This is a genomic window from Streptomyces sp. NPDC048192, assembly GCF_043202415.1.
Taxonomy (GTDB): domain Bacteria; phylum Actinomycetota; class Actinomycetes; order Streptomycetales; family Streptomycetaceae; genus Streptomyces.
In genome coordinates, this window is sequence record NZ_JBIDAL010000019.1 from 1 (window position 1) to 110612 (window position 110612).

Genomic DNA, 110612 nt, shown 5'->3' on the forward strand with positions numbered 1-110612 from the left:
CGGTTACATTCCGAACCCGGAAGCTAAGCCTTACAGCGCCGATGGTACTGCAGGGGGGACCCTGTGGGAGAGTAGGACGCCGCCGAACAATTCTTGGGAAAGGCCCACGCCACACGGCGTGGGCCTTTCTGCGTTTATGCTCGAAGGTATGCGCTACGACCTTGTCATCTTCGACAACGACGGGGTGCTCGTCGACAGCGAGCCCATATCCAACCGGCACCTGGCGGCCTATCTGACCGAGTTGGGGCACCCCACGTCGTACGAGGACTCCGTCCGGGACTACATGGGCTCGGCGATGCACCGGGTCCATGAGCTCGTGCTGGAGCGGACGGGGCAGCGGCTGCCGGACGACTTCGACGACGTCTTCCACGCGCGCGTGTTCGCCGCGTTCGAGCGGGAACTGCAGCCCGTGGCCGGCGTCGCCGGTGTACTGGAGAAGCTGGCCGCGGACGGGGTGCCGTACTGCGTGGCCTCGTCGGGGAGTCATGCGCGGATCCGGGTCGGGCACCGCACGACCGGGCTCGACCGGTGGTTCCCTCAGGAGCGGATTTTCAGCTCCGAGGATGTGGGGCGCGGGAAGCCGGCGCCGGATCTCTTTCTGTACGCCGCGCAGCGGATGGGGGTGGCGCCCGAGCGGTGCCTGGTCGTGGAGGACTCGCCGCTGGGCGTGCGGGCGGCCGTGGCCGCCGGCATGACCGTGTACGGGTTCACCGCCATGACACCGGCGGAGAAGCTCGCGGGCGCCGACCAACTCTTCTCCGCCATGGGCGAGTTGGCTGACCTGCTGGTTTGACGGAAGCCATCGTCCGGCGCCTGACAATTGTCATGCGGACGTCCGGACGATCGTTTCTACAGGCGGACCCCCTGCCGGGGCGAAGCTTGGGGCATGACGAAGAACACGGGGGCCCGGGGCCGGAGCGAGCAGCGGGACAAGAAGCCGAGCCTGTGGGACAACTTCAGGCCGCTGATGCTGGACGTGGCGGTCCCGCTGGGGTCGTACTACCTGTTCAAGGACGCCTTCGGGATGAGTACCTTCGCGGCGCTCGCCTGGAGCAGCGTGGCGCCGGCGGCGCGGACCGTGTGGGCCGTGGTGAAGGAGCGGCGGGTCAACGGCCTGGCGGGACTGATCCTGGTCGTCAACGTCGTGTCGCTGCTGCTGAGTTTCGTCTCCGGCGACCCGCGGCTGATGCTCGCCAAGGACAGCGCGGTCAGCAGCACCGTCGGCATCGGCATCCTGGTGTCCGCGTGGCTGGGCAAGCCGATGATGACCGCCGGTATGAAGCCGTTCCTGGTGAAGGGCGACGAGGCCAAGGAGGCGGCCTGGCAGCGGCTGGTCTCGGGGCGGTCCGTGCGGTCCGCGGCCTTCCGGCAGAAGGAGAAGGTCTTCTCCGTCGTCTGGGGTGGGGCGCTGCTGCTGGAGTGCGTCAGCAGGGCCTTGGGCGCGTACACCATCCCCGTGGACACGATGGTGTGGCTCGGCACCGTCTTCCTGATCGGGTTCATGGCGGTCGCGTTCGTCGTCAGCGGGGGCCTGGCCGTCGAGCCGATGGAGAAGATGCTGGCCGCGGAGGTCGAGGCCGCCGACGAGACAGCACGCCGGGCCGAGGTGCCCGTCGCCGCCTGACCGGACCAGAAGCCGATCCGGAGGCGAGGCAAAGCTGAAGGAAATTCATCTTCGGCTGGATCTACCCACAGGTAGCCACGGGCCCTACGCTCGCCGCCATGACTGATGTGCTGCGGCGCGGTAGGGCCTCGCTGGCGTTCAGCTTCTTCGCGCAGGGCGCCGCCTTTGCTCTCCTGGTGACGCGCATCCCGGCCATCCAGGACCGGTACGGCGTCTCCGACGCGTTGCTGCCGGCCTTCCTGGCCGCAGTGCCGGTCCTCGCCGGCGTCGGCAGCGTGACCACCGAGCAGCTGGTGAAGCGGATCCGCCCGAGCCGGCTGCTGCGCTGGTCCCAGCCGGTGGTGCTGCTGGCGCTGCTCGGCGTCGGAGCGGGCGGGCACATCGCCGGGCTGGCGGTGGCGCTGGGCGCGTTCGGGCTTGCCGTGGGCGCGCTGGACGCCTCCATGAACATGCTCGGGGTCAGTCTCCAGCGGTCGTACGGGCGCAGCATCATGCTCAGTTTCCACGCCGCGTACAGCCTGGGCGGGATCCTCGGCGCCTCGCTGGCCTGGGTGGGCGCGCACTGGCACCTCGGGCTGTGGGTGTCGTACCTGCCGGTGGTGGCCGTGCTGCTGCCGGCGGCGCTCGTGGGCAGCCGGTGGTACGTCGACGGGGACCCGGCGCACGTGGCGGAGCGGGGCGCCGAGGGGGGAGGCGTCGTCTTCAAGCTGCTGCTGCCGCTGTGCCTGGTGATGACCTTCGCCTACATCGGGGACTCGACCGTCTCCAACTGGAGCGCGAAGTACCTGAAGGACGTCCTGGGCAGCTCGGAGCAGCTGGCGACGGTGCCGTACAACGTGTACATGGTGACCACGCTGCTCGGGCGGGCCATCGGGGACTTCGGGGTGCGGCGGTTCGGGGCCGTGACGGTCGTACGGCTCGGGACGCTGGTGGCGGCCGGCGGGTTCGCGGTGGTGGCCTCGGCGCCCGGGGCGTGGGCCGGGATGCTCGGGTTCACGCTGCTGGGCCTCGGGCTGTGCGTGCTGGTGCCGCAGACGTTCGCGGCCGCGGGGCGGCTGTTCCCGGGTTCTTCGGACGCGGCCATCGCGCGGCTGAACATCTTCAATTACGTGGGTTTTCTGATCGGTTCGCCGCTGGTGGGGGCGCTGGGCGACGCCTGGAGCTACCGGGGGGCCATGCTGGTGCCGATGGTGTTGGTGCTGGTGACGTTGGTGTACGCCAGGTCGTTCGCGGGTCAACCGGACCGATACGGTGGCGGGCATGAGCGGCCGCGCACAGCTGATGTGGGACGAGGCAGTAACGGGCTATGACTTCGGCCCGGACCATCCGATGGATCCGGTCCGGCTGGCACTGACCCGGAAACTGGTGGACGCCTTCGGGCTCGACCGGGAGGTGGAGGTCGTCGCGGCCAAGCCGGCCGGGGAGTCGACGCTGCGGCTGGTCCACCGGGAGGACTACATCGACGCGGTGAAGGCCGCGTCGGCGGATCCGGCGGGGGCGGACGGGTCGTACGGGCTGGGTACGGTCGACGACCCGGCCTTCGCCGGGATGCACGAGGTGTCCGCGCTGATCGCCGGGCAGTCGGTGGGGGCGGCGGAGGCGGTGTGGCGCGGGGACGCCGATCACGCGGTGAACTTCGCGGGCGGTCTGCACCATGCGATGCCGGGCGGGGCGTCGGGGTTCTGCGTCTACAATGACGCCTCGCTGGCCATCGCGCGGCTGCTGGAGCTGGGGGCCGAGCGGGTCGCCTACGTGGACGTCGACGTGCACCACGGGGACGGGGTGCAGGCGGCGTTCTGGGAGGATCCGCGGGTTCTGACGATCTCGCTGCACGAGCATCCCCGTACGTTGTTCCCGCAGACCGGGTGGCCGGAGGAGACCGGGGCCGGGGCGGGGGAGGGGGCCGCGGTGAACGTGGCGCTGCCGGCGGGGACCGGGGACGCGGGGTGGGTGCGGGCGTTCCACGCGGTGGTGCCGGAGCTGCTCGCCGAGTTCCGGCCGCAGGTGCTGGTGTCGCAGCACGGGGCCGACACGCACTTCGAGGATCCGCTGGCGCATCTCGCCGTGTCGCTGGACGCGCAGCGGACGGTGCAGGTGGCGTGCCACGAGCTGGCGCACGAGTACGCAGGGGGCAAGTGGGTGGCGCTCGGCGGCGGCGGGTACGCGGTGGTCGACGTCGTGCCGCGGTCCTGGACGCATCTGGTGGGGATCGCGGCGGGGCGGCCGATCGCTCCGGAGACGGTGATCCCGGAAGGGTGGCGGCAGGAGGTGTTCGCCCGGACCCGGCAGCTGGGGCCGCAGCGGATGACCGACGGGCGGTGGCCGGTGAGTTGGTCTCCGTGGGAGGCGGGGTACGACCCCGCGGACCGGGTCGACCAGGCGGTGCGGGCCACGCGCACGGCGGCGTTCCCCCTGCGGGGGCTGCTGCCCTGAACCGGCGGGGGACTCCACCCGCGTTACGCCAACCGTGCGCAAATCGCGCGTTCCCGGCTCGCTGCCGGCCGCCGTGCGTCACCATCGCAGCCATGTCGACCGGCGGGGCTTTACGCGCGCATCTGCTGGCTGTCCGGCTTGCCGGGGAGGTGGGGACCTCTCGGGAGGACAGTCTGCGCAGTTATCGGCTGTTCGCTGCCCGGGACCCCCGGGTGCTGATCGGGATCGATCCCGAAGAGGCGTGGGAGCAGCGGAACTTGCTGGAGCTGATGGCGGACAAGTGCGGGGTGTCGGCCGATCCCCGGCACACGTCGGGTCCGGACGTGATCGACCCGGAGCGTACGCTCGCGGCGCTGGACGCGTTCGCGGCGCGGATCGGCGAGGTCGCGCGGAGGGGCGCGCCGGTGCTGTTCGGGACCGGGCATCCGCGGCCGCTGCTCGGGTTCTACGCCGGCCTGGCGGACGCGCTCTCGGCGGCGGGGTGTGACGTGCTCACCCCCGCGCAGGGTCGCTGTGTCGACATATTGACCCGGTTCGGTCTACGTACGTGCGCACTGGACTACGCCCGCGGAGTCGGGTTGGTGCGGGAAACCGGCGGCGGGCGCCCCGGTTGTGAGCCGGGCGTGCACTGTCATTCGCCGCTCCCGGTTCGGGTCGTGCTGGAGGCCGCCGCGGAGGGCGGGGGGCCGCTGCCCGAGCTGGTCGTCGGCGACCACGGCTGGGTCTGCGGTGCTGGTCAGCTGGGGTTCGAGGCCATCGGGCTCGCCGACACCGACGATCCGGCGCTGTTCGTGGGGGAGGCGGAGGGGCGCGTGTCCGTCGTCGTTCCGGTTGATGACGGCGTGCGATCCGAGTACTACGGGCCGCTCACCCGCTACGTACTCAAACGAGCGTGTCTGTCACAGTAGGCCTGCGATGGGTGCACCTCTTCCCCACTTGCATCACCCGCCCCTACATTGGGGAGTGAGCACGCAGCGACGAAGAGTCACCGGAAGGGGAAGCCGGTGGCCGTCGAGTGCGGAAGGTTCAGGTGTGTCATGGCTGCAGCTGGCGAGAGGCCTCTGAACGAGGTTCAGTTCCTTACCGTGGCGGAGGTCGCCTCGGTGATGCGAGTGTCCAAGATGACCGTGTACCGGCTGGTGCACAGCGGTCATCTGCCCGCGATCCGGGTGGGGCGGTCCTTCCGCGTCCCGGAACAGGCGGTACACGAGTACCTCCGTGACAGCTATGTGGGGGTGGAGACGGCCTGACGGCAACTCCAGGGTGACCCCGGGGTGACCCGGGGCACCCCCCTCGATTACGACCTTGGCGCTCGGTTGGGTAGGCTAGCCCCTCGTAGGTCGTGTGGGCCCATGGCGCCCAAACAACCGAGTGATGAGAAGTGAGCGAGGGTAGTCGTGGGCTCTGTTATCAAGAAGCGGCGCAAGCGGATGGCCAAGAAGAAGCACCGCAAGCTGCTCAAGCGCACGCGCGTTCAGCGCCGCAACAAGAAGTAAGCGGCGTCGCGAGAGCGTGTCCCTGTGGCCCCCCATCCACATCGATGGGGGGCCACAGCCGTATCCCGGGGTACTCGTCGTCCTCCGATGAGTGAATTTCCGTCACTTCATGCATCGGGCGGTCATCACAGCGCAACGTGCACCCGCTAGGTTGGCCGTACGCATCACGTACGAGGGAAGGCGCTGATCTTGGGAAAGGTCGTGCTCGTCACCGGGGTGGCCCGGCAGCTGGGCGGCCGGTTCGTACGGCGGATCCAGCGGGATCCCGAGGTCGCCCGGGTGATCGCGGTGGACGCGGTGGCGCCGGCGCACCATCTGGGCGGGGCGGACTTCATCCAGGCCGACATCCGGCAGCCGGGGATCGCCCGGGTGCTCGCCGAGACGGGTGCGGACACGGTCGTCCACATGGATGTGACGGGCACGGCGCTGGGCAGCGGCAACCGCGCCACCGTCAAGGAGACCAACGTCATCGGCACCATGCAGCTGCTCGGCGCCTGCCAGAAGTCGCCCACGGTGAAGCGGCTGGTGGTGAAGTCCAGCACCAACGTCTACGGCTCGGCGCCGCGCGATCCGGCCGTGTTCACCGAGACGACCCCGCCGAAGTCGCTGCCGAGCGGCGGCTTCGCGAAGGACACCGTCGAGGTCGAGGGCTATGTGCGCGGCTTCGCCCGGCGGCGGCCGGACGTCGCCGTGTGCGTGCTGCGGTTCGCCAACATCCTCGGGCCGACCGCCGACACCCCCCTCGCCTCCTACTTCGCGCTTCCCGTGCTGCCGACCGTGTTCGGCTACGACCCGCGGCTGCAGTTCGTGCACGAGGACGACGTCGTCGAGGTGCTCAGGATCGCCTCGCACGAGCCGCGCCGGGGCACCCTCAACAGCGGCACGTTCAACATCGCCGGCGACGGGGTGCTGCTGCTCTCGCAGTGCTCGCGGCGGCTCGGCCGGCCGACGGTGCCGCTGCTGCTGCCCGCGGTCACCTGGGCGGGTTCGCTGGTGCGTACGCTCGGTATGACGGACTTCTCGCCGGAGCAGATCCGGCTGCTCACGCACGGGCGGGTGGTGGACACGGTCCAGATGCGCGAGACGCTGGGCTTCACGCCCAAGTACACGACGGCGGAGACGTTCGCGGACTTCGTCCGCGGCCAGGGCCCCGGCCTGGTGCCGCCGCAGGCCCTCGCGGGGGCCGTCGACCGGATCGCCGCGCTCGCCGCGAAGGCAGGCGGCCACCCGCAGACGCACAGCGCCAACTGAGGAGAGCGGCAACGATGGCGGACGCCAAGGTCATTCCGTTCGACGACGACCGGTCCCGGGGAGGCGCCGTGCAGCGCCCGGCGCGGCGCCGGAGCGCGGGCAGCCGGCGCGGTGGGCTCGCCGAGACCGGCGAGATGGGCGAGGTCCAGCCCCTGCCGGGCCAGGGCGGTGTGCAGGAGGATGGGCCCGTGAGCCGCGAGGAGGGTCCGAGGGAGCCGCAGGAGCGGCCGGGCGGCGCCGGGCAGGGCGGTGGCCTGGAGCGCCGGGTGGCGGCCGGGCTGGCCTTTCTGCGGCGCCGGCTGACCGGGGACTACGACGTCGACGACTTCGGTTACGACGCGGAGCTGACCGACCAGGTCCTGATGTCGCTGCTGCGGCCGGTGTACGAGAAGTACTTCCGGGTCGACGTGAAGGGCATCGAGAACATCCCGGCCGACGGCGGGGCGCTGATCGTCGCCAACCACTCCGGGACGCTGCCGCTGGACGGGCTGATGATGCAGGTCGCCGTGCACGACCACCATCCGGCCGACCGTCATCTGCGGCTGCTGGCGGCCGACTTGGTGTTCGTGCTGCCGGTGGTCAACGAGCTGGCGCGCAAGCTGGGGCACACCCTCGCCTGTGCGGAGGACGCCGAGCGGCTGCTGTCCCAGGGCGAGCTGGTCGGGGTGATGCCCGAGGGGTTCAAGGGCATCGGGAAACCCTTCAGCGAGCGGTACAAGCTCCAGCGGTTCGGGCGGGGCGGCTTCGTGTCGACCGCGCTGCGGCAGGGCGTGCCGATCATTCCATGCTCGATCGTGGGGGCGGAGGAGATCTACCCCATGATCGGCAACGCCAAGACGCTGGCGCGGGTGCTGGGCTTCCCGTACTTCCCGCTGACGCCGACGTTCCCGTGGCTCGGGCCGCTGGGGGCGATTCCGCTGCCGACGAAGTGGACGATCCAGTTCGGGGAGCCGATCCCGACGGACGGCTATCCGCCGGAGGCGGCCGAGGACCCGATGCTGATGTTCAACCTGACCGATCAGGTCCGGGAACAGATCCAGCACACGCTGTACAAGCTGCTGGTGCAGCGGCGGTCGGTGTTCTTCTGAACCCCTCGAAGGCCCGTGTACGGCAGAGGGGGCGCCCCGCTCGGGTGGGGCGCCCCCTCTGCCGTGGCCGGGCCGGTGTCAGTGTGCGTCCTCGCCCTCGATGCCCAGGCCCGGCAGGAGGCCGGGGAGGAGCGGGGGGAGGGTGACGTCGGGGGCGGTCGCCGGCGGTTTGCTGGTGGACGGGGCGCTGCTGCCCGTGCCGGTCCTGGGCGGCTCCAGCAGACCTCCCGTGTCGCCGCCGAGCAGGCCCTCGCCGCTGCTGTGGGTGGCCGTGCCGCTCGGGTCGCCGGTGCCCGCGTGCCTGCCGGAGGACGGGGTGGAGCCGGAGGAGCTGGGCGCCGTCGACCGGTGGCCGCCGGAGGAGCCCGAGGACGTCGGACCGGAGCCCGGCTGCTTGCCGTCGTCCTGGGCGGGCGGCTGGGGCAGCAGGGACTGCAGCGGGGCGACCTCCTGGTCTATGGCGTCGAACACCGACGACACCTGCTGTTTGACGTCTCCGAGCTGCACCGGCAGCTTGTCGCTGAGCGCGCTCCACGCCTGGCGGTGGGAGCGGGAGAACGTGGACAGCGCCTGGATCGGGCCGAGGGAGTCGGGGTCGGCCTCGTACGCCTCGTGGAGCAGGCGGTGGCCCTCGGTGACGTCGTGCTGCATGCCGGAGAGCGTGCGGCGGATCTCGCCGATGGACTCGTGGTCGAGCTGGCCGCCGCGGCCGCGCTCCAGCAGCCGGCGGGCCTCGTTGAGCCGGGTGGAGGCCTGGTCGAGGTAGGTCTGGCCGCGGGCGTCGTCGCCGTCGGTCAGGTAGTTGAGCTTGAAGTCCTCGATGCCGCGTTTGAGGCCGTAGAGGGAGTCACCGGGCAGGGCGTTCGAACTGGCGGCGGCGACTCCGCCGAAGGCTCCCGCGGCCACGCCCACGCTGAGCCCGCCGGCGGCGAGGCCCTTGGTCAGCCGTGAGCGCGGGCGGAGCTTGCCCAGCGACGTCGCCCGGTGTGCGCCCCGGCCGCGCGACCGCTGTTCCGGTACCGACGCGTCCGCCCCCGTGCCTTCCTGGAGCATGGCCTCCATCGCGGCCACCAGCTGCGCCCGCTGCACGACCTTGACCTCGGGGTCGAGCTGCGGCTTGGGCAGCGCGCCGAGGTCCGCGGCGAGGGCCAGCAGCTCGCCCTGCTCCGACTGTTCCTCGGCGGTCGGCGGAGAACCCGCCGGGCTCACGGACTGCTCGGCCGCCGTGTCCCGGTCGGACTGCTCCTCCAGGGCCTGGGCGAAGGCGTTCGCCCGCCGGTGCGCCGATACGTTCGCGATCACTGGCGGCACCTCCTCTCGTCATGACGGTCGACTCCCCAGGGGGTCCTGAGGGTTGCACGCCCGCGACCACTTGCACACGATCGAGCGATCAGGTCGGGCAGAACGTGACCACAGGGAGCCTGTATCCCGCACAACGACTGGCGCGGCACTTCGGTTACGCATGCCGGGCGCCCGGATCGAAATGGCAACGAGCTTTCACCGATCGTGAGTTGGGCATCGCTCAGAGTGGCGGACGGTCAGCGGGCGTCGTCCGGGAGGAGCCGGGCGAGGGTGCGCACGGCGCGGTACTGGAGGGTCTTGATGGCGCCCTCGTTCTTGCCCATGACGCGGGCGGTCTCGGCGACCGAGAGGCCCTGGAGGAAGCGGAGGGTCACGCACTCCTGCTGCTGCGGATTGAGCCGGCGTACGGCGTCCAGCAGCGCGGCGTTCGACAGGGACTCCAGGACGGAGTCCTCCGGGGAGCGCTCGACCTCGTTGGCGTCGAGCATCTCGCCGGTGGTGACCTCCAGGCGGAAGCGGCTGGACTTGAAGTGGTCGGCGACCAGGTTCCGGGCGATGGTCACCAGCCAGGCCCCGAAATCGCGGCCCTGCCAGGTGAAGGTGCCGATCCGGCGCAGGGCGCGCAGAAAGGTCTCGCTCGTCAGGTCCTCGGCGGTGGCCCGGCCGCCGACGCGGTAGTAGATGTACCGGTACACCGTGTCGCTGTACTGGTCGTACAGCCGGCCGAAGGCCTCGGCCTCGCCGGCCTGGGCCCGCTCGACCAGGTCCATCATCCGGGCGCTGTCGCTGTCCGCGGCCGGGCGGCGGGCGGTGGCGGCGCCGGCCGAGCGCCCTCGTCTGCCCACGGCGGCGCTGCCTTCGGCCAGTGCGTAGCACGGGCCGACGGGCGCGGCGGCGAAGGCGGGGACGGCGTACGCGGTGGGGACGAGGCCGCGCAGCGTCTCTTTGACCGTTGCGACTGTTGCGCGCAGCGTAGCCAGGCCCGAGGCGTCAACCCCGACGTGTGGGTACACGGGACTCCCAGAGGCAGAGCTTCCATCACGTGCAGTGCGGAACCCTTCACTCGTCGTAGCGACGGCGAGGTACCGGTTTGCGTCTGAGGAGAATAACGCTTCGTACAGGCCCTGCTACACCGAGTTGCTCAAATCATCGATTGCGTCGCTTCTGTTACCGATTGACGCCTCATCAAGTGCCGCAACGTGATCGGTTCCTGACCGATATTCGGCCGGTTTCGGTGAGGTCCGGGGCGTGTTGAAATGGCCGCGGCATAATCCGAGCGCGCGGCGCCGACGGGGCAGCGCCGGCACGCCGGCCCTGCGGCGACGCTCCGTGGACAGCCGGCCCGTGGTTATCGGCGCCGTCGGCTCAACGCGATCGCCGCCGCGGTGCCGCCGGCGACCGCGCCGACCCCGGCCGCCGCCGGGATTCCCACCTTCGCGGCCTTGCGCCCCGTGCGGTAGTCGCGCAGCCGCCAGTCCTTCTCGCGGGCGTGCCTGCGCAGCTTGGCGTCGGGGTTGATGGCGTAGGGGTGCCCGACGAGGGAGAGCATCGGGATGTCGTTGTGGCTGTCGCTGTAGGCGGCGCAGCGGGACAGGTCGAGCCCCTCGGCCGCGGCCAGGGCGCGCACCGCCTCCGCCTTCGCCGGCCCGTGCAGCGGCTCGCCCACCAGCCGGCCCGTGTAGACGCCGTCGACGGACTCCGCCACCGTGCCCAGCGCGCCGGTCAGGCCCAGGCGGCGGGCGATCACCTGGGCGATCTCCACCGGGGCCGCCGTGACCAGCCACACCTTCTGCCCGGCGTCCAGGTGGGCCTGGGCCAGGGCGCGGGTGCCGGGCCAGATGCGGTCGGCCATGTACTCGTCGTAGATCTCCTCGCCGATCGACTCCAGTTCGGCGACCCGGTGGCCCTTGACGATGGACAGCGCGGAGTCGCGGGCGTCCTGCATGTGCTCGGGGTCCTCGACGCCGGCCAGCCGGAACCAGGCCTGCTGCCAGGCGAACTTGGCGAGGTCGCGCGTCTCGAAGAACTTCCGCTTGTACAGGCCCCGGCCGAAGTGGAACAGCGCGGCGCCCTGCATGACGGTGTTGTCGAGGTCGAAGAAGGCGGCCGCCTTGTCGTCGCCGATCACCGGGAACTCCGGCTCCGTCTGCTGCGCCGGCGGGGCTTCCTGAGAGGACTTGCGGGCAGCCTCCGCCGAGGCCTCGCCTGCCAACACGCTGCGCGCCGTGGCGGAGCGCCTACGGGGAGTGAGCCATCCGAGAGCGGCCATGGCGTGAGCATAGCCAGTTCGTACGGCCGTTCCGCCGGTGGACAGGTTGGGTGTGTGTGAACTCTCCGCGACCGAGCCGTTAAAGAGCCGGTCGGAAGCGGGCGCGGTGCGAGCGAGAATGGCCGGTATGAGTCCTCTTTTCCGGCGCAAGGCCGACCCCGCCGACCCGCGTGACCGGCTCGTCACCCTGATCCGCAAGCCCGGCTGCCATCTGTGCGACGACGCGCAGGCGGTGATCGAGAAGGTGTGCGGGGAGCTCGGGGTGCCCTGGGAGGGCAAGGACATCACCGAGGACCGGGCGCTGCACGACCGGTACTGGGAGCAGATCCCGGTCGTCCTGATCGATGGCGAGCAGCACACGTTCTGGCGCGTGAACGAGGAGCGGCTGCGCCGCGCGCTGACCGACTAGCCCCAAGCTGCCGAGGCGCTGACCGAGTGGTCGGGACCGCACTGACCGACCAGTCCAAAGAAGCGGGAAAGTCGCTTAGGATCGACGGCGGTCTGATCTCGGGGGCGGGATTCGTGAGGAGAGTGTGCGGTTTTGCCCCCAGTAACGAAGGGACGCCGGTGTGTATGCGCCGGTTCCGGCCACGGGCGTAAAGGGTGCGTGACCCCGGTCACTTCTGCCGGGCAAATCGGACACCATCTTTGTGCACGCGTTCACAAAGACATAGCCTGCTGTCGACGGGGCGGTCTGGGGACGTACGACCGCCTGCAGCCCCGCTCTACCCGCAGGAGCACCGTGGCAACTGGCCGAACACACCGACCGGCGACCCGCAGCCGAGGGATTCCCGAGGCCACCGTCGCCCGGCTTCCGCTGTACCTCCGAGCCCTCACCGCGCTGTCCGAGCGCTCGGTACCCACGGTCTCCTCCGAGGAGCTGGCCGCGGCGGCGGGAGTCAACTCCGCCAAGCTGCGCAAGGACTTCTCGTACCTCGGGTCGTACGGAACGCGCGGTGTCGGCTACGACGTGGAGTATCTCGTCTACCAGATCTCCCGCGAACTGGGCCTCACCCAGGACTGGCCCGTCGTCATCGTCGGCATCGGCAACCTGGGCGCCGCCCTCGCCGGCTACGGCGGTTTCGCCTCCCGCGGCTTCCGGGTCGCCGCGCTCATCGACGCCGACCCCGCCCTGACGGGCAAGCCGGTCGCGGGCATCCCCGTGCAGCACTCCGACGACCTCGAGAAGATCATCAAGGACAACGGGGTCTCCATCGGCGTCATCGCCACCCCCGCCGGCGTCGCCCAGCAGGTCTGCGACCGGCTCGTGGCCGCCGGGGTCACCTCCATCCTGAACTTCGCGCCGACCGTGCTGTCCGTCCCGGACGGCGTCGACGTGCGCAAGGTCGACCTCTCGATCGAACTCCAGATCCTCGCCTTCCACGAGCAGCGCAAGGCCGGCGAGGAGACCGCGGCCGGCGACGTCGGCTCGCTGCCCGCCACCGCCCGCGACGCCGCCGGCGACCAGGGACCCGACGGGGACGTGCCCGCCGTGATGCCGGCATGAGTCTCCTCGTCGTCGGACTGAGCCACCGCAGCGCGCCGGTCAGCGTGCTGGAGCGGGCCGCGCTGAGCTCGGATGCCCAGATCAAGCTGCTCCAGGACACGGTCGCCGCCGAGCCGGCCACCGAGGCCGCGGTGCTCGCCACCTGCAACCGCATCGAGCTGTACGCCGACGTGGACAAGTTCCACGCCGGTGTCGCCGAGCTGTCCACGCTGCTCGCCCGGCACAGCGGGGTCGGCCTGGACGAGCTGAGCCCCTATCTCTACGTGCACTACGAGGACCGGGCCGTCCACCACCTGTTCTCGGTGGCCTGCGGCCTGGACTCGATGGTCGTCGGCGAGGGGCAGATCCTCGGCCAGATCAAGGACTCCCTGGCCACCGCCCAGGAGCTGCACACCGCCGGCAAGCTGCTGAACGACCTGTTCCAGCAGGCCCTCAGGGTCGGCAAGCGCGCCCACTCCGAGACCGGCATCGACCGCGCCGGCCAGTCCCTGGTCACCTTCGGCCTGGAGCAGCTGGCCGCCGGCGGCGACGTGCCGGCCTGGGCGTCCGGCCGCAGGGCGCTGGTCATCGGCGCCGGATCGATGTCCTCGCTGGCCGCCGCCACGCTGGCGCGGGCCGGGGTCGCCGAGATCGTCGTCGCCAACCGCACCTTCGAGCGCGCAGAACGGCTCGCGCAGCTGCTCGAAGAGCAGTACGGACAGGGCCTGACCGAGGCCGACGGCAACGCGGTGACCGCCCGCGCGGTACGGATGGACGCCGTGCCGGACGAGCTGACACGTGCCGACGTCGTCGTCTCCTGCACCGGGGCGACCGGCCTGGTGCTCACCGCGGAGGCGGTCGCCCACGCCGTCGAGGGCCGCACCGGGCAGCCCGCCGTCGCGGACACCACGGTGACCGAGGTGAGCGCGAAGACCCCGCTGCCGCCCGCCGACGAGAACTGCCCGCTGGACCTGGCCGCCGTACAGCCCGGCTTCTCCGTCATGGGCGAGGCCGCCGTCGCCGGCATGGACGCGGCCACCCTCGAGCAGCACGCGGCCTGGGTCGCCGGAGGAACGATCGACCGCACGGCCCGCCGCAGCCCCGAGGCCGACGCCGAGCTGATCGCCGCGCTCGCCGCGACCGCCGCCACGGTGGGCCGGATCCCCGAGCGGCGCAGGCCGGAGCCGCCGGCCGAGCGCCCGGCGCCCTTCTTCTTCCTCCTCGACCTGGCCATGCCCCGCGACATCGACGCGGCCGTGCACCGGCTGGCCGGGGTGCGGCTGGTGGACATCGAGTCGCTGGCGGAAGCCTCCGCCGACGCTCCGATGGCTGCCGACGTCGACCAGGTCCGGCGTATCGTCTCCGACGAGGTCGCGGCCTTCGGCGCGGCACAGCGGGCGGCGCACATCACGCCCACCGTGGTCGCGCTGCGCACCATGGCCGCCGACGTCGTCGCCGGCGAGATCGCTCGGCTCGACAGCCGCCTGCCCGACCTGGACGAACGCCAGCGCGGTGAGATCCGGCAGGCCGTGCACCGGGTCGTCGACAAGCTGCTGCACGCGCCGACCGTACGGGTCAAGCAGCTCGCGGCCGAGCCCGGCGGCGCCGGGTACGCGGACGCGCTGCGCACCCTGTTCGACCTCGACCCCGAGACGGTCGCCGCCGTCTCCCGGGCCGGGGACAGCACAGACAAGAAGGACCGACCGGCATGACTGAGAAGGCACTGAGGCTGGGGACCAGGCGCAGCAAGCTCGCCATGGCCCAGTCCGGCCAGGTGGCGCAGGCCGTCCGCGGGGTGACCGGTCGGCCCGTGGAGCTGGTCGAGATCACCACGTACGGCGACGTCTCCCGCGAGGCGCTCGCGCAGATCGGCGGCACCGGCGTGTTCGTCACCGCGCTGCGGGACGCGCTGCTGAGGGGCGAGGTCGACTTCGCGGTTCACTCGCTCAAGGACCTCCCTACGGCACAGCCCGAGGAGCTGGTCCTGGCCGCCGTACCAGAGCGCGAGGACCCCCGCGACGTGATCGTCGCGCGGGACGCGCTGAAGTTCACGGACCTGCCGCGCGGAGCGCGCATCGGCACCGGTGCGCCGCGCCGCATGGCGCAGCTGAACGCGTACGCCCGCGCGCACGGCCTGGACATAGAGACGGTCCCGATACGCGGCAACGTCGACACCCGCATCCGGTACGTCCGCGACGGCGAACTCGACGCCGTCGTCCTGGCCGCCGCCGGCCTCAACCGGATCGGCCGGATCGACGAGGTGACCGACTTCCTGTCGGTCGACACGGTTCTGCCCGCCCCCGGCCAGGGGGCCCTGGCGATCGAGTGCGCCGCGGACGACGCGGACCTGATCGCCGCGCTCGGCGCACTCGACGACCCCGTCACGCGGGCCGCCGTCACCGCCGAACGGTCACTGCTCGCCGCCCTGGAGGCCGGTTGCAGCGCCCCTGTAGGCGCCTTGGCCGACCTTCCCCCACTCTCGGCTCCGCTCGAGCGGGGGGACCCCCAGGCCGACAGGCAGTCTGTCAAGGAAATGCGCCTGCGCGGCGTCGTCGGCACCACCGACGGTTCGCGCATGGTGCAGCTGTCCACCACCGGTCCCGTGCCCCAGACGCACGACCAGGCGTGGGCACTCGGTCGCGACCTCGCCACCGAGATGCTCGCCCAGGGCGCGGCCGGTCTGATGGGGGAGCGAGCACATTGAGCCCCACCGCCCTTCCTGCCGCCGGTCCGGAACACGGGCACGTCACCTTCCTCGGTGCCGGACCCGGAGATCCGGGACTGCTGACTCTGCGCGCCGTGGAGGCGCTGTCGCACGCGGACGTCCTGATCGCCGAGCACGAGGTGCTCGACGTGATCCGGACGCACGCCCGACAGGGCGTCTCCGTGGTCGAGACGGACGCGGACCCCTCTTCGGTCTCCCCGCCGGGCACGGGCACGCCCCAGCTGACGGTCGTTGACGGCACGTCAACACCCGCCGCTGTCCCGGCTGCTGCCCGGGATGCCGCTCATCTTGTCATGGAGGCCGCGCGGGGCGGCAGGCGGGTCGTCCGTGCGGTGTCCGGGGACCCGGGACTCGATACGTACGCGGCCGAGGAAATGCTCGCCTGCGCCGCCGCCGGGGTGCCCTTCGAGGTGGTCCCGGGCGTGGCGGCGGCGGTCGGCGTGCCCGCGTACGCCGGTGTGCCGCTGCGGGACGCCGAGGGCGCGGACGTCCGGTTCGTGGACGCCCGTACGGCCTCGGACCGCTGCTGGACCGAGGTGGGCGCCTCCGACGGCACGGTGGTCGTCTCCACGACCCTGGACTCGGTGGCCGCGGCGGCGGGCGAACTGGTCTCGGCGGGCCGCAAGCCCGACACCCCGCTGACCGTCACCGTCGCCGGCACGACCACCCGCCAGCGCACCTGGGCGGCGACCCTCGGCACGATCGCGCAGACCCTGAAGCAGGCGAAGGTCCTGCCGTCCCCGGACGGCGGCCGGCCGGTCATAGCCGTGGTCGGCGAGCGCAGCGCAGCCGCCCGGCGCGACCAGCTGTCGTGGTTCGAGTCCAAGCCGCTGTTCGGCTGGAAGGTGCTCGTGCCGCGCACGAAGGAGCAGGCGGCCTCGCTCTCCGACCAGCTGCGGTCCTACGGCGCGGTGCCGCACGAGGTCCCGACCATCGCGGTGGAGCCCCCGCGCACCCCGCAGCAGATGGAGCGCGCGGTCAAGGGCCTGGTCACCGGCCGCTACGAGTGGATCGCCTTCACGTCGGTCAACGCGGTGAAGGCGGTACGGGAGAAGTTCGAGGAGTACGGCCTTGACGCTCGGGCTTTTGCGGGTATCAAGGTGGCTGCGGTGGGCGAGCAGACGGCGAAGGCCCTCGTCGCCTTCGGCGTGAAGCCGGACCTGGTGCCGAGCGGCGAGCAGTCCGCGGCGGGCCTCCTGGAGGACTGGCCCCCCTACGACCCGGTCTTCGACCCGATCGACCGCGTCTTCCTCCCTCGCGCCGACATCGCCACGGAGACCCTGGTCGCCGGCCTGATCGAGCTGGGCTGGGAGGTCGACGACGTCACGGCCTACCGCACCGTGCGCGCGTCGCCGCCGCCGGCGGAGACCCGCGAGGCGATCAAGGGCGGCGGCTTCGACGCGGTCCTCTTCACCTCGTCCTCCACGGTCCGCAACCTGGTCGGCATCGCGGGCAAGCCGCACAACGTGACGGTGATCGCCTGCATCGGCCCGGCCACGGCGAAGACGGCGGAGGAGCACGGCCTCCGGGTCGACGTGATGGCACCCGAGCCGTCGGTCCACAAGCTGGCGGAGGCGCTGGCGGACTTCGGCATGAAGCGCCGGGCTGCCGCCCTGGAGGCGGGGGACCCGGTGACCCGGCCGAGCGAGCGGAGGCCGGGGGCGCGGAGGCGTCGGTCGACGACGTGACGACGTGAGGTGAGGCGGGGTGTCCTGTGCGGGGGCGCCCCGCCTTTCGTGTCTCTCCCAGCACCTTCTCGCGTGCGCGGAACGGCCCGTCGGCGCATGTCACACCGGAGCCGGGAAGCGGGTGACCCGGCGGTCCGGGGGCCGGGGCTGCGGGCCGTAAAAGACCAAAGAACCCGGGGAAATAACCAACCAACCAAACCAAACCCGGCATCCATCACTCGGGCGGGTGAAAGTGGGCGGTCTGGCTGGCGCGGCGGTGGTTCGGGCGTGCAGGCTCGCCCCGAGGCAATTGCCTCTGTCACAACTTCCCAAGCCCACACATGCATCGGCCCCCGCCGGGACGGCAATCCCAGTGCGAGGGCCTGACCAACGAGGAAGAAGAGCCCTTCCCCATGGCTGAGAAGAAGCCTAACGCCGCCCTGCGCCCGATTCAGGGTGTTCGACGATCCACCACCCCCTCCGGTGTCATCCACGTACGCACGTACCAGTCCGGGCAGTACGTCGTCGTCGGCAACCACCTCGCCCAGCACCGCGAGCTGTCGCTGACCGCGATCGGGCTCGCGACCCACATCCTGTCGGTGCCCGAGGGCACCCCGGTCGACATCCGCAGCCTCGCCGAACGCTTTCCCGAGGGCCGGGACCGGATCGCCGCCGCGCTGCGCGAGCTGGAGGCGCACGGCTATCTGCAGCGGGTCCGGGAGCACACCGAGTCCGGTCGGCTGGTCACGCGTACGTACGCCCACCACACCCCGGTTGCCGCCGCCCCGGCGCCGCTCCGCGTGGCTCGTACCGGCGAGCGTCGGCTCAGCGCGGGCGCGAATCCTCCGGCAGCGCCCGAGGAGGACGACCAACCCCCTCAGCCGGACGCGCCCGAACCTGTCCCCGCGCCCGTGGCGGCGCCGAAACCGGCCACGACGCCGGAAGCGCACGGCCGCTCTCGCGACCCCCGCCATGACAAGGCCGTCACCCTGCTCGCGGGCCTCCGCAGGGCCGACGACCGGCTCATCCTCTCCCGCCGTGACGTGGACCGGCTCGCGCCCGCCGTCACCGCCTGGTTCGACAGCGGGGCGACGGCCGCGGTCATCCACCACGCCCTGACCGCCGACCTTCCCGCCGACCTGAAGAGCCCGGCCAGGCTGCTCGGTTACCGGCTGGACGCGCTGCTCCCTGTACCGCTCCCGGCCCGCCCCGCGCCCCCGCCGGACACCGGCGCGGAGGCCGCAGCCGGCCGCAGGCGCGATCCCCTCCAGAACTGCGACGGCTGCGACCGCGCCTTCCGCGCCCCACACCCGGGCCACTGCCGCGACTGCCGCGCGGAACAGAGGGTCCTTTCGGACGAGAGCGCGTGTGCTGCGTAGGCCTGCGGCGTCCGCCACCGGTCTGGCTCACGGATGTCCGACGGCCCGTGGGACCCCCCGTGCCGATCCCACGGGCCGCCGAGTCAGGGTGTTGGTGTTACGGGCTCGTGCAGGTCAGGGAGCCCGATGGGAGGTTGTTTCCGGAGGACGTCGCGACGAAGCCGAACGTCGTACTGCCGTCCGCCGGTACGGTGCGGTTGTAGTCGGCGTTGGTGACCGTCACCGACCCGTTCGTGCCCTTGGACAGGACGCCGTTCCACACGCTGCCGATCGTCGTGCCGCTGCCGGGTGTCCAGCCGACGTGCCAGCCGCTCAACGGCGAGGTGCCGTGGTTCATGACCGTGACCGTCGCCTGGAAGCCGCCGCTCCAGGAGCTGTCCACGCTGTAGGCGGCCATGCAGGAACCGCTGCCGTTGTCCGGGGGCGGGGTGGTACCGCCGCCGTCCGGGGGCGGGGTCGTGTCGCCGCTGCCTCGGATGCCCGTCACCTCGCCGTGGCCGCCGTCGAAGACGATGTCGGAGCAGGAGAAGAAGTTCTCGTTGCTGTCCGACCGCACCCACTGGATGAACAGCAGCGCGTTGCCCGACCGGCCCGAGGGCAGGGCCTGGTTCCAGTAGTAGTGGCCGCCGTCCGTGCCGGGCGAGCCGGACGCGGGCGGGTTGGTGACCGTCGAGATCAGCTGCAGGTCCGACCAGGCGAGCGGAGTGGTGGGGGACCAGCCCTGCTTGGTGATGTAGACCCGGAAGTCACCGGGGTGCGCGGCCCAGTTGCTGTACTGCAGCTGGATCGTGGAGCCCGAGGTCAGGTGCGTCTTCGGCCAGTCGTCGCGGGCGAGGTTGTAGCCGCTGAAGTCGTACGGCGACTTGTTGCCGGCGCTGCAGATGGTGCCGTCCGGGACGTAACCCGCGCCGCGCCCGGCGGCGTTGGAGTCCAGCACCGCGAACCAGTTGTAGAGGGAGGTCGCACCGCTCTGCGCGATGGCCGCCGCGCAGGCCGGGTTGGTCGGGTCGACCGCGCCGGTGCTCGTGACGGCGTCCTTGTAGCAGAGGTAGGTGCGCGAGCCCGGGAACATGGCGACGCCGTGGGCCGACGCGGCTCCCGTGCCGTAGATGACCAGCCCTAACGCGGAGAGCATGGTGGCGACTGCCGCGAGCAGCGCCGACGTTCTGCTGCGTCTGATCATGGGGGGAGTGACCCTTCGCAGAGGGACGTGATGGACAGAGGGATGTGCAGACGTGCGGGAGACGTGGGAGCGCTCCCATTGGTCGGGAGAGTAGGGTGACGCACGCCATATGTAAACCGCCTGGACGAAACGCTTTTGGTGCGGCGGAAAACGATCGGCCCGGGTGGGGCGGTCGAAGCCGCGCCACCCGGGCCGAGCGGTGGATCCTGTGCGAGGGGGCTACGCCGCCGTGCCGCCCGCGTAGTCGCTGTCGAACGTCGTCTCGACGGTCTGCGCCACCGGCTGGGCCACGCCCGTGCCGGTGAGGATGATGCCCAGTTCCCGGTTGTTGCTCAGGGAGTTGCTGCTGATGTTCATGGAGCCGGCCTCGACCTCCTGGGTGCTCAGGCCGTAGTCGGCGACCATGGCCTTGGCGTGGATGTAGAAGCCGTTGGGGTCGGAGTAGCCGACGACCGTGCCGCCCGCGGCCTTGATGGCCGAGACCTCGCCGGAGTAGCTGGACGGATCCTCCAGCACCACGCGGACCTTCACGCCCGCCTTGGCGCGGGCCACGATCGCGTTGACCACCGTGCTGTCGCTGAACTCCAGCTCCTCCACGTCCAGGCTCTTGGTGGCGGAGTTGATGAAGGACACCAGGCGGTTGCGGGAGTCGGTGGGGGACCACAGCAGGTGGTCGCCGTCCGTCGGGGTGATGGAGGTCGCCGTGTAGTCGGCGTTGAAGACCTTCTCGATGGCGGCCACGTCACGGGTGTCGTCGGTGAAGACGCCGTAGTCGCGGCTGGTCGTGTAGTACTGCGAGGTGAGGTTCCCGGTCATGACGAGGGACTTCACGCCGTCGACCGTGATCGTCTTCTGGTGGGTGTAGACATAGGCGGAGGAGGACCAGACCACGCCTATGCCCGCGTTCTTCAGGGACGTGTAGGCGGAGTTGTTCGCGGACTGGTGCTGGCGGTCGAGGATGACGCGGACCGTGACGCCCTTGTTCTTCAGGGCTATGAGGTCGTTGACGGCCGTGGTGTCCTCCAGCTCGTACATCGTCATGTCGAGCGTGCTGGTGGCCGAGTTGATGAAGTCGTAGATCGTGGGCTGGCTGCCGCTCTGGGAGAAGGCGAACGCCGAGTAGCTCGCGGCGTTCGCGGGGACGGCGGTGGCGACGACGGCGGCGCCGGCGGTGACGGCGACGGCCGCGCGGGTGAGGACCTTCCGCAGCATGCGTGACTCCTGGGTGAGCGCACGAGGAGGGGGTGGCGCGTGCATGACACCACGCGCGTAGAACGCTGGGGAGGCCGTGGGTTCCAGGGATGCCCAGGGGAGCGCAAAGACTTCGTATGACGGCGCCGGTTTGCCCGTGAATGGGCAGGCTGTGGACCGGCTGTCAGCCGCCGTCCGGACCGACATCGCGTCGGCAAAGGCGCGGGCCGGGCGGGCGTAGCGTAGAAGGCATGACGAAGTACGGATCCTTCCCCGGTACGCGTCCCCGGCGGCTGCGCACGTCGCCCGTCATGCGCCGCATGGTCGCCGAGACGCGGCTGCACCCGGCCGACTTCATCCTTCCGGCGTTCGTCCGGGAGGGCGTGAGCGAGCCCGTGCCGATCGCCGCCATGCCCGGTGTCGTCCAGCACACCCGCGACAGCCTGAAGAAGGCCGCGCTGGAGGCCGTGCAGGCCGGGATCTCCGGGATCATGCTGTTCGGCGTGCCGGAGGAGGCCAAGAAGGACGCGCAGGGCACGGCCGGCACGGACCCGGACGGGATCCTGCAGGTCGCGCTGCGCGACGTGCGCGCCGAGGTCGGCGACGACCTGCTCGTCATGTCCGACCTGTGCCTGGACGAGTTCACCGACCACGGGCACTGCGGGGTGCTGGACGCCGAGGGCCGGGTCGACAACGACGCGACCCTGGAGCGGTACGCCGAGATGGCCCAGGTGCAGGCCGACGCCGGCGCCCATGTCGTCGGGCCCAGCGGGATGATGGACGGCCAGATCGGCGTCATCCGCGACGCGCTCGACCAGATCGGCCGCGAGGACGTGGCGATCCTCGCCTACACCGCCAAGTACTCCTCCGCCTTCTACGGCCCCTTCCGCGAGGCCGTCGCCTCCTCGCTCCAGGGCGACCGCAAGACCTACCAGCAGGACCCGGCCAACTGGCGCGAGTCCCTGCGGGAGCTGGAGCTGGATCTGGCCGAGGGCGCGGACATGGTCATGGTCAAGCCGGCCGGGCCGTACCTCGACATCCTCGCGCGGGTCGCGGACGCCGTGGACGTGCCCGTCGCCGCCTACCAGATCTCCGGCGAGTACGCGATGATCGAGGCCGCCGCCGAGAAGGGCTGGCTCGACCGCGACCGCGCCATCCTCGAGACGCTGACCGGCATCAAGCGGGCCGGCGCGCGGAGCATCCTCACGTACTGGGCCGTCGAGGCGGCGCAGAAGCTGCGCTGAGGGACACAGGAGGAGGTCGTTCCGGTACCGAAGCGGTGGCGGAACGGCCTCGGTTGCTCCTCGGTTGGGTAACGGAACGGGCTCGGCACCCCCAACGGCCCGCCGCCGCAAGGGAAACGGCCCGTACGCACGGGGGGATCTGTCCGGAAACCGATGTTTGAGACGCGGCATTTCCGGCTCAGCGGCCGGACGGGGAGGCTGACCTGGGCTCCCCGATGCGCATGACGAGGTCCCGACAAGGCTCTAACCTCTGCGCTGGCCGGATCCGGATCACGGGCGGCCTGAACATCGATCCCAGGGGGGTTGTCATGAGCTGGTTCCTCGCCGCGCTCAAGAAGTACGCGGTATTCAGCGGGCGCGCGCGCCGCAAGGAGTACTGGCTGTTCATCCTGTTCGTGTACATCATCTACATCGTGCTCGGAGGCATCGCGGCCGCGACCCACGCGTCGGCCCTCTTCGCCCTCCTCGGCATCGCCTACCTCGCCTTCCTGCTGCCGGCCTGGGGCGTCGCCGTGCGCCGCCTGCACGACACCGGACGCTCCGGCTGGTGGCTGCTGTTCGGGATCGTCCCGCTCGCCGGCCCCATCACCCTGCTGGTCTTCTTCTGCTCGGACAGCCAGGCGGGCGCCAACCAGTACGGCCCGAACCCCAAGGAGACCGCGGCGTTCGCCTAAACGCCCGGCGGCCGTGCGGTCCGGATCGCGGAACGGACCCGTGTACACGGCACCCTGATCCGTAGGCTCCGGGGTGGCGGAGACACCGCCCCGGAGCCGAAGGAGCCGCGCCATGACCGTCACCGAGCCCGCCGCCCCCAGTCCCGGCGTCACCGGCGCCGGGTCGGGGGATCCGAGCGGTGCCCTCAGCCCTGGCGTCACCGGCGCCGAGTTCGTCCCCGCTCCGGCGGAGCCGGGACGCGCGCCCGTGCCGGCGCTGGCCGCGCGTGCCCGTACCGTGGGGGGTTCGCCGGTGCGGGACATCCTCGCGGTCACCGCACGCCCCGAGGTGATCAACTTCGCGGGCGGGCTTCCGGCGCCGGAGCTGTTCGACAAGAACGGCATAGCCGCGGCGTTCGAGGAGGCCCTCGCGCGGACCCCGGCGCAGGCACTGCAGTACTCCACCACCGAGGGCGAGCCCACGCTCCGGGCCGCCCTGGCCGCGCGGGCCACCGACCGGGGCCTGCCCACCACCGCCGACGACCTGCTCGTCACCACCGGCTCCCAGCAGGCCCTGTCCCTCCTGGCGACCGCCCTGCTCGAACCCGGCGACACCGTCCTCGTCGAAAGCCCCTGCTACCTGGCCGCGCTTCAGGTCTTCGCCCTCGCGGGCGCGCGCCTCGTGCCCGTGCCCGGCGACGCGGACGGCGTGGACCCGGCCGCCCTGGAACAGGCGGTCCGCCGCGAACGCCCCAAACTGCTCTACCTCGTCCCCACCTTCCAGAACCCCACCGGCCGCACGATGCCCGCACCGCGCCGCGCCGAGATCGCCGCCGTGGCCGCCCGCGAAGGCCTGTGGATCGTCGAGGACGACCCCTACGGCGAACTCCGCTACGACGGCGAGCCCGTCCCCTGGATCGCCTCCCTCCCCGGCGCCGGGGACCGGACGGTGCTCCTCGGCTCGCTCTCCAAGGTCATGGCCCCCGGCCTGCGCCTGGGCTGGCTGCGCGCGCCCGCCGAACTGCGCCGGGCCTGCGCGGTGGCCAAGCAGGCCGCCGACCTGCACACCCCGACGCTCAACCAGCTGGCCGCCGCCCGCTATCTGGACGTCCTCGACACCCACGTGCAGCGGGTGCGCGCCGTGTACGGCGAACGCCGGGACGCCATGCTCGCCGGCCTGCCGGCCGCCCTCCCGCCCGGCTCGCAGTGGGGCAGGCCCGAGGGCGGCATGTTCCTCTGGGCGCGCCTGCCCGAGTCGTACGACACCCTCGCCCTGCTGCCCCGCGCGGTCGAGCAGAACGTGGCCTACGTCCCCGGCGCGCCCTTCTACGCGGGCGCCCCCGACCCCTCCACCCTGCGCCTGTGCTTCGTCACTCAGACGCCGCAGGAGATCGCGGAGGGGCTGCGCAGGCTGGGGCGGGCCCTGCAGAGCTGACGGACGGGCGGCCTCAGTCCCACCAGAAGTTCCAGGCGGGCCGTCCGACCAGCCCCTTCGCATACCTGCGCACGGTGGTCTCCTCGCCCTGGAGCACATTGTCCGGGCAGAACGCGAAGTGCTCCGCCGCCACCGCCTCGGCGTCCTCGGGGGTGGCGGGCGGAGCCGCCACGGAGACGACGAGGGTGTCCAGGCCGAGGGCCACCACCCGTATGCCGAAGCGGTCCTCCCAGGAACGCAGCACCGCGCACATCCGGGCCACGTCGCTCTCGTAGTTCACCGGGCCCGCCCAGCCGATCGCCGCCGGGATGTCGGCGGACCGGCGCGCCGGCACCAGGGCGAGGTGCGGCTCCTCGATCATCGCGCCCCGGTGCTTTTCCCGCGGCTCGCCTCCGGGGCGCTCCCCTTCGGCTCCCTCGCGGCCGCCCACCAGTCCGTCGGCGACCTGCGCGGCGCGGGTGTCCGGGTCCGCGGCGAGCGAGCCGGCCGGCGCGAGACCGGGCCACACCTGCCCGAACGGCTCGATCTCCTCGGCGAGTTCGTCGTCCTCCGTCTCCTCCTGCCAGTACTCCGCCAGGACGTCCTCGGCGTCGTGATCCCCCGGATACGACGTCTCGCCGGGCAGCAGCCCCCAGTCCTCCAGCCGCCCCCGGGCCGCGGCCAGGTCTATGAGCACCGGCAGCAGACCGGCCCGCGCCGCGGGCGCGCCCAGCGCCTTCCACGTGCCCGGCGCGGCGGGCTTCTCCGCATGCCACAGCAGCGGTTCGTGCCAGGAACCGTGGTACGTCAGGTCGACCAGCCGGCCGGGAGGGAGCCGCAGCCCCAGGGAACGACCGCTGGGGTCGGTGGCCAGCCTGGGCAGCGGGTTCGGAAGAGTCGCCATACCGGTGACTGTAAAGGCCGCCACTGACAACGCCGTTGGCCGTCCGCACCGAGGAACCCACGACGCCCGAACCCGCTCTTACCGGGTGGTGTTGTGATGGAGCGGGACACGGTGACCGGTGTGACGGGAGGGACGGAGGATCGTGCGGATCGGGCGTTACCCGGTGCGGTGGCACATCGTGCTGCTCACCCTGTGGACGGCCGTCTGGTTCGCGGTCGCCGAACGGCACGCGGCCGTGTCCTGGCACTATCTGCGCCAGGGCGAGCAGCTGCTCTTCGGCCAGGCGAACGGCGGCGGACTCGCCCTCTACGCCAACCACCCCGAGCTGCAGATCGGCCCCGTCAGCTTTCTCGTCGCCGGGCTCTTCGCGCCGTTCCCCGCGGGCCTGGGTGAGAAACTGGCCGACGCTTTCATGTCCGGCCTCGGCCTGTACATGCTCGTCCTGGTCGGCCGCGCCGCCGCCGACCACTACCTCGGCACGGGCGTCAACCACAGACGCCTCCAGCAACGCGTCCTCATCGCCGGCGCCGCCTTCATCCCCATGTGGGTCGAGGTCGCGGTCCGCTTCGCCCACCTCGACGACGTCCTCGCCCTGTTCTTCACCACGCTCGCCGTCCGCGCCCTGGTCCGGGGCAACGCCACGGCGGTGGGCGTCCTGCTGGCCCTCGCGGTCGACTCCAAACCCTGGGCCGTGGGCTTCCTGCCGCTGCTGCTCGCCCTGCCCCGCCCGGCCCGCCTGCGCGCCGCGGCCTGGACGTCCGGCCTGGTGGCGGTGGCCTGGCTGCCCTTCTACCTGACCCACCTGGAAACCCTGCACGCGGCCCGCTTCACGATCCCCAACCAGCCCGCGTCCTCCCTGCGCTGGTTCGGCGTCGACGACCCGCAGACCCCCTGGTGGGACCGCCCCGCCCAGATGGCCCTCGGTATGGGCCTGGGCGCGCTGGCGGTACGGCGCGGCCGCTGGCCGGCGGTGGTGTTCCTGGCGGCCGACGCCCGCATCCTCCTCGACCCCAGCGTGTACACGTACTACAACGCCTCGGTCCTGCTGGGCACCCTGATCTGGGACTCGATCGGCCAGCGCCGCCTGGTCCCGTGGGTCAGCTGGATCGCCCTCATCTCCCTGTACGGCAGCGCCCTGCTGATCCCCTCGGACGCCACCCGGGGCCTGATCCGCCTGACGTTCTGCCTGGGCTCGGCGGCGTACGTCCTCCTGTGGCCCCACCGCCCCCCACGCGGCCACCGCCGACGCCCCCGCCCCGGCCGCGAGCCGGTGCAGGGGGCGCTCATCGGCAACTGAAACGGACGCTCATCGCACACCGGCGTCTCAGACGAGCGTGGTGATGCAGAACGGGTGCCCGGCCGGGTCCAGCAGCACCCGCCACCGCTCCCCGCCCGGCTGGAACTCCGGCTTCTCCGCGCCCAGTTCGAGCAGCCGCTTCTCCGCGGCGTCCAGGTCGTCCACGCCCAGCTCGATGTGGGCCTGCTTCTCCTGGGCCGGGTCCGGCCACGTGGGCCGGCGGTAGTCGGCGAGGCGGTTGAAGCCCAGGCCGGTAGAGCCCTCCTTGGCGAGGAAGACGAAGTCGTCGCTGGAGAAGGCGACGGACATGCCGAGCAACTCGCTGTAGAAGCGCGCCATTTCGGCCGGGTCGGCGCAGTCGAAGGTGACGGCGGCGAAGCGGAACGCGGGTGCGGACGAGGTCTCTGCGGTCATGGTCTCTGTGGTCATGGGGAGGACGGTAGGACATGACCAGGACAGTTCCGGTCCTGGTTGTCCCGGTGTCTGACAGACTTCCCGCCGTGCTCAGCTCTTCCGCCCGTCTTCTGCGCCTGCTGTCGCTGCTGTCGTCCCGCCCCTCCTGGACCTGCACGGAGCTGGCCGAGCGCATGGAGGTCACCGACCGCACGGTCCGCCGGGACATAGCGCGGCTCCGGGACCTCGGCTACTCGGTCGACTCGGAGGCGGGCCCCTGGGGCGGTTACCGCCTGCGCGCCGGATCCCGCGTGCCGCCGCTGATCCTGGACGACGAGGAAGCCCTCGCCGTGGCCGTCGGCCTGCGCGGTGCCGCGCTGAGCGGCGCGCTCGGCGGGGACCAGGCGGCCCTGTCGGCGCTGCTGAAGCTGCGGCAGGTCCTGCCCCGGCACATCGCGGACCGCCTCGGCGACCTGGACGACGCCTTCGTACGCCTCCCGGGGGCGGACGGCCCCCGGATGCGCCCCGGCCTGCTGCTGGAGCTGGCCGTCGCCTGCCGCGAAGGGCGCCGCGCCCGGCTGTCGTACACCGACGGGGAGGGCAGGAGCACGACCCGGGAGGTCGACCCGTACCGGCTCGTCCACACGGGCCGCCGCTGGTACTTCGTCGCACGGGACGTGGCCCGCGCCCAATGGCGCACCTTCCGCGCCGACCGGGTGGACCGCCTCCAGCCCACCGCCCACCCGGCGGACCTCACCGACGCACCGGATCCGGCCCGCCTGGTCTCCCGCAACATCGCGAACGGCCCCTACCTCCTGTCCGCGACCATCCGCCTCCCCCTCCCCATGAGCGAGGCGCTGCGGCTGGTCCCGCCCACGGTCGGCACCCACCGCCCCGACGGTCCCGACGCGACCGTCGTCGAGGTGGGCGGCCCCGACCCGGACGGCCTCGCCCGCTACCTCCTCACCCTGGGCACGCCCCTGCGCGTCCTCACCCCGGACGCCGTACGCCGGGCGCTCGCCCGACGCGCGCGGGAGCTGGCCGAGGAGAACATGAGGGATCTGGAGGCGCCCACCGGCTGACCGACCGCGGTCAGATGGCGTACGCCCCGCTGCTCGGCTTCCCGTGCTCCCGCGCGTACGGGGTGAGGGCCACGAGCCCGGCTCCCCGTACGGTGGTGTCCGGGCCCAGGTCGAAGGGACTGACGCCCAGCCGGCGTGCCAGCTCCGGCGCGAGGTAGGGGGCGAAGTCCGCCCGCTCCTCGTTCTCGTCGCCGTCAGCGGGCTCGTCGCCCACCGGCGTGACGCCTTCCTCGACGCAGGCGGCGCGCTCTTCCGGCAGGGGCGGGCCCAGCGTGTACCGCGCGTCGTCCTCGTCCCAGGAGCCGCGGCAGCGACGTACGACGCCGCCGTCCGCCGCGACGAGCCAGCCGGAACCGCCGCCCTGTTCGCCGAAGTAGTACGCCTGGGCCCGGCCGTAGCGGCGGCTCAGTTCGGTGACGACGCGCAGCACGTCCTCGGCGCGCTCCGGGTCGACGGGGTTGCACCAGGGGCCGAGGACCAGCGTCCAGCCGTCGACTTCCGGGGTGACGTAGACCCTGCCGTATTCGGCGCCGTCGTGGCTGTCGTGGGCGCCGACGCTGAGGCCCAGCGCGAACGTGGCCGGGCGCGCGTCGAAGAGTTCGAGCACGTCCACGATTCCCTGCTGATCGCCGCCGGGGACGGCGATCCAGGACGTGAAGCACGCGTCCAGAGGACGGGCCTGGTCGTGTGGCAGCTTGACGCGGATGAGCCGCGCGACGGCGGCGCGGTCGGCCGCCGACAGCGCCTCCTCGCCCCCGACGGCAGCGAGCACGGAGAGCGCGCGTGCGCGGAGCTGTCCTGGTCCGTGGGCGCGTATACGGCTCAGAGGTTCGACGACACCCGGGCCCAGCATGGTCAGGACCCACATCACCCGCTGGGCCACCTCTGGGTCCGGATCGGCGAGCAGCGGGATCAGTGCGTCGATCACGCGGTCGTAGTCCACGTCGGGGTTCGGCTCCCTGCCATAGGCCACCGAGCAGGCGGACTGGATGCCGAAGGCGGCGGACTGGCGTACGGACGCGGAAGGGTGACTCAGCGCTTCGAGATAGCGGTCGACCGTACCGAACCTCGAGAAGGCTCCGCTCAGGCGGCGCCGCGATTCCTCGTCCGGTGCGGCGGCGAGGGCGGCCAGCACCTCGTCGTAGGCGGCGGGCCCGATCCGTTTCGACAGCACCGTCTGTATCTCCCACGGCGGTACGGGTGATGCCGTGTCCGACAGCTCCGCGATCAGAAGGCGCACCACCAGCGGCCGAGCGCGGCCAGTCTCTCCCGAGCCGCTTGCTGCTGGCCGGGGTCGGCGAGCGACTTGACCACTTCCACCGCGGTCTGTTCCCAGACGCGGGGCTTCCAGGGGCTCACGACGGTGTCGGGGAGTGACAGCCCGATGAGCGAGCGTGGATTCTTCGCCACAGCGGTCCTACCAGATCCCGTGCTCTATTTCCTCGAGCGACAGGTTCCACTGCGACTCCTCTTCGGCGAACGGCGTGGGATCGAAGTCCCCGACCACTTGCCTGAAACGTTCGCTGAGTTCCGCAGGATCGACGTTGTTCTCGTGGTCGACTTCCAGCTTCCGGAACTCGATGAGGCTGAAGAGAAGCGATTCCACGTCGCGGTGCAGGAGAATGTAGGGCTCTTCGCTCTCCGGGAAGGCGTACACCTTCCCCGACCGTGGATCGAGAGCGATGAGTGAGGTGAAGAGGTATCCCAGAACCCACCATGTCCGGCTCTCCTCCGGGCAGGACAAGCCGTAGTGATCGAAGCGACTGCCGACGACGAGCGGGTCGAAGCCCGGCTCGTACGGGTCCTCCGGATCCTCTTTCGATGTGAAGACTTCCGAATGCGGCAGTCCTACGGAACTGAGGAGAGACAAGGTGCGCGAGTCGACGGATTCGCCGACCGTGAATTGTGGGTAATAGACCACGTTGGTCAGCCCGTAGGCGTCGATCAGGTCAGCGGGATCGGTGGTGATCACGTTCCGCGCTCCTCACCACATACCTTCCAGGACCTCGTCGAGAAGACGGTTCCACTCGGTCTCCTCCTCGGCGAGAGGAGTGGGGTCCATGGCGGTGACAGTCTGCCGGAACCGGTACGCGGACTCCTCCACCTGGTCCTCGTCCTCGGTGTAGGCGTCGATGAGCTTACGGAAGGCGCACAGTGTGAAGACGAACGACTCGACGTCGCGGTGGAGTAGCTGGCTCTCCACTTCACCCTCGGGGTAGACATGGACCGTTCCGGCCCTGGGGTCGAGGACGACCAAAGCCGTGACGAGGTAACCGAGTACCGGCCAATGGCGCCGCTCCGGCGGGCACGCCTGGCCCCGGCGATCGAACAGCGGGCCCAGTTCGTTGGGCGTGGGGAAGCCGCTCTCCGGTTCGGCGCGCGAGGCAAAGGTGCGGTCGGTGGGCAGGCCTACACTGGCGAGGAACTCGGCCGTTCCGGCGTCGAGTTCACTGTCGGCGTACTGCGGGTAGTAGTTGACGCCGTCCAGACCGAACAGGCGGATGACGTCTTCGCTGCGCACTGCGTGCTTCATGTCTGCCACGCTATCGTGCCTCACTTCTTGCCGTGGAGCCGCGCCAGGCCCTCCCTGTACGCCTTATGCTCCTTGCCCTGCGTTGAAGGATCGCTTTGGTCGTAGTTCGCCGCGTGCGTGACTTTCGCGTGCGGGAAGAACGCACTGAGCCACCGCTCACATCGAGGACTCTTCTGACATGGTGCTCTCTCTGTGAACACCTCCCGAAGCCCATTTGCGTTTCCCGTATGGAGGAGTGGGTGTCCGAGAGAGCGCTCGGAGTGAAATCCTCCACCGCTTCGGGTTATGAGGATCATTTCTCGGCCGCTTTGGGGATCTATGTACCGACCGGCCGCGTAGTTCTTACCCTGGTAGTAGTCGTGCGCCTTACGAGCCAGCTGTGTAGCCTGTGCCAGGTCACTTGAACGAGGGTCGACCTTCTGTGAGACGACTTTGCCGTCGTGGCCCGAGGGCGTCTGCCACCTCTCTCGTTCCGACGGTGTCTTCGGACGCCAGACCTGTCCGTTCGGAGCGATGTTTGCCAGATTCAGTCGGTCCTCGTGGTCGTGCCCGTGAGCCCCCTTGGCGGGTATCGTGCCGTCCGGCATCAGGCGGTCCACTGTGCCGTCTGCATTCAGGATGTACATCCTGGGGTTGCCGTGCTCGTCTCGCCCCTTGTGCGTCTCGATGCCTTTGAGCCGGTTGCCTATCTCGATGTCGTTGCCCCTGTGCAGCCGCGACACCGCCCGTGCGCGGTCCGGGACCGTTTCGGTGAGGTGCTTTCCGACTTTTACCAGTGCCTTTTCGCAGCCTTCCAAGGCCCCGTGGATCATCGAGTCGAAGGTCTGGGTGAAGGGGTCCTTGCCCCTGGTCCGGCCGAACAGGCCCTTGGCTCTGCCCAGCGGGGCGGCGCTGTTGGCGTGGAGTTCGCTGCCGTGGAAGGAGAGCTTGCCGGCTCCGCTCTCGAACTCCTCGTGGTCTATGTGGAGGTCGCCGTCCCCACCTGAACCGCCGGAAGCGGAGGCCAGTTCCATGCCACCGGTTCCGGGTCCCGCCGAGGCCAGCTTCATACCGCCGTGGCCGTGCCCGCCGTGCGCGCCACCGCCACCCGCTCCGCCACCGCCCCCGCCGGTCGGATCCGGGGGCAGGGAGAAAGCGTCCTCCGCCAGGTTCAGCACCGCGTCCTCGACCATCGCCTCCAGCTTGGCGTTGACCGGCTCGCTGACCTTGGCGATCAGCTCGTTGACGATCTGGTCGACGGCCTCGTCGATGATGCGTTTCACCAGCTGGCGCATGGCGGTGACCTCCGCCGCGCCGAGCACGGCCGACAGGCCCCCGGTGAAGAAGGCGGCGCCGATCGACAGGCCCACCGAGCCGGCCATGACGGCGAGTTCGGCCTCTGCCTTCGTCTTCATGCCGAAGATGACGTCCGCGACCACGTCGAGGGCGTCGGCGAACAAACGGGCCAGTTCCGGGATCTTGTCCAGGTGGCCGGCCTTGACCTGGTTCCAGTGGGTCTGCATCGAGTGGACGGCCCAGCCCCTGGACGAGGCGAGGATCTGCTCCACCGTCCTGTGCGCGTCCGCGCCGTGACCCTCGAACTTGTCGGCGAACTCCCACATGGCGGTGGCCATGTGGCGGTAGTCGTCCTCGTCGACGTTCGGGAAGTGGATGCCTATGTAGTCGAGGACCTGGTCCAGCCAGCCCGGAATCGTGTAGCCCATCCCCCGTGACGCCCCCTCGTCCTCCGATCATCGTATGAGCCCAAAAACCGTAGCGGATGAGGGGAGTTGGAGAGCAAGGGTGGCGCCGCCCTCTATGGCATGACTGTGACAACGCAGCCATGGGGCGGTTCTCACGCCGGCGGCAGGTGCACCAGCACCAGGTGATGTTGTGCGTCCGCGACCGCTCGCCCTCACGCAGCGCGCAGGCAGGTCAGTGTCTCGTCCGTGCCGATCAGCAGATGTCCGGCCCTGGTCAGCGCCAGCGAGTGCACCGGGGCGCCGGACCAGAAGGTGCGGACCTGGCCGCTCTCCTCCAGGAGCTCGTGTTCCACCAGGCCGTCCGCCCAGGCGACCGCCAGCACCGGGCCGGCGTCCGTGGACGTCGCGGCGAGCGCCGTCACCGGGCACGGCCGGGACCGGACAGGGGTGGCGAGCGGCTCGGTGCCGGGGCTCCACGCCCGTACCGTGCCGTCGTGACCGCCGCTGTAGATCAGGGGGACGCCCGGCGCGCCGTCGGACGCCTCCAGGCGCAGGGCTGCCACGGCCGCCACCTCGCCCCTGTGCAGCTCCGCCGTCACCGGGCCTGGCTCACCCTCGGTGTCCGGGAAAGCGTGCACCCGGCCCGTCGCGTCGCCCACCGTCAGCAGGCCCTCCGTGTACGCCAACGCCACCGCCGGGCCGTCCAGTCGGGTCCGTGCCGCCTCCGTCAGCCGTTCCAGCGGTGTCGGACCGTCCTCCAGCAGTGCCGCCAGGCCCGTCGCCCTGGGCGCCGCCGGAGTGCGCCTGGTGCGCAGCCGGCCCTCCGCGTCCAGGACCAGGACGTCACCCTCGGGTACGGCGGCCACCGCGCGGACCCCCGTCACGGGCTCCGGCAGCCGGCCGGCCGGTGTCGCGTCCGCCTCGTCCAGCAGGCGGACCGTGCCCTGGTGGTCGGCCGCGACCAGCTTGCCGGCGAGATGCCCGCGGCCCGACGACAGTGCGCGTGCCGGTCCCGGCCACGGCGGACGGATGTCGCCGCGCACCCTGCGCCAGACCACCTGCCACGCGGCGCCCCCGGTCAGCGCGGCGAGCGCTTCCGGCAGCCTCGGGTCGGCGTCGTCGCCCAGCGCCGACAGCAGGACGACGGCACGGTCCGCCGGGGTCTGGTCGCGGGTCAGGGAGGCCCCCGCCCGCAGCCATGCCGTGCGCAGGCCTCCGTGCGGGTCGGCGGAGCGCTCGTAGGCGACGGCCACCTCCCAGGGGTCCGCGGCGCAGACCGCCGCCGGGTCGTCCAGGTGGACGGCAGCGGTGCGGGGTTCGGGTGCCGGGTCATGGTGGGCGGCGGGCCGGGCGGCCGCCCACGCCGCGTACCGCTCCGGATCCGTCCACTGCGGCTGGTCGAGGTCCATCACCGCCGAGGGAATCGCCGTGAGGGTTCCGGCGCGGTCGCTGCGCACCTCCACCAGCAGCCGTAGCTGCGGCAACTCCAGCAGCGCGAGGGCGAGTTCCGTCACCGCCCCGGCGTCCGCCGCCGCGTGCAGTTCCGGCAGCGCGATGACCGTACGGCGCTCGTCGGCGGCCAGTGCCTCGACCAGCTCACCCGGGGTGCGGGCCACCACGTGCAGCTGCTCGGCCAGGGTCCAGGCGGCGGTGCGGGCGGTCTGGCCGGCCAGGGGGACGAAGCCGTGGATCCGGCGTTCCGGCCGCGTCCCCTCCCGCGTGCCGTGCCCGATCAGCCAGGCCAGCAGGGTCGACTTGCCGCATCCCGCGCTTCCGGTGACGACACACAGGCGGGGGGCCTGCGGATCGGCCAGCCAGGACAGCAGCGCGGCAGCGGCCGGTTCGCGGCCCGCCGCCGGGCGGGACCACTTCGGTGCCTCGGTCACCGGCGGCCCGCCTGCTTCGCCGCGTACGTGATCAACTCCTTGAGTCCCTCTTCACGGGAGTCCGCCGTGTCGCCGTAGTCGAAGCTGTGCGTGAACTCCGCGTGCGGGAAGGTGGCTTGCAGCCAGACCGCGCAGTAGTGGCCCGGCATCATGCACGGCTCCAGCTCGCAGTAGACACGCCGGACCTGCTCCGGGGCCACCCCTTGCGCGTGCAGGCGCCGCCAGACCAGTTCCTCGGGGTGCGGGCGGCCCGGCCCGGTCGCGTCGGTGACGATCTGCTTGGCGCCGGACGCGTCGACGTACTCGAAGGCCGAGGAGAACGGGAAGTTGAGGGTGTGCCGCACGTCGTCCAGCACCCTCGGCCACCAGCTCTCGCGGTCCTCGAACGCGGCGGCGTCGATCCGCCGCAGCTCGGCGTTGAGTTCGCGGAACGCGGCCGCCGCCACCGGCAGACCGGTCGACGCGGCGATCACCGGCATACGGCGGTCCAGGGCGGCCAGCGAGGCGTTGAACGCCCGCACGTCCGAGCTGACGAACAGGTCGTCCTCGCCGAGCCCCAGGAACACCGCCTGCACCGCGCCGTCCGGACGCACGCACAGATGGGCCAGCGGATCGCTGCCGATCCGCAGCCAGTTCTCCCGCCCGTCGCGGGGCGCGGGCAGCCCCTGGTGCCGGGCGGTGAGCCCCAGGGTCGGGTCGTCGGTGTCACCCGCCGCCGTGAAGTACGGCTGCACGTGCAGCGGAACCCCGGTCTCGGCCAGCTCCGCGCGGCTCGCCTCGGGCAGCTGGACGCCGTGGGAGGCCGGCACCGTGAACCGGCGCATGCCGTCCGCACCGAAATGGGCTGTGGACGGGTCGGGGACTCGCTCGGACATCGGGCTCCCTCAGAGTCTGCGCGGACGGGCCTGCACAGACTCTAAGGGCTGCACGTCACAGGGGTCACAGCTTCTCGGGCGTCCTGATGCCCAGCAGCGCCATCCCCTGGTGCAGGGTGCGGGCCGTGACGTCGCACAGGAAGAGACGGTTCTCGACCTGGGCCGGCGTCTCGGCCTTCAGCACCGGGCACTTGTCGTAGAACGACGTGTACAGCGACGCCAGCTGGTACAGGTACGCGGCCAGCTTGTGCGGGGCGTACTCCGCCGCCGCCTCCGTGACCGTCTCCGCGAAGGCGTCCACGTGCAGGCCGAGGGCGCGCTCGGCGTCCGCCAGCGCCAGCTCCGGGTGCGCGGCCGGGCGGGTCTCGCCGGCCTTGCGCAGGATGGACCGGATACGGGCGTACGCGTACTGGAGGTACACGCTCGTGTCGCCGTTCAGCGAGACCATCTGGTCCAGGTCGAACTTGTAGTCCCGGTTCGCCGACGTCGACAGGTCCGCGTACTTCACCGCGCCGATGCCCACCTGGGCGCCCCGCTCGGCGATCTCCTCCTCGGACAGGTCCTGGGCCTTCTCGCGGACCACGGCCGAGGCGCGCTCGATCGCCTCGTCGAGGAGGTCCACCAGCCGGACCGTCTCGCCCTCACGCGTCTTGAACGGCTTGCCGTCCTTGCCGAGGACCGTGCCGAACGCCAGCTGGTGCGCCTTGACGTCCTCGTTCAGCCAGCCGGCCCGGCGGGCGGTCTCGAAGACCATCTTGAAGTGCAGCGCCTGGCGGGCGTCCACCACGTACAGCAGCGTGTTCGCCTTCAGGTTGAAGACGCGGTCGCGGATCGCCGACAGGTCGGTGGCCGCGTAGCCGTAGCCGCCGTCCGACTTCTGGACGATCAGCGGGACCGGGTTGCCGTCCGGGCCCTTGATGTCGTCGAAGAACACGCACAGGGCGCCCTCGCTGCGGACCGCGACGCCGGACTCCTCCAGCAGCCGGCAGGTCTCCGCCAGCATGTCGTTGTACCCCGACTCGCCGACGATGTCAGGGTCCCGGATCTCCATGTCCAGCTTCTCGAAGACGGAGAAGAAGTAGATCTTCGACTCGTCCACGAACTTCTGCCACATGGCCAGCGTGTGCGGGTCACCGGCCTGCAGGTCCACCACCCGGCGCCGGGCGCGCGTCTTGAACTCCTCGTCCGCGTCGAACTTCTTCCGCGCCGCCTTGTAGAGGCGGTCCAGGTTCGACATCGCCTCCTCGCCGGTGACCCGGGCGTCCTTGTGGTCCAGCTCGTGCGGGTGCTCGTCCAGGTACTGGATGAGCATGCCGAACTGGGTGCCCCAGTCGCCGATGTGGTGCCGGCGGATCACGTTCTCACCGGTGAACTCCAGCAGCTGGACCACCGAGTCGCCGATCACCGCCGACCGCAGATGGCCGACGTGCATCTCCTTCGCCACGTTCGGCTGCGCGTAGTCGATCACCGTCGTGCCCGGCTCGGGGGCGGCCGGCACGCCGAGGCGGCCCGACTCGTCCGCGTACCGCGCGGCCAGGTTCCCGGTGATCGCCCGGTCCGCGATCGTGATGTTCAGGAAGCCGGGGCCGGAGACCTCGACGTCCTTGATCAGCTCCTCGCCCGTCACCACATGGGAGACGACCTGCGCCGCCAGCTCCCGCGGGTTCGCCTTCGCCTTCTTGGCCAGCGCCAGGATGCCGTTGGCCTGGAAGTCGGCCCGGTCGCTTCGTCGCAGCAGCGGGTCCGCGCCGGCGGCCTCGGGCAGGGTGGCCGAGAGGGCGGACGCGAGGTGCTGCTGGACGCTGTCGCTGAGGGACGTGACCGAGGCCATAGGAAGGGGTGCCGTTCTCCTCGTGGGATGGATAGACCCACTCAGTATCCCATGGCAGGTAAAGCCGTTTTCGTCGTCGCATCCCGGTCTGTGAGAATGGAGTCGCACCCGGATCAGACGGAGTGCCGCCCCGTTCAGAAAGAAGGACGTGCCGATCGTGGCTCAGAGCACCGAGACCACCGACTGGGTCTCCCGTTTCGCGGATGAGGTCATCGAGGAGTCGGAGCGCCGGGCCCCGGGCAAACCGGTCGTCGTCGCGTCCGGACTCTCCCCGTCCGGCCCCATCCACCTGGGCAACCTCCGCGAGGTCATGACCCCGCACCTCGTCGCCGACGAGATCCGCCGCCGCGGACTCCAGGTCCGGCACCTGATCTCCTGGGACGACTACGACCGCTACCGCAAGGTCCCGGCCGGCGTCGACGGCATCGACGAGACCTGGGCCGAGCACATCGGCAAGCCGCTGACCTCGGTTCCCGCGCCGCGCGGTTCGCAGTACCCGAACTGGGCGGAACACTTCAAGGCCGCGATGATCGCCTCGCTGGCCGAGCTGGGCGTCGAGTTCGACGGCATCAGCCAGACCGCCCAGTACACCTCCGGCGCCTACCGCGAGCAGATCCTGCACGCCATGAAGCACCGGAACGACATCGACGCGATCCTCGCCCAGTACCGCACCAAGAAGGCACCCAAGAAGCAGCAGCAGAAGCCCGTCGACGAGGCCGAGCTGGAGGCCGAGGAGGGCTCCGGCGCGGCCGGCGAGGACGACGGCTCCTCCGGCTCCGCCGGCTACTTCCCGTACAAGCCGTACTGCGGCAACTGCGAGAAGGACCTGACGACCGTCACCTCCTACGACGACGACTCCACCGAGCTGTCCTACACCTGCACCGCCTGCGGGTTCGCCGAGACCGTCCGGCTCAGCGAGTTCAACCGCGGCAAGCTGGTCTGGAAGGTCGACTGGCCGATGCGCTGGGCGTACGAGGGCGTCATCTTCGAGCCGAGCGGCGTCGACCACTCCTCGCCGGGCTCCTCCTTCCAGGTCGGCGGGCAGATCGTGCCGATCTTCGGCGGCAAGCAGCCCATCGGGCCCATGTACGCCTTCGTCGGCATCAGCGGCATGGCGAAGATGTCGTCGTCCCGCGGCGGTGTCCCCACCCCGGCCGACGCGCTGAAGATCATGGAGCCGCAGCTCATCCGCTGGCTCTACGCCCGCCGCAAGCCCAACCAGTCCTTCAAGATCGCCTTCGACCAGGAGATCCAGCGGCTGTACGACGAGTGGGACAAGCTCGCCGCCAAGGTCGCCGACGGCTCCGCACTGCCCGGCGACGTCGCCGCCTACACCCGTGCGGTCGGCACCGCCGGCGGCGAGCTGCCCAAGACGCCGCGCCCGCTGCCGTACCGCACCCTCGCCTCCGTCGCCGACATCACCGCCGGACACGAGGACCAGGCCCTGCGCATCCTCTCCGAGCTGGACCCGGAGCAGCCCCTCGCCTCCCTGGACGAGGCCCGGCCCCGCTACGACAAGGCCGAGGCGTGGATCAACACCCACGTCCCCGCCGACCAGCGCACCATCGTCCGCGACGAACCCGACGTGGAACTGCTGAAGTCCCTCGGCGAGGCCTCCCAGCAGTCCGTACGGCTCCTCCTCGACGGCCTCGCCGACCACTGGTCCCTCGACGGACTGACCCACCTCGTCTACGGCGTCCCCAAGGTCCAGGCCGGCTTCTCCGCCGACGCCACCCCGAAGGAGCTGCCGCCGGAGATCAAGACCGCCCAGCGGTCCTTCTTCGCCCTGCTCTACCACCTGCTCGTCGGCCGCGACACCGGCCCCCGGCTGCCCACCCTGCTGCTGGCGGTCGGACAGGAACGGGTCCGCAAGCTGCTCGGCGAGTAAGAGCCCCGTAGGAAACGGCGTAAGAAAAAGAGGGGGCCCTCCGCAGGGAGGGCCCCTTTCCTCTTCCACGTCCTCGCGCCGCTAGGCGATGTGGTTCTCCTCCAGCTCCGCGTTGAAGCGGTTGGTGAAACGCTTGACCATGCGGTCCGCGTCACGCGGCGCGAGCGTCTGCCCGTACGTCGCCTCCACCGCCTCGCTGAACTGGTGCGGCGTCGGGAAACTGCCGTCGATCGACTTCCGGAAGACCTGGTAGTAGTCGTCCTCCGTCGGATCCGGCTCCGGCGTGCCCCCGCCCTCGCCCAGCTCGCGGGTGCGGTTCGGGCCGACCGGAATCGGGAAACTGCCCGTCTCCTCCGCAGAGGGCTGCTGGAACTGCTCCGCCGGCTGCTCCTCGTACCACTCCTCGTACTGCTCCTCCGGAGCGTACTGGGGCTCCTGCATCATCGGGTCGTACGTCGGGTCGTAGCCCCCGTGGTACTCCACCTCGCGCGGTGCCTGGAACCACGGGCTCGCCTCGTCCACCGCAACGTCCTCCGGCTGCCCGGCGTACTGGACCGGCAGCTGCGGACGCCGCTCCCCGGCGGACACCGGCCGCTGCTGGGCGGGCACCGCGGCACCGCCCGGCGCCACCGCCGGTATCAGACTCGGCTCGATACCCGCCGCGGCCAGACCCGCCGCGGCCGTCTCCGCCAGCGGAACGCCGTACCGCGCCAGCCGCAGCGGCATCAGCGACTCCACCGGAGCCTTCCTGCGCCACGCACGGCCGAACCGGGACCGCAGCCTCGCCTGGTACACCAGACGCTCCTGCTCCAGCTTGATCACCTGGTCGTACGACCGCAGCTCCCACAGCTTCATGCGCCGCCACAGAAGGAACGTCGGCACCGGCGACAGCAGCCACCGGGTCAGCCGCACCCCCTCCATGTGCTTGTCCGCCGTGATGTCGGCGATCCGGCCGATCGCGTGCCGCGCCGCCTCCACCGACACCACGAACAGCACCGGGATCACCGCGTGCATGCCCACACCCAGCGGATCCGGCCAGGCCGCGGCGCCGTTGAACGCGATCGTCGCCGCCGTCAGCAGCCACGCCGTCTGCCGCAGCAGCGGGAAGGGGATACGGATCCAGGTCAGGAGCAGGTCCAGGGCGAGCAGCACGCAGATACCCGCGTCGATGCCCACCGGGAACACATACGAGAAGTTCCCGAAGCCCTTCTTGAGGGCCAGCGCACGGACGGCCGCGTACGAGCCGGCGAAACCGATACCGGCGATGATCAAGGCGCCGGACACGACCACGCCGATGAGAACGCGGTGCATCCGAGTCAGCTGCAGTGGCGCGGCCACGCGTACTCCCCTCCCCTTGCCTGTTGTTGCGCGCAACAGGGTGGCACACGCCTACGGCGGACGTCGTACCGGTCAGAGCTTCGAAACCCGCTCAGCTCTTCTTCGCCGCCGACTTGGACGGAGAAGCGCTGGAAGAGGCCGACTTGCCGGGAGACGGCGACTTCGACGCGGACTGCGACGGCGACTTGGAAGGAGACGACGACGCCGGCGAACCCGCGCCACCCGACGACGACACGCCGTTGGCGGACGACACCGCGCCGACCGCCTCCTTGACCGCGGCCTGCGCCGCCTTCGCCAGACCGTCCGCGTCCGGCGTCTTCTCACCCGCCAGACCCGCGCCGTTGTAGTCGAGCGTGACCACCACGTTCTCCACCCGCGCGACCACCGTCTGCTGCCTGAACAGGCCTTCCTTCTTCTTCAGGTCGTAGCGCACGGCCGTCGCCTCCGCGCCCGTACCCGACAGGGGCGTCTGCTTGCTGTTCTGCGCGCCGTCCACCACCGACGCGTCCTTCACCTGCCGGACGAAGTAGGCGTGCGCCTGCGCGTCACCGGAACCGCGCGTGCTGTCCGAGTCGAAGCGCAGCAGCGACACGTTCAGCCAGCGGAACTGCGAACCCTTCACCCCGTTGTTGTCCAGGCTGCTCCACGAACACGACGCACGCGACGACGGATCGTCCGAAGTGCCCTTCTTGCCCGACGTGTCCTTCGGTACCAGATCCGTCAGCGTCTTCTTCGACAGCACCGCGCACGCGTCCGGCAGCTTCTTGTACGCCGCCGCCTGCACCGTCGGCGACGCACTCGCCGACGGCCCCGCGCTCCCGCCCGCGGACTGCTGCACACCGGTGTCCGACCCCTTCGCCTTGGAGTCACCGGAGTCCGACGAACAGGCGGCGGTGATCAGCACCGCCGGCACGGCTGCCGCGCAGACAAGAACACGGCTCAGGCGCTTCCCACGCGTCTGTCGGGCACGGTCGTCTCGCTGGGCTGCTCGCTGCATGGTTCCTTCACTCATGACGCTCGGTGGTCGTGCGGGTTCCTGCGGGGCCCCACGGTACGCGGTGAAGGAGCTGTGCGGTTTCCGTTCGGGCGCTTTGCGCGCACCCCGGCGAGCGGCCCCGCGAGCCGTCAACCACCCAGCGCGTCATCCAGATGCGAGGCCAGATTCCGGGCCCTGTCCTGCATTTCCTTGCTGTCCGGGACCGACCCGAGCGCCGTCGGCTGCTCCTCGTACACGAGGGTGACGACGACGTTGGACGTGCGGAACACCACAGTCACCGTCCGCTGTTCGGCCGTCGAACCGGCCGGACTGAGCTGGTCGTCGATATACGCCTCGTCACCGAGGTCCGACAGCACCCGCGGCAGCAGATCGGCCGCGGAGGCGCCGGAAGAGGGCGAGCCCGAGGGGGAACCGGAAGGCGATCCGGAGGGCGAGGGGCCGCCACCGGACGACGCCGACGAGCCGGGCCCCGGCGTACCCGACCCGGTCGCTCCGCTCGCCGGTGAACTGCTGCCCGGCGCAGGCAGATCGGCGGCGGCCTCCTTCTCCTCGAACAGCTTCTTCGCCTGGTCGTCGTCGCTGACCGAGTTGTCGTACGACACCACGCGCTCGAGGTCGACCGACAGGCGGTCCGTGACGTCCGCGGACTCCACCTTCCACCGGCAGCCGACCTTGCGATCGGTGTCGTACGTGAGCGCGGCCTCCCCCTGGTAGGCCTTGTCCCGCTGCACGGGGTCCGTGATCTGCTTGATGCCGGGCAGCATCGAGTCGAGCGTGTCGTGACCGACCGCGCCGCAGGGCTCGGGAAGCGTGCGGTACTTGCCGGGCTGAGCGGCGACGGTGGCCGTGCCCGCGTCACCCGGATTGGAGTCGTCCGACGAACCGTCGCTCCCCGAGCCGCTCGAGCAGCCGGCCAGCAGCGCCGCGAGGAGGGCTGCGGTGCCGGTCACATAGGCCTTCCGCTGCACGGTCGGGCTCCTCTCGGGTGTGCGATCGCTCGGTGCTCCAGTGTCCCCGCCGGTTATTCGCTTGCCGCGGCGGGGCGCCCCCTGGAGACAATGTGTATCGCACGCGCTGCCGTGGCCGCCGGTCCCTTGTCCTTTTTCACCGGCGTAAGCGCCCCTTTTCCGCTTCGCCGCCTATAAGCCTTGCCTAAACCTTTGTTGTCGTTTTCGGGGGAATGAGGAACGTATGTCGTACGTCGAGATGCCGGGCGCGAAGGTCCCCATCCGGATGTGGACCGACCCCGCGACGGTCGAGGACGTGGCCCTGCGCCAGCTCCAGAACGTCGCCACCCTGCCCTGGATCAAGGGCCTCGCCGTGATGCCGGACGTGCACTACGGCAAGGGCGCGACGGTCGGTTCCGTCATCGCCATGCAGGGCGCGGTGTGCCCGGCGGCGGTCGGGGTGGACATCGGCTGCGGAATGTCCGCCGTGAAGACGTCCCTGACCGCCAACGACCTGCCGGGCGACCTGTCGCGACTCCGGTCGAAGATCGAGCAGGCGATTCCGGTGGGACGGGGGATGCACGACGATCCCGTGGACCCGGGGGACTTCCACGGACTGCCGACCGCCGGGTGGGAGGACTTCTGGGGGCGGTTCGAGGGGGTCGCGGAAGCGGTCAAATTCCGTCAGGAACGCGCCTCAAAGCAGATCGGAACACTCGGAAGCGGTAACCACTTCATCGAGATCTGCACGGACACGACCGGTTCTGTATGGCTCATGCTGCACTCCGGATCGCGCAACATCGGCAAGGAGCTGGCGGAGCACCACATCGGCGTGGCCCAGAAGCTCCCGCACAACCAGGGCCTGGTAGACCGGGATCTGGCGGTATTCGTGGCGGACACCCCGCAGATGGCGGCCTACCGCAACGACCTGTTCTGGGCGCAGGAGTACGCCAGGTACAACCGCACGCTGATGATGGCGCTTCTGAAGGACGTCGTCCGCAAGGAGTTCAAGAAGGCGAAGCCCGCTTTCGAGCCGGAGATCTCCTGCCACCACAATTACGTCTCACAGGAGCGGTACGACGGCATGGACCTGCTCGTGACCCGTAAGGGCGCGATCCGGGCCGGCTCGGGTGAGTACGGGATCATCCCGGGCTCCATGGGCACGGGGTCGTACATCGTGAAGGGCCTCGGGAACGAGAAGTCCTTCAACTCCGCGTCGCACGGCGCGGGTCGGCGGATGAGCCGTAACGCGGCCAAGCGCCGGTTCTCGACCAAGGATCTGGAGGAGCAGACCCGGGGCGTGGAGTGCCGCAAGGACTCCGGCGTCGTGGACGAGATCCCTGGCGCCTACAAGTCGATCGACCAGGTCATCGACCAGCAGCGGGACCTGGTGGAGGTCGTGGCGAAGCTGAAGCAGGTCGTGTGCGTGAAGGGTTAGGCGCGATGAGGGGCGTGGCGCACGTGCGCCACGCCCCTCGGCGTGCTCAGCGGGTCACTTCGCGTGGCGGACCGCGTAGATCATCACAAAAGCCACGATGTGGATGCCGAAGAGGAAGTACCACAGGAAATACCAGACCTTGCGTTCGTCCTTGGTTTCCTGGGCCAGGCGGGCCTGTTCCAGGGGGTCGGGGGGCCGGGGGGCGGGGTCGGGTGTCACGGTTCCCGGTGGACCTTCGTGTTGGACGCCTGGGCGCGGGGGCGGAGGACGAGGAGGTCGACGTTGACGTGGCTGGGGCGGGTGACCGCCCAGGCGATGGTCTCGGCGACGTCGTCCGCCGTGAGGGGGTCGGGCACGCCCTCGTAGACCTTGGCGGCCTTCGCCTCGTCGCCGGCGAAGCGGGTCAGCGCGAACTCCTCCGTCTTGACCATGCCGGGGGCGATCTCGATGACGCGGACCGGCTGGCCGACGATCTCCAGGCGGAGGGTCTCGGCGAGGACGTGGGCGCCGTGCTTGGCGGCGACATAGCCCGCGCCGCCCTCGTAGGTGCCGTGGCCGGCGGTGGAGGAGACGACCACGACCACGCCGTCGCCGCTCGCCACGAGTTTCGGCAGCAGGGCCTGGGTGACGTTCAGGGTGCCGATGACGTTGGTCTCGTACATCGTGCGCCAGTCCGCCGGGTCGCCGGTGGCCACGGGGTCCGCGCCGAGCGCGCCGCCCGCGTTGTTGACCAGGACGGCGATGGTCTGGAAGGCCGTGGCGAACTCGTCCACCGCCGCGCGGTCGGTGACGTCGAGCTGGTAGGCGACCGCCGAGTGGCCCGCCGTGGTCAGTTCCTCGGCCAGGGCCTCGATGCGGTCCTTGCGGCGGGCGGTGAGGACGACGCGGTAGCCGGCCCGGGCGAGCTGCCGGGCGGTGGCGGCGCCGATGCCGCTGCTCGCACCGGTGACGACGGCGATGCGGGAGGCGGGGGCCATGGGCAGCTCCTGGCGTTCGGTGTGGCCTACGGTTTCGTCCAGCCTAGGTGAGGCTCAGGAGCCGCTCCGCGGGGCCCACATGATCACGGCCATGCCGGCGAGGCAGATCAGCGCCCCGGTGACGTCCCAGCGGTCGGGCCGGTAGCCGTCGGCGAGCGCGCCCCACAGCAGTGAGCCGGCCACGAAGACGCCGCCGTACGCGGCCAGGACACGGCCGAAGTGCGCGTCCGGCTGGAAGGTGGCGACGAAGCCGTACGCGCCGAGGGTCAGGATCCCGCCGGTGATCCACAGCCAGCCGCGGTGTTCGCGCACGCCCTGCCAGACCAGCCAGGCGCCGCCGATCTCGAGGACGGCGGCGAGGACGAACAGGGCGGCGGAGCGGAGGATCGGCATGGGCGGCAGCTTGGCACGCGGGGCCCGCGCGGACGGCGCCCGGGGTGTGGCGCGGCGCCGTCTCAGTCCGGGTTCTGCGTGTCGTAGCGCTCGCGGGCCGCTCGTACGTCCTCGAAGTGGGTCTCGGCCCAGTCCTTCACGGCGGTCAGCAGGCCGGCGAGGCTGGTGCCGAGGGGGGTGAGGGCGTAGTCGACGCGGACCGGGACGGCGGGGGTGACGGTGCGGCTGATGATGCCGTCGCGTTCGAGGGTGCGCAGGGTCTGGGTGAGCATCTTGGGGCTGACGCCGGCGATCGTGCGGCTGAGGTCGCTGTAGCGCCGGGAGCCGCCGGAGAGGGCGGCGATGACCAGGCTGACCCACTTGTCGCTGAGCCGGCCGAGGAGCTGGTGGGAGGGGCACTCGCGGAGGAAGGCGTCGTAGTCGGCGCGGGCCTGTTCGCGGCGCTGGGCCGCGGTCATGGTCGCCATGGTTTCTTCCCTCCGGGACAGCTAGGCACTCTCAGGTAACTACTTTCTGATCGATAGTAGCTCTCCTACGGTGGGTGATGTGGCCGGAACGCGGTCGCGAAGCCGTCAATCGCCTTGCGGACAGGGAGAGTTGTCATGCGTGCTGCTGTGGTGCGGTCGTTCGGCGGGCCGGAGCAGGTGGAGGTCGTGGACGTCGCGGTGCCGGAGCCGGGGCCGGGACAGGTGCGGATCAAGGTGGCCGCGGGTGCGCTGAACCCGGTGGACGCGGCCGTGCGCGCCGGCGCCTTCGGCGGGGCCGGGAAGACCCTGGGCCTCGGCTGGGACGCGGCCGGCACGGTGGACGCGGCCGGGGTGGCCGCCGCCTGGAGCGCCGGTGATCCGGTGGTGGCGCTGACGCCGAGCGCGGGCGTGCCGCTGGGGGCGCACGCCGAGTACGTCGTCGTGGACGCGGACGCCGTGGCCGCGGCGCCCGCCTCGGTGGACGCCGTGCACGCGGGCACCCTGCCGCTGAACGGGCTGACCGCCGCCCAGGCCCTGGACCTGCTGGATCTGGCGGCGGGCGACCGGCTGCTGGTGACCGGCGCCGCGGGGGCCGTCGGCGGGTTCGCGGTGCAGCTGGCCGCGCACCGGGGGATCGAGGTGACCGGGCACGCCCGTGCGGGCGACGAGGAGCTGGTGCGTTCGATGGGGGCCGCGCGCTTCACGGCGGACGGGGTGGAGCCGGGGAGCGTGGACGGGGTGCTGGACGCGGCCGTGCTGGGTGCGCCGGCGCTCGCGTGGGTGCGGGACGGGGGCGCGTTCGTCGCGGTCCGGGACGGGGCGCTGCCCGAGGCCGAGCGGGGGGTGCGGACGGCGAACGTGTGGGTGCGGCCCGACGGCGCGCGGCTGGCTGAGCTGGTCCGGTTGGTGGACGAGGGCGTGCTGACGCTGCGGGTGGCGGAGACGTACGCGCTCGAGGACGCGGCCAAGGCGCATGCGCGGCTCGCGGCGGGCGGGCTGCGGGGGCGGCTGGTGATCGTGCCCTGAGCGGTCCGGAATATCCGGGGGTGGGGGGCTGTTCGGCGGGTATAGTTGAACAGTCAACAACCTGGAGGGTGAGCGACCATGCAGTTCGGGATCTTCACGGTCGGCGACGTCACGCCGGACCCCACCACGGGGCGTACGCCGACCGAGCGCGAGCGGATCAAGGCCATGGTCGCCATCGCGCTGCACGCCGAGGAGGCCGGCCTGGACGTCTTCGCCACCGGCGAGCACCACAACCCGCCGTTCGTGCCGTCGTCGCCGACGACCATGCTCGGCTACGTGGCGGCCCGGACGAAGAAGCTGATCCTGTCCACCTCCACCACCCTGATCACCACCAACGACCCGGTGAAGATCGCCGAGGACTACGCGATGCTCCAGCACCTGGCCGACGGACGCGTCGACCTGATGATGGGCCGCGGCAACACGGGGCCGGTCTACCCCTGGTTCGGCCAGGACATCCGGCAGGGCATCAACCTCGCCATCGAGAACTACGCCCTGCTGCGCCGGCTGTGGCGCGAGGACGTCGTGGACTGGGAGGGGAAGTTCCGCACCCCGCTGCAGGGCTTCACCTCCACTCCGCGCCCGCTGGACGGCGTACCGCCGTTCGTCTGGCACGGCTCCATCCGCTCGCCGGAGATCGCCGAGCAGGCGGCCTACTACGGCGACGGCTTCTTCCACAACAACATCTTCTGGCCGGCCGACCACACCCGGCGGATGGTCGAGCTGTACCGGAACCGGTACGCCCACTACGGCCACGGCACGCCGGAGCAGGCGATCGTCGGCCTCGGCGGCCAGGTGTTCATGCGCCGCAGGTCGCAGGACGCCGTGCGCGAGTTCCGGCCGTACTTCGACAACGCGCCGGTGTACGGCCACGGGCCCTCCCTGGAGGACTTCACCGCCCAGACCCCGCTGACCGTCGGCACCCCCGAGCAGGTCATCGAGAAGACGCTGTCCTTCCGCGAGTACGCCGGCGACTACCAGCGCCAGCTGTTCCTGGTGGACCACGCCGGGCTGCCGCTGAAGACCGTGCTGGAGCAGATCGACATGCTCGGCGAGGAGGTCGTGCCCGTGCTGCGCAAGGAGTTCGCGAACGGCCGTCCCGCCGGCGTGCCCGAGGCGCCGACCCACGCCTCGCTGCTCGCCGCGGCGCGGAAGAAGGACGCTGAGACGGGCGCCGTCGAGACGGGTGGCGCCCAGACGGGTGGCGCCCGGACGGGTGGCGCCGAGAAGGAGGCGGTCGTATGAAGCGGGAAGGGAGCCGTCGCATGAAGCTCGTCGTCGTCTCGGCGGGGCTGAGCGTGCCCTCCTCCACCCGGCTGCTCGGCGACCGGCTGGCCACCGCGGCGGCTCGGCAGGCCGACGCGGACGTCGAGGTGATCGAGCTGCGCGACCTCGCCGTGGAGATCGCCCACAACCTCACCAACGGCTTCCCCGGCAAGGCGCTCGCCACCGCGCAGGACGCGGTGGCGTCGGCTGACGGGCTGATCGTCGTGACCCCGGTGTTCTCCGCCTCGTACAGCGGGCTCTTCAAGTCGTTCTTCGACGTGCTCGACAAGGACGCGCTGACGGGCAAGCCGGTGCTGATCGCGGCCACCGGCGGCACGGCCCGGCACTCCCTGGTGCTGGAGCACGCCCTGCGGCCGCTGTTCGCCTACCTGCGGGCCGTCGTCGTGCCGACGGGCGTGTACGCCGCGTCCGAGGACTGGGGCGGGGAAGGACTCGCCGGGCGGATCGAACGGGCGGCCGGGGAGCTGGCCGCGCTGATGGCGGGGCTGTCGGCAGGCGCGTCCGGCGCGGCGGGCGTCTCAGGCGAGCCCGCGGATGCCTCGGGCGGGCTCGTGGCCGGTGGCTCCGGCGCGCTCGTGGCCGGTGTCCCGGGTGCGTCCGGAGCGGCGGACGCTCCAGGTGGCTTCGACGTCGTGCCCTTCGAGGAGCAGCTGGCCAGACTCGCCGCCTCCGGTGACTGAGGGGGCGGTGGGCGGGCGCGGTGACGGTGAGAAGACGGTAGACCCGGGGGCCGGGTTGCCCGTGTGACGGTGAGAGGCGGGTAAAAAGGGTGATCGTAGGTCCACTCGCCCCGGCCGAACCGTCGAACACCTTGGCAAACTGGGTGCGTGCCCCAGACTGTGCTGCTCGCTGAAGACGACCGCGCCATCCGCCACGCCCTCGAGCGTGCCCTGACCCTGGAAGGGTACGAGGTGACGGCGGTGGCCGACGGCGTCGAGGCGCTGGCGCAGGCCCACAAGACGCCGCCGGACGTCCTCGTGCTCGACGTGATGATGCCGGGGATCGACGGCCTCCAGGTCTGCCGCGTGCTGCGCGCCGAGGGCGACCGCACCCCGATCCTCATGCTGACCGCGCTCGTGGAGACCGCCGACCGGATCGCGGGCCTCGACGCCGGCGCCGACGACTACGTGGTCAAGCCGTTCGACGTCGAGGAGGTCTTCGCCCGGCTGCGCGCGCTGCTCCGCCGCACCAGCCCGGTGCCGGCCGGCACGGGCGCGGGCGCCGGCGGCGCGGAGAACGGCGGCCGGGACATCCAGCTCTCCGACCGGCAGGTGGAGGCCGCCGGCATCCGCATGGACCTGCAGGCCCGCCGGGCCTGGCGGGGCGAGCGCGAGCTGGAGCTGACCCGTACCGAGTTCGAGCTGCTGGAGCTGCTCGTGCGCAACGCGGGCATCGTGCTCGACCACTCCACGATCTACGACCGGATCTGGGGCTACGACTTCGGGCCCGGCTCGAAGAACCTCGCCGTCTACGTCGGCTACCTGCGCCGCAAGCTGGACGAGCCCGGCGCCCCGCAGCTGATCCACACCGTCCGGGGCGTGGGTTACGTGCTGCGGGAGGACTAGGTGGGCCGCCTGCGGCGGCTGCCGGCCCGGCGCCGGCCCAAGCTGGTCTCCCTGCGCACCACCTTCGCCGTCTCCTTCGCGGCCGTCACCGCCGCCGTCACGATCCTCGTCGGCATCCTGTCGTACGGCAGCGCGGCCCGGCTGGTGCGCGTCGACCAGCAGTCGGTGTTCACGCAGGTCGTGCAGGACGTCCAGGGCGAGGTACGGCAGCACGAGATGGTCCCGGAGGACTTCTCCTCCTCCCGCCCCGGGCACGACCTGGTGCGGCCGGCCCGCACCGATGTCCAGGTGCTGGGATCGCAGGGCCAGATCGTGGACCACGGCAACCCGTCCCTGCCCGTCACCTCCCGCGACAAAGCCATGGCGCTGGCGACGACGGCCGGGAAGGTCGTCGAGCACAAGGACGTACGGGTCGACGAGGACCTGTTCCGCATCGCGACCGTCTCGCTCGGCGACGGGCGGGGCGCGGTCCAGGTGGCGCAGGAGTTCAGCGACACCGAGGACCTGCTGCGGACGCTGCAGCAGCGCACGCTGATCCTGATGGCGGCGGTCGTGGTGGCGGCCGGTCTGTTCGGCTGGTGGCTGGCCCGCCGGATCACCCGGCGCCTGGTCGTCCTCACCACCGCCGCGGAGGACGTGGCCCGCACCCGGCAGCTGGGCATCGAGGTGCCGGTGGCCGGGCTCGACGAGGTGGGCCGGCTCGGGCGCGCCTTCGACCGCATGCTTGGGCGGCTCGCCCAGTCCGAGGAGGACCAGCGCCGCCTGGTGCAGGACGCCGGGCACGAGCTGCGCACCCCGCTGACGTCCCTGCGCACCAACATCTCGCTGCTGCGCCGTATCGACGAACTGCCCCCCGCCACCCGCGAGGATCTGGTCGCCGACCTCACCCAGGAGGCGCGGGAGCTGACCGACCTGGTCAACGAGCTGGTCGACCTCGCGGCGGGGCAGTCCGACACCGAGCCGCCGCAGCGGGTGGACATCGCCGACATCGCCGAGGACGTCGTGGGGCTCGCCAAGCGGCGCACCGGACGGGAGATCGTGCTGCACACCGGCGGCGACACGACGACCGACGGGCGGCCCGCGATGCTCCAGCGGGCCATCTCGAACCTGGTGGAGAACGCGGCCAAGTTCGACCGGGACAACAAGGCGCCGATCGAGGTCGCCGTCACCGGGCCGGCCCGGCAGGGGACGGTACGGGTGGAGGTGCTGGACCGGGGGCCCGGTATCGCCGAGGGCGACCTCATGCGCATCTTCGACCGCTTCTACCGGGCCGCCGACGCGCGCTCCCTGCCCGGCTCCGGGCTCGGGCTGTCCATCGTCCGCGAGGTCGCCATGGCGCACGGCGGGGCGCCCTTCGCCTTCCAGCGGGAGGGCGGCGGAGCGGTGATCGGCTTCACCGTGGGCGGCGGCCTCGCGAGGCACTCCGCCACGGGGCACGGGGGCGGCGGGGGCTGAGCGGTCCGGGGCCGCGGGGGTGCGGCCCTTGCCCGGCCGCGTGAAGGCGGGGCGCCCTACGGCAGCGGCCTGCGCCTGTACACGGCGGCCGGGATACCGGCCCTCCAGTACGGCCCGGGCGACGTACGGGCGGCCCACAGCCCTCGGGAGCACGTCTCGATACCGGACGTGGTACGGGTGACCAGGACCCTGATCCTCACGGCGCTCCGGACAACCGGCGTGAAGTGACCGGCTGGCGCCGGGCCGGGACGGCTGGCGACCGGCCCGGTGGCCGAGAGGGCGGTCCGGGGGTGGCTGCGAGGGCGGCCCCGGCGTGGGCCGAGAGGGCAGCCCAGGGTGAGCCGAAGCCCCGCTCTGACGCCGTATGCCGCCGGGTCCCGGGATGGCCGGGAGGACGGCCCCGCGATGGCCCGAGAGGGCCGGCTCGGGGCGGCCGAAAGCCCCATTGCCGGCGCCCTATGCCGCCGGGCCCTGGGATGGCTGCGAGGGCGGGCGCCCCGGGAGAGGGTCGGAGCCCCGGTTCGGACGCCGTGAGCCGCGGGTCCGGGGCTGCCGAAGGGGCGGTCCCGGGATGGTCGGAGCCCCGGCTCGGGCGCCGTACGCCGCCAGGGCCGGGATCGGCCGAAGCCTCGGCTCGGGGCGCCGTGTGCTGTCTCAGGAGCGGCGGCTGCCCACGCTCGGGAGGGTCAGGAAGCCCTCCGCGCGGGCGCTTGCCAGGCCGATCCGGGGGATGTCGCTGCTCTTGGCGAAGAGGAGGAAGCGCGGTTCCCAGACGGGGCGGTACTTGGCGTTGGCTCGGTAGAGGGACTCGATCTGCCACCAGCGTGAGAAGAAGGTGAGGGTCGAGCGCCACAGCCTGAGGACCGGGCCCGCGCCGAGCCGGGCGCCGCGTTCGAAGACCGACCGGAACATCGCGAAGTTCAGCGACACCCGCTGGATGCCCAGTTCCTGACCGCGCAGCAGGAGTTCCACGACCATGTACTCCATCAGGCCGTTCTCGCAGTCGCGGTCCCGGCGCATCAGATCCAGGGACAGGCCGTGCTCGCCCCACGGGACGAAGCTGAGCAGGGCGCGCGGCTCGTCGTTCGCGTCCCGGCACTCCAGCATCACGCAGCGGCCGTCCGAGGGGTCGCCGAGCCGGCCGAGGGCCATGGAGAAGCCGCGCTCGGTGGCGCCGTCGCGCCACCGGTCGGCGCACTCGATCAGCCGGGCCATCTCGTCGGCGGGGATGTCCTCGTGGCGGCGGATGCGGACCGTGTAGCCGGCCCGCCGGACCCGGTTGTGGGCCTGCCGGACCACGCGCATGGCACGGCCCTCCAGGCTGAAGTCGGCGATGTCGACGATGGCCTCGTCGCCGAGTTCGAGGGCGTCCAGGCCGTGCCGGGCGTAGATGGTGCCGGCCTCCTCGCCGGCGCCCATGACGGCCGGTGTCCAGGCGTGCCGGCGCGCCTCGGTGAGCCAGGCGTCGATGGCGCCGGGCCAGGCCTCGGGGTCGCCGATGGGGTCGCCGGAGGCGAGGGAGACGGCGCCGACGACGCGGTAGGTGACGGCGGCCTTGCCGGTGGGGGAGAAGATGACGGCCTTGTCGCGGCGCAGCGCGAAGTAGCCGAGGGAGTCCCGGGCGCCGTGCTTGTCCAGCAGGGCCCGCAGCCGGGCCTCGTCCTCCTCGGTGAGCAGCTTGCGGCCGCGCGGTGAGCGGAAGCAGGCGTACAGGACCAGGCAGAAGGCCGCGGCGAGCAGGACGTTGATGACGATGTCGACCCAGCGGGGGGCGTGCACGGAGTCGACGCGGTCGGCGAGCGGGCCGACGCTGATGCCGCGCAGCAGGCAGTAGGCGAGCTCCTCGAGCACGGGGGCGTGCGGCAGCTTGTTGGTGGCGTGCACGAGCAGCGTGCCGAGGCCGCCGGTCACCATGACGCCGCCGACGCCGACGGCCAGCGCGAGCCGGGGGTTGGAGGGGTCGCCGATGGCGTTGAACTCGCGGCGGCCGATCAGCAGCGCGGCCACGAACAGGCCGGTGAGGGCGGTGGAGACCCAGTTGAAGGCGTGGTCGCGGTAGGGGTGCTGGGTGAGCGCGAGGACGTAGAGCACGAACAGGGGACCGGCGAGCAGCAGGTTGACCACCCACGCGGCCCGCTTGCCGCGCCGCATCACCAGCGCCAGGAAGATGGCCGCCGCGGCCGAGGCCAGACCGGCGGTGGCCAGGTACGGCGTGAAGAACTGGCCGGCGTGGTGGGTGTGGGCGTGCACGTGGCGGGCGGTGAAGAGCTTGCCGTCGTTGTGTTCCTGCACCTCTTTGCGGAACGGCAGCGACATGACCGCGACGATGTTGAAGACGGCGATCAGCCGCAGGTACCACACGGTGGCCGAGGCCGCCCGGGCACGCAGGCGGGGGCTGGGCTGGGGCAGCTGGGGCAGGCGGCGCGGGCCGCGCTGTGCGGGGACCTGGGGTGTGGTCAGGGTCGGCTGCTGAGCGGGCATGGTGACTGGTCACCTTGACAGGGAGGGGGACGGTGCGGCCCCGGGCGGGACCCCTTCGACCCTACAGTTTGTAGGGTAGTGGGCCTGGATGCGCTTCGGGAGAGGAGCGTACCGGCATCGGCCCTTACCGCGTCCTTGCCGTGCCCCGCCTCTTACCTGGCCTTGTACGGCCTTACCCGGTCTTTTCCCGGGCGCGCCGGGCCGCCGCCAGATGCCAGCCGAGGTTGCCGAAGGCCGCGCCGGCCGCGACCGCGGCGACGATCACCCCGCCGGTCGCGAGGCCGTCGCTGAACAGATGCGGCCGCCGGTCCAGGCTGTGCAGCCCGAACCCGCACAGCTCGTACACGCCGACGGCGGCGACGAGGAGGCTGACGGCCAGCAGGGCCAGCGTCGGCGCCAGGGTGCGCGCACAGACCTCGCCGCGGGCCTCCGTTTCCGTGTCCTGCATGGATCCCCCGTGAACAGACGAATGAACGGCCTCGCGGCAGCCGGTGGTTGGGAACCTACAATACGTAGGGTCGGGTAGGGTCGACGGCGTGCGCCTCTACATCAGCGTGGACATGGAAGGCGTCACCGGTCTCGTGGACGCCGACGACGTCCAGCCGGGCGGCCGGGACTACGAGCGCGGCCGCTCCATGATGGCCGAGGACGTGAACGCGGCGGTGCGCGGCGCGCTGGCGGCCGGCGCGGCCGACGTCCTCGTCAACGACGCGCACGGCCCGATGCGCAACCTGCTGCCCGAGGCGCTGCACCCGGCCGCCCGGCTGGTGCGCGGCAAGCCCAAGCAGATGGGCATGCTGGAGGGCCTGACGGGCGAGTACGACGCCGCGCTGTGCGTCGGGTACCACTCCCGGGCCGGTGCGCCGGGCGTGCTCAGCCACAGCTTCATGGGCCACGAGATCGAGGACATGTGGCTGGACGGCCGGCCGGTCGGCGAGCTCGGGTTCGCCCACGCCACGGCGGCGGCCCTGGGGGTGCCGGTGGTGGCCCTCACGGGTGACGACGTGGCGTGCGCGGAGATGACGGCGTGGGACGCGTCCGTCGTCACCGTGCCCGTGAAGTACGCCCACGACCGGTTCGCGGCCGAGCTGCGCCCGCCGGAGGAGGCGTGGAAGGCCGTCGAGGAGGCGGTCGCGGCGGCCCTGACCCCGGCCCCCGCCGCCCCGAGCCCGCCACCGCCGAGGCCACCCTCACCGTCCGCTGGCAGTCCGCCTCCGTCGCCGCGACCCTCCTCGGCATACCGGGCGTGGTCTCCGAGGACAGCCGCACGGTCCACGCGACCGGCCGGCTTCCGGCCCTCTACCGGCAGTTCGGCGTGTGGATGCGGGTGGCCGCGTCGCTGACCGGGCAGGCGCCGTACTGCTAGGACCGGCGGCGGGACGTCCGGGGGCAGACCCTGTGCGCCGAGGCGGGCGGCATCCCACCGCGGCCGGGGCCGGACGCCCGTACGGCTCAGACGTCGTCCCGCTCCGGGGCCGGCGAACGGCCCGGCCCCGACCGGCAGTTCGTCTCCGCCGGGGCCGGACGGCCGTGGCGCTGCGCTAGTCGACGTTCACCGGGCCGTCGTCCGACCTGCGGTCCTTGCTGCCCGAGTGGAGCTGGAGCAGGCCGTTGGTGTCGGACCTGCCGCCCTGGTCGCCCTGGCCGGCCTTGTCCTGGCCGCCCAGGTTCTGGCGGACCGAGTCGAGGATCGTCAGGCCCTGCGACACCAGGCCGGCGGCGATCTCGCCGAGGCCGTCCGCGCCGTTCAGGACGTTGACGTTGGCGCCCGACAGGCCGCCCGCGGCCTCCTTCACGATCTGCGGGAGCTGGTCGATGAGCATCCGGTCCAGCGCGACCCGGTCGTAGGAGGCCGCGGCCTCCGCCTGGATCTTCATGCGCTGGGCCTCGGCGGCGGCCAGGATCCGCACCCGCTCGGCCTCCGCCTCGGCCGGCTTGACGACCTCGGCCACCAGCTGCTGCTGGCGCAACTTGGCCTGCCGCTCGGCGAGTTCGGTCTGCGCGGCCAGCACCTCCTGCTGGGCGTGGGCCTGCGCCAGCGGTCCGGCCTGCGCGGCCTGCGCCTGGGCGCGGTCCACCTCCGCCGAGTACTCGGCCTTCACGATCGCGGTCTGCCGGGCGTACTCGGCCTGCTTGCGGGCCGCCGCCTGCTCCGCCTCGACCGCGGCCTGGGTGGCCTGGGCCTGGGCGATCTGCGCCTGCCGCTGGATGGCCGCCTTGTGCGGGGCGGACATCGCGTCGATGTAGCCGGTGTCGCCGTCGTCGATGGACTGGATCTGCAGCGAGTCGACGATCAGTCCGATCTTCGCCATCTCCGTCTTGGAGGTGTCCAGCACCTCGGCGGCCAGTTTCTGCCGCTCGGTGACGATCTCCTCGACCGTCATCGAGCCGATGATCGCCCGCAGGTGGCCGGCGAAGATCCGCCCGGTGAGCACGGACATCTGCTCCTGGTCGGACAGGAAGCGCTGGCCCGCGTTGATGATGCTCTCGTGGTCGTTGCCTACCTTGAAGGCGATGACCGCGCGGACGTGCAGGGAGATGCCCTGCTTCGTCACGCAGGTCTCGGTGACCTCGGCCTCGCACATGGACAGGGTGAGGAACCGGACCTTGCGGAAGACGGGGAGCACGAACTTCCCGTGTCCTGTCACCACTCGGAACGGCGCGCCCCCCAGTCCCCGCCGGCCCCCCGAGATCAACATCGCCTCGTCGGGAGCGGGAACGCGGTATCCGAACATGCCTGTACTCCTCAGCCGGCGCCGGCGGCCTCTCCGCCGAGCGCGTCCAATGGATCCACCCACTCGATGACACCGACCTCGCGGCATCCCCGTGATTCGATCACGAGGACCGTCGCGCCCACGGGCAGGGGATCCTCGGACCACGCCAGAAACGTCTCGGAGCCGCCCCGCACCCGCACCAGGACCTCGCCGGGACCTGCGGCTCCGCGCGTTCCGATGAGCACCTTGCCCGTGCGGCCGACCACGGCCTCGTCCTGCGGCATCACCGGCCGTCCTCCTCGTCCTGGCCTGAGGATTCCGACGATAGACCTGCCGCGGCCGGTTCCCAACGGCTGGGCGGGCACGGGAGCAGACGCGGGCGCGGCTGCGGCCCGGAGTCAGGCCGTACGGCCGTGGTCGCCCAGCCGGCCCACCTCGAAGCCCCGTTCCGCGCAGGTGTCGAGGATGCGGGGCAGGGCGCCGAGGGCGGAGTGCCAGGCGCCCGGGGCGGAGGTGCAGTCGGAGTCGTGGAGCAGGATGGTGCCGCCGCCGTCGAGGTCACGGGCGACGGTGCGGTGGACGGACTCGGGGGTGGCCCGGGCCGTCCAGTCCTCGCCCCAGCAGGTCCACAGCACCGGGGTGAGGCCGAGGCGGCGGGCCGCCAGGTGCGCGGCGGTCGACATGACGCCGTACGGCGGCCGGAACAGCGTGGGCCGCCGTCCGGTGATCGCGGCGATCGTGTCGCGGGCGCGGGCGAAGTCGTCGTGGGTGGCCCGCGGGCCGCGCAGGAGCAGCGGGCGGTGCAGCCAGCCGTGGACGCCGATCTCGTGGCCGGCGGCGGCGATCTCGCGGACCAGACCCGGTGAGCGGTGGGCCTGCGTGCCGAGCAGGAAGAAGGTGGCGTGCACCCCGCGCCGGTCCAGCAGGCGCAGGAAGTGCGGGGTGGAGGCGGGGTCGGGGCCGTCGTCGAAGGTCAGGGCGACGTGGTCCGGGCGGCCGCGGCCGGACAGGCGGGGCAGGGCGCGGTTGCGCAGGGGGCCGAACGTCGAGACGACGGGCGCGGCGTGGGCGGCGGCCAGCACGGGCAGGGCGGCCAGGGCGGCGGTGCGCAGGGTGCGGGCGGCGGTCACGCGTGGTGGCCTTCCGGGCGGGGCCCGTGATGCGGGGCGAGGTCGTCCAGGTCGAGGCCGTGGCCGATGGTGCGGGCGAGGCCCGGGCCGTCGTACGCCGTCGCGGCTCCGGTGCCGACGGCGCACGCCCACACGGCGCAGGCGACGGCGACCGTCGTGGCGAGCCGCCGGCGGGCGGGCCGGCGCCGGGCGGCGGGAGGGTGGACCGGCTGCGGGGGTCCGGCACGGTGCACGCGCGCTATCTCGGCCGCCGGGCCCTCCTCCGGGGCCCCGGCGAACAGGGCGAGGCCCGTGGCGCGCTGGAGCGTTCCGCGCGGGCCGTCGATCAGGTCGTGCAGTACGGCCTTGAGGTCGGCCGGCTCGCGGATCCAGACGGCCGCGCCCGCCTCGTCCAGGGCGGCGGCGTTGGTCAGGCCGTGGCCGGGTATGCAGCGGTAACTGGCGACGGGCAGACCCGCGGCGAAGGCCTCCAGCGAGGTGAGCCCGCCGGCGTTCTGCACCAGGACGTCGGCGGCGTGCATGAGGCCGGGCATGTCGTCCACCCAGCCGTGGACGTGCTCGATGCCGTCGGCGCGCAGCTGCTCGGCCAGGGCCTCGTTGCGGCCGCAGACGACGACCGGCACGGCGGCGCCGCAGTCGCGCACCTCCCGGGCCACCCTCCGGACCGGGCCGACGCCCCAGGACCCGGCGACCAGCAGCGCGAGCGGGGCGTGCGGCGGCAGCCCGAACCGGGCCCTGGCGCGGTCGCGTTCCGCTCGGCCGCAGGGCCTGAACCGCGGGTCGGTGACCGGGCCGCACACCCGAACGTCCGCCGCTCCGGCGGCCCGCGCCTGGGCGGCGGGCACGGCGTGGGCCGCGAGGTGGACGTCCACGCCGTCCGCCACCCACAGCGGATGCACCGAGAAGTCGGTCAGGTAGGTGAGGACGGGGACGGTGAGCCGCCCGGACCGGCGCAGATCGCCCAGCACCCGGCTGGCCCCGGGATAGGTGGAGACGACCGCGCCGGTCCCCGGAGTCAGGGCGCGCAGCACCCGTTCCTCGGCGGAGCGCAGCAGCGCCCGTGCCGCCGGGCCACCGCCACCGGCGCGCTCGGTGCCGGCGTAGATCCGCTGGTAGGCCCAGGGCGCCCGGACGAGCATCCGGTGGTAGCCCTCCTGGACGGCGCGGCCGAGCCGGGCGGGCAGCAGGTCCAGCAGGTCGTGCCGGTCGACGGTGAAGCCGTCCGCGTCGAGGCGGCGGGCGAGCTCGGCGGCGGCGCCGTCGTGGCCCGCGCCGACGCTCGCGGAGATGATCGCGATCCGGCCGGCGGGCGCCGCCCCGCTCCGTGGGCGCGGTACGGCGCCCACGGATGCGGGCACGGGAAGGGTGCGTCCGGCGTAGGGCATGGGCGGGTCCTCCGGCCGTCGGGAGAGCTGGGACTCTACAAGATGTAGTAGTTCGCGTGTCGAAGCCCGGAGCATACCTCCTACAACTAGTAGGAGATGACCGGGTAGCCTGTCCTGGCCAAGGCGAGGAAGGGCGGACGGTGAGCGACCCGAAGAACCGGGACACTTCTGGCCGGCGTGCGCGCGGCGAGCTGGAGAGCGACGTACTGGCCGCGCTGTGGGCGGCCGACGGCCCGCTGACCGCCCGCCAGGTCCTTCAGCGGCTGCCGGACGACCTGGCGTACACCACCGTCCTGACGATCCTGTCCCGCCTCCACGACAAGGGCATGCTCGTCCGCCACCGGGAGGGCCGCGGATTCGCCTACGCGCCGGTGCGGGACGAGGCCTCGGACACGGCCCGGCGCATGCGGTCGCTGCTGGAGAAGGGCTCCGACCGCGAGGCGGTGCTGACCCGCTTCGTGTCCGAACTCTCCGCGGCGGACGAGCAGTTGCTGCACCAGCTGCTGTCCGGGCCCGAGGCTCGGGGCGAGGGCCCCGACGGGAGGCGGTGAGCCGGTGCTGATCAGCGTCTACGTCCCGTTCGCCGTCACGGCGGTCCTCACGCTGCTCGCGCCCCGTCTCGCACGGGGGCTCACCCCGCGCCCCGCCGCCTGGGCCCTGGCCTGCGCCGCGCTCGTCACCGCGATCGGCTGGACCGGCTCCCTCGCCCTGCTGGCCTTCACCGGCATCGCGCAGATCCCCGAGGTCGCGGCCGAGGGCCACTGGTCGGTGACCGCGCTGCGCGCCGAGGACCCGGTGTACCTCGTCGTCGCGGCCGTCAGCACATGCCTCCTGGCCGCGAGCGTCGTCTCACTGGGCGTGGCCGCCCTCCGCCAGGTGCGCCAGGTGGTGCGGACGCGCCGGGAGTGCGCCGGGCTGCGCGGCGGCACGGAGCTGGCCGTGCTCGACGACGACGCCCCGCTGGCCTTCGCCCTGCCCGGCAGGCCCGGAAGGATCGTGGTCTCCCGGGGCATGCTGCGCTGTCTCGGCGACGACGAACGCGAGGCCCTGCTGGCGCACGAGCGGGCGCATCTGCGCGGCAGGCACCACCTGTTCCTGAGCCTGTGGCGGCTCACGGCCGCCCTGAACCCGCTGCTGCGTCCCCTGGCCGGCACGGGCGCCTTCGTCCTGGAGCGCTGGGCCGACGAGGAGGCCGCCGCCCGGCTCGGTGACCGGTCGGTGGTCGCCCGCGCGGTCGGCCACGCCGCCCTCGCGTCCGCAGGCGCCCCCCGCCCCGCCCTCGCCGTGACCGGCGGGGAGGTGCCCCAGCGGGTACGGGCCCTGCTTGCGCCGCCGCCCGCCCGCCGCAGTCTGCCCTTCCTGGCCGGCGCCCTCCTGCTGACCGTCTGCTGCGCGAGCCTGGCCAACGCCGCCTCCGACAGCGACCGCATGGTCGACAGCGCGAAGCGAGCCCGGTGTGCGGCGCTCATGGCCACCGCGAGCGCCTCACCGACGGCCGGCCACCGGCACCACCCCGGCTTCTGCTGCCCTCACCACCACGGCGAACACGGCGAACACCGGCACGACATAACCGGCTGACCGACGTACGACCACAAACCCCGGCTCAGGGCCAGACGAGGCAGTACGGCTGATGCCCCGCCTCATGCAACCGGTGGCTGAAGTCCTGCCACTCGTGCAGCAGCTGGTACACGTTGAACGCGTCCCGTGGGCCGCCGCGGTCCGGGACCGTGGACCAGATGAAGGCGGCCGCGCCGACCGCTTCCTCGCCGATGCCGCGCAGGGGGTCGACGACGGTCGTGGGGAGTTTGACGACCGCGTAGTCGGGGTGCAGGACGACCAGTTCCAGGGGCGGGACCTTGTGCAGGGGGACGCCCTGGATGCCGGTCAGCACCATCGCCGCCATGGTCTCCGGCTTGATCTTGGTGAACATGCCGTTCATGCCCAGCTCGTCGCCGCCGAGTTCCTCGGGACGCATCGAGATGGGGACCCTGGCCGCGGTCGCGCCGTCCGGCGCGCCGAAGTATTTGTACGTCACCCCCACCCGACCACCATTCCTGCTCCCCGCCCTCAGGCGGTCGGCCCGGTGGTCGAGCCGGCGCTCCGCCGGCCGGTCCAGCTGGCTCTCCAGCTGTCGGTCGGTCCGCCGGTCGTACCGCTCGGGCTCACCCGGTACACCCTGTGTGTGACGTGCGTCGCTCTGCCGTGCCTCGGTCGTTTCCTCCGCCTCGCGCCGGTGCCTTCCCCGCCGGGCACGTCGAGGACCCAGGTCATCAGTCCCCTCGCCCAGTCCGCCACCGCGATGCATATCTCCACCCGACTGCTTTTCTAGGACGCGTGGCCCCCGCCGCGCAACCCGATCATCGTGTCAGTGACCTCCCCCACGGCCGCCCGCCGAAACGTGCGGTGGAACAACAGTCCACGGGTTTTCCCGGCCCCTGATCATTACGTGCGTTTGAGCTGTGTGTATCAGCTCTCAGTCTCGCAGATGGCGGACGGCGCCGCTGTGATCAGCGGGGTGGAGCGGCCCCGGGGCCCGCGGCTCGGGGCCGAGGCGCGCCGCGTTCGTGCGAGGCCGCGGCCTACCCTGAGGGGGTCACCACGCAACCGGAGTCCGAGAAGCCGGAGAAGCCGCACGTCATGAGTGCCCTGAGCGATACGCCCTATCCCTACGATGCGCCCGCCTCCCAGGCGCTCTTCGACCGCGCCTGCGCCGTCACGCCCGGCGGTGTGAACTCCCCGGTGCGCGCCTTCCGCGCCGTCGGCGGCACGCCCCGCTTCATGGTGTCCGGCAAGGGCGCCTACCTCACCGACGCCGACGGGCGCGAATACGTCGACCTCGTGTGCTCCTGGGGGCCGATGATCCTCGGGCACGCGCACCCCGAGGTCATCGCCGCCGTGCAGGAGGCCGTCGCCCGCGGTACGTCCTTCGGCACGCCCGGCGAGGGCGAGGTCGCGCTCGCCGAGGAGATCGTGGCCCGGGTGGAGCCGGTGGAGGAGGTCCGGCTCGTCAGCAGCGGGACCGAGGCGACCATGAGCGCGATCCGGCTCGCCCGCGGGTTCACCGGCCGGTCCAAGGTGATCAAGTTCGCCGGGTGCTACCACGGGCACGTGGACGCCCTGCTCGCCTCCGCCGGGTCCGGGGTCGCGACCTTCGCGCTGCCGGACACGCCCGGCGTCACCGGTGCGCAGGCCGGCGACACGATCGTGCTGCCGTACAACGACCTGGAGGCCGTGCAGGAGGCCTTCCACCGGCACCCCGGCGAGATCGCGTGCGTGATCACCGAGGCCTCGCCCGGCAACATGGGCGTCGTCCCGCCGGACCCCGGGTTCAACCAGGGCCTGCGGGACGCCTGCCGGAAGAACGGCGCCCTGTACATCTCCGACGAGGTGATGACCGGCTTCCGGACATCCCGTGCCGGGTGGTACGGGATCGACGGGGTCAAGCCCGATCTGATGACCTTCGGGAAGGTGATGGGCGGCGGGTTCCCCGCCGCCGCGTTCGGCGGGCGGGCCGACGTCATGGCCCACCTCGCCCCCGCCGGGCCCGTGTACCAGGCGGGCACCCTCTCCGGCAATCCCGTCGCCACCGCCGCCGGGCTCGCCCAGCTGCGGCTGCTGGACGGCGCCGCGTACGAGAAGGTGGACGCGGTCTCCGCGCAGATCCAGGGCCTGGTCACCGAGGCGCTGAACAAGGAGGGCGTCGCGCACCGGCTGCAGAGCGCCTCCAACATGTTCTCGGTGTTCTTCACCGACCGGCAGGTGCGGAACTACGAGGACGCCAAGCGTCAGGAGTCGTTCCGCTTCACCGCGTTCTTCCACTCGCTGCTGTCGAACGGCGTCTACCTGCCGCCGTCGTCCTTCGAGTCCTGGTTCGTGTCCACGGCCCACGACGAGCGGGCCATCCAGAAGATCGCCGACGCCCTTCCGGCGGCGGCCCGGGCGGCTGCGGAGGCCACCGCGTGAGCATCCCCACCAACAGCGGCAAGGACGTCACCGTCGTCCACCTCGTGCGGCACGGCGAGGTCGAGAACCCGACCGGGATCCTGTACGGGCGGCTGCCCGGCTACCACCTGTCCGAGCTGGGGCGGCGGATGGCCGACCGGGTGGCCGAGCACCTCGCCTCGCGGGACGTGACGCACGTGGGCGCCTCGCCGCTGGAGCGGGCGCAGGAGACGGCCGCCCCGATCGCCAAGGCGCACGGCCTGGACCTGGACACCGACGAGCGGCTCATCGAGGCCGACAACGTCTTCCAGGGCAAGACCTTCGGCGTCGGCGACGGCGCGCTGCAGCGGCCCGGGAACTGGAAGCACCTGGTCAACCCGTTCCGGCCGTCCTGGGGCGAGCCGTACGTCGACCAGGTCGTGCGGATGATGGGCGCGCTGAACGCGGCCAAGGACAAGGCGCGCGGGCATGAGGCGGTGCTGGTCAGCCATCAGCTGCCGATCTGGATCGTGCGGTCCTATGTGGAGCGGCGGCGGTTGTGGCACGATCCGCGCAAGCGGCAGTGCACGCTGGCCTCGCTGACGTCCTTCACGTTCCTGGGCGACCGGATCGTGTCGGTCGGGTACAGCGAGCCGGCCATCGATCTGGTCCCGGCCCATCTGCGGGCCGGCGCCACGCCGCAGAAGGGCCAAGGCACCGCTCAGGGCAAGGCGTTCGGCGCCTGAGGGCCGTTTTCTGACGGTCCGTTTGGCCGGGCTTGGATCATTATTGCCGTAACTGTTGCGAAAAACATAAGAATTACCGGAACCTCTCCGATCGCTGTGCCCTCTCTGTGGGTGACCGACAGCAGGCGCGACGAATCGGGGACCTTCCATGCGCACCTCCCGCACCCTCTCCCGCAGGGGAATACTCGGCCTCGGCGCGGGCGCGGCGACCGCCGCGACCCTCGCCGGCTGCGGGAGTCAGAAGCCCTCCGGCACGGCCGGCGGCTCCGGCGGCACCTCCGGCGACGGCCGGCCCGGGAAGGGCGGCGGTGCGACCGCCGCCCCGCAGGGCCGGCTCATCGGGGACGGCTCCACGTCCTTCACCGGCAAGCAGCCGCACCAGCCGGCCGCGCCCGAGCCGCTGGAGCCAGGCCAGACCCCGCCGCAGTTCGTCGTCTTCTCCTGGGACGGCGCCGGCGAGGTCGGCAACGGACTCTTCCCGCGCTTCCTGGACCTCGCCAAGGAGCACGGCGCGAGCATGACCTTCTTCCTCTCGGGGCTGTATCTGCTGCCCGAGTCGAAGAAGCGGATGTACCTCCCGCCGAACAACGCTCCCGGCGCCTCCGCCATCGGCTACCTCAGCGACCCGCACATCAGGTCCACCCTGGAGAACGTGCGCCGCGCCTGGCTCGAAGGCCACGAGATCGGCACCCACTTCAACGGCCACTTCTGCGGCGAGGCCCGCACCTCGGTGAAGTGGTGGACGCCGCAGCAGTGGCGCAGCGAGATCGACCAGGCCAAGTCCTTCGTGAAGAACTGGAAGACCAACACGGGCCTGCACGACATGCCGCCCCTGCCGTTCGACTACGACAAGGAGCTGGTCGGCGGCCGTACGCCGTGTCTGCTCGGCCAGGACAACCTGCTGCCCACCGCCCGCGAGCTGGGCTGGCGCTACGACGCCTCCTCGCCGGGCGGCCTGCAGATGTGGCCGGTGAAGAGGCACGGCCTGTGGGACCTGCCGCTCCAGCAGGTGCCCTTCCCGGGCCGGAGGTTCCAGGTCCTGTCGATGGACTACAACATGATGTTCAACCAGTCGCAGTACTCGACGAAGGCGCCCGCCTACCACTACCCGGCCTGGCGCGAGCAGGCGGCCGGGGCGTACATCGCGGGCTTCAAGCGGGCGTACTTCACCAACCGGGCGCCCTTCTTCATCGGCAACCACTTCGAGCAGTGGAACGGCGGGATCTACATGGACGCCGTCGAGCAGGCCTTCAAGCACATCGCCCACGCCAAGGAGAACGGCGCCGACGTCCGGCTGGTCTCCTTCCGGCAGTTCTGCGACTGGATCGACGTGCAGAAGCCCGAGGTGCTGGCCAAGCTGCGCACCCTGGCCCCGGGCCAGGCCCCGGCCGGCGGCTGGAAGACCTTCCTGGCGTAGCCGGCACCGGGCGACTGCCGGAAATGTCCCGTGTAAATACGCCCTGAAATGCGGTTTTCCGCCCGGCAGGGGGGTGCCGGAGATCGCCGGAGGGGACATGCGAAACTTTTCACATGAGTACCCGTAGCCGCGCCGTCCTGCTCAGCGCCGTGGCCGCCGCCCTCGCCCTGTCCCTGTCCGCGTGCGGCAAGGGCGGCACCTCGGGCGGCGGCGGCAACACCAACTTCGTCACCGGCAACAACGGCATCGCCACCGTGCCGGCGGGCAAGCGCGCCGCGGCGCCGGACCTGTCCGGCAGGACCATCGACGGCAAGACCCTGGACATCGCCGACTACAAGGGCCAGGTCGTCGTCATCAACGTGTGGGGCTCCTGGTGCAGCCCGTGCCGGGAGGAGGCGCAGTACTTCTCCAAGGTCTCCCAGCAGTACCAGGGCAAGGGCGTGCAGTTCGTCGGCATCAACACCCGGGACACCAGCACCACCCCCGCGGTCGCCTTCGAGAAGGAGCACGGGATCGCCTACCCGAGCCTGTACGACCCCACGGGCAAGCTGATGCTCCGCTTCAAGAAGGGCACCCTCAACCCGCAGCTGATCCCCTCCACGCTCGTCATCGACAAGCACGGAAGGGTCGCCGCGCGGGCCCTGGAGGCGCTCGACGACACCTCCCTGCTGAAGATGCTCAAGCCGGTCCTCGCGGAGAAGTGACGTGAGCGCCCTGGTGACGCTGGCCGTGACGGGCCAGAACGAGACGGTCCTCAACGGCGCCCTGCTGATCGCCCTGCCGGTCGCGCTGCTCGGCGGGCTCGTCTCCTTCTTCTCGCCCTGCGTCCTGCCCCTGGTCCCCGGCTACCTCTCCTACGTCACCGGAGTCGCCGGCACCGACCTGGCCGAGGCCCGGCGGGGGCGGATGGTCGGCGGGGCCGCCCTGTTCGTGCTCGGCTTCAGCGCCGTGTTCGTCTCCGGCGGAGCGCTGTTCGGCTTCTTCGGCTCCACCCTGCGCGAGTACCAGGGCACGCTGTCCAGGGTGCTCGGCGTGCTCATGATCATCATGGGTGTCTTCTTCATGGGGCTGATGCCCTGGCTCACCCAGCGCGAGTTCCGCTTCCACAAGCGGCCTGCCGCGGGTCTGATCGGCGCGCCCGTCCTCGGCGCGCTGTTCGGCATAGGCTGGACGCCCTGCATCGGCCCGACCCTCGCGTCCGTGAACCTGCTGTCCATGAACCAGTCGAGCGCCGGACGCGGCGCGGTGCTGATGATCGCCTACTGCGTGGGCCTCGGCGTGCCGTTCGTGCTCGCCGCGATCGCCTTCCGCAAGGCGCTCGGCGCCTTCGGCTGGGTCAAACGCCACTACGTCTGGGTCATGCGCATCGGCGGCACGATGATGATCGTGACCGGCGTGCTGCTGCTCACAGGCGCCTGGGACAGTCTGGTGCAGCAGATGCAGACCTGGTCCGACGGCTTCACTGTGGGGATCTGATCGATGAGCACGACCGAAACCGACAACAGCCGGGACTCCCGCGGCCAGGACCAGGAGGACCTCGGCGCCGCCGGGTCCCAGCTGTCCACCGCCCCGCGCGAGGAACTCGCCGCCGTGCCCGGCCTCGGCGTCCTCGGCTGGGCCCGCTGGTTCTGGCGGCAGCTGACCTCCATGCGGGTGGCGCTGCTCCTGCTCCTGCTGCTCTCGCTCGCCGCCATCCCCGGCTCGCTCATCCCGCAGTCCGGCGCCGACCTGAACAAGGTCGACGACTTCCGCAAGGCCCACAAGACGCTCGCGCCGGTCTACGACAAGCTCGGCCTGTTCCACGTCTACAGCTCGGTGTGGTTCTCCGCGATCTACATCCTGCTGTTCGTCTCCCTCATCGGCTGCATCGTCCCGCGCACCTGGCAGTTCGTCGGCCAGCTGCGCGGCCGGCCGCCGGGCGCCCCCAAGCGCCTGACCCGGCTGCCCGCCTACACGACCTGGCGTACGACGGCCGAGCCCGAGCAGGTCCGCGAGGCCGCGCTCGCCCTGCTGAAGAAGCGCCGCTTCCGCGCCCACGTCGCCGGTGACGCCGTCGCCGCCGAGAAGGGCTATCTGCGCGAGGTGGGCAACCTGGTCTTCCACATCGCCCTGATCGTGCTGCTGGTCGCCTTCGCCTGGGGCCAGATGTACAAGTCGGACGGCACCAAGCTGGTGGTCGAGGGCGACGGGTTCTCCAACGCCCTGTCGCAGTACGACGACTTCAAGTCCGGCAGCCTGTTCCAGAACGACGACCTGGTGCCGTTCAGCTTCGACCTGAAGAAGTTCACCGGCACCTACGAGGTCAACGGCCCGAACCGGGGCACGCCGCGCACCTACCAGGCGAAGATCGACTACAGCCAGGGTGCGTACGGCAAGCAGAGGACGACCACCATCAAGGTCAACTCCCCGCTGCACATCGGCGACGCCAAGGTCTACCTCGTCAGCCACGGCTACGCGCCGGTCATCACCGTCCGCGACGGCAAGGGCAACGTCGTCTACCACGACGCCGTACCGCTGCTGCCGCTCGACGGGAACGTCACCTCCAACGGCGTGGTGAAGGTGATGGACGGTTACAAGAACGCCCAGGGCAAGTCCGAACAGCTCGGCTTCCAGGCCTTCTTCGTGCCGACCTTCGACGCCAAGAGCGGCACGATGCTCTCCCAGTTCCCCGCGCTGGTGAACCCGCTGCTCGCGGTGAACGCCTACCACGGCGACCTGGGCGTGGACTCCGGCATCCCGCAGAGCGTGTACCAGCTGGACAAGACGCACATGAAGGCGTTCAAGGACAGCAAGGGCCAGCTGCTGAAGAAGCTGCTGCAGCCGGGCGACACGCTCACCCTGCCGAACGGCGCCGGGTCCCTCACCTTCGAGAAGGACATCAAGCAGTGGGCCGGCTTCGAGGTCGTCCAGGAGCCGGGCAGCGGCTGGGCGCTCGGCGGCGCCCTCGCCGCGATCTTCGGCCTGGCCGCGTCCCTGTTCATCCAGCGCCGCCGGGTGTGGGTGCGCGCGGTACGCGGCGCCGACGGCGTGACGGTCGTCGAGATGGCCGGCCTCGGCCGCAGCGAGTCCGCCAAGGTGCCCGGGGAACTGGGCGACCTCGCCGGCATCCTCTACGACCAGACGCCGGGGTCCCCCGACCCCGACGACGAACCTTCCCCATCCCCCGACACCCCAGTCGCATCTGCCGAAGGGGCTGAGAAGTGAATCTCGCCGCCGCAACCAACGAACACCTGGCGAGCATCAGCAACACGCTGATCTACTCGTCGATGGCCGTCTACACCCTGGCCTTCTTCGCGTACATCGCCGAATGGCTCTTGGGCAGCCGCAGCAAGGTGGCGCGTACGGCCGCCGCGCTGACCGCCGAGAACGCCGCGAAGGCGAGCGGGCCGGCCGTCACCGTGAAGCAGGCCGGGGGCACCGCCGTACTGGAGCGGCCGAAGGTCGTGGTGCGGTCGGCCTCCGGCGCCCGTGACGTGCCGGACGGTCCCGGCGCGCACGGCGGGGACGCGCAGGGCGACCTGTACGGGCGCGTCGCCGTCTCGCTCACGGTGCTCGCCTTCCTGGTGGAGCTGGGCGGCGTCGTCGCCCGCGCGGCCTCCGTGCAGCGGGCGCCGTGGGGCAACATGTACGAGTTCAACATCACCTTCTCCACCGTCGCCGTCGGCGTGTACCTCGCGCTGCTGGCGCTGAAGAAGAACGTGCGCTGGCTCGGGCTGTTCCTGATCACCACGGTCCTGCTCGACCTCGGCCTCGCCGTCACCGTGCTGTACACGGCGAGCGACCAGCTGGTCCCGGCGCTGCACTCGTACTGGCTCTACATCCACGTCTCCACCGCGATCTTCTGCGGCGCGGTCTTCTACGTCGGCGCGGTCGCCACGATCCTGTACCTGTTCAAGGACTCGTACGAGACCAAGCTGCAGACCGGCGGCAAGCCGGGCGCCTTCGCCACCTCGGTGCTGGAGCGGCTGCCCGCCTCCGCCTCGCTGGACAAGTTCGCCTACCGGGTCAACGCGGCCGTCTTCCCGCTGTGGACGTTCACGATCATCGCGGGCGCGATCTGGGCCGGCGACGCCTGGGGCCGCTACTGGAACTGGGACCCCAAGGAGACCTGGTCCTTCATCACCTGGGTCGGCTACGCCTGCTACCTGCACGCCCGCGCCACGGCCGGCTGGAAGGGCCGCAAGGCCGCCTACCTGGCGATGCTCGCCTTCGCCTGCTGGCTGTTCAACTACTACGGCGTCAACATCTTCGTCACGGGCAAGCACTCCTACGCGGGCGTGTGAGGGCCCGGTCGGTGACACTGGTGTCATGAGCGGTTCCATCGCACAGGGCACCAGCCAGACCCACGGGAACACGCACATACTCCACTTTCTCGTGCGGCTCCCGAGGCGCATGGAAGACGTCTGGCCGGCGGTGGCCACCCCCGAGGGGCTCGGGGCGTGGTGCACCGCCGCCGACGTTCTCGAGCCCCGCCTGGACGGCGCGGTCACCCTGCGGGACCTGGGCTCCGGCCGGGTCACCGCCTGGGACGTGGACCGGGTGGCGGAGTACACCGTCGAGGGCGGCGGCCGGATCCGGTTCCACCTGGAGCGGGGCGGGGACGCGGAGAGCATCCTGCGGTTCACCCACGAGTTCCAGGGCGAGAGGTCGTCGGAGGCGGACTGGCGCCGGAGATTCGAACGACTGATCGAAATCGTGGAGTCCCCGGAGGGTCTTCCCGGAGGTCGGCCCCGGAATCCGGCCGAGCCGCCGGAAGACGCCGGGCCCCCGGAACCCGGAGAGCCCCTGGAGCCCCTGCCCGGACAGTTCACCTAGCCGGCCGCCCTCAGCTGTCTGCCGGCGGCTCGTGGCTCGTGTCAATCTTGTCCTGACACGGTGATCGAGTCGAGTTTGGCGCGCAGGTACACATGGGAGTCGACGGGCGGGTACGCCACCCGGCCGACCGGTGCGGGCACGGACTCCACCCGGGTGCCCGGGTCGCACTCGCCGAAGTACACGAGCGACATCAGCTCCTCGGCGGGCGCGTCGGCCGGCGGCGGCAGCACCCGGTGCCGCCCCGACCGCCAGCGGTCACCGGTCCAGCGGGCCAGCAGGTCACCGATGTTGACGGTGAGCGCGGCGGGATCGTACGGCGCGTCCTCCCAGCCGCCGGCGTCCGTGTACACCTGGAGCCCGCCCTTGCCGGCCTGCCGGTCGAGGATGGTCACGGTGCCGAAGTCGGTGTGCGGCCCGATCCGGAACTGCCCCGGCAGCGGCTCGCCGACGACCTCGGTGCCCGGGTACCAGTTGATGTTGAAGCCGTACGTCGGACGGTTCATGTGCCGGGAGAAGAAGTCCCGTTCGAGTCCGAGCGCGTAGCCGAGCAGCGACAGCAGCTCCTTCTCCAGGGCGGCCATGCGGGACAGATACGTCCGGCAGAGCGTCCTGAGCCGCGGGACCTCGGCCGGCCACACGTTGGGGAGGTACCACTCGGCGTCGACCACGGGGTCGCCGAAGGGCTCGTCGGTCGCGAAGGTCAGCGACTCCTTCAGGTCGGGCGGCGTCTCGGTGCCCTCCGCGTACCCGTTGGCCTCGGCGCCGGGCCCCAGCCAGCCGCGGCCGCCGACCTTCGCCTCGTACCGCCGCTTGACCTCGGCGGGCAGCAGGAAGAACTCCCGCGCCGTCCGGCGGATCCCCGCCCGCAGTTCCGGCTCCACCCCGTGCCCGGTGACCAGCAGGAACCCGGCGGTCTGCAGCGCGGAGTCGACGGTACGGGCGAGGGCGGCCCGGCTCTCCTCGTCGCCGCCCAGCCAGGGCCGCAGGTCGATGGTGGGAACACGCGCGTCGGTCACCCGGGTCCTCGCGTCCGCTAGCCGCTGATCATCGCGACGATCGCGCGGACCGCCTCGGCGACGGGCTGCCCGACCGCGCCGACGGTGTTCGCGATCCCGGCGATCGCCATCAGCGCGCCCCGCCGCGCCTGCGCGGGCACGGCGGCGCCGGGGCTGAGGGCGGGCAGGGAGTCGTCCAGGAGCTCGGCGTCGGCGGCCGGCACCCGGGTGCGCAACTCGGCGATCAGCCCGTGCAGTTCGGCGAGGGCGGCGGCCAGGGCCGGGTCCTGCTGCCCGGCGCCGGCCTCGTTCTTGACGATGCCCCGGTTGTTCCGGCCGCCGTACATGTTGACGTTGTCGCCGTAGTAGTAGTTCGTGCTCATGCGCCGATCCCCACGTTTCCGCTGCCGCCGTACATGTTGACGTTGTCGCCGAAGTAGTAGTTCCTCGGCGAGAAGGTCAGGCTCTCCACCGTGACCCTGAACCCGGTGTCCGGGTGGTCGATGGCGTACGAGATCTGGCCGACGACCTGGTCGAGGAACTGCGGGTCCGGGCTGGTGACCAGCGCGGTGGACGCGCCCGACGTCTCGATCGCGAGGACGTGGTGCGGGGAGGCGGTCAGGACGGACATCATCTCGGCGAAGAAGAAGATCTCCGCGGCGATGGCCAGCACCCAGACGAACGTGAGGTAACCGCCGCCGGAGTCCCCTCCGCTCAGGGCCAGGACGGGCAGTCCCGGCAGCGCCGCGACGATGGCGACGACCACCGTCCCCGCGGTGTACCGCAGGAACCGCAGCACCGCCTCCTTGCGCCGGGGGCGCATGACGAAGGTGTAGACCCGGGCGATGTTCGCCAGCGGGTACACCGCCGCGCCGATCCACAGGATCCCCTTGCTCACCCGGATGTCGATCCGGGCGGGAGCCGGCCGGGCCGGCGGTGCCGGGACGTCCGGCATGGGCGGAGCCGCGGGCGGCGCGGCGGCCGGCGGTGCCGGCGCGGTGGCCTGCGGGGCGGCCGCGGGCGCCGGTGGCGGGTCCTGGGCCGGGTGCTCGGGCGGCTGGCCGTTCTGCATCTGCTTGTGTCCCCCAGAGGTCCGTGATCCCTCGCGACTCGGTGACGACCATTAACAACGGCCGTGACGGGGATGGCAAGTCGTTATGCGCCGCCAAGTGTGAGGAGAGGGAGGACAGTTGACGCGGGATCAGTGCTCCACGCGCAGCAGCAGCTTGCCCGTGCTCGTCCGGCCGCCCATCAGCCGGTGCGCCTCGGCCGCCTCCCGAAGGGTGAACTCGGCCGTCACCGGCAGGGTCACCGTCCCGTCCGCCGCCGTGGCGAACGCCCGCTGCGACAGCCGGCGCAGCGCGTCCGGCGCCGTCCGGGCCAGGCTCAGGATGGAGAAGCCGGAGACCGAGACGCCGAGCGGGTACAGCTCGCTCTGGCCCACGCCCCAGGGCTCCGCGCCGCTCGCGTTGCCGAAGGAGACCAGGCGTCCGAACACCGCCAGCGAGGCCAGCCCGGCGCGCAGGGTGTCCCCGCCGACGGGGTCCAGCACCAGGTCGGCGCCGCGCCCGCCGGTCGTCTCGCGCAGCGGCTCCTCGAAGGCGCCGACGAACACCTCGTCGTAGCCGTGGTTCTTCGCGTGGACGGCCTTCGCCGCCGAGGACACCACCCCGTACACCGCACCCGCGCCCGCCGCCCGCGCGAGCTGCCCGACCGCCGTGCCGACCCCGCCGGCCGCGCCCTGGACCAGCACCGTCTCCCCGGGCTGGAGGCGGCCGACGGTGTGGACGAGGGCGTAGGCCGTGGGCAGGACCGTCGGCAGGGCGGCGGCGGTGCGCAGGCCGAGGCCGGCGGGGACCGGGAACACGGTCACCGCCTCGGCCACCGCCACCTCCGCGTAGCCGCCGCCCTCGACCAGTGCGACCACCTCCTGGCCGGCCGTCAGGTCCGTGACGCCGGCGCCGAGCGCGCGGACGCGCCCGGAGACCTCCAGGCCCGGGACGTACGGCAGCGCCGGCACCCGGTAGCCGTCCGCGCGGGCCTTGAGGTCGGCGAAGTTCACCCCCGCCCAGGCCACGTCGATGCTCACCTGCCCGGGGCCGGGCTCCGGCGCCTCGGCCGTGACCACCCGCAGCACCTCGGGACCGCCGTACCCCTGGAACTCCACCGCGCGCATGCCGCACCCCCGGCTCGACTGTTCAACGAAAAGCGAACACTCGCGAGTGTATGGTTTTCGTCGAACACTCGGCAAGCGGCAGGAAGAGGAACGTGACGTGACCGCCGCCAGTCACCGGACCCCCCCGGACCACACCCACCCCGACGACGTGCCCGTCCTCGCGGCGCTCGCCGCCCTCGCCGACCCCGTGCGCCTCACCCTGGTCAGGGAACTGGCCGGCTCGGCCGACTGGACCCGCAGCTGCGGCAGCTTCGACGTGCCGGTCGGCAAGGCCGCCCTCAGCCACCACTTCGCGGTGCTGCGCGGGGCCGGCCTGGTGGAGCAGCGCGACGAGGGGCCCCGGCGCGTCAACCGCCTGCGCCGGCCGGAGTTCGACGCCCGCTTCCCGGGCCTGCTGGACCTCGTGCTGCGCGACGACGCCCCCTGACGGGCCGGCGGACCGATCGGTTCCGGTCTCTGACGGAGTTTCACATTCCTTTCCTTCTGCGTTCGTTGGGCGTTCGTGCCGCCAACGTCCGGGCGGCGGACGATCCTGTCCCAGCTGACGCAGGAGACACGGGTGGCCCCACACAGAGCCGATACCGAAATGCCCCGTCGGACCGGTGAGCCCCGCCTGCGGGTCGGGGAGCCGGCGATCCCGCAGGGCTCCGCGGCGCGCCGCTGGTTCCCGCGCGCCGTCGCCGCCGTCACCGCCCTGTGCGCGGTCGTCGTCCTCGCCCAGGGCCATGCCGGGCTGCCGCTGACCCGCATCACCACGATCGAGGCCAAGATGGCCTCGAAGGCCGACTACTTCGAGGACCCCGAGGTCCAGCGGCTGCTCATCCGGCACGGCTTCCGCGTGCACATCACCCGCATGGGCTCGCGCGGGATCGCCGCCCAGAGCTACGACGGCTACGACGTGGTGTTCCCCTCCGGGCAGCCCGCCGCCGACCTGATCACCAGGAAGCGCGCGGCCGAGGGGCACCCGGCGACGACGTACCGCCCGTTCGTCAGCCCGATCGTGCTCGGCACCTACCGCGAGTACGCCGAGACGCTCCAGGACGCCGGGATCGCCACCCCCTTACCGGGCGTGCCCGCCGGGCAGAAGCCGCTCTACTACTCGCTCGACATGCAGAAGTTCCTGCGGGCGACCGCCGACGGCCGCCGCTGGGACCGGCTCGGCATCGACCGCGCCGGCAGACGCGTCGGCATAGACAGCCACGGCATACACAACGGCAACAAGGTGCTCGCCCAGACCTCCGACATCTGCGAGGCCAACTCCGCCGGCACCTACCTGGGGCTCGTCTCGTACGTCTGGAACCACGACGACATCCCGCAGAACACGGCCGAGGCGACCCGGTTCGCCGAGCGCATAAGGCTCCTGCTCAACGACCAGGGCATGCCGTCCTCGGAGAAGAACGAGACGTACGTCTCCGCCGAGGGCAAGAGCATCTCGCCGATCGCGGTGATCTACGAGCACCAGTTCCTGGCCCACCAGATCGCCACCCGGAAGAGCACCGGGCACGTCGACGGCGAGCGCGTCCTGCTCTACCCCTCCGCCCGGTTCGTCACCGAGCCGCAGCTCATCGCGCTCAGCCCGGACGGCGCCCGCCTCGGCGAGCTGATCAGCACGGACCCGGCGCTGCAGCAGCGTGCCATGGAACTGGGCTTCCGGGTCCGCGACGCCCAGGGCGCCTCCGCCACCAGCGACTCGCTGACCCGGTTCCTCACCGCCCACCACATCCAGGCGCCGCTGCTGTCGGACGACGACACCAAGGCGGTGCTGCCCCGGCTCGACCTGCTGGAGAAGATGATCGAGGTCGTCGGCGACTGCGCACCGGTGGCCCAGTCGGCGGCCGGCCAGGAGGCGCCGTGAGGAGCCGCGCGCTGCCGGCCGCGCTGTGCCTGGTCCTGCTCGCCGCGCTCGGCGGACTCGTCTCCTGCTCCGGCGACGACGACGGGCCCGACACCACCCTGCACGTCCTGGCCAGCGACGAACTCACCGACATGGAGCCGCTGCTGGAGCGGCTCCGGCAGGACACCGGGGTCCGCCTGGACATGGACTACCGGGCCACCAACGACGCGAGCGACACCCTGCTGACCGGCCGCCACTCCTACGACCTGGCCTGGCTGTCCTCCGACCGCTACTTCCGGCTGAAGGCGAAGAAGGCCGCCGCCGGTGCCCGTCCGGCCACCGTCGTGCAGAGCACCTCGATCATGCGCTCCCCGGTCGTCGTCGGCCTCACCCCCGAAGCGGCCCGCACGCTGCGCGCCCAGGAGCCCGGCGGCCGGCTGTCCTGGGCGGACCTCGCCGACGCCGCCGCCACGGGCACCGTGCGCTTCGGCATGGCCGACCCCCGGCGCAGCAACAGCGGTCTGGCCGCGCTGGTCGGCGTCGCCACCGCCGCCGCCGGCACCGGCGCCGCGCTGCGCCCGAAGGACGTCAGCTGCGACCGGCTGCGCGGCTTCCGCTCCGGGCAGACCCTCACCGCCGAGAGCTCCCACGCCCTGCTGGACGCGTTCGCCGGGCACCCCGGCCGCACCAACGCCCTGATCACCTACGAGTCCGAACTGCTCACCCTGAACGCCTCCGGCCGGCTGAGGCAGCCCCTTGAGATCGTCCACCCCGCCGACGGCATGGTGCTGTCCGACTATCCGCTGCTGCTGCTCGACCGGCGCAGCCGGGACGCCTACGACCGGGTGGTGAGGTGGCTGACCGCCGCCGGCCACCAGCGGGAGATCATGCGGCGCACGCTGCGCCGCCCGGTCAGCACCGCCGTCGCCCGCGACCCCCGGCTCACCGCGCCCCTGGACAACGCCCTGTACTTCCCGGACGATCCGGCCGTCCTCGACCGGCTGCTCGCCGACTACGGCGACCCCCGGCGCCGGGCCGCCGACCAGGTGATCTTCCTGCTGGACTTCTCCACCTCGATGCGCGGCGCCCGCACGGCCGCGCTCAGGGCCGCGTTCGCCGGGCTCAGCGGCGCCGACTCCTCCGCCGCGGGCAAGTTCGTCCGCTTCTACCAGGGCGAGAAGCTGACCGTGATCCGCTTCGGCGGACGCGTGCTGGACGAGCGCACCGTCACCGTGCACGGCGCCGCCGACCTCACGGCCCTCACCGACTTCGTCGCAGGCGGCGGCTACGACGGCGCGACGGCCGTCTGGTCCGCCCTGGACCACGGCTACGGCGCCGCGGAGACGACCGTGCGCGAGGACCCGGGACGGGCGGTGTCCATCGTGCTGATGACCGACGGCGAGAACAACGCGGGCATCGACCGCGCCGGCTTCGTCAGCCGCTACCGCGCCCGCCCGGCCGACGTCCGGGCCGTGCACACCTACCCCGTCCCCTTCGGTGACGCCGACCCGGCCGGACTGCGCCAGGTCGCCGCGGTGACCGGCGGCCGCGTGGTCGACGCCCGCGCACAGTCCCTGTCCGCCGCGTTCAAGGAGATCCGTGGCTGTTCTTGACGGCACCTGGTGGAGCGCCTGGTGGGGCGCGATGGTGTGGTGGCTGGTGGCCTTCGCCGGCCTGGCGACGCTGGTGGTGCTCGGCGTCCGGTCCGTGCTCAAGCGGCTCGGGAAGCGGGCCGAGGAGCCCCACTACCTCCCGCTGTACCTGGACAACGACGCGGTCATGGACGTGTTCAAGATGCGCAACCACCAGTCGGCGCTGCGCAAGGAGGTCGAGGAGCGCAACGTGCGCAACACCGGCTGGCTGGCGACGATCCCGGTGCTGTCGTGGATGTTCCAGCTCAACGGGGACCGCGCCACCGAGATCGTCGCCAAGTACGTCAAGGAGAGCGAGCCGATCCAGGTGATCGGTCTGCTGCTGTCCGTGCTGCAGCGGGGCGACGGGCTCGCCCGGGTCCGGCTGCAGGAGAGACCGGCGACGGTCAGGCCGAACCGCGCCCTCCTCGCCGCCGGGGTCACGGACACCGTGGTGCTCAGCGAGATCGGCGAGTTCGTCATGATCACCGGCCGGTTCGAGGCCGAGGACACCGTGGGGGACAACCTGGTGATGCGGGCCCCGTACGGGGACGGCGACCAGTCGGCGCACCTGCGGGTCGTCCTGCGTGTCGGCGGGCTGCGCCCCTCGGGCAACAGGAAGCTGCCCGAGGGCCAGTTCCGGGCCCACTGCCTGGGCAAGGTGACGACCTGGCGCCCCGACACCCGTGAGGTCGTGCTCCAGTACCCCGTGGCCGTCTTCCAGTGACCTGCGCCCATCGGCGCCGCCGATGGCCCCATCGGGAACGCCCCGCACGCACGCGTGGACCGGTGTCCCGGCCGGTCCTAGCGTCGGGGCCATGACTCCGGAACTCAAGGGCACCGCCCAGCTGACCACCGCCATGATGCTCTCGGGGACCCTCGGCGTCTTCGTCGTCGAATCGGGAGCCCCGCCCTTCGACGTCGTCTTCTTCCGCGTCCTGTTCGGCGCCCTCGCCCTCGGCGGCTACGTCACCGCCCGGGGCTGGCTCCGCGGCCACGGGTTCACCCGCCGCACCCTCGGACTCGCCGTGCTCGGCGGGGTGTTCATCGTCTTCAACTGGGTGCTGCTGTTCCAGTCGTACACGAACACGTCCATCTCGGTGGCCACGGTCGTCTACCACACGCAGCCCTTCTACGTGGTCCTGCTCGGCGCCCTGCTGTTCCGTGAGCGGCTCACCGCCGCCAGGGCCGGCTGGATCGCGGTGGCCTTCGCCGGTCTCGTCCTGGTCTCCGGGGTCACACCCGGCGACTTCACGGGCGGCGGGCCGTATCTGCTCGGCGTCGGCCAGGCGCTCCTCGCGGCCCTGCTCTACGGCCTGTCCACCCTGGTCACCAAGAGGATCACCGGGGTGCGCCCGCACCTGATCGCCCTCGTCCAGGTCCTGGTCGGCATCCCGCTGCTGCTGCCCTTCGCCGACTTCGGCGCGATGCGCGGCGCGGGCTGGCACTGGGGCTGGCTGGCGGGGCTCGGCCTGATCCACACCGGGGTGATGTACGTCCTGATGTACGCGGCGTACGCCAAGCTGCCGACCGCGAAGATCGCCGTACTGGCCTTCGTCTACCCGGCCGTGGCCATGCTGATGGACTGGCTGGTCTACGGCCACCACATCGGGCCGGTCCAGGCGCTGGGCGTGCCGCTGATCGTGACGGCGAGCCTGAAGGTCACCCTTGCTCGGCCACGAGCCGCCGCGCCTGCTCCACGAACAGCCGCGCATGCGCCGGAAGCCGCTTCCCGGCCCGCCACGCCAACTGCGTGCGAAGCGTGAACGGCGGCTCCCAGTCCAGCCGTACGAGACTTCCCTCCGCGAGTTCGGCGGCGACCGTCACCTCGGGCAGCAGCGCGATCCCGAGGCCGACCGCCGCCGCGCGCTTGGTGGCCTCGATGGTGCCGAACTCCAGGAAGTCAACGGCCCCCAGGGCCGTCAGCTCCCGCTCGAACAGGTCCCGGTAGGCGCAGCCCGGCTCGGTGGCCAGCAGCGGCCGGCCCACCAGGTCCGCGGTGGCGACGGCCGCTCCCGCCAGGGGGTGTCCCGGCGCCGCGACCAGCGCCAGCGGCTCCACCGCGAGGACCACGGTCTCCAGCCCGGGGTGCTCGGTCCGCTCCTCCATCAGGAACCCGACGTCGTAGGCGCCCTGACGCAGCGCCTGCCGGGTCTCGTCGCCGATGGTGGTGCGCAGCGCGAGCCGCACCCGCGGGTGGCGGTGGTGGAAGTACTCCAGCAGCGGCGGCAGCCGGTAGGAGGTGAGCGACTCCATGGTGCCGACGGTGAGCGTGCCGGACGGCTCCTCCGGCTCGGCGACGGCCGCCCGGGCCTCGTCCGCCAGCTCGATGATCCGCCGGGCGTACGGCAGCAGCCGCTCGCCCGCCCCGGTGAGCCGGATCCGGCTGCCCAGCCGGTCGAACAGCTCCACGCCGAGGGAGGACTCCAGGGCGCGGATCTGACCGGTCACGCTGGACTGCGCGTACGACAGCTCGGCCGCGGCCCGGGTGAAGCTCAGGGCCGTGGCGACCTTCTCGAAGGTGACGAGCAGGCGGAGTTCCATCAGCTCTGCTCGGGATCGTCCTTGTTCAGGGACTTGAGGAACTCGGGGTTGTCGTCGGGGGCGACCCACCGCCCGGTACCGGCCCCGGCGCCGCCCGCGGGCACCGGCCGGCGGTCCCTGCCGGTGATCAGCCAGGCCACCGGTCCGACCAGCACCTCGCCGAAGAGCAGGATGATGATCACCCACACCACCTTCGGCAGATGGCGCACCTCGTCCTCCGGGGTGTTCAGACAGTCCACGAAGGCGTAGATCCACAGCGCCAGCACCAGCAGGAACGGCAGATACCTGAGCATGGCGTGCAGGGTATACGAGCGCCCGGAACCCGCACCCGGCAACGGCCCGGAGCGGTCCGTCGGCGATACTGGACCGCATGGCTTACGACGATCTTCGCTCCCTGCTGCGCGCGCTGGAGCGCGAGGGCGACCTCAAGCGCGTCAAGGCCGAGGTCGACCCGTATCTCGAAGTGGGGGAGATCGTCGACCGGGTGCAGAAGTCCGGCGGCCCGGCGCTGCTCTTCGAGAACGTGAAGGGCTCGGCGATGCCGCTCGCCATGAACGTCTTCGGCACCGACCGGCGGCTGCTGAAGGCGCTGGGCCTTGCGTCGTACGGCGAGATCTCCGAGAAGATCGGCGGTCTGCTGCGCCCCGAACTGCCGCACGGCTTCGTCGGCGTGCGCGAGGCCTTCGGCAAGCTCGGCGCGATGACGCACGTGCCGCCGAAGAAGGTCAGGGACGCCCCCGTGCAGGAGGTCGTGCTGCACGGCGACGAGGTGGACCTCGACCGGCTCCCGGCGCTGTTCACCTGGCCCAAGGACGGCGGCTCCTTCTTCAACCTGGGGCTCACCCACACCAAGGACCCCGAGACGGGCGTCCGCAACCTCGGGCTGTACCGCCTCCAGCGCCACGACAAGCGCACCATCGGCATGCACTGGCAGATCCACAAGGACAGCCGCAACCACTACCAGGTGGCCGCGAGAAGGGGCGAACGCCTCCCGGTCGCCATCGCGTTCGGCTGCCCGCCGGCCGTGACGTACGCCTCCACCGCCCCGCTCCCCGGCGACATCGACGAGTACCTGTTCGCCGGGTTCATCGCGGGCAGGCGGATCGAGATGACCGACTGCAAGACGGTCCCGCTCCAGGTGCCGGCCAACGCCGAGGTCGTCCTGGAGGGCTGGCTGGAGCCGGGCGAGATGCTGCCCGAGGGCCCCTTCGGCGACCACACCGGCTTCTACACCCCGCAGGAGCCGTTCCCCGCGCTGCGGATCGACTGCGTGACGATGCGGAAGCGGCCGCTGCTCCAGTCGATCGTCGTCGGCCGCCCCCCGACGGAGGACGGCCCCCTCGGCCGGGCGACCGAGCGCTTCTTCCTCCCCCTGCTCAAGATCATCATCCCGGACATCGTGGACTACCACCTGCCCGAGGCCGGCGGCTTCCACAACTGCGCGATCGTCTCGATCGACAAGAAGTACCCGAAGCACGCGCAGAAGGTCATGCACGCGATCTGGGGGGCGCACATGATGTCCCTGACCAAGCTGATCGTGGTCGTGGACGCCGACTGCGACGTGCACGACCTGCACGAGGTCGCCTGGCGTGCCCTCGGCAACACCGACTACGCCCGTGACCTCACGGTCGTCGAAGGCCCGGTCGACCATCTGGACCACGCCTCCTACCAGCAGTTCTGGGGCGGCAAGGCGGGCATCGACGCGACGAAGAAGTGGCCCGAGGAGGGCTACACCCGCAACGGGGGCTGGCCGGACATGGTCCTGTCGGACCCGGCGACGGCGGCCCTGGTGGACCGCCGCTGGAAGGAGTACGGCCTGTGACCACCGCAGTCATCCAGCCGGGCAGGACGCGGGCCTTCCTGCGCCTGGTGATGATCGAGCACTCGGTCTTCGCGCTCCCCTTCGCCTACATCGCCTCCTTGACGGCGATGTACGAGTGGGACCGGAACATCCACTGGGGCCGGCTGCTGCTGGTCACCGTCTGCATGGTGGGTCTGCGCACGTTCGCGATGGCCGTGAACCGGATCATCGACCGCGAGATCGACGCCCGTAACCCCCGTACGGCCCACCGGGAACTGGTGACCGGCGCGATGAGCGTCCGGCACGCCTGGACGGGCGCGCTGATCGCGGTCGTCGTCTTCCTCGGCGCCGCCGCCCTGCTCAACCCGCTGTGCCTGGCGCTGGCCCCCGTCGCCGTGGTCCCGATGGTGGTGTATCCGTACGGCAAGCGGTTCACCAACTTCCCGCAGGCCATCCTCGGCCTCGCCCAGGCCATGGGCCCGATCGGGGGCTGGCTGGCGATCACCGGCGAGTGGTCCTGGACGGCGGTGATCCTCGGCCTGGCGGTCGGCGTCTGGATCGGCGGCTTCGACCTGATCTACGCCTGCCAGGACGTGGAGACCGACCGCGAGATCGGCGTGATGTCGGTTCCGGCCCGGTTCGGCATCCCCGCCGCGATCTGGGGCGCGCGGGCCTGCCACACGATCACGACGGCCCTGTTCGTCTGGTACGCCCTGGTGACCCACGCGGGCGCGTTCTTCTGGCTGGGCCTGCTGATCGTCGCCGGCGCCTTCGGCTACGAACACCGCATCGTGCGCCCGCACGACCTGTCCCGCCTCAACAGGGCGTTCTTCTCGGTCAACGGCTTCATCGGCATCGCCCTGTTCGTGTGCGCGCTGCTGGATCTCCTGGTCCGGGGTCTGACTCCCTGAGCGCGGTGCCGCCCGAAGGCCCCCCACCCGGCCTGAGCTCTTCCCGACTCACCGGTACGCTCAAGGTGTGAACGCAGGGGAAAAGCAGCGCGTGCCTTGGATCGTGGGGGTGTCCGGGGCTTCCGGGACGCCGTATGCGGCCGCGGTGCTGCGGGCGCTGCTGGACGCGGGGGAGCCGGTCGACCTCGTGGTCAGCCGGGCCTCGCGGCTGACGCTGCTGGACGAGACGGGGATCTCCTTCCGGGACGCCCACTGGCAGCACGACCTGCGGGAATGGCTCGCCCGGGGCGCCGACGGCAAGCCCGGGGTCTTCGACGCCGACGTCAGCGCGGTCCGGTACTGGAGCGCGGGCGACCTCGCCGCCGGGCCGTCCTCCGGGTCGTACCCGGCGAAGGGCATGCTGATCGTGCCCGCCTCCACCGCCTGTGTGGCCGGCGTGGCGCTCGGACTGTCCAAGGACCTGCTCCAGCGGGCGGCGAGCGTCACCCTGAAAGAGCGCCGGACCCTGGTCGTGGCCGTACGGGAGACCCCCTTGAACGGCCAGACCCTGCGGCACCTCGTGGCGCTGGACGACGCCGGCGCCCGCGTCGTGCCGACCTCGCCCGCCTTCTACGCGGGCGCCACCCACATCCAGGACCTGGTGGACTTCGTCGCCGGGCGGGTGCTGGACGCGGCGGGCGTCGGGCACGGCCTGTACCGGCGCTGGAAGGGCGAGCTGGGCGGCGGCACACCGGGCGAGTAAGGCAAGCAGCAGTACCTCCAGCAGTACCTCTCATCACTTCAGGCACCTGAACTTCAGGAACTTCACCGGAAGGCTTCGATCGCATGGACGCGGTGGACAGGCAGCTCATCCAGGCCCTGAGGGAGAACGGCCGGGCCTCGTACGCGGAGCTGGGGCGCCTCGTCGGCCTGTCCGGCCCCAGCGTCACCGACCGGATCAACCGTCTCGAGGCGGCCGGCGTCATCACCGGCTACCGCGCCACGGTGAACGCGGCCTCGCTCGGCCTCGGCGTCACCGCGCTGATCGGCATCTCGCTCTCCGACGCCGCCGACCACGAGGACGTCGCCCAGCGCCTGCGGGACCTGCAGGAGATCGAGGACTGCTGGTTCATCGCCGGCGACGACTCCTACATGCTCAAGGTGCGCGCGACCGACGTGGACGGGCTGGAGCGGATCATCCGGCGGCTCAGCGGCACCAAGGGCGTCTCGCGGACGCGTACCACCATCGTGCTCTCCACCAAGTGGGAGAACCGGGTCGGAGAGCTGCCCGAAGAGGTCTAGGGATACGGTGGGCCGTGCTGTCGTAGAAAGGGCGTGTTGGCATGGACGTCGGGCTCAAGCGCGAGCTGGAGGAGAAGGTCCGCTCCGGTGAGCGGCTGACCCGCGAGGACGGTGTCGCGCTGTACGAGTCGGACGACCTGGCGTGGCTCGGCGGCCTCGCGCACGAGGTGCGGACCCGCAAGAACGGTGACGTCGTCCACTTCAACGTCAACCGGCACCTCAACATGACCAACGTGTGCACGGCCTCCTGCGCCTACTGCTCCTTCCAGCGCAAGCCGGGGGAGAAGGACGCGTACACGATGCGCATCGAGGAGGCGGTCAAGCTCGCCAAGGCGATGGAGTCGGAGAACCTCACCGAGCTCCACATCGTCAACGGCCTGCACCCGAACCTGCCGTGGCGCTACTACCCGCGCTCGCTCAGGGAGCTGAAGAAGGCTCTGCCGGACGTCTCCCTGAAGGCGTTCACCGCCACCGAGATCCACCACTTCGAGACCATCTCCGGGCTGAGCGCCAGCGAGATCCTCGACGAGCTGATCGACGCGGGCCTGGAGTCGCTGACCGGCGGCGGGGCGGAGATCTTCGACTGGGAGGTCCGCCAGCACATCGTGGACCACCGCACCCACTGGGAGGACTGGTCCCGCATCCACCGCCTGGCGCACGAGAAGGGTCTGAAGACCCCGTGCACCATGCTGTACGGCCACATCGAGGAGCCCCGCCACCGCGTCGACCACGTGCTGCGGCTGCGCGAGCTGCAGGACGAGACCGGCGGCTTCCAGGTCTTCATCCCGCTGCGCTACCAGCACGACTTCGTGGACATGAAGGACGGCAAGATCCGCAACCGCCTTCAGGCCCGTACCACGATGGCGACCGGCGCCGAGGCGCTGAAGACGTTCGCGGTGTCGCGGCTGCTGTTCGACAACGTCCCGCACGTGAAGGTCTTCTGGGTCATGCACGGCGTGCAGACCGCCCAGCTGGCCCTGCAGCACGGCGCGGACGACATGGACGGCTCGGTCGTGGAGTACAAGATCACCCATGACGCGGACAACTTCGGCACGCCGAACAAGCTGACCCGCGAGGACCTGCTGGAGCTGATCCGCGACGCCGGCTTCCGCCCGGTGGAGCGCAACACGCGCTACGAGATCATCCGCGAGTACGACGGCCCCGACCCGGCGCGCCGGGACTCGCCCCAGCCGATGCGCGTCTGACCCCCCGGCGGGGGTACCCGGGGGCCATGGCTGTCACCAAGGCCCCCGAGGACGCGTACACGGCGCGGCCCTTCGTCCCCGAAGGCGCCGGTCTCGCCGCGCTGCGCGAGGCCGCGGCCGGCTGCCGCGGCTGCCCGCTGCACGAGAACGCCACCCAGACGGTGTTCGGCGCGGGCGACGAGCACGCGCGCGTGATGCTCGTCGGGGAGCAGCCAGGCGACCAGGAGGACCGGCAGGGCAGGCCGTTCGTCGGCCCGGCCGGCAAGCTGCTCGACAGGGCGCTCGCCGAGGCCGGCATCGACCCGGGCGACGCCTATGTGACCAACGCGGTCAAGCACTTCAAGTTCACCCGGGCAGAGCCCCGCAAGCGCCGGATCCACAAGGCGCCGAGCCTGCGGGAGATGACGGCGTGCGGGCCCTGGCTCGCGGCGGAGCTGGCGGTCGTGGAACCCGAGCTGATCGTGGTGCTCGGCGCCACCGCGGGCAAGGCGCTGCTCGGGTCGTCGTTCCGGGTGGGCGAGGTGCGCGGCACCGTCCTGGAGCGGGAGATCCACGGCCGGCCCGAGCGGCTGGTGCCGACCGTCCATCCGTCGTCCGTCCTGCGGGCGCAGGACGAGGACCGCAGGGCCGCGTACGAGGGGCTGGTGGCCGATCTGAAAGTGGCTGCGCGCGCACTGGGGTAATGGTTAACATCCCGTATGCCGCTTACCTTCACGCTGGACCCCGCCGTCACGCCCGAGCTTCGCGACGGCATCCTCGACCTGTGGACGGACGTCTCCGCCGCGGGCGGCGCCGTCGGCTTCGTGCCGCCGGTGAGCCGGGAGGACGTCCGGCCGGAGCTGGTGAGGCACTTCGTGGCCATGGCCGAGGGCCGGCACCGGCTGCTCGTCGGGCGCGACGAGACGGGCGCGCCGGCCGCGACCGCGTTCCTCGCCTTCAACACCCACCGTCTGATGCGGCACTGGGTGTGGCTCTATACGGTGATGGTCCACCCGAAGCACCAGGGCAAGGGGTACGGCCGCGACCTGCTGGCCGCCGCCGAGGACGCGGCCCGCGGCTTCGACGGCATAGACGCGATACGGCTCACCTGCCGGGGCGGCCTCGGCCTCGAGCGGTTCTACGGCTCCTGCGGCTACAAGGAGGTCGGTCGCGTCCCCGGCGCCATCCGGGTGGCGCCCGGCGACGACCGCGACGACGTGATCATGCTGCTGCCGCTGCGCTGACGGCCGCTGGCCCACCCCCCTGCAAGATCGGTTGTCTGTCATGCTTCACTGGACGATGACCCTGTTTGGAATCGGACGACTGGATTGAGATGCTCCGCTACACGCTGATGCGCCTCGGCATCTTCGCCGGCTGCCTCGTCGTCGTCTGGGGAGCCGTCTACTCCGGCATCTTCCCGCGCGGCTTCGGCAACTCCAACGGCCTGTGGGTGCTGCTGCTCGCCCTCGTCCTCTCGGCGCCGATCAGCTGGGTGGTGCTGCGCAGGGAGCGGGACCGGGCCTCGGTGCAGATCGTGAACAGGGTGGACCGGATGAAGGCCAACCTGGACGCCAACCGCAGCCAGGAGGACGTCGCCGACGACACCGCGCGGGCGCAGGGCGAGGCGACCGCGTCCAACTAGTCTTGCCCCCATGGGCGGGGCGAGGACCAGGCGGATGCCGCGGGCGGTGCGCGAGCAGCAGATGCTCGACGCCGCGGTACGGATTTTCGGCCGGCGCGGCTACGCGGCCGCCTCCATGGACGAGATAGCCGAACTCGCCGGTGTCTCCAAGCCGTTGGTCTACCTCTACCTGAATTCCAAGGAAGACCTCTTCACCGCCTGCATCCGGCGCGAGGCCGCCGCCCTGACCCGGGCCGTCCGCGCCGGGATCCGCCCGGACCTGCCCGCCGACCGGCAGCTCTGGGAGGGCCTGAAGGCGTTCTTCGCGCACACCGCCCAGCACCCCGACGCCTGGTCCGTGCTGCATCTGCAGGCCCGTACGCACGGGGAGCCCTTCGCGGCCGAGGTCGTCGCGATGCGCGCGGAGATCGTCGCGTTCGTGACCCGCCTGTTCGCGGACGCGGCCCGCGAGGCCCACCGCGACCCCGATCTGCCCGAGCGCGAGGTCGCCGGCCTGGCCGAGGCGCTGGTGGGCGCGGCGGAGTCACTGGCCGCGTGGGCCAACGCGACCCCCGGCGTCAGCGCCGGCCAGGCGGCGGCCACCCTGATGAACTTCGCGTGGTCGGGGCTGGGCACCCTGCTCTCCGGCCACCGCTGGACCCCACCGACGCGGGCGGAGCGCCCCGACGGCGTCTAGCTCGTCTCGCCGGACAGGTGCAGGCGGCCGTCGGTGCCGCGGAGTTCGAAGCGGCCGGAACCGTCCGTGCCGTAGGTCACCGTGCCCGGCAGCAGCACCGGCGCGAGGAACCGGATGCGCACCCGCGTCCCGCCCGAGCCGGCCGCTGCCAGGCAGCGGGCCGCCGTCCACATGCCGTGCGCGATGGCCCGGGGAAAACCGAAGAGCCGGGCGGTGAGCGGGGACAGATGGATGGGGTTGCGGTCGCCGGACACGGCGGCGTAGCGCCGTCCGATGTCCCCGGCCGGCCGCCACTCGGCGACGACGGGCAGCGGAGTGCTCTCGTGTGCCGGGCCCGGAGCGGTACGGCTGCCGGTGCGGTGCCGGGCCAGATACGTGCTGCGCGACTCCCATACGACCTCGCCGGCGGCCCGCACCCCGGTGGCCACCGTGACCTCGGTGCCGCGCCGGTGCGGGGCCAGGCCCTCGATGTGCACGTCGAGTTCGTACTCCGCGGACGCCGGGAGCGGGACGTGCCGGGTGATCTCGATCGACGTGTGGACGAGGCCGAGCAGGGGCAGCGGGAAGGACCGTTCGGTCATCAGCCGCATCGTCAGGGGGAAGCCGAGGACGTGCGGATAGGTGACCGGGAGGTCGCCGTGGTCGGTGGGGAAGCCGCAGACGCGCTCGTAGGCGGCCAGCCGGTCCTGGTCCACCCGCACGCCGGGCCGCACCAGCCGGGTGCGCGGGAAGCCTGCCTCGGGGGAGGGCCGTTTGAACGGGGATCGCAGCGCGCCGCGTACCAGTAGCAAGCCGAGACCGTCGGCTGTCATGTCCTGCCCCCACCGCTTACTCTGAAGTAAGTTACCAGCGGTAATGCTACGTCACAGGGGAGTCGCCGCTCAAACGTGAGTCTTGTTCGCATAACCCCCGAGGTTGCACACCCCCGGCCCCGGACCACCCCCGAACCCGCACGATCCCCCCACGGCCGACCCGTACCATCACCTCCCTAACCTGCGGTAACCCCTTTCCGCCGAGGCGCCGCAGGTGCACGCACGCCACAGGAGCCGCCCGTGTCCAGCCCGTTCCCGAACACCCCCGTGTCTCCCGGGCCCACCGTCTCCGCCACCGACTACGACGGCCGGCCGGTCCTCGTGGAGCCCTGGGTCCAGCGGCTGGACGGCGCGGTGCGGGAGGTCTCCGTGCCGCCGTTCGCACCCCCGGTCAAGCACGGCTCGCTCGCGGACCTGCCGTTCGACAACGCGGACGCCGCCCCCGCCGCCGTCGTGCTCAGCCGCAAACTGGAGGACGGCCGCTGGCGGGACGTCACGGCGGCCCACTTCGCCGAACAGGTCCTCGCCGTGGCCAAGGGGCTGATCGCCGAGGGGCTGGCGCCGGGCGACCGGATCGCCGTCATGGCGCGCACGAGATACGAGTGGACGCTGCTCGACTTCGCCGCCTGGGCCGCCGGCCTGGTCACCGTGCCGGTCTACCCCACGTCCTCGGTGTTCCAGACCCGGTGGATCCTGCACGACTCCGGCGCGGTCGCCCTGATCACCGAGACCTCCGCCCAGGCCTCCGCCATCGGCCCCGAACTCCAGCACCTGCCCGACCTGCGCCATCTGTGGGTGCTGGAGAAGGACCACGTGACCCGGCTCGCCGAGGCCGGGGTGCAGGTGCCGGACGCGGAAGTCGCCGTACGGCGCGGCATGCTGGGCCCGGACACCCTCGCCACCCTCATCTACACCTCCGGCACCACCGGCCGCCCCAAGGGCTGCGCGCTCTCGCACGGCAACTTCTTCGCCGAGGTCGACAACGCCATCGAGCTGCTCTACCCGGTCTTCAAGGCGAAGGACGAGATCCCCTCGGTCCTGCTCTTCCTGCCCATGTCCCATGTCTTCGGGCGCATGGTGGCCATCGCCTGCGTCCGGGCCCGGGTCCGCCTCGGGCACGCGCCGAGCCTGGCCGCCGGGGATCTGCTGCCGGACCTCGCCGCCTTCCGGCCGACCTGCCTGCTGACCATCCCGTACATGCTGGAGAAGATCTACAACTCGGCCCGCGCGAAGGCCGAGTCGGGCGGCCGGGGCGCGGTCTTCGACCGGGCCGCGGCGGTCGCCGTCCGCTACGGCGAGGCGCTGGAGGCCCGGCAGACCGGCGCCGGCAGCGGTCCGGGCCGCTCCCTGAAGACGGCCCGCACCTTCTACGACCCGCTGGTCTACCGCAGGATCCGCACCGCCATGGGCGGCCGGGTGCGGCACGTCATCTGCGGCGGCTCCCCGCTCGGCCGGCGCCTCGCCGCGTTCTACGCCGGCGCCGGCATCGAGATCTACGAGGGTTACGGCCTGACCGAGACCACCGCCGCCACGACCGTCACCCCACCGCTCAAACCCCGGCTCGGCACGGTCGGCTGGCCGCTGCCCGGCACCCGCGTCCGCATCGCCGCCGACGGCGAGATCCTCGTCTCCGGCGACCATGTGCTGCGCGGCTACTGGGACCCGCAGGCCGGCGGCGTCGTCCCCGCGACCCGGGACGGCTGGCTGCCGACCGGCGACATCGGCGAGCTGGACGACGAGGGCTACCTCACCATCACCGGCCGCAAGAAGGAGCTGCTGATCACCTCGGGCGGCAAGTCGGTGGCCCCGGCCCCGCTGGAGAACTGGCTGCGCCAGCACCCGCTGATCTCCCAGGTGATGCTGGTCGGCGACGACCGCCCCTACGTCGCGGCCCTCATCACCCTCGACCCCGACGGCATCGTGCACTGGCGCCAGATGATCGGCAAACACCCGGTGCCGCCCGAACTGCTCGTCGGCGACCCGGAGCTGGAGGCCGTCCTCCAGCGCGCCGTCGACGAGGCGAACAAGCTGGTCTCCCGCCCCGAGTCGATCCGCCGCTTCACCGTCCTGCCCACGGACTTCACCGAGGAGGCCGGACACCTCACCCCGTCCATGAAACTGCGCCGCGCACAGATCATGGCCGACTACGCGGCCGAGGTGGAGGCCCTGTACGGCCCGGCCACCGGCCCCTGAGCGGCAGGGGACCCTCGCTGAGAGGGTCGGCACCCGCTCCTCGCGCGCGGAGCGGGTTGCCGCCCGGACCGGCCGTGTCCCGTCAGTGATCCTCGTACGCCCCTGACATCCAGTCAATCCTTGGGTTTACTGGCCACACCCAAGGGACAGCTTGGGTGTTGTGACGCTCGACGACCTCCGCGTGTTCGTGGCCGTGTGCCGCGCCGGCAGCCTCAGTTCCGTCGCCCGGGACCTCGGCTGCACCCAGTCCGCCGTCAGCCAGCACGTCAAACGCCTGGAGCGGGAGACGGGGACCGCGCTGCTGGAGCGGCTGCCGAGGGGCGTCCTGCCGACCCAGGCCGGGCGGATACTGGAAGCCGCCGCGGCGGAGGGCATCTCCGGGCTCGACATCGCCGTACGGCGGCTGCGCGACCTGGTGGACGGGCACAGCGGGTACGTCCGCGTCGCCACCGGCGCCACCACAGTCCGGCACTTCATGTCCGAGGCCGTGGTCGCCTTCCGCCGCCGCCACCCCGGGGTCAACCTGGAGTTCCGCACGGTCAGTTCGGGACGCGGCACCTTCGACGCCCTCGCCGACGGCACCCTGGACCTCGCCTGGATCACCGTCGGCTCCCCGGTGCGCGGCATCGAGCAGCGGACTGTCGCCGAACTGCCCTGGGTGCTCGCCGTCGCCGCCGACGACCCCCTGGCCGGCCGCACCCGTCTCGACGCGGCCGACCTCACCGGCGTACGGCTCATCCGGCTGCCCCCGAACTCCACCTCCGCCGTCCACCTCGACGCGGCCTGCGCCGAGCTGGGCGTCCGCTTCACCTACGACACGAGCGTCGCCGACTGGGACACGGCACTGCTCCTCGCCGAACTGGGCGTCGGCCGGGCGGTGGTCCCCGCCGTGCCCGGACTGCCCGTGCCCGGCACCGGCGCACTGCGGCTCGTCCCGCTGCCCGGCCTGCGCCCGCTGCCGGTCGGCTGGGCCGTGCGCCGCTGGGACGCCCTCAGCCCTCCGGCGCGGGCGTTCGCCGACACGGTCGCCGCCGCCCGGGGCTGAGCGGGAGCTCCGCCCAGACCGTCTTGCCGACGGTCCGCTCGGTGACGCCCCACCGCGCGGACAGGACGAGGACGACCACGAGCCCGCGCCCGTGCTCGTCCTCCGTCCCGCCGTCCCGCAGCCGTGGCGCCCTGTCCCCTCTGGCGTCGCTCACCTCGATACGCAAGGTGTCCTCCTGCGGCAGCAGCCGCAGCCGCAGCTCGAAGTCCCGGCCGGGCACGCGACCGTGGGTGACGGCGTTCGAGGCCAGCTCCGACACCAGCAGCTGCGCGGTGCGGTTCTGGTCGCTGTCGTACGGACAACCCCAGCTGACGAGCTGCTGACCGGTGAGCCGCCGGGCCAGCCGGGCGCCGAGAGGAGTGGCGCTGAGACGCTGGACGAGTTCGGCGGCGTCGGTTCGGGGGGTGGAGATTTCCAGGTTCACGTCACCGAGAGTGGTCGCTTCTCCCTACGCTGACCAGGGGATGCCTGGCGACTGAGCGTAGTCGTACGGGTGCGTTCGCGTGCAGTACGAGTGTCGGAGGTGACGGTGGAGGAACGCAGGCCGGAGACGCCCGCCGAGGCGAACGGATCGGCGGCTGTCTTCGTCGTACTGGGTAAGCAGTTGAAGCTGCTGAGAGAGAAGGCCGGGCTGAACCAACGGGAGTTCGGCGACCTGGTCGGCTACGGCCCCGACCAGATCTCGGCCATGGAACGAGGGGTACGGACGCCGAGGCCGGAGTTCCTGAAGAAGGCGGACGACCTCCTCAACGCGGGCGGCCTGTTCACCGAGGTCCTCCCGCAGGTCGAGGAGGCGATGAGCAGGGCGCGGACCCGGCATCCGGAGTGGTACCGGAGCTATGCGGCGATGGAGGCGGAGGCGGTGGAGTTGCACCACTACAACAATCACGCGGTGCAGGGCCTCTTGCAGACGGAGGAGCATGCGCGGGCCGTGTTCGCTCAACGGCGACCGTTTCTCGATGAGGAGACCATTGAGAAGCGGGTGGCTGACCGTCTCTCTCGCCAACAGGTCTTCCAGCGGTGTCCCCGGCCCATCGTCAGCTACATCCTGGAAGAGGTCGTGCTCGACCGGCCCATCGGCGGGCGGCGTGTTCACGCCGAGCAGCTGCGCCACCTGCTCGACGTCAGCAGCATGCAGAACGTCGAGATCCAGGTGATGCCGACGGACATGGAGGAACACCCCAACCTGGGTAGCGCGTTCAACCTGCTGGTACCCAAAGGGCATGGCCAAGTGGCGTACGTGGAGGCGCAGGGATTCCCCCAGCTCATCACAGACCGGGAGGAGGTCCGGAAGATCGCCGACCGCTATGGGACCATGCGCGCAATGGCACTCAGTCCCAGGGAGTCCCGCTCCCTGATCACTCGGAAGCTGGAGGAGCTGTGAGCGTCCAGGACCTTGCTTGGTTCAAGTCCAGCTACAGCGACGGTGAAGGCGGCGATTGCGTGGAACTCGCCTACACCTGGCGCAAGTCCACCCACAGCAGTGGCGAAGGCGGCGATTGCCTCGAAGTGGCCGCACACCCCACCGCGATCCACATCCGCGACTCCAAGACCCCCACCGCCCCCCACGTCACCGTCAGCCCCTCCGCGTGGTCGGCCTTCGTTTCCTTGGGAACCGACCGGGACCGGATCGGTAACCCCCGTTCGTAGCCTGCCTTTCCACCCTCGCCGACTCCGTCACCCCGAGCAGAGGCATGAAAGAAGACAACGACGTTCGCCGGATCTTCCTGCTGAACCCGGACCCGCGTCTCCTGCGTGAGGCCGCGCGGACCGGTGTCCAGGTCCGGTCCGCCGAGGCCGACCCGCTCGACGAGCGGGCGCTGCGCCCCGTACTGGACGAGGCCGCCGCGGCCGGGCTGTTCGTCAACCCGGCCCGGTCCCTGCGCGTGCTCGCCGACCCGGAGGCCGTACGGCGGCTCGTGCGCGACAACCGGCTGTCGCCGGACGCCGCCGGGCCCGCCGCGGGCGGCACGCGGCTCAGCGTGGAGACGCTGAGCGTGCACGGGATGCACCAGACCGTGGGGATCACCGCCCGCATGCCCTACGGGCTGCTGCACCCGGCGCCGCTGACGGAGGACACCGCCGCCGAGGTGCGGGCCGTGGTGACCGCCCTGCTGGACCTGACCGGATACCAGTACGGGCCGGCGCACACGAACGTCGAGCTGACCGCGCGCGGGCCGGTGATCACCGGCTGCCGCGCGGAACTGGCCAGGGACCCGGTGCCGGAGCTGCTGAAGGCCGCGGGCGGGTTCGATCCGGCGGCCGGGGCCGTGGCGGTGCTGGCCGGACGGCTGGTGGACACGGTCCGGCCGGGCCGGTACGCGGCGGCGGCCGTGCTGAACCCGCCGTGGCGGCTGGAGACCGGCGAGGTGGGCGTGCTGCCGCACGTACGGCACGTGTCACCACCGGACTCGATGCGCCCCGGGCATCTCGTCGTGCACGCGGACTCGCCCGAGGTGGCGGCCCAGCGGGTGACCTCCCTGACGGAGCTGGTCACCGGGAACGGATCGGGAACGAACCGGTAGAGCCGCGCCGCACTGTTGATACGTCGCCGGAATCAGGACGACGACGCCAGCGACGTCGACAGGAGGCCGAGTCAGATGCTGAAGTTCTCGATCCTCGGGGCACTGCAGATCCGCACCGTGTCCGGGCCCGCGGAGATCTCCGGCGATCTGCAGCGCGTCCTGGTGCAGACCCTGCTGGTCAGCGAGAGCCGTCCGGTGTCCGGGGAGAGCCTGGTCGAGGAGATGTGGGGCGAGACCGTACCCGACAACCAGGCCAACGCGCTCCAGGCGCACGTCAGCAGGCTGCGCCGCAAGCTGCGCGCGCTGGAGCCGGACCGGCCGGCCTCCCGCGTCACCATCCACCCCTCCGGCTACCGGCTCGTCGTCGGCGACGGGGAGCTGGACGCGGCGGAGTTCGTCGGGGCGGTACGGCAGGCCGAGTCGGCGTCGCCCGACGACGCGGCGCGCGTGGCCCGGCTGCTCGGCGAGGCGCTCGGCCTGTGGCGCGGTCCCGTCTTCGGCGGCTTCCCCGGCGGAACCCTGTGCCAGCTGGCCGGGGCCCGCTACGAGGAGTACCGGATGCGCGCCATGGAGCTGCGGTTCGACGCCGAGCTGCGGCTCGGCCACCACGCCGCCGTGCTCGCCGAGCTGGCGGAGGCGCACACCAACCACCCGCTGCGCGAACGCTTCTGCGAGCAGCTGATGGTCGCCCTGTACGGCTCGGGCCGGCAGGCCGACGCCCTCGACGTCTTCCGGCGGATGCGCGGCCGGCTCGACGCGGAACTGGGCATCGAGCCGTCTCCGGCGCTGCGCAAGGTGGAGAGCGCGATTCTCCGCCATGATCCGGCACTTGCCCCGGACATGGGCCCGGTCCTGCTTCAACTGGCTTGAAAACAGTGCTCGTCCGGCTCGTACCGAGAGGCCGTCGGGCGGTAGCGTGGAGAAGCCTTCACGCGCCTGCCGGTTCGGGTACAACCTTAGGATTGGCCCGAACGCCTCGGGCTGGGCGACGAAACGTAGCGGGGGGAACGGTACGTGGAATCGGCGGCATTGGGCCATCCTGTCGTACGGTTCAACATCCTCGGCCCGCTGGAAGGCTGGCACGGTGAGCACCGGGTGCGACTGGGCAGCCCCACGCAGGAGCGGGTGCTCGTCACCCTGCTGCTGGAGCCGGGCCGGATGGTGCCGCTCAGCCGGCTGGTGGCCGCCGCCTGGGACGAGGAGCCGCCGCAGACCGCGGGCCACCAGGTCCGCAAGGCCGTCGCCGCGCTGCGCACCCGCATCCCGGACGGCTCCCGGCTGATCGTCACCGACGGCCCCGGATACCGTGCCGTCCTCGGTGAACACCAGCTGGACCTGCACGAGTTCGGACAGTGGTCCCGGCAGGCCCGGCAGGCGATGGCCGACGGCCGGCCCGAGGAGGCGGTCGGCCATCTGCGGGCCTGCCTGGACCTGTGGCGCGGCCCGGTCATGGCCGGCGCCGGCGGCACGGTGATCTCCGCAGCCTCCCTGGCGCTGGAGGAGCGCCACATGGCGATCGCCGAGCAGTACTACGAGCTGCAGCTCGAACGCGGCCACTCCGCCGAACTCATCGGTCCGCTGCGAGAGCTGGTGACGGCCCATCCGCTGCGGGAGACGCTGCGCGGCCGGCTGATGCTGGCCCTGTACCGGGCCGGCCGGCAGGCGGAGGCGCTGGAGGAGTTCGGCCGGGTGCGCGAACTGCTCGTGGAGGAGCTGGGCATCGACCCGGGCGTCGAACTGACCGGGCTGTACGAGGCGATCCTGCGCGACAGCCCCGAGGTCGCCCCCCGCGTGCCGCAGTCCGTGGCCGACCGCGCCGCCCTGCTGCTGCCGGCCCCGCTCGCCGGGACCGCCGGCCCCGCGGCCGCGCCCTGCACCCTGCCCTACGACCTGCCCGACTTCACCGGCCGGGACGAGGAACTGGCCCGCCTGCTCGAGGTCGGCCGGGCCCCGGCGAGCGGGGGCACCCGGATCATCGGGGTGGACGGCATGGGCGGCAGCGGCAAGACCGCCCTCGCCGTGCACGCCGCGCACCTGCTCGCCGCCGACTACCCCGACGGGCAGCTCTTCGTCGACCTGCGCGGTTTCAGCCCCGGCGAGAAGGCCCAGGAACCGGGCGCCGTGCTGCACTCGCTGCTGCGCACCCTGGGCGTGCCCGACGAACGCATCCCGGACGACCTGGAGCGGCGTACCACCTTGTGGAGAACCGTTTCCGCGCAGCGAAAGCTGCTGCTCGTCCTCGACAACGCGGCGGGCGCCGCCCAGATACGGCCCCTGCTGCCCGCCTCCGAGGACTGCCTCGCCGTCCTCACCGGCCGGGTCCGCATGCTCGACCTCGACGGCGCCGAGTGGCTCTCCCTCGGACTGCTCTCCGCCGACGACAGCGTCACCCTGCTCACCCGCATGCTCGGCGCCGACCGCACCGGCGCCGAACCGCAGGCCGTCGCCCGGCTCGCCGGCCTGTGCGGCGGGCTGCCCCTCGCGCTGCGCGTCACCACCGCCCGGCTGCGCAACCGGCCCCGCTGGACCGTGCAGTACCTGGTCGACCGGCTCGCCGACGAGACCCGGCGGCTGCGCGAGCTGAGCGCGGGGGAGCGCAGCGTCGAGGCCACGCTCCGGCTGTCGTACCAGGCCATGGAGCAGGAGCAGCGCGCCGCCTTCCGGCTGCTCGGACTGCACCCCGGCAGCGCGATCGACGTCCACTCGGCCGCCGCCCTGCTCGGTGCCGCCGCCCGCGACGCCGAGGACGTGCTGGAGGACCTGCTCGACGCGCATCTGCTGGAACAGCACGAGGCGGGGCTGTACGGCTTCCACGACCTGGTGCGGACGTACGCGATGAGCGTGCGGGAAGCCGAGGACGACGCGGAGGGCGCGGTCGAACGGCTCGTCGCCTACTACACGCTCGCCACCGACCAGGCCTGCGAGATCCTGTTCCCCGGCCGCAACCGCTACGGCGACGTGCCCGAGCCGGGCGCGGCCGAACTGCCCCGCCTGGACGACGACGAGCAGGCGCTGTCCTGGTTCGACCGGGAGCGCGAGGCGCTGCTCGCGGTCGTCGCCCAAGCGGGCACGCACGGCATGCACCGCACCGCCGCGCTGCTCGCCCGCAACGTGCTCTTCTACCTCCATCTGCGCGGCCACTACCAGGAGTTCCGGGTCGTCAACCGGGTCGCGGTGACCGCCTGCCGGCAGCTCGACGACCCCGTGCTGCTCAGCCTGAGCCTGTGCAACCTGGCCGTGGGCCAGTGGTGGCTCGGCGACTTCCACGACGGCATCGCCACCGCCCAGGAGGCCCTGGAACTCGTGCACGGCACCGACCCGCGCACCCGCGCCTTCAGCATCGAGGTGCTCGGCCTGCTGCACGGGGCGCTCGGCGACTTCGACGAGGCCCGCTCCTACCTCACCCAGGGCATCACCCTGCACCGGGAGATGGGCATGGACCGGGCGGAGGCGGAGGCGCTGGTCAACCTCAGCACCGTGCAGACCTGGGCGGGCCACTACGCCGAGGGCGCCTCGCTCGCCGCCCGCGCCACCGAGCTGAACCGGCGCCTCGGCGAACGCAACCACGAGATCTCCTCGCTGGCCTGGCTGGCGCTGGCCCACTTCGGCCTCGGCGAGGACGAACGGGCGCGGGCCTGCCTGTCCCAGGCGCTCGAACTGTGCGACGAGTCCCGCCAGCCGGGCAACGTGGCCTTCGTCCTCGCCCACTGGGCCCGCGTCTGCCAGCGCTTCGGCGAGGTGACCCTGGCCGCCGAACACGCCGAGCGCGCCCTGGACCTGGTCGCCACCGGCGGCACGGTGCTGCGCCAGTCGTCCGTGGTGAACGTGGTGGGCGCGGTCCACCTGCGCGCCGGAGCGGCCGACCGCGCCATGGAACTCCACCGCCGCGCCCACGAACTGGCCACCCGCCTCGGCTACCGCATCGAGATCGCCCGCGCCCTGCACGGCATGGCCGAGGCGGCCGAGGCCCTGGGCGACGGCAGGACGGCGTCCCGGCATCTGCGGGCGGCGCAGGCGCTGTACGACGCGATGGGGGTCACGGAGGCGGGGCGCCGGTTGTAGGGGGATGTGACGTGCAGGGCGGGAGCTGATCAGGGCTTTCGCCGATCTCGTGGAAACGGCACCGGCCGGGGGGTGAGCCCGGACGGTGCCGTGGTCGCTGCGCCGACCGGCGCGCGGGGCGCGGCTCGGTCGGGACCGACGCCGAGAGCTGATCGCCGAGAGCTGGGCGCCGGCGCCGGGTGCGTCAGCGTGCGACGACGAAGGGGTCCCGGTCGTCCGCCAGGGCCGGGCCGGAGGGCGCCGGGTGACCGGTGAGGTCCGCGGCGACGCGCACGAGCGGGCCCGGCACACCGGCCGCCGGGACGGCCGCCGCGGCGCCGAGCGCGAGGACGCCCGTGCCGGCGAGCGCGACCAGAACCGTCTTCGTGCGCGAGGCGATGGAACGCATGTGGAAACCCCCAGGAAGAGACGGATCGGCGGTGACGGATCACTGATGCGGATCGTCATCCGGCCGCCGGCTGCTCCCCGGCGACGCGACTGATGCTCTTGGCCGCCGATCCCCATGCCTTCCCCGCTGGTTCCCGGAGCAGGTCAGCCCACCGGTACTCCTGGTTTCAAGTGATTCTCGAGTGTTTCTCCAGTGCTTCTCCAGCGCTCAAAATCGCCCTTGCGCACCTGCCGGGCCGGAGTCCTTGCGGGCGAACAGGAACGCCTGCGGGGTGGACTCCCCGGCCCGCTCCTCCGCCGGGCGCACGGTGCTGGAGCCGAGCGCGAACCCGGCGTCCTCCAGCAGCGCGGCGATCCGCTCGGGACGGCGCCGGTGGAAGTCCAGGACGACGCAGTGGCCCCACGGCTGGTCGTGCCGCCGCGTCTCCTCGCCCGCCTGGAAGGCGAGGAGCAGATGTCCGCCGGGCCTCAGCACCCGGTGGAACTCGGCGAACAGAGCGGGAAGTTCGCCGACGGGGGTGTGGATGCTCGAGTACCAGGAGACGGCGCCGGCGAGCGAGCCGTCGGCGAGGTCCAGGTCCAGCATCGAGCCCTGCCGGAAGCGCAGTTCGGGATGGCGGCGGCGGGCGACGGCGAGCATCGACTCGGACAGGTCGATCCCGAAGACGTCGACACCGAGGGAGGCGAGATACGCGGTGGCCACGCCGGTCCCGCACCCGAGGTCGGCGACGCTCCCCCCGTCCCCCACCATCTCGGCGAACCCCGCGAGCAGGGCCCGCTCCAACGGCCTCTCGCGCAGATGATCCCGGAACTGCTCGGCGTAGTCCTCGGCTACGGCGTCGTAGAAGGTACGGGTGGCAACAAGAAAGTCATCCTGAATCACGCCCCGCGACGCTACAGCCCGGCACCGACACCGCCCTCGGACGAACTCCGCCCAAGCACTGCTCGGCCCCCCGAGCCGCCACTTCCCAGCCCACGAAGCCGGGTGGGCGGGGTCAGGCAACCCCGGTCGCCCTCAGGAACGCCGTCACCGCCACCGCCCCCAGGACCACCACGACGAACGGCGCCCTGAACCACGCCAGCAGCACCGCCACCCCCACGCCGCCCACCCGCGCGGCCCCGGCGAATCCCCCGCCCTCGGTCAACGCCCCCGTGCCGGCCAGCGCGACGAGCAGCACCACCGCCCCGGCCGACGCGAGCTCCGTCACCCGTTCCGGTATCGCGACCCGGCCGTGCAGCACCGGTCCCACCAGCCGCAGCGCATACGTCCCCACGGCCAGCACGAGGATCACCACGACACCGGCGTTCATGCCGCACCGTCCTCCCCGCCCGGCCGGCGGCGGAAGAGGAGCAGCCCGCCCAGAGCGAGCAGCACCGGCACTCCGGACGGCACCGCGGGCGTGACCGCCACAGCCACCCCGGCCCCGGCCAGCGCACACCGCCGTACGACCGCATCCGCCCGCACCTGGGGCAGCACCAGCGCCACCAGCACGGCCGGAAACGCCGCGTCCAGCCCGTACCGCGCCGTGTCCCCGAGCGCGCCCCCGGCCAGCGCACCGCCGAGCACCCCGATGTTCCACACGGTGAACAGCCCGAGCCCGGAGATCCAGAACGCCTGCCGCCGTCGTACCGGATCGTCCTGCGCGAGCGCGAAGGCGACGGTCTCGTCGGTGACCAGATGCGCCCCGAGGAACCGGCTCACCCGCCCGCTCCCGAGGACGTCCGCCACCGCCAGACTGAACGCGGCCGTACGGGTGTTGAGCAGCAGCCCCGTCGCCGCCGCGGCGGCCGGACCACCCCCGGCGAGCAGCACCCCCACCGCGCTGAACTGGGCCGACCCCGCGTACACCACCAGGGACATCACCACCGGTACCCACACCGGCAGCCCCCCGGCGACCGAGACGGCCCCGAAGGACACGCCGACCACACCCGTGGCGAGCCAGACGAGCGAGCTGTCCCGCACCAGGGACATGCCACCGGAGCGCTCCGAGTTCTCACCCTGTGTTCGTGTTCGTTGTACCGAACGCATGTTTTCTACAATGGGCAGCGAGATCCCCGTACGTCAAGCCGAACGATCGTACCGATGGAGCGAACGAAAGCCATGTCCGAGCCGCCGCTTCCCCGGCCCCCCGCCGCCCGCCTCCCCCTGGAGTGGATCGCCGCCTCGCTCAAGCGCGAGCGCACCCGCACCGGCCTGTCCCTCTCCGAGCTGGCCAAACGCGCCGGCATCGCGAAGTCCACGCTCTCCCAGCTGGAGGCGGCGAGCGGCAACCCGAACGTGGAGACGCTCTGGGCGCTCGCGGTCGCGCTGGGCGTGCCGTTCAGCACCCTCGTCGAACCGCCGGCGCCGAGCGTGCGGGTGATCCGGGCCGGCGAGGGCCCGTCGGTCGCCTCGGGGCAGGCCGACTACGTCGCCACCCTGCTGTCCGCGAGCCCGCCCGGAGCCCGCCGGGACATCTACCGCCTGTGCGCCGAGCCGGGCGCCGCCCGCGTCTCCGAGCCCCACATCCCCGGCACGGTGGAGCACCTGATCGTCGCCTCGGGCCGGGTGAAGGCGGGACCGGAGGGGGAGGAGACCGAACTCGGCCCCGGCGACTACATGACCTGTCGGGGCGACGTGCCGCACTCGTACGAGGCGCTGCTGCCGGGTACGGCCTTCGTCCTCGTCATGGAGCACACGTAGAGAATTCGCCGGACATTCATCAGCGCGATGACGGCGGAAAAGGGCAGGAGCCCCGTCGCCGGAACGGCGCGGGGCTCCTTGGGTACTGCTCTCAGGTCCTGCGACCAGGGCGATCCGATCGGAAGATCAGACCGGGGTGACGTTCTCCGCCTGCGGGCCCTTCGGGCCCTGCGTGACGTCGAAGGACACCGCCTGGTTCTCCTCGAGGGAGCGGAAGCCAGTGGCGTTGATCGCGGAGTAGTGAACGAAGACGTCGGGGCCGCCGCCCTCCTGGGCGATGAAGCCAAAGCCCTTTTCGGCGTTGAACCACTTAACGGTTCCGGTAGCCATAAGCCCTCCTTGGGCTCAAAAAGGGTTGCCCTGCTCCAGAACCTGCAAGTGTGAAACTGGTGCTGCACAACTGCATACGTCTGAAAACGACGAGAGCCCGCGGTCACATGCTCCGCAGGCTCTGTACTGCAAGGGAAACCAAACTGCAACTTGCGGCAAGCCTAGCATCCGGACAGCCGAAAGCAATAGAGGTCAAGATCACGTCACCCGGATGTTTGAACAGCCGCTAACCCGTTCGGCGGTGGGGCCGGCACCGGCACCGTACAGGACGGGGTCTAGTCTCGCGATGTGGACAATTCTCGCACCCGGCCGCGCGTCGGCCACATCCAGTTCCTGAACTGTCTCCCCCTCTACTGGGGCCTGGCGAGAACCGGCACCCTGCTCGACTTCGAGCTCACCAAGGACACCCCGGAGAAGCTCAGCGAGCAGATCGTGCGCGGCGACCTCGACATCGGCCCCGTCACCCTGGTCGAGTTCCTGCGCAACGCCGACGACCTGGTCGCCTTCCCGGACATCGCCGTCGGCTGCGACGGCCCGGTGATGTCCTGCGTGATCGTCTCGCAGGTCCCGCTGGACCGGCTGGACGGCCGCCGGGTCGCCCTCGGCTCGACCTCCCGCACCTCCGTCCGCCTCGCCCAGCTGCTGCTCGCCGAGCGCTACGGCGTCCACCCCGACTACTACACCTGCCCGCCCGACCTCAGCCTGATGATGCAGGAGGCCGAGGCCGCCGTCCTCATCGGCGATGCGGCGCTGCGGGCGAACCTGCACGACGGCCCGCGCTTCGGCCTGGACGTGCACGACCTCGGCACGCTCTGGAAGGAGTGGACCGGCCTGCCGTTCGTCTTCGCGGTGTGGGCGGCCCGCCGGGACTACGCGCAGCGCGAGCCGGCCATCACCCGCAAGGTGCACCAGGCCTTCCTGGAGTCCCGCAACCTCTCCCTGGAAGAGGTCGCCAAGGTCGCCGAACAGGCCGCCCGCTGGGAGGCCTTCGACGAGGAGACCCTCGCCGAGTACTTCACCACCCTCGACTTCAGCTTCGGCCCGGCGCAGCTGGAGGCCGTCGCCGAGTTCGCCCGCCGCATCGGCCCGACCACCGGCTTCCCGGCGGACGTGAAGGTGGACCTGCTGCAGCCCTGAGCGCACGTCACTAGGCTGCCTCCCACGGGCGCCCACGTCGTCGGCGCCGGGGTCGCCAGCTGGTGGGGGGAGCACGGCATGCAGCCGTTGGACGCGGACGAGCCGGCCGCCGTCGGACCGTACCGGCTGCTCGGCCGGCTCGGCTCCGGCGGCATGGGCCGGGTCTACCTCGGCCGCAGCGCGGGCGGCCGTACGGTCGCCGTGAAGGTCGTGCACCCGCACTTCGCCCTGGACGAGGAGTTCCGCGCGCGGTTCCGGCGCGAGGTGGCGGCCGCGCGGCGGGTCGGCGGCGCCTGGACGGCGCCCGTCCTCGACGCCGACCCGGACGCGGCCGTCCCGTGGGTCGCCACGGCGTACGCGGCCGGTCCCTCCCTCGCCGCCGCCGTCGCCGACACCGGCCCCCTGCCCGCGCACACCGTGCGGGCCCTCGGCGCGGGCCTCGCCGAGGCGCTCGCGGCCGTGCACGAACTCGGGCTCGTGCACCGGGACGTGAAGCCGTCCAACGTCCTGCTGACCCTGGACGGACCGCTGCTCATCGACTTCGGCATCGCCCGGGCCATGGCCGGCACGGCGTCCCTGACCTCCACCGGCGTGTCCATCGGCTCGCCCGGCTACATGGCGCCCGAGCAGATCCTCGGCAAGGGCGCCACCGGCGCCGCCGACGTCTTCTCCCTCGGCGCGGTCCTCGTCCACGCGGCCACCGGTGAACCGCCCTTCCGCGGCGACACCTCGGCCGCGCTGCTCTACAAGGTCGTCCACGAGGAGCCCGAACTCGACGCCCTGACCGGCGAGTTGCGGGAGCTGGCGGCGGCCTGCCTGGCGAAGGACCCGGCCTCCCGTCCCGCCCCGGCCGACATCGGCCGCCGCCTCGCCCCCGAAGGCGCCGGCCGCCTGATCTCCGGCGGCTGGCTCCCCGGTCCCCTGGTGGAACAGGTCAGCCGCAGCGCCGTACACCTGCTGAACCTGGACACACCGGACACGGGGGAGCCGGTGCGCTCCGGACCGGTGGCCTTCGACACGCCCGCGGTGACGGGCCCGGCGGTCCTGCCCGCCCCCGGCCCGGCGAGCCAGGGCGGCGTCTTCGGCCCGGCACCGGTGATGCATGCCGGGGGCCCGCCGCCCATGCCGCCCGGTGCGCCGGGGGTTCCCCTGTCCGGGGGCCCGCCGAAGACCGCGACCGGCGCGGACGGGGACGCGGCCGGGGCCCCGACCGTCGTGCCCGGACCACGGGACGCTCAAGCACCCGGCCGGCTCTCCGTCAGCGTGGCGGCCGCCGCCTCGCCGGCGGACGGCGGCCGTGGGCGCCGGCTGAGCTGCACGGTCGTGCTGGCCGTCGCCGGGGCGCTGGCCGTGGGCGGCCTGGGGGCCGGGCTGCTGCTGCGGCCCTGGTCCCACGACGACACCGCGGGCGGCGAGGGCAGCCGCCCCCCGGTCTCGTCGGCGCCGACGGCGGCCTCCAGCGACGCCGCCGAGCCGGGCGGCGGGCAGGGCGCGGTCCCGGCCCGCTACCTGGGCACCTGGGAGGGGCAGGCCGCCGCCCTCGGCGGCAGCCTGCCCGCGGGCACCTTCCGGCTCACCGTCCACCAGGCCGCCGTCGGGCGGGAGTTGGGGCGGCTGCGGCAGACCGACCAGATCGGCGGCGTGTGCACCGACGTCCTCACCCTGAAGAAGGTGACGAAGACCCAGGTCCTCGCCACCTCGAAGGGCGCCGAGGACAACCCCGGGCACTGCGTGCCCACCGCGCACCAGGTCGAGTTGACCCCGGTCGGCGACGACCTCAGGTTCACGTCGGACAGTTCCGCCGAGGGCAACCCGGTGGCCCGCCTGTCGAAGGTCGGTACGGCACGGTGAGCACGGGCGCGCTGGCCGCCGTCGCCGCCCTGTGGGGCGCGCTGGCCGGTGCGCTGCTGCCCCGCGCCGCCTACCGTTTCGCCGTACCGTCCGGTGAACCCTGGCGGGAGCGCTGCCCGGACGGCCATCCGCTCCGCGGCTGGCTCGGCCGGCTCGCGTGCGGCGCCTGCGGGGCGGCCGCCCGCCCCACGGCCGCAGCCCCCACCGCCGTCGCCACCGCCCTCACCTGCGCCGCCCTCGCCGCCGCCACCGGCGTCCGGCCCGAGCTGGCGGTGTGGCTGCTGCTCGCGCCCGTCGGGGTGCTGCTCGCCGTGGTCGACCTCCGGGTGCGGCGGCTGCCCGACCCGCTGACCCTGCCCCTCGCCGCCGCCGCCCTCGCCCTGCTGGGCCTCGCCGCGCTGCTGCCCCGGCACGCCGGCCACTGGCCCACCGCGCTGTACGGCGCCCTCGCGCTCGGCGCCGGCTACTGCGCGCTGTACCTCGTCAACCCGGGCGGCATGGGCTTCGGCGATGTGAAACTGGCCGTCGGGGCGGGCGCCGTACTCGGCTGGTACGGCTGGCCCACCGTCCTGCTCGGCGCCTTCGCCGGCTTCCTGCTCGGCGCGCTGTACGGCACGGCGCTCCTCCTCGCACGGCGGGCGAGCCGCAGGACCGCGGTCCCCTTCGGCCCGTTCCTGCTGGCCGGCGCCCTCGCCGGGCTGCTGGTCGGCGCGTGCGCGGCCTGACGTCGGTACGGCGAAACCGCTGGCGTAGGCTGGTTCGGTCCGTCCACAACCTCCCCGAAAGGGACGCCCTGGTGACCGAGAAGGCCGACCTCCAGTCTGTCCTCGACCGTGCCGCTGCCGGTGGGCGGATCACCCCGGAAGAGGCGCTCGCCCTCTACCGGGACGCCCCGCTGCACGCGCTGGGCGCCGCCGCCGACGCCGTACGCCGCCGCATGTACGCCGGGACCGAGCACATCGCGACGTACATCATCGAGCGGAACATCAACTACACCAACGTGTGCGTCACGGCGTGCAAGTTCTGCGCCTTCTACGCGGCCCCCAAGGACACGGAGAAGGGCTGGACCCGCGACCTCGACGACATCCTGCGCCGCTGCGCGGAGACCGTCGAGCTGGGCGGCACCCAGATCATGTTCCAGGGCGGCCACCACCCGGACTACGGCGTCGAGTACTACGAGAAGCACTTCCGGGCCATCAAGCAGGCGTTCCCGCAGCTGGTCATCCACTCCCTCGGCGCGTCCGAGGTCGAGCACATGGCCCGCATCTCCGGCGTGTCGGTCGAGGAGGCCATCACCCGCATCCACGAGGCGGGCCTCGACTCCTTCGCGGGCGCCGGCGCGGAACTGCTCCCCGAGCGCCCCCGCAAGGCCATCGCGCCGCTGAAGGAGTCCGGCGAGCGCTGGCTGGAGATCATGGAGACGGCGCACCGGCTGGGCGTGGAGTCCACCTCCACCATGCTGATGGGCACCGGCGAGACCAACGCCGAGCGCATCGAGCACCTGCGGATGATCCGGGACGTGCAGGACCGCACGGGCGGCTTCCGCGCCTTCATCCCGTACACCTACCAGCCGGAGAACAACCACCTGAAGGGCCGCACCCAGGCCACGCTCTTCGAGTACCTCCGCATGATCGCCATCGCCCGCCTCTTCCTGGACAACGTCCGGCACATCCAGGGCTCGTGGCTGACCACGGGCAAGGAGGTCGGCCAGCTGTCGCTGCACTACGGCGCGGACGACCTCGGCTCCATCATGCTGGAGGAGAACGTGGTCTCCTCGGCCGGCGCCAAGCACCGCTCCAACCGCCTGGAGATCATCGACCTGATCAGGAAGGCGGGACGGGTCCCGGCCCAGCGCTCCACGACGTACGAGCACCTCGTCGTCCACGACGACCCGGCGAACGACCCCGTCGACGACCGCGTGGTCTCCCACATCTCCTCCACGGCCATCGAGGGCGGCACGGCCCACCCGGAACTGAAGCTGCTGACCTCCAACTGAGCCCGCCTTGCTGACGATCCACGCCGACTCCAGGGGGCGGGCCCTCGCCGTCGAGGGCGCGCTGATCGCGGGCGCGGGCCCCCTTCAGGAGCTGGCCGCCGCGTACCCGCACGCGCGCGTGCGCACCTGGCCCGGCATCATCACCCCCGGGCTCGTCAACCCGCACGGCACGGAGCTGCTGGAGGAGGCGTACCACCCGGATCCCCGCGAGGCCGACGACCTCGGCACCGAGCCGCTCACCGGCGACGCGCTCACCGCGCTCGCGCTGGACGACGTCCGCTGGGCGGCGAGCGCACGGCGCGGGGTGCAGCGGATGCTGGCCCACGGCACGGTCGCGGCGGCCTGCGAGCCGCTGCGCAACCGCGCGGTCCGCGACGCCGTGCGGCGCACCGGGCTGACGCTCGCGGGCCGTTCGCAGCGGCCCGGCGGCGTCCCGTCCCTCGACCCGCTCGCCTCCGGTCTGCCGCCCGTGACCGCACCCCCGCGCACCCCGGGCTCCGCCGCCCGCTTCGCGGTCTTCGACGTCCACGACGAGACGGAACTGACCGAGCGCGGTGCCGGCACCTGCGTGGCCACGGTCATCGAGGGCCGCCTGCTCTTCCGCCGCCGCTAGCTCCCGGCCACCGCTGGTTTCCCGCCGTCGCCGGCTCCCCGCCGCCGCTGGTTTCCCGCCGTCGCCGGCTCCCCACCGCCGCTAGTTTCCGGCGAACGCCCTGCCGAACGCGCCCTCGTCCTGCTCCACCCCGCTGCAGTCGGTCGCCGCGTCGTCCGCGCCCGACTCCCCTTGCGCGCACTGCCGGTCCCGGAACGACGACCACATGGAGACCCAGGCGATCTGCTTGCCGACCGCGAACGTCCGTACCCGCGCCGCGTCGGACAGGGTGAACGTCTCCCCGGCGACGTCGTTCACCCCGATCATCGAGGTGAGCGCCATGCCCCGCCACGCCGCGGCGTCCGACAGCCCGAAGACCTTCTCCAGCTGGGCGTGCGCCGCCTCGGCGGAGGTGACGGCGTAACCGGCCATGTCGCCGGTGTAGGACTCGCCGTAGTTCATGGTCATCAGGTTGACCGTGGAGACCTGGACGTCGTACGTGTTCGCGGACTCCAGCAGCGCGACCGCGTCGGCGTCGAGCCCGGACGGCATCACCGGCAGGGTGAAGGACACCTGGAGGTCCGGCCGTTGCTTCTGCAGCAACTCTATCGCCCGCGAACGCAGCGCGACGGACGCGGAGTCGGTCAGTTCGTCGCCCTCGATGTCGAAGTCGGCCCGGCCGGCGCCGGCCGCGTCCAGCGCCTTCGCGTAGGCGGCGGCCAGCTCCGCGGCGCTGCCGCAGGTCGCGGCCAGCTCCTTGCCGGAGGCCCCGCCGAAGGAGACACGGATCTCGGCGCCGTCCTTTCGCAGCCGCGCCGCCCGCGACTTCACGGCCGCGTCGCCGATCGCCTCGGTGCCGTTCCACGCCGGTGTGCAGCCGCCGTCACCGGAGATCACGAAGGCGAGGTTGTACGCCGAAGGCGACCCGGCGGAATCGGTGTCCGAGGCCGCGGTGGCGCTGACATAGGGGGCGTAGGCGGTGGTGCGGGCGGTGGCGGGGGCGGTCGCCGAGGGAGTGCTTGCGGCGGAACGGCCGGCGGCGCCTCCGGTGGAACAGCCTGTGATAGCGAGTGCAAACGCGCAGGTGATCCCCGCGAGCAGTGCCAGTGAATTCCTCATCGTGTCCGCACTCTCTCACATCAATGTGGGCGCACCGGAAAACGCTCAGCGAAGCGACAGCTTTCGCTGCTGCTCATGGGTGGCTCACAAGATTCACTGGGAAAAGCACACATAAAGGCCGCCTAATATCCGAGGAATGCAATCCGAACCCGTCATCGAAAGTCGCGCCGCGCAACATGGTCGCCGCCGCAAACATGGCAACGGGTCCACCGAGGGACCCGTGTTCGTTGACACCACCGGCCGCCGCTCCCGGGTGCTGCGCCGCATCGGCCTGCTCGTCGGCGCCGTCTGCCTCGCCTACGCGGGCGTGCTCGCCGCCGCCTTCATGGGCTGGGGCACCTCCCTCAACCCGTCCTCGCTGCTGCCCTTCGGCGCGGCCGGCGACGGCCGGACCCCCGGCGGGATACGCCCCCAGGGCGGCATCAACCCCGAGACGGGCCTGCCTTCCACGGGCGCCCGGCACCTCTCCCCGTCCCCCTCCGCGTCCGCGGCCGCGTCTGCGTCCTCTTCCGCGTCCTCGCTCCCGTTCGCGTCCCCGTCCTCGTCCTCGTCCTCGTCCTCGTCCTCGTCCGTTTCCGCGGACGCCAACTGACCGGAGTGCAGCGGCAGTCATGACCACTCCGACCTCCTCGCGCGGCCGCCGGCGTGCCCCCACCCGCATCGAACGCGCCGCCGGCCGGGCCGCCGCGCTCCAGCGGCCCCGCGTCATCCTCGCCCTCCTGCTCCTGCTGGCCCTGACCTGTGTGATGCTGCTCGACGGCTATCTGCGCGCCGAGGTCGGCGGCGACCAGCGCGTGCGCTCGAACGCCGACGCGAGCAAGGTCCCCGACAGCATCCTGAACGGCGGTCCGATCCTCACCTTCCGCGACGGCCGGGCGACCACGGTCTCCGTGCCGGACAAGACCATCGCGCTCACCTTCGACGACGGCCCCAACCCGACCTGGACCCCCCAAGTCCTGGCGATCCTGCGGAAGTACGACGTGCCCGCCACGTTCTTCCTGGTCGGCTCGATGGTGTCGCGCTACCCGGACATCGTGAAGACGATGGTGACGCAGGGCGACGAGGTCGGCGCCCACACCTTCACCCACGTCGACCTGTCGTACCAGAGCGACGCCCGCATCCGGCGCGAGATGGAGCAGACGCAACTCGCCCTCGCCGGCGCCGCGGGCATCACCACCACGCTGTTCCGCGCGCCGTACTCCTCCGAGACGGACGCCATCGACGACTACAGCTGGCCCGTCTACGAAAAACTCGGCAAGGAGGGCTACACCAGCGTCTTCGTCGACACCGACAGCGACGACTGGAAGCGGCCCGGAGTGTCGAAGATCGTCCAGTGGGCCACCCCCAAGGGCACCAAGGGCGCCTCGGTCCTCTTCCACGACGCGGGCGGCGAGCGGTCGCAGACGATCGCGGCGCTGCCGCGGTACATCGAGAAGATGCGGGCGAAGGGCTACACCTTCACCACCATCAGCGGCGTTCTCGAGCAGCAGCAGCAGCAGCAGCGCGCCGCCGCGGGGCAGTCGGCGCCGGGCCTCGGCGCCACGCGGCAGGGCGACGCCCTCCAGGCCGCCCAGCACCGGGCCACCGGCATGACCCTCTACGAGGGCAGGGCGCTCATCGCGGCCGTCGCCGTCGCCGAGTGGACGCTGCCGGTGCTCTCCGTAGGGCTGATCGTCGTGGGCGTGGCCGTGCTGGGCCGCTTCGCGATGATGGTCGTCCTGGCCCGCCGCCACCACCGGCAGCGCAACAGACGCCGGTTCGCCTGGGGACCGCCGGTCACCCGCCCGGTGAGCGTGATCGTCCCGGCCTACAACGAGAAGGAGTGCATCGCCAACACCCTGGAGTCCCTGGCGCTCAGCACCCACCCGATCGAGATCATCGTCGTCGACGACGGCTCGACCGACGGCACCTCCGACATCGCGCGCGCGGCGGCCGAGTCGCTCGGGATGACCAACGTCCGGGTGATCCGCCAGGAGAACGCGGGCAAACCGGCGGCGCTGAACAACGGCGTGCGCAGCGCCTCGTACGAGGTCGTGGTGATGATGGACGGCGACACCGTCTTCGAGCCGGAGACGGTACGGCACCTGGTGCAGCCGTTCGCCGACCCGTCCGTCGGCGCGGTCGCCGGCAACGCCAAGGTCGGCAACCGCAACACGGTCATCGGCGCCTGGCAGCACATCGAGTACGTGATGGGCTTCAACCTCGACCGGCGCATGTACGACCTGCTGCGCTGCATGCCGACGATCCCGGGCGCGATCGGCGCGTTCCGCCGGGAGGCGGTGCTCGCGGCCGGCGGGATGAGCGAGGACACCCTCGCCGAGGACACCGACATCACCATCGCCCTGCACCGCGCGGGCTGGCGCGTCGTCTACCAGGAGCACGCGCGCGCGTGGACCGAGGCGCCGGGCTCCCTCAAGCAGCTGTGGTCCCAGCGCTACCGCTGGTCGTACGGCACCATGCAGGCCCTCTGGAAGCACCGCAAGTCCCTGACGGACCGGGGTCCTTCGGGCCGCTTCGGCCGGGTCGGCATGCCCCTGGTGGTGATCTTCCAGATCGTCACGCCCGTCTTCGCCCCGCTGATCGACGTCTTCACCCTCTACTCGATGCTCTTCGTCGACTTCCGGGCGGCCCTGCTGGCCTGGCTCGCCGTGCTCGGCGTCCAACTGGCCTGTGCGGCCCACGCCTTCCGTCTGGACCGGGAGAAGTACCGCTACCTGCTGATGATGCCGCTGCAGCAACTGGCCTACCGCCAGATGATGTACCTGGTCCTCATCCACTCCTGCATCACCGCCCTCACCGGCGGCCGCCTGCGCTGGCAGAAACTGCGGCGCACCGGCGAGGTCGGCACCCCGGCGGGGGTGCGCTGAGATGGGAGCGCACAGCAGAACCGCGGCCGCACCCGCCGTACGGCGGCCCTCCCGCCCGGCGCCCGCCGGCCGCGACCGCTACTTCGACACCCTCCGCGCGCTGGCCCTGATCAGGGTGGTGACATACCACACCTTCGGCTGGGCCTGGTGCGGTCTGGTGTTCCCCTCCATGGGCATCATGTTCGGCCTGGCCGGAACCCTCATGGCGAAGTCCCTCGAGCGCCCGGCCGCGAAGGTGCTGAAGAGCCGGCTGCGCCGCCTGCTGCCCCCGTTCTGGTTCTGGGGCTTCTTCGTGGTGCTCGCCATGCTGATCCACGACTGGATGCCGGGATGGCAGATCGTCTACTGGATCGTGCCGCTCGGCGACCCGCCCGGCAACGCGTGGGGCGAGCAGGCCTGGGAGATCCTCTGGTACCTGCGCACCTACCTGTGGTTCGTGCTGCTCTCCCCGGCCCTGCTGTGGATCTTCCGCAAGGCGGCCGTCCCGGTGCTGCTCCTCTCCCTCGTCCCCGTCCTGGTCCTGAACTTCCTGTGGTCCGGCCCGGACAACCGCTTCGGCAGCGCCCTGTGGGACCTGTCGACGTACCTGTTCTGCTGGATCCTCGGCTTCGCCCACCGCGAGGGCGTGCTCCAGCAGACGAGACCGGTGCTCGTCTGCGTCCTGTCGGGCGCCGCGATGGCCTACGGCGCCTGGTACGCCTTCTCCCACCAGGCCGGCTTCGGCACCTACGACCTCGACGAGGACCCGCTCGCCCAGGCCTTCTGGTCAGCCGGCTTCGTGACCCTGCTGATGTGGGCGAAGGCGCGCTACCGTATCGACTTCGCCCGGCTCACCCGCCTGCGCGCGCTGGACCGGACCGTCACCGTCTTCAACGCCCGCGCGGTGACGATCTACCTCTGGCACGAGATCGCCCTCGTCCTGGCCGTCCCGCTGATCGACCGGTTCTGGGACGTGCCCGCCTTCGAGACGTACCTGCCGCTGGACAGCCAGTGGTTCATGTTCGGCATCGGCTGGATCCTGATCGCCGCCTTCGTCCTGCTGTGCGGCTGGGTGGAGGACGTCGCG

At 71.8% G+C, this 110612-nt stretch carries 110 protein-coding genes, 1 rRNA gene and 1 pseudogene (1 of these 112 running past the window's edge); 69 read left to right on the top strand and 43 right to left on the bottom strand.

All coding sequences use genetic code 11. The features are described from left to right. From rrf to ACGFZN_RS32915, 10 genes are all read left to right on the top strand, one after another. Positions 1-88: ribosomal RNA gene (gene rrf, locus ACGFZN_RS32870) — 5S ribosomal RNA — on the top strand; the annotation flags it as partial. Between the two features lie 60 nt (positions 89-148). Further along, positions 149-793, top strand: coding sequence for an HAD family hydrolase (locus ACGFZN_RS32875; RefSeq protein WP_393862114.1), 645 nt, complete (start codon positions 149-151; stop codon positions 791-793). A 93-nt stretch (positions 794-886) separates the two neighbouring features. Continuing rightward, a complete protein-coding gene (locus ACGFZN_RS32880) occupies positions 887-1624 on the top strand; it encodes a VC0807 family protein (protein WP_393862115.1) in 738 nt (245 codons plus the stop codon). Between the two features lie 98 nt (positions 1625-1722). Then, on the top strand, positions 1723-2934 hold the full coding sequence (locus tag ACGFZN_RS32885; RefSeq protein ID WP_393862116.1) for an MFS transporter: 1212 nt from the start codon (positions 1723-1725) through the stop codon (positions 2932-2934). After that, the gene (locus ACGFZN_RS32890; protein WP_393862117.1) at positions 2885-4057 is read left to right on the top strand and encodes an acetoin utilization protein AcuC; all 1173 of its coding nucleotides are present in this window, start codon (positions 2885-2887) and stop codon (positions 4055-4057) included. Before ACGFZN_RS32885 ends, ACGFZN_RS32890 begins: the two co-directional genes overlap by 50 nt. Before the next feature lie 92 nt (positions 4058-4149). Further along, positions 4150-4965 (top strand): phosphatase, encoded by an 816-nt coding sequence (locus tag ACGFZN_RS32895; protein ID WP_393862118.1) that lies wholly within the window; start codon positions 4150-4152, stop codon positions 4963-4965. A gap of 129 nt (positions 4966-5094) precedes the next feature. Further along, positions 5095-5307, top strand: coding sequence for a helix-turn-helix domain-containing protein (locus tag ACGFZN_RS32900; RefSeq protein WP_121791081.1), 213 nt, complete (start codon positions 5095-5097; stop codon positions 5305-5307). Between the two features lie 147 nt (positions 5308-5454). Next, a complete protein-coding gene (locus ACGFZN_RS32905; RefSeq protein ID WP_003948845.1) occupies positions 5455-5553 on the top strand; it encodes a 30S ribosomal protein bS22 in 99 nt (32 codons plus the stop codon). A 189-nt stretch (positions 5554-5742) separates the two neighbouring features. Beyond that, on the top strand, positions 5743-6804 hold the full coding sequence (locus ACGFZN_RS32910; protein ID WP_393862119.1) for an NAD-dependent epimerase/dehydratase family protein: 1062 nt from the start codon (positions 5743-5745) through the stop codon (positions 6802-6804). 14 nt (positions 6805-6818) lie between these two features. Continuing rightward, a complete protein-coding gene (locus ACGFZN_RS32915; protein ID WP_393862120.1) occupies positions 6819-7892 on the top strand; it encodes a lysophospholipid acyltransferase family protein in 1074 nt (357 codons plus the stop codon). Between the two features lie 78 nt (positions 7893-7970). Here ACGFZN_RS32915 and ACGFZN_RS32920 read toward each other — a convergent pair whose 3' ends face one another. The 3 genes from ACGFZN_RS32920 to ACGFZN_RS32930 all read right to left on the bottom strand — a co-directional run bounded on the left by ACGFZN_RS32920 (position 7971) and on the right by ACGFZN_RS32930 (position 11463). Then, on the bottom strand, positions 7971-9194 hold the full coding sequence (locus ACGFZN_RS32920) for a DUF5667 domain-containing protein (protein ID WP_393862121.1): 1224 nt from the start codon (positions 9192-9194) through the stop codon (positions 7971-7973). Between the two features lie 236 nt (positions 9195-9430). Continuing rightward, positions 9431-10207 (bottom strand): ECF subfamily RNA polymerase sigma factor, BldN family, encoded by a 777-nt coding sequence (locus tag ACGFZN_RS32925; RefSeq protein WP_330338536.1) that lies wholly within the window; start codon positions 10205-10207, stop codon positions 9431-9433. A gap of 335 nt (positions 10208-10542) precedes the next feature. After that, complete coding sequence (locus tag ACGFZN_RS32930) at positions 10543-11463, bottom strand: HAD family hydrolase (protein WP_393862122.1); 921 nt, start codon at positions 11461-11463, stop codon at positions 10543-10545. A gap of 127 nt (positions 11464-11590) precedes the next feature. Here ACGFZN_RS32930 and ACGFZN_RS32935 point away from each other — a divergent pair, with 127 nt between their 5' ends. From ACGFZN_RS32935 to ACGFZN_RS32960, 6 genes are all read left to right on the top strand, one after another. Next, the gene (locus tag ACGFZN_RS32935; protein ID WP_330338534.1) at positions 11591-11872 is read left to right on the top strand and encodes a glutaredoxin family protein; all 282 of its coding nucleotides are present in this window, start codon (positions 11591-11593) and stop codon (positions 11870-11872) included. 333 nt (positions 11873-12205) lie between these two features. Further along, the gene (locus tag ACGFZN_RS32940) at positions 12206-12970 is read left to right on the top strand and encodes a redox-sensing transcriptional repressor Rex (protein WP_393862123.1); all 765 of its coding nucleotides are present in this window, start codon (positions 12206-12208) and stop codon (positions 12968-12970) included. After that, complete coding sequence (locus tag ACGFZN_RS32945) at positions 12967-14661, top strand: glutamyl-tRNA reductase (RefSeq protein WP_393862124.1); 1695 nt, start codon at positions 12967-12969, stop codon at positions 14659-14661. The genes ACGFZN_RS32940 and ACGFZN_RS32945 overlap by 4 nt, the downstream gene beginning before the upstream one ends. Beyond that, positions 14658-15653: a hydroxymethylbilane synthase gene (gene hemC, locus ACGFZN_RS32950; RefSeq protein WP_393862125.1), complete on the top strand. Its 996-nt coding sequence runs from the start codon at positions 14658-14660 to the stop codon at positions 15651-15653. Before ACGFZN_RS32945 ends, hemC begins: the two co-directional genes overlap by 4 nt. Continuing rightward, entirely contained in the window at positions 15650-17362 is a 1713-nt protein-coding gene (locus tag ACGFZN_RS32955; protein WP_393862126.1) for a uroporphyrinogen-III synthase, read from the top strand. Before hemC ends, ACGFZN_RS32955 begins: the two co-directional genes overlap by 4 nt. Positions 17363-17754: 392 nt before the next feature. Further along, the gene (locus ACGFZN_RS32960) at positions 17755-18720 is read left to right on the top strand and encodes a helix-turn-helix domain-containing protein (RefSeq protein ID WP_393862127.1); all 966 of its coding nucleotides are present in this window, start codon (positions 17755-17757) and stop codon (positions 18718-18720) included. A 97-nt stretch (positions 18721-18817) separates the two neighbouring features. On the opposite strand, the gene ACGFZN_RS32965 is transcribed toward ACGFZN_RS32960, so the two are convergent. Both ACGFZN_RS32965 and ACGFZN_RS32970 read right to left on the bottom strand, forming a co-directional pair. After that, complete coding sequence (locus ACGFZN_RS32965; protein WP_393862128.1) at positions 18818-19903, bottom strand: lytic polysaccharide monooxygenase; 1086 nt, start codon at positions 19901-19903, stop codon at positions 18818-18820. A 219-nt stretch (positions 19904-20122) separates the two neighbouring features. Continuing rightward, on the bottom strand, positions 20123-21115 hold the full coding sequence (locus ACGFZN_RS32970; protein WP_393862129.1) for a phospholipase D-like domain-containing protein: 993 nt from the start codon (positions 21113-21115) through the stop codon (positions 20123-20125). A 230-nt stretch (positions 21116-21345) separates the two neighbouring features. On the opposite strand from ACGFZN_RS32970, the gene hemB reads away from it, so the two are divergent. From hemB to ACGFZN_RS32985, 3 genes are all read left to right on the top strand, one after another. Further along, a complete protein-coding gene (gene hemB, locus ACGFZN_RS32975) occupies positions 21346-22338 on the top strand; it encodes a porphobilinogen synthase (protein ID WP_393862130.1) in 993 nt (330 codons plus the stop codon). 308 nt (positions 22339-22646) lie between these two features. Continuing rightward, a complete protein-coding gene (locus ACGFZN_RS32980) occupies positions 22647-23012 on the top strand; it encodes a DUF805 domain-containing protein (RefSeq protein WP_393862131.1) in 366 nt (121 codons plus the stop codon). Between the two features lie 112 nt (positions 23013-23124). Beyond that, a complete protein-coding gene (locus ACGFZN_RS32985; RefSeq protein ID WP_393862132.1) occupies positions 23125-24426 on the top strand; it encodes a PLP-dependent aminotransferase family protein in 1302 nt (433 codons plus the stop codon). Between the two features lie 13 nt (positions 24427-24439). On the opposite strand, the gene ACGFZN_RS32990 is transcribed toward ACGFZN_RS32985, so the two are convergent. Further along, positions 24440-25309: a DUF4253 domain-containing protein gene (locus tag ACGFZN_RS32990; RefSeq protein WP_393862133.1), complete on the bottom strand. Its 870-nt coding sequence runs from the start codon at positions 25307-25309 to the stop codon at positions 24440-24442. Between the two features lie 142 nt (positions 25310-25451). Here ACGFZN_RS32990 and ACGFZN_RS32995 point away from each other — a divergent pair, with 142 nt between their 5' ends. Beyond that, positions 25452-26606 carry a hypothetical protein gene (locus ACGFZN_RS32995; protein ID WP_393862134.1) on the top strand — a complete coding sequence of 385 codons (1155 nt, stop codon included), beginning with the start codon at positions 25452-25454 and terminating at the stop codon, positions 26604-26606. 27 nt (positions 26607-26633) lie between these two features. Here ACGFZN_RS32995 and ACGFZN_RS33000 read toward each other — a convergent pair whose 3' ends face one another. Continuing rightward, positions 26634-27020: a VOC family protein gene (locus ACGFZN_RS33000; RefSeq protein WP_393862243.1), complete on the bottom strand. Its 387-nt coding sequence runs from the start codon at positions 27018-27020 to the stop codon at positions 26634-26636. 86 nt (positions 27021-27106) lie between these two features. On the opposite strand from ACGFZN_RS33000, the gene ACGFZN_RS33005 reads away from it, so the two are divergent. Beyond that, complete coding sequence (locus ACGFZN_RS33005) at positions 27107-28081, top strand: helix-turn-helix transcriptional regulator (protein WP_393862135.1); 975 nt, start codon at positions 27107-27109, stop codon at positions 28079-28081. 10 nt (positions 28082-28091) lie between these two features. Here ACGFZN_RS33005 and ACGFZN_RS33010 read toward each other — a convergent pair whose 3' ends face one another. From ACGFZN_RS33010 to argS, 8 genes are all read right to left on the bottom strand, one after another. Beyond that, positions 28092-29255, bottom strand: coding sequence for a HEAT repeat domain-containing protein (locus tag ACGFZN_RS33010; protein ID WP_393862136.1), 1164 nt, complete (start codon positions 29253-29255; stop codon positions 28092-28094). A gap of 53 nt (positions 29256-29308) precedes the next feature. Then, positions 29309-29491, bottom strand: a complete 183-nt coding sequence (locus tag ACGFZN_RS33015; RefSeq protein ID WP_393862137.1) for a hypothetical protein — start codon at positions 29489-29491, stop codon at positions 29309-29311. A 7-nt stretch (positions 29492-29498) separates the two neighbouring features. After that, complete coding sequence (locus ACGFZN_RS33020; RefSeq protein WP_393862138.1) at positions 29499-30053, bottom strand: SUKH-4 family immunity protein; 555 nt, start codon at positions 30051-30053, stop codon at positions 29499-29501. A 12-nt stretch (positions 30054-30065) separates the two neighbouring features. Continuing rightward, positions 30066-30614 carry an SUKH-4 family immunity protein gene (locus tag ACGFZN_RS33025; RefSeq protein WP_393862139.1) on the bottom strand — a complete coding sequence of 183 codons (549 nt, stop codon included), beginning with the start codon at positions 30612-30614 and terminating at the stop codon, positions 30066-30068. A 20-nt stretch (positions 30615-30634) separates the two neighbouring features. After that, on the bottom strand, positions 30635-32317 hold the full coding sequence (locus ACGFZN_RS33030) for a nucleic acid/nucleotide deaminase domain-containing protein (protein ID WP_393862140.1): 1683 nt from the start codon (positions 32315-32317) through the stop codon (positions 30635-30637). 191 nt (positions 32318-32508) lie between these two features. Then, positions 32509-34182 (bottom strand): hypothetical protein, encoded by a 1674-nt coding sequence (locus ACGFZN_RS33035; RefSeq protein ID WP_393862141.1) that lies wholly within the window; start codon positions 34180-34182, stop codon positions 32509-32511. After that, complete coding sequence (locus ACGFZN_RS33040; protein ID WP_393862142.1) at positions 34179-35057, bottom strand: nucleic acid/nucleotide deaminase domain-containing protein; 879 nt, start codon at positions 35055-35057, stop codon at positions 34179-34181. Before ACGFZN_RS33040 ends, ACGFZN_RS33035 begins: the two co-directional genes overlap by 4 nt. A gap of 64 nt (positions 35058-35121) precedes the next feature. Further along, a complete protein-coding gene (gene argS, locus ACGFZN_RS33045) occupies positions 35122-36888 on the bottom strand; it encodes an arginine--tRNA ligase (RefSeq protein ID WP_393862143.1) in 1767 nt (588 codons plus the stop codon). A gap of 148 nt (positions 36889-37036) precedes the next feature. Between argS and lysS the strand changes: the two genes are divergently transcribed. Further along, positions 37037-38776, top strand: coding sequence for a lysine--tRNA ligase (gene lysS, locus ACGFZN_RS33050; RefSeq protein ID WP_393862144.1), 1740 nt, complete (start codon positions 37037-37039; stop codon positions 38774-38776). Between the two features lie 81 nt (positions 38777-38857). Here the strand turns inward: lysS and ACGFZN_RS33055 are convergent, their stop codons facing one another. The 3 genes from ACGFZN_RS33055 to ACGFZN_RS33065 form a co-directional block, all read right to left on the bottom strand. After that, on the bottom strand, positions 38858-40087 hold the full coding sequence (locus ACGFZN_RS33055) for a DUF2637 domain-containing protein (protein ID WP_393862244.1): 1230 nt from the start codon (positions 40085-40087) through the stop codon (positions 38858-38860). Between the two features lie 118 nt (positions 40088-40205). Further along, positions 40206-41111: a DUF3558 domain-containing protein gene (locus ACGFZN_RS33060; RefSeq protein ID WP_393862245.1), complete on the bottom strand. Its 906-nt coding sequence runs from the start codon at positions 41109-41111 to the stop codon at positions 40206-40208. A gap of 128 nt (positions 41112-41239) precedes the next feature. Then, positions 41240-42079: a DUF3558 domain-containing protein gene (locus tag ACGFZN_RS33065; protein WP_393862145.1), complete on the bottom strand. Its 840-nt coding sequence runs from the start codon at positions 42077-42079 to the stop codon at positions 41240-41242. Between the two features lie 223 nt (positions 42080-42302). On the opposite strand from ACGFZN_RS33065, the gene ACGFZN_RS33070 reads away from it, so the two are divergent. Then, a complete protein-coding gene (locus ACGFZN_RS33070; RefSeq protein WP_393862146.1) occupies positions 42303-43496 on the top strand; it encodes an RtcB family protein in 1194 nt (397 codons plus the stop codon). A 54-nt stretch (positions 43497-43550) separates the two neighbouring features. Here the strand turns inward: ACGFZN_RS33070 and ACGFZN_RS33075 are convergent, their stop codons facing one another. The 4 genes from ACGFZN_RS33075 to ACGFZN_RS33090 form a co-directional block, all read right to left on the bottom strand. Beyond that, complete coding sequence (locus tag ACGFZN_RS33075; protein WP_393862147.1) at positions 43551-43715, bottom strand: hypothetical protein; 165 nt, start codon at positions 43713-43715, stop codon at positions 43551-43553. Continuing rightward, complete coding sequence (locus tag ACGFZN_RS33080; protein WP_393862148.1) at positions 43712-44473, bottom strand: SDR family NAD(P)-dependent oxidoreductase; 762 nt, start codon at positions 44471-44473, stop codon at positions 43712-43714. The genes ACGFZN_RS33075 and ACGFZN_RS33080 overlap by 4 nt, the downstream gene beginning before the upstream one ends. A 54-nt stretch (positions 44474-44527) precedes the next feature. Next, positions 44528-44866 carry a YnfA family protein gene (locus ACGFZN_RS33085; protein WP_393862149.1) on the bottom strand — a complete coding sequence of 113 codons (339 nt, stop codon included), beginning with the start codon at positions 44864-44866 and terminating at the stop codon, positions 44528-44530. A gap of 62 nt (positions 44867-44928) precedes the next feature. Next, on the bottom strand, positions 44929-45333 hold the full coding sequence (locus ACGFZN_RS33090; protein ID WP_393862150.1) for a winged helix-turn-helix transcriptional regulator: 405 nt from the start codon (positions 45331-45333) through the stop codon (positions 44929-44931). Positions 45334-45468: 135 nt separating this feature from the next. Between ACGFZN_RS33090 and ACGFZN_RS33095 the strand changes: the two genes are divergently transcribed. From ACGFZN_RS33095 to ACGFZN_RS33115, 5 genes are all read left to right on the top strand, one after another. After that, on the top strand, positions 45469-46359 hold the full coding sequence (locus ACGFZN_RS33095) for an NADP-dependent oxidoreductase (protein ID WP_393862151.1): 891 nt from the start codon (positions 45469-45471) through the stop codon (positions 46357-46359). A 78-nt stretch (positions 46360-46437) separates the two neighbouring features. Beyond that, a complete protein-coding gene (locus tag ACGFZN_RS33100) occupies positions 46438-47601 on the top strand; it encodes an LLM class flavin-dependent oxidoreductase (protein WP_393862152.1) in 1164 nt (387 codons plus the stop codon). 20 nt (positions 47602-47621) lie between these two features. Next, positions 47622-48323 carry an FMN reductase gene (locus ACGFZN_RS33105; RefSeq protein ID WP_393862153.1) on the top strand — a complete coding sequence of 234 codons (702 nt, stop codon included), beginning with the start codon at positions 47622-47624 and terminating at the stop codon, positions 48321-48323. A 147-nt stretch (positions 48324-48470) separates the two neighbouring features. Further along, positions 48471-49208: a response regulator transcription factor gene (locus ACGFZN_RS33110; RefSeq protein WP_393862154.1), complete on the top strand. Its 738-nt coding sequence runs from the start codon at positions 48471-48473 to the stop codon at positions 49206-49208. Next, positions 49209-50663, top strand: coding sequence for an ATP-binding protein (locus ACGFZN_RS33115; RefSeq protein WP_393862155.1), 1455 nt, complete (start codon positions 49209-49211; stop codon positions 50661-50663). It abuts the gene before it with no gap. Positions 50664-51317: 654 nt separating this feature from the next. Here the strand turns inward: ACGFZN_RS33115 and ACGFZN_RS33120 are convergent. Together ACGFZN_RS33120 and ACGFZN_RS33125 are read right to left on the bottom strand one after the other, a co-directional pair. Further along, positions 51318-53144, bottom strand: coding sequence for a phosphatidylglycerol lysyltransferase domain-containing protein (locus ACGFZN_RS33120; RefSeq protein WP_393862156.1), 1827 nt, complete (start codon positions 53142-53144; stop codon positions 51318-51320). A gap of 172 nt (positions 53145-53316) precedes the next feature. Continuing rightward, positions 53317-53592, bottom strand: coding sequence for a hypothetical protein (locus ACGFZN_RS33125; protein WP_393862157.1), 276 nt, complete (start codon positions 53590-53592; stop codon positions 53317-53319). 88 nt (positions 53593-53680) lie between these two features. On the opposite strand from ACGFZN_RS33125, the pseudogene ACGFZN_RS33130 reads away from it, so the two are divergent. Beyond that, positions 53681-54510 (top strand): annotated as a pseudogene (locus ACGFZN_RS33130) (M55 family metallopeptidase). A gap of 175 nt (positions 54511-54685) precedes the next feature. Here ACGFZN_RS33130 and ACGFZN_RS33135 read toward each other — a convergent pair. The 4 genes from ACGFZN_RS33135 to ACGFZN_RS33150 form a co-directional block, all read right to left on the bottom strand. Next, positions 54686-55879, bottom strand: coding sequence for an SPFH domain-containing protein (locus ACGFZN_RS33135; RefSeq protein WP_393862158.1), 1194 nt, complete (start codon positions 55877-55879; stop codon positions 54686-54688). 11 nt (positions 55880-55890) lie between these two features. Then, positions 55891-56142, bottom strand: a complete 252-nt coding sequence (locus tag ACGFZN_RS33140; RefSeq protein WP_393862159.1) for a hypothetical protein — start codon at positions 56140-56142, stop codon at positions 55891-55893. 114 nt (positions 56143-56256) lie between these two features. Then, complete coding sequence (locus ACGFZN_RS33145; protein ID WP_393862160.1) at positions 56257-56988, bottom strand: polysaccharide deacetylase family protein; 732 nt, start codon at positions 56986-56988, stop codon at positions 56257-56259. Continuing rightward, a complete protein-coding gene (locus tag ACGFZN_RS33150) occupies positions 56985-58373 on the bottom strand; it encodes a glycosyltransferase (protein WP_393862161.1) in 1389 nt (462 codons plus the stop codon). Before ACGFZN_RS33150 ends, ACGFZN_RS33145 begins: the two co-directional genes overlap by 4 nt. Before the next feature lie 140 nt (positions 58374-58513). On the opposite strand from ACGFZN_RS33150, the gene ACGFZN_RS33155 reads away from it, so the two are divergent. Together ACGFZN_RS33155 and ACGFZN_RS33160 are read left to right on the top strand one after the other, a co-directional pair. Next, a complete protein-coding gene (locus tag ACGFZN_RS33155; protein WP_393862162.1) occupies positions 58514-58924 on the top strand; it encodes a BlaI/MecI/CopY family transcriptional regulator in 411 nt (136 codons plus the stop codon). 4 nt (positions 58925-58928) lie between these two features. Continuing rightward, positions 58929-59951, top strand: a complete 1023-nt coding sequence (locus tag ACGFZN_RS33160) for a M56 family metallopeptidase (RefSeq protein ID WP_393862163.1) — start codon at positions 58929-58931, stop codon at positions 59949-59951. 25 nt (positions 59952-59976) lie between these two features. On the opposite strand, the gene ACGFZN_RS33165 is transcribed toward ACGFZN_RS33160, so the two are convergent. Continuing rightward, entirely contained in the window at positions 59977-60414 is a 438-nt protein-coding gene (locus tag ACGFZN_RS33165; RefSeq protein WP_020941521.1) for a hypothetical protein, read from the bottom strand. Positions 60415-61019: 605 nt separating this feature from the next. Here ACGFZN_RS33165 and hemL point away from each other — a divergent pair. The 8 genes from hemL to ACGFZN_RS33205 all read left to right on the top strand — a co-directional run bounded on the left by hemL (position 61020) and on the right by ACGFZN_RS33205 (position 69272). Beyond that, positions 61020-62336, top strand: coding sequence for a glutamate-1-semialdehyde 2,1-aminomutase (hemL, locus tag ACGFZN_RS33170; RefSeq protein WP_393862246.1), 1317 nt, complete (start codon positions 61020-61022; stop codon positions 62334-62336). Then, the gene (locus tag ACGFZN_RS33175) at positions 62333-63040 is read left to right on the top strand and encodes a histidine phosphatase family protein (protein WP_393862164.1); all 708 of its coding nucleotides are present in this window, start codon (positions 62333-62335) and stop codon (positions 63038-63040) included. Before hemL ends, ACGFZN_RS33175 begins: the two co-directional genes overlap by 4 nt. A gap of 148 nt (positions 63041-63188) precedes the next feature. Then, positions 63189-64457 carry a hypothetical protein gene (locus ACGFZN_RS33180; protein WP_393862165.1) on the top strand — a complete coding sequence of 423 codons (1269 nt, stop codon included), beginning with the start codon at positions 63189-63191 and terminating at the stop codon, positions 64455-64457. A 113-nt stretch (positions 64458-64570) separates the two neighbouring features. Next, positions 64571-65161 (top strand): TlpA family protein disulfide reductase, encoded by a 591-nt coding sequence (locus tag ACGFZN_RS33185; RefSeq protein WP_393862166.1) that lies wholly within the window; start codon positions 64571-64573, stop codon positions 65159-65161. Position 65162: 1 nt separating this feature from the next. Next, on the top strand, positions 65163-65933 hold the full coding sequence (locus ACGFZN_RS33190; RefSeq protein WP_393862167.1) for a cytochrome c biogenesis CcdA family protein: 771 nt from the start codon (positions 65163-65165) through the stop codon (positions 65931-65933). Positions 65934-65936: 3 nt separating this feature from the next. Then, positions 65937-67661, top strand: a complete 1725-nt coding sequence (locus tag ACGFZN_RS33195) for a cytochrome c biogenesis protein ResB (protein WP_393862168.1) — start codon at positions 65937-65939, stop codon at positions 67659-67661. Beyond that, positions 67658-68740 (top strand): c-type cytochrome biogenesis protein CcsB, encoded by a 1083-nt coding sequence (ccsB, locus tag ACGFZN_RS33200; protein WP_393862169.1) that lies wholly within the window; start codon positions 67658-67660, stop codon positions 68738-68740. The genes ACGFZN_RS33195 and ccsB overlap by 4 nt, the downstream gene beginning before the upstream one ends. Before the next feature lie 25 nt (positions 68741-68765). Continuing rightward, positions 68766-69272 carry a hypothetical protein gene (locus ACGFZN_RS33205; RefSeq protein WP_393862170.1) on the top strand — a complete coding sequence of 169 codons (507 nt, stop codon included), beginning with the start codon at positions 68766-68768 and terminating at the stop codon, positions 69270-69272. A gap of 41 nt (positions 69273-69313) precedes the next feature. Here ACGFZN_RS33205 and ACGFZN_RS33210 read toward each other — a convergent pair whose 3' ends face one another. The 4 genes from ACGFZN_RS33210 to ACGFZN_RS33225 form a co-directional block, all read right to left on the bottom strand. Next, positions 69314-70288, bottom strand: a complete 975-nt coding sequence (locus tag ACGFZN_RS33210; RefSeq protein WP_393862171.1) for an isopenicillin N synthase family dioxygenase — start codon at positions 70286-70288, stop codon at positions 69314-69316. A gap of 17 nt (positions 70289-70305) precedes the next feature. Continuing rightward, positions 70306-70650 carry a hypothetical protein gene (locus tag ACGFZN_RS33215; RefSeq protein WP_393862172.1) on the bottom strand — a complete coding sequence of 115 codons (345 nt, stop codon included), beginning with the start codon at positions 70648-70650 and terminating at the stop codon, positions 70306-70308. After that, the gene (locus ACGFZN_RS33220; protein WP_393862173.1) at positions 70647-71339 is read right to left on the bottom strand and encodes a DUF6232 family protein; all 693 of its coding nucleotides are present in this window, start codon (positions 71337-71339) and stop codon (positions 70647-70649) included. Before ACGFZN_RS33220 ends, ACGFZN_RS33215 begins: the two co-directional genes overlap by 4 nt. 129 nt (positions 71340-71468) lie before the next feature. Then, positions 71469-72443 carry a zinc-binding alcohol dehydrogenase family protein gene (locus ACGFZN_RS33225; RefSeq protein WP_393862174.1) on the bottom strand — a complete coding sequence of 325 codons (975 nt, stop codon included), beginning with the start codon at positions 72441-72443 and terminating at the stop codon, positions 71469-71471. A 97-nt stretch (positions 72444-72540) separates the two neighbouring features. Here ACGFZN_RS33225 and ACGFZN_RS33230 point away from each other — a divergent pair, with 97 nt between their 5' ends. From ACGFZN_RS33230 to ACGFZN_RS33250, 5 genes are all read left to right on the top strand, one after another. Then, a complete protein-coding gene (locus ACGFZN_RS33230) occupies positions 72541-72870 on the top strand; it encodes an ArsR/SmtB family transcription factor (protein WP_393862175.1) in 330 nt (109 codons plus the stop codon). Between the two features lie 159 nt (positions 72871-73029). Next, positions 73030-74298, top strand: coding sequence for a hypothetical protein (locus ACGFZN_RS33235; protein WP_393862176.1), 1269 nt, complete (start codon positions 73030-73032; stop codon positions 74296-74298). After that, a complete protein-coding gene (locus tag ACGFZN_RS33240) occupies positions 74295-75890 on the top strand; it encodes a substrate-binding domain-containing protein (protein WP_393862177.1) in 1596 nt (531 codons plus the stop codon). Before ACGFZN_RS33235 ends, ACGFZN_RS33240 begins: the two co-directional genes overlap by 4 nt. Beyond that, the gene (locus tag ACGFZN_RS33245; protein ID WP_393862178.1) at positions 75877-76635 is read left to right on the top strand and encodes a hypothetical protein; all 759 of its coding nucleotides are present in this window, start codon (positions 75877-75879) and stop codon (positions 76633-76635) included. Before ACGFZN_RS33240 ends, ACGFZN_RS33245 begins: the two co-directional genes overlap by 14 nt. Before the next feature lie 91 nt (positions 76636-76726). Next, positions 76727-77674: a DMT family transporter gene (locus tag ACGFZN_RS33250; protein ID WP_393862179.1), complete on the top strand. Its 948-nt coding sequence runs from the start codon at positions 76727-76729 to the stop codon at positions 77672-77674. Here ACGFZN_RS33250 and ACGFZN_RS33255 read toward each other — a convergent pair. Together ACGFZN_RS33255 and ACGFZN_RS33260 are read right to left on the bottom strand one after the other, a co-directional pair. Next, on the bottom strand, positions 77571-78452 hold the full coding sequence (locus ACGFZN_RS33255; protein ID WP_393862180.1) for a LysR family transcriptional regulator: 882 nt from the start codon (positions 78450-78452) through the stop codon (positions 77571-77573). The two genes, ACGFZN_RS33250 and ACGFZN_RS33255, sit on opposite strands and share 104 nt — an antisense overlap. Next, positions 78452-78745, bottom strand: coding sequence for a PLD nuclease N-terminal domain-containing protein (locus ACGFZN_RS33260; RefSeq protein WP_393862181.1), 294 nt, complete (start codon positions 78743-78745; stop codon positions 78452-78454). Before ACGFZN_RS33260 ends, ACGFZN_RS33255 begins: the two co-directional genes overlap by 1 nt. 77 nt (positions 78746-78822) lie before the next feature. Here ACGFZN_RS33260 and ACGFZN_RS33265 point away from each other — a divergent pair, with 77 nt between their 5' ends. The 9 genes from ACGFZN_RS33265 to ACGFZN_RS33305 all read left to right on the top strand — a co-directional run bounded on the left by ACGFZN_RS33265 (position 78823) and on the right by ACGFZN_RS33305 (position 85947). Further along, the gene (locus ACGFZN_RS33265) at positions 78823-80274 is read left to right on the top strand and encodes a menaquinone biosynthesis decarboxylase (RefSeq protein WP_393862182.1); all 1452 of its coding nucleotides are present in this window, start codon (positions 78823-78825) and stop codon (positions 80272-80274) included. Next, complete coding sequence (gene mqnP, locus ACGFZN_RS33270; RefSeq protein ID WP_393862183.1) at positions 80271-81164, top strand: menaquinone biosynthesis prenyltransferase MqnP; 894 nt, start codon at positions 80271-80273, stop codon at positions 81162-81164. Before ACGFZN_RS33265 ends, mqnP begins: the two co-directional genes overlap by 4 nt. Before the next feature lie 91 nt (positions 81165-81255). Next, the gene (locus ACGFZN_RS33275) at positions 81256-81906 is read left to right on the top strand and encodes a UbiX family flavin prenyltransferase (RefSeq protein WP_393862247.1); all 651 of its coding nucleotides are present in this window, start codon (positions 81256-81258) and stop codon (positions 81904-81906) included. Between the two features lie 83 nt (positions 81907-81989). After that, positions 81990-82445: an Lrp/AsnC family transcriptional regulator gene (locus ACGFZN_RS33280; RefSeq protein WP_330338438.1), complete on the top strand. Its 456-nt coding sequence runs from the start codon at positions 81990-81992 to the stop codon at positions 82443-82445. A 41-nt stretch (positions 82446-82486) separates the two neighbouring features. Beyond that, the gene (gene mqnE / locus ACGFZN_RS33285) at positions 82487-83650 is read left to right on the top strand and encodes an aminofutalosine synthase MqnE (RefSeq protein WP_393862184.1); all 1164 of its coding nucleotides are present in this window, start codon (positions 82487-82489) and stop codon (positions 83648-83650) included. A 26-nt stretch (positions 83651-83676) separates the two neighbouring features. After that, complete coding sequence (locus ACGFZN_RS33290) at positions 83677-84333, top strand: UdgX family uracil-DNA binding protein (RefSeq protein ID WP_393862185.1); 657 nt, start codon at positions 83677-83679, stop codon at positions 84331-84333. A gap of 15 nt (positions 84334-84348) precedes the next feature. Next, a complete protein-coding gene (locus ACGFZN_RS33295) occupies positions 84349-84873 on the top strand; it encodes a GNAT family N-acetyltransferase (RefSeq protein ID WP_393862186.1) in 525 nt (174 codons plus the stop codon). Positions 84874-84962: 89 nt separating this feature from the next. Beyond that, a complete protein-coding gene (locus tag ACGFZN_RS33300; RefSeq protein ID WP_393862248.1) occupies positions 84963-85271 on the top strand; it encodes a DUF4229 domain-containing protein in 309 nt (102 codons plus the stop codon). A gap of 10 nt (positions 85272-85281) precedes the next feature. After that, positions 85282-85947, top strand: coding sequence for a TetR/AcrR family transcriptional regulator (locus ACGFZN_RS33305; protein WP_393862187.1), 666 nt, complete (start codon positions 85282-85284; stop codon positions 85945-85947). On the opposite strand, the gene ACGFZN_RS33310 is transcribed toward ACGFZN_RS33305, so the two are convergent. Beyond that, a complete protein-coding gene (locus ACGFZN_RS33310) occupies positions 85944-86759 on the bottom strand; it encodes a MaoC/PaaZ C-terminal domain-containing protein (RefSeq protein WP_393862188.1) in 816 nt (271 codons plus the stop codon). The genes ACGFZN_RS33305 and ACGFZN_RS33310 overlap by 4 nt on opposite strands. Before the next feature lie 267 nt (positions 86760-87026). Between ACGFZN_RS33310 and ACGFZN_RS33315 the strand changes: the two genes are divergently transcribed. Together ACGFZN_RS33315 and ACGFZN_RS33320 are read left to right on the top strand one after the other, a co-directional pair. Beyond that, positions 87027-88952 carry an AMP-dependent synthetase/ligase gene (locus tag ACGFZN_RS33315; protein ID WP_393862249.1) on the top strand — a complete coding sequence of 642 codons (1926 nt, stop codon included), beginning with the start codon at positions 87027-87029 and terminating at the stop codon, positions 88950-88952. A 160-nt stretch (positions 88953-89112) separates the two neighbouring features. After that, positions 89113-89997 carry a LysR family transcriptional regulator gene (locus ACGFZN_RS33320; protein ID WP_393862189.1) on the top strand — a complete coding sequence of 295 codons (885 nt, stop codon included), beginning with the start codon at positions 89113-89115 and terminating at the stop codon, positions 89995-89997. Here ACGFZN_RS33320 and ACGFZN_RS33325 read toward each other — a convergent pair. Further along, a complete protein-coding gene (locus ACGFZN_RS33325; RefSeq protein ID WP_393862190.1) occupies positions 89945-90421 on the bottom strand; it encodes an ATP-binding protein in 477 nt (158 codons plus the stop codon). The genes ACGFZN_RS33320 and ACGFZN_RS33325 overlap by 53 nt on opposite strands. 105 nt (positions 90422-90526) lie before the next feature. Between ACGFZN_RS33325 and ACGFZN_RS33330 the strand changes: the two genes are divergently transcribed. From ACGFZN_RS33330 to ACGFZN_RS33350, 5 genes are all read left to right on the top strand, one after another. Continuing rightward, on the top strand, positions 90527-91381 hold the full coding sequence (locus ACGFZN_RS33330; protein ID WP_393862250.1) for a helix-turn-helix domain-containing protein: 855 nt from the start codon (positions 90527-90529) through the stop codon (positions 91379-91381). After that, positions 91378-91647 carry a DUF397 domain-containing protein gene (locus ACGFZN_RS33335; RefSeq protein ID WP_393862191.1) on the top strand — a complete coding sequence of 90 codons (270 nt, stop codon included), beginning with the start codon at positions 91378-91380 and terminating at the stop codon, positions 91645-91647. The genes ACGFZN_RS33330 and ACGFZN_RS33335 overlap by 4 nt, the downstream gene beginning before the upstream one ends. Positions 91648-91691: 44 nt before the next feature. Then, positions 91692-92522, top strand: a complete 831-nt coding sequence (locus ACGFZN_RS33340) for a hypothetical protein (RefSeq protein ID WP_393862192.1) — start codon at positions 91692-91694, stop codon at positions 92520-92522. A 75-nt stretch (positions 92523-92597) separates the two neighbouring features. Continuing rightward, the gene (locus ACGFZN_RS33345) at positions 92598-93392 is read left to right on the top strand and encodes a BTAD domain-containing putative transcriptional regulator (RefSeq protein ID WP_393862193.1); all 795 of its coding nucleotides are present in this window, start codon (positions 92598-92600) and stop codon (positions 93390-93392) included. Positions 93393-93551: 159 nt separating this feature from the next. Beyond that, positions 93552-96584, top strand: a complete 3033-nt coding sequence (locus ACGFZN_RS33350) for a BTAD domain-containing putative transcriptional regulator (protein WP_393862194.1) — start codon at positions 93552-93554, stop codon at positions 96582-96584. A gap of 184 nt (positions 96585-96768) precedes the next feature. Here the strand turns inward: ACGFZN_RS33350 and ACGFZN_RS33355 are convergent, their stop codons facing one another. The 4 genes from ACGFZN_RS33355 to ACGFZN_RS33370 form a co-directional block, all read right to left on the bottom strand. Then, entirely contained in the window at positions 96769-96972 is a 204-nt protein-coding gene (locus tag ACGFZN_RS33355) for a hypothetical protein (protein ID WP_393862195.1), read from the bottom strand. Positions 96973-97179: 207 nt separating this feature from the next. After that, the gene (locus ACGFZN_RS33360; RefSeq protein WP_393862196.1) at positions 97180-97854 is read right to left on the bottom strand and encodes a class I SAM-dependent methyltransferase; all 675 of its coding nucleotides are present in this window, start codon (positions 97852-97854) and stop codon (positions 97180-97182) included. Positions 97855-97966: 112 nt separating this feature from the next. Next, positions 97967-98281 (bottom strand): AzlD domain-containing protein, encoded by a 315-nt coding sequence (locus tag ACGFZN_RS33365; protein ID WP_393862197.1) that lies wholly within the window; start codon positions 98279-98281, stop codon positions 97967-97969. Further along, positions 98278-98943: an AzlC family ABC transporter permease gene (locus tag ACGFZN_RS33370; protein ID WP_393862198.1), complete on the bottom strand. Its 666-nt coding sequence runs from the start codon at positions 98941-98943 to the stop codon at positions 98278-98280. Before ACGFZN_RS33370 ends, ACGFZN_RS33365 begins: the two co-directional genes overlap by 4 nt. A 111-nt stretch (positions 98944-99054) precedes the next feature. On the opposite strand from ACGFZN_RS33370, the gene ACGFZN_RS33375 reads away from it, so the two are divergent. Beyond that, entirely contained in the window at positions 99055-99654 is a 600-nt protein-coding gene (locus ACGFZN_RS33375) for a helix-turn-helix domain-containing protein (RefSeq protein WP_393862199.1), read from the top strand. 126 nt (positions 99655-99780) lie between these two features. On the opposite strand, the gene ACGFZN_RS33380 is transcribed toward ACGFZN_RS33375, so the two are convergent. Further along, positions 99781-99984 carry a cold-shock protein gene (locus tag ACGFZN_RS33380; RefSeq protein ID WP_176189615.1) on the bottom strand — a complete coding sequence of 68 codons (204 nt, stop codon included), beginning with the start codon at positions 99982-99984 and terminating at the stop codon, positions 99781-99783. A gap of 288 nt (positions 99985-100272) precedes the next feature. On the opposite strand from ACGFZN_RS33380, the gene ACGFZN_RS33385 reads away from it, so the two are divergent. The 5 genes from ACGFZN_RS33385 (at position 100273) to ACGFZN_RS33405 (ending at position 105581) form a co-directional block, all read left to right on the top strand. After that, a complete protein-coding gene (locus ACGFZN_RS33385) occupies positions 100273-101121 on the top strand; it encodes a menaquinone biosynthetic enzyme MqnA/MqnD family protein (RefSeq protein WP_393862200.1) in 849 nt (282 codons plus the stop codon). A gap of 78 nt (positions 101122-101199) precedes the next feature. Next, a complete protein-coding gene (locus tag ACGFZN_RS33390; protein WP_393862201.1) occupies positions 101200-102972 on the top strand; it encodes a serine/threonine-protein kinase in 1773 nt (590 codons plus the stop codon). After that, positions 102969-103697, top strand: coding sequence for a prepilin peptidase (locus ACGFZN_RS33395; protein WP_393862202.1), 729 nt, complete (start codon positions 102969-102971; stop codon positions 103695-103697). The genes ACGFZN_RS33390 and ACGFZN_RS33395 overlap by 4 nt, the downstream gene beginning before the upstream one ends. Before the next feature lie 71 nt (positions 103698-103768). Beyond that, positions 103769-104968, top strand: a complete 1200-nt coding sequence (gene mqnC, locus ACGFZN_RS33400) for a cyclic dehypoxanthinyl futalosine synthase (protein WP_393862203.1) — start codon at positions 103769-103771, stop codon at positions 104966-104968. A 7-nt stretch (positions 104969-104975) separates the two neighbouring features. Then, a complete protein-coding gene (locus ACGFZN_RS33405) occupies positions 104976-105581 on the top strand; it encodes a hypothetical protein (protein WP_393862204.1) in 606 nt (201 codons plus the stop codon). An 81-nt stretch (positions 105582-105662) separates the two neighbouring features. Here ACGFZN_RS33405 and ACGFZN_RS33410 read toward each other — a convergent pair whose 3' ends face one another. Continuing rightward, on the bottom strand, positions 105663-106679 hold the full coding sequence (locus ACGFZN_RS33410; RefSeq protein WP_393862205.1) for a chitinase: 1017 nt from the start codon (positions 106677-106679) through the stop codon (positions 105663-105665). Positions 106680-106899: 220 nt separating this feature from the next. Between ACGFZN_RS33410 and ACGFZN_RS33415 the strand changes: the two genes are divergently transcribed. The 3 genes in view from ACGFZN_RS33415 to ACGFZN_RS33425 are tightly spaced (at most 19 nt apart) and all read left to right on the top strand, a layout consistent with a single transcriptional unit that may run on beyond the window. Next, positions 106900-107271 carry a hypothetical protein gene (locus ACGFZN_RS33415; protein WP_393862206.1) on the top strand — a complete coding sequence of 124 codons (372 nt, stop codon included), beginning with the start codon at positions 106900-106902 and terminating at the stop codon, positions 107269-107271. 19 nt (positions 107272-107290) lie between these two features. Continuing rightward, positions 107291-109546: a bifunctional polysaccharide deacetylase/glycosyltransferase family 2 protein gene (locus tag ACGFZN_RS33420; RefSeq protein ID WP_393862207.1), complete on the top strand. Its 2256-nt coding sequence runs from the start codon at positions 107291-107293 to the stop codon at positions 109544-109546. A gap of 1 nt (position 109547) precedes the next feature. After that, positions 109548-110612, top strand: partial view of an acyltransferase gene (locus ACGFZN_RS33425; protein ID WP_393862208.1) — the 5' portion only. 30 nt of this gene lie beyond the right edge of the window; 1065 of the gene's 1095 nt are visible here — the first part of the coding sequence; the start codon lies at positions 109548-109550; its stop codon lies off the right edge, out of view.

What these genes read in the sequence shown, in the direction of transcription:
- ACGFZN_RS32875 (WP_393862114.1), top strand. Translation starts at nt 149, where the DNA reads ATGCGCTACGACCTTGTCATCTTCGACAACGACGGGGTGCTCGTCGAC.
- ACGFZN_RS32880 (WP_393862115.1), top strand. Translation starts at nt 887, where the DNA reads ATGACGAAGAACACGGGGGCCCGGGGCCGGAGCGAGCAGCGGGACAAG.
- ACGFZN_RS32885 (WP_393862116.1), top strand. Translation starts at nt 1,723, where the DNA reads ATGACTGATGTGCTGCGGCGCGGTAGGGCCTCGCTGGCGTTCAGCTTC.
- ACGFZN_RS32890 (WP_393862117.1), top strand. Translation starts at nt 2,885, where the DNA reads ATGAGCGGCCGCGCACAGCTGATGTGGGACGAGGCAGTAACGGGCTAT.
- ACGFZN_RS32895 (WP_393862118.1), top strand. Translation starts at nt 4,150, where the DNA reads ATGTCGACCGGCGGGGCTTTACGCGCGCATCTGCTGGCTGTCCGGCTT.
- ACGFZN_RS32900 (WP_121791081.1), top strand. Translation starts at nt 5,095, where the DNA reads ATGGCTGCAGCTGGCGAGAGGCCTCTGAACGAGGTTCAGTTCCTTACC.
- ACGFZN_RS32915 (WP_393862120.1), top strand. Translation starts at nt 6,819, where the DNA reads ATGGCGGACGCCAAGGTCATTCCGTTCGACGACGACCGGTCCCGGGGA.
- ACGFZN_RS32930 (WP_393862122.1), bottom strand. Translation starts at nt 11,463, where the DNA reads ATGGCCGCTCTCGGATGGCTCACTCCCCGTAGGCGCTCCGCCACGGCG.
- ACGFZN_RS32935 (WP_330338534.1), top strand. Translation starts at nt 11,591, where the DNA reads ATGAGTCCTCTTTTCCGGCGCAAGGCCGACCCCGCCGACCCGCGTGAC.
- ACGFZN_RS32945 (WP_393862124.1), top strand. Translation starts at nt 12,967, where the DNA reads ATGAGTCTCCTCGTCGTCGGACTGAGCCACCGCAGCGCGCCGGTCAGC.
- hemC (WP_393862125.1), top strand. Translation starts at nt 14,658, where the DNA reads ATGACTGAGAAGGCACTGAGGCTGGGGACCAGGCGCAGCAAGCTCGCC.
- ACGFZN_RS32960 (WP_393862127.1), top strand. Translation starts at nt 17,755, where the DNA reads ATGGCTGAGAAGAAGCCTAACGCCGCCCTGCGCCCGATTCAGGGTGTT.
- ACGFZN_RS32965 (WP_393862128.1), bottom strand. Translation starts at nt 19,903, where the DNA reads ATGATCAGACGCAGCAGAACGTCGGCGCTGCTCGCGGCAGTCGCCACC.
- ACGFZN_RS32970 (WP_393862129.1), bottom strand. Translation starts at nt 21,115, where the DNA reads ATGCTGCGGAAGGTCCTCACCCGCGCGGCCGTCGCCGTCACCGCCGGC.
- hemB (WP_393862130.1), top strand. Translation starts at nt 21,346, where the DNA reads ATGACGAAGTACGGATCCTTCCCCGGTACGCGTCCCCGGCGGCTGCGC.
- ACGFZN_RS32980 (WP_393862131.1), top strand. Translation starts at nt 22,647, where the DNA reads ATGAGCTGGTTCCTCGCCGCGCTCAAGAAGTACGCGGTATTCAGCGGG.
- ACGFZN_RS32985 (WP_393862132.1), top strand. Translation starts at nt 23,125, where the DNA reads ATGACCGTCACCGAGCCCGCCGCCCCCAGTCCCGGCGTCACCGGCGCC.
- ACGFZN_RS32990 (WP_393862133.1), bottom strand. Translation starts at nt 25,309, where the DNA reads ATGGCGACTCTTCCGAACCCGCTGCCCAGGCTGGCCACCGACCCCAGC.
- ACGFZN_RS33000 (WP_393862243.1), bottom strand. Translation starts at nt 27,020, where the DNA reads ATGACCGCAGAGACCTCGTCCGCACCCGCGTTCCGCTTCGCCGCCGTC.
- ACGFZN_RS33025 (WP_393862139.1), bottom strand. Translation starts at nt 30,614, where the DNA reads ATGAAGCACGCAGTGCGCAGCGAAGACGTCATCCGCCTGTTCGGTCTG.
- ACGFZN_RS33030 (WP_393862140.1), bottom strand. Translation starts at nt 32,317, where the DNA reads ATGGGCTACACGATTCCGGGCTGGCTGGACCAGGTCCTCGACTACATA.
- ACGFZN_RS33040 (WP_393862142.1), bottom strand. Translation starts at nt 35,057, where the DNA reads ATGTCCGAGCGAGTCCCCGACCCGTCCACAGCCCATTTCGGTGCGGAC.
- argS (WP_393862143.1), bottom strand. Translation starts at nt 36,888, where the DNA reads ATGGCCTCGGTCACGTCCCTCAGCGACAGCGTCCAGCAGCACCTCGCG.
- ACGFZN_RS33055 (WP_393862244.1), bottom strand. Translation starts at nt 40,087, where the DNA reads ATGCACCGCGTTCTCATCGGCGTGGTCGTGTCCGGCGCCTTGATCATC.
- ACGFZN_RS33060 (WP_393862245.1), bottom strand. Translation starts at nt 41,111, where the DNA reads ATGCAGCGAGCAGCCCAGCGAGACGACCGTGCCCGACAGACGCGTGGG.
- ACGFZN_RS33070 (WP_393862146.1), top strand. Translation starts at nt 42,303, where the DNA reads ATGTCGTACGTCGAGATGCCGGGCGCGAAGGTCCCCATCCGGATGTGG.
- ACGFZN_RS33080 (WP_393862148.1), bottom strand. Translation starts at nt 44,473, where the DNA reads ATGGCCCCCGCCTCCCGCATCGCCGTCGTCACCGGTGCGAGCAGCGGC.
- ACGFZN_RS33085 (WP_393862149.1), bottom strand. Translation starts at nt 44,866, where the DNA reads ATGCCGATCCTCCGCTCCGCCGCCCTGTTCGTCCTCGCCGCCGTCCTC.
- ACGFZN_RS33090 (WP_393862150.1), bottom strand. Translation starts at nt 45,333, where the DNA reads ATGGCGACCATGACCGCGGCCCAGCGCCGCGAACAGGCCCGCGCCGAC.
- ACGFZN_RS33095 (WP_393862151.1), top strand. Translation starts at nt 45,469, where the DNA reads ATGCGTGCTGCTGTGGTGCGGTCGTTCGGCGGGCCGGAGCAGGTGGAG.
- ACGFZN_RS33100 (WP_393862152.1), top strand. Translation starts at nt 46,438, where the DNA reads ATGCAGTTCGGGATCTTCACGGTCGGCGACGTCACGCCGGACCCCACC.
- ACGFZN_RS33105 (WP_393862153.1), top strand. Translation starts at nt 47,622, where the DNA reads ATGAAGCTCGTCGTCGTCTCGGCGGGGCTGAGCGTGCCCTCCTCCACC.
- ACGFZN_RS33120 (WP_393862156.1), bottom strand. Translation starts at nt 53,144, where the DNA reads ATGCCCGCTCAGCAGCCGACCCTGACCACACCCCAGGTCCCCGCACAG.
- ACGFZN_RS33125 (WP_393862157.1), bottom strand. Translation starts at nt 53,592, where the DNA reads ATGCAGGACACGGAAACGGAGGCCCGCGGCGAGGTCTGTGCGCGCACC.
- ACGFZN_RS33135 (WP_393862158.1), bottom strand. Translation starts at nt 55,879, where the DNA reads ATGTTCGGATACCGCGTTCCCGCTCCCGACGAGGCGATGTTGATCTCG.
- ACGFZN_RS33140 (WP_393862159.1), bottom strand. Translation starts at nt 56,142, where the DNA reads ATGCCGCAGGACGAGGCCGTGGTCGGCCGCACGGGCAAGGTGCTCATC.
- ACGFZN_RS33150 (WP_393862161.1), bottom strand. Translation starts at nt 58,373, where the DNA reads ATGCCCTACGCCGGACGCACCCTTCCCGTGCCCGCATCCGTGGGCGCC.
- ACGFZN_RS33180 (WP_393862165.1), top strand. Translation starts at nt 63,189, where the DNA reads ATGCGCACCTCCCGCACCCTCTCCCGCAGGGGAATACTCGGCCTCGGC.
- ACGFZN_RS33185 (WP_393862166.1), top strand. Translation starts at nt 64,571, where the DNA reads ATGAGTACCCGTAGCCGCGCCGTCCTGCTCAGCGCCGTGGCCGCCGCC.
- ACGFZN_RS33195 (WP_393862168.1), top strand. Translation starts at nt 65,937, where the DNA reads ATGAGCACGACCGAAACCGACAACAGCCGGGACTCCCGCGGCCAGGAC.
- ACGFZN_RS33205 (WP_393862170.1), top strand. Translation starts at nt 68,766, where the DNA reads ATGAGCGGTTCCATCGCACAGGGCACCAGCCAGACCCACGGGAACACG.
- ACGFZN_RS33215 (WP_393862172.1), bottom strand. Translation starts at nt 70,650, where the DNA reads ATGAGCACGAACTACTACTACGGCGACAACGTCAACATGTACGGCGGC.
- ACGFZN_RS33220 (WP_393862173.1), bottom strand. Translation starts at nt 71,339, where the DNA reads ATGCAGAACGGCCAGCCGCCCGAGCACCCGGCCCAGGACCCGCCACCG.
- ACGFZN_RS33225 (WP_393862174.1), bottom strand. Translation starts at nt 72,443, where the DNA reads ATGCGCGCGGTGGAGTTCCAGGGGTACGGCGGTCCCGAGGTGCTGCGG.
- ACGFZN_RS33235 (WP_393862176.1), top strand. Translation starts at nt 73,030, where the DNA reads ATGCCCCGTCGGACCGGTGAGCCCCGCCTGCGGGTCGGGGAGCCGGCG.
- ACGFZN_RS33250 (WP_393862179.1), top strand. Translation starts at nt 76,727, where the DNA reads ATGACTCCGGAACTCAAGGGCACCGCCCAGCTGACCACCGCCATGATG.
- ACGFZN_RS33255 (WP_393862180.1), bottom strand. Translation starts at nt 78,452, where the DNA reads ATGGAACTCCGCCTGCTCGTCACCTTCGAGAAGGTCGCCACGGCCCTG.
- ACGFZN_RS33260 (WP_393862181.1), bottom strand. Translation starts at nt 78,745, where the DNA reads ATGCTCAGGTATCTGCCGTTCCTGCTGGTGCTGGCGCTGTGGATCTAC.
- ACGFZN_RS33265 (WP_393862182.1), top strand. Translation starts at nt 78,823, where the DNA reads ATGGCTTACGACGATCTTCGCTCCCTGCTGCGCGCGCTGGAGCGCGAG.
- ACGFZN_RS33280 (WP_330338438.1), top strand. Translation starts at nt 81,990, where the DNA reads ATGGACGCGGTGGACAGGCAGCTCATCCAGGCCCTGAGGGAGAACGGC.
- mqnE (WP_393862184.1), top strand. Translation starts at nt 82,487, where the DNA reads ATGGACGTCGGGCTCAAGCGCGAGCTGGAGGAGAAGGTCCGCTCCGGT.
- ACGFZN_RS33290 (WP_393862185.1), top strand. Translation starts at nt 83,677, where the DNA reads ATGGCTGTCACCAAGGCCCCCGAGGACGCGTACACGGCGCGGCCCTTC.
- ACGFZN_RS33295 (WP_393862186.1), top strand. Translation starts at nt 84,349, where the DNA reads ATGCCGCTTACCTTCACGCTGGACCCCGCCGTCACGCCCGAGCTTCGC.
- ACGFZN_RS33300 (WP_393862248.1), top strand. Translation starts at nt 84,963, where the DNA reads ATGCTCCGCTACACGCTGATGCGCCTCGGCATCTTCGCCGGCTGCCTC.
- ACGFZN_RS33305 (WP_393862187.1), top strand. Translation starts at nt 85,282, where the DNA reads ATGGGCGGGGCGAGGACCAGGCGGATGCCGCGGGCGGTGCGCGAGCAG.
- ACGFZN_RS33310 (WP_393862188.1), bottom strand. Translation starts at nt 86,759, where the DNA reads ATGACAGCCGACGGTCTCGGCTTGCTACTGGTACGCGGCGCGCTGCGA.
- ACGFZN_RS33340 (WP_393862192.1), top strand. Translation starts at nt 91,692, where the DNA reads ATGAAAGAAGACAACGACGTTCGCCGGATCTTCCTGCTGAACCCGGAC.
- ACGFZN_RS33345 (WP_393862193.1), top strand. Translation starts at nt 92,598, where the DNA reads ATGCTGAAGTTCTCGATCCTCGGGGCACTGCAGATCCGCACCGTGTCC.
- ACGFZN_RS33355 (WP_393862195.1), bottom strand. Translation starts at nt 96,972, where the DNA reads ATGCGTTCCATCGCCTCGCGCACGAAGACGGTTCTGGTCGCGCTCGCC.
- ACGFZN_RS33365 (WP_393862197.1), bottom strand. Translation starts at nt 98,281, where the DNA reads ATGAACGCCGGTGTCGTGGTGATCCTCGTGCTGGCCGTGGGGACGTAT.
- ACGFZN_RS33370 (WP_393862198.1), bottom strand. Translation starts at nt 98,943, where the DNA reads ATGTCCCTGGTGCGGGACAGCTCGCTCGTCTGGCTCGCCACGGGTGTG.
- ACGFZN_RS33375 (WP_393862199.1), top strand. Translation starts at nt 99,055, where the DNA reads ATGGAGCGAACGAAAGCCATGTCCGAGCCGCCGCTTCCCCGGCCCCCC.
- ACGFZN_RS33380 (WP_176189615.1), bottom strand. Translation starts at nt 99,984, where the DNA reads ATGGCTACCGGAACCGTTAAGTGGTTCAACGCCGAAAAGGGCTTTGGC.
- ACGFZN_RS33390 (WP_393862201.1), top strand. Translation starts at nt 101,200, where the DNA reads ATGCAGCCGTTGGACGCGGACGAGCCGGCCGCCGTCGGACCGTACCGG.
- ACGFZN_RS33410 (WP_393862205.1), bottom strand. Translation starts at nt 106,679, where the DNA reads ATGAGGAATTCACTGGCACTGCTCGCGGGGATCACCTGCGCGTTTGCA.
- ACGFZN_RS33420 (WP_393862207.1), top strand. Translation starts at nt 107,291, where the DNA reads ATGACCACTCCGACCTCCTCGCGCGGCCGCCGGCGTGCCCCCACCCGC.